The organism is Streptomyces sp. NPDC048001 (genome assembly GCF_043203115.1).
Taxonomy (GTDB): Bacteria; Actinomycetota; Actinomycetes; order Streptomycetales; family Streptomycetaceae; genus Streptomyces; species Streptomyces sanyensis.
In genome coordinates, this window is record NZ_JBIDBN010000004.1 from 332432 (window position 1) to 433120 (window position 100689).

The window sequence follows — 100689 nt, forward strand, 5'->3', positions numbered from 1 at the left end:
GTCAGCGCCCGGATCGACCTGTCGATGTTCGACGCGGACGACCCCCGCGACTGGCGCACCGCGCTGCACGACTGGGCGCTCTCCTACCGGGCCGCCCTGCGCGCCCACCCCAACGCCGTCCCGGTGCTCGCACGGGGCCCCGGACGGCGGCCCGCCGGCCTGCGGGTCGCCGACGCGGTCTTCGGCGCGATGGTCCGCGCCGGATGGCCGCCCGCCCAGGCGACCAGCATCGGCGCCCTGATGCGCTACTTCGTCACGGGCTCGGCCCTCGGCTCCTTCGCCCGGGGCTTCGTGGACGACGCGGCCGCCTACGACCCGGCGGACTACCCCCACCTCGGCCAGGCGCATCTGCTGGCGGAGCGCCAGGAGCAGGTGGACGAGGGCGCGTTCGCCACGGGCCTGACCGCCCTGCTCGACGGCCTGGCCCTCCAGTACGAGGCGGGTGTGCGCGGCGGCTGGAGCACGAGGGGCGCCTAGTACCGCATCGGGCACGGTTCGCCCCCGCGGTCGGGGCGGGCCCGGCGGGGGAAGAGCCGGCGGGGTGCCCGGCCGGCCCGAGTGCCGTCGATCAGCGTCTGACGATCCGGTCGAGGACTGTGGCGATGCCGGACTTGACCGCGTCGCGGTGGCGGAGGGGTTCCGCGGGCAGTTCGCTGGTGGGGCGCACGCCCCGGTCGGCGAGGATGTAGAGCAGGCGCAGGGTACGCAGGCAGTTGCTGATGTGAGCGGGCACCGGAGTGCTGATGCGGTCGGCCCCGAAGCGGTCGGCGATCGGACCCAGCCAGCCGACGGCATCGCGCTCACTCAGGTCGCTACGGGTGAGGACCCGGCCGATCGCCCGGGCGAGGCGGTCGTCCTCCATCTGGTCGTAGACGTGGTCGGTGGGCGCCGTCAGCCGCGCGGCGGCGAGGTTCAGCATCCGCGCCGGCGCCACCTCGGGGTGGCGGCCGAAGCTGCCAAGCAGGTCCGCGCCGTGCGCCACCGCGTGAAGCCAGCCGAGCTTCTCGTCGTGGCCACGCAGATCCTGCTCCGCCGGGTACCAGTGCTCGAACGCCTCCACCCAGCCGGCCCTGAAGTCCCCCGCGGCCACCAGCATGTCGAGCACGAGGGGCGCGAAGGTACGGGCCTCGACCCGCGGATCGGTGAACCGGGCCGCCATCTCGTCCCCCAGCTCCAGCCGCCGGGGCGTTCCGATCGCCCCGCGAGCGATCCAGGTCGCGAGGACGGTGTGGGGGGCGCCGTCCCGGACCAGTGGATCGGGATCTGCCAGGGCACGGGACAGCTCGCGGACGAGGTCTTCCAAGGGCCGGTCAGCGGGCACGGCACAGTCGGCGGCCTCGACGCTCTTCCAGTCGGTCATGGCGGGCAGAATAGGTCCACACCGTTGCCGTACGCCTGCGAATTACGTCCAGGGTTCTATCGGGTCAGCGGGCCCCGCGTCGCAGACCGCCGACGAACACCGCCCACGCCCCCGCGCCCACCACCACGACGGGCCCCTCGGGCCGCGTGGAGTCCCGCACCGGGACGGTGCCGGAGACCCCGTCGGCCACTTCAAGGCACTCTCCACCGTCACCGTTGCTGTGGCTGCTCTTGCGCCAGACGAGAACGCTCGTGTCAGGCAGGCTTCTTGCCATGGCGATGGTCCTCCGCCGCTGCATCGATCATGGACAGGGAGACCTCCGGAGACAGCGCGGCGGCCCTGAGCCGATCGTATGCCTTTCGGTACTGCCCCACGAGGGCCGGATCGTCGATCACCTGCCCGTGGTAGGCGCCTTCGGTGTACAGGAGGGGCGGTGCATCGGCGAACTGGAGGAACATCATGTCCATCTTCAGGAAGGGACGCGTGGGCCCGTCCCACGGCAGCACCTGCACGACGATGCGCCGCCGCGTCGCAAGCCCCGAGACCAGTTCCCACTGGTGTGCCATGTCCTCGTGCGGCAGCAGCGGTTCACGCAGCAGGGACTCGTGAAGCACCACCCAGTACTCAGGGGTCCTGGGCTGCTCCAGGAGACGCGCCCGACGCGCACGTGCGGCAATCCTGGTCTCCACCTCGTCCGGCTGGTCGAGGGGGTGGGTGGCGTGAACGACGGCGCGTGCGTAGGCCTCCGTCTGCAGGAGCCCGGGGATGAGCGTGGGACTCCACTTCTCGATCGTCCTGGCCTGTGACTCCAGTTCGGCGACGGGTGCGAAGTACTCCGCGTGCGCGCCCTTCCGCGCCCTGCGCACGTCCTCGCAGCGGCGCTCGAAGAAGCCGTCCGTCGCGAGCAGCCGGTCCACGTGCCGGGCCAGATCCGCGGGCATCCGCCGCGAGCCCCGCTCGATCTCGCTGAGCAGACTCGCGCCGTAGAAGCTGCCCTCCACCGTCCGCTGGAGCGTCAGCCCGGCGGCCTCCCTCCGGTGGCGGAGCTCCGCCCCGTAGAGGGCCGGGACACTCGTGGAGCCGTCGACGTCCTTGCGTGCGGCCATGGTTCACCGTTCCACGATCAGGGGCCTGGAGGACCCCGGCCGGGCCCCCGCCGCGACCGTACCGACCGCGGCCCTCGCCCGAGGCGCGAACACCGCGCACCTCACCCGCAGGAGCAGAGGCCGCCCGGCGGCACATACGATGGCCGGCCGCAACGGGAGGGACACCAGCACGATGAGCCAGTACTACGACCTCGGCGACGAGACCCTGTGGAACCCGTCCAACGGCGCCTCGCGACTGTTCCTGCGCCAGGTGAGGCTCTTCGAGGAGGAGCTGGAGCTGCCGTCGGGCCTGGGGCCGATGGAGATGGACGAGTGCGCGATCGACCCGGTGGTCTTCGCCGCCTTCGTCGAGGCCCTGCTCGACCGGCACCGCAGGACGGGCCACGCCGTCGTCCTCGCGCTGTCCGAGGGCTTCACCGCGACGGTCCTCGTCCTCGCCGAGCGCGCCGGGATCGAGCCGGACTGGGCGAGGCTCGGCCTCCCGCCCGGGGAACCGCTCACCGATGTGCAGGTCTCCCGGGACACGGGGGCGCACTTCCCGCCGGACGGCGCCCACTGGGCCGAGGGGCTGCGTGCCCGGGCCCGGGAGCTGGGGCGGCGGATGGCCCGCTGACACCCGCCCGCGCCTCGCGCGGGAGCGCCGCCCCGGCGCGTCAGAAGACGACCAGTGAACGCGCGCCCCGCCCCTGGCGCATCGCGTCGAAGGCGGCCGGGATGCCGTCCAGCGGGATGCGGTCCGTCACCAGTGCGGAGAGGTCGAGGCGGCCCTCGCGCACGTGCTCCGCGAGGACCGGGAGGTCGGCGGCGGGGTCGGAGTTGCCGTAGACGCAGCCCGAGAGGGTGCGGCCGAAGTGGAAGATCTCCAGGGCGTTGAAGGTCACCTGCTGGTCCTTGCCGCCGATGCCGACGACGGTGGTGCGCCCGCCGCGCCGGGTGGCGTCCCAGGCGGCGCGGATGGTGGCGGCGCGGCCGACGCACTCGACCGCCACGTCCGCGCCCCGGCCACCGGTGAGGCGGCGGACCTCCTTGGCCGTGGCCTCGGAGGCGAGCACGTAGTCGGTGGCGCCCGCTCGCCGTGCCAGCTCCTCCTTCTCCGGGGAGACGTCCACGGCGACGATCGTCCCGGCGCCCGCGATCCGGGCGGACTGGAGCGCGGCGAGGCCGACGCCCCCGACCCCGAGGACGGCCACGGACTCCCCCTCGCGCACCCGGGAGGCGTGGTGGACGGCGCCGTAGCCGGTGAGCACGGCGCAGCCGAGCAGGGCCGCGTCGGTGAGGTCGACACCCTCGGGGGCGGGCAGTACACAGCCGGCGGGGACGACGGTCTCCTCGGCGAAGGCGGCCACGTTCAGGCCCGGGTGGAGCGCCGTGCCGTCGGCCGTGGTGGCGTGCACACGGCCCACCCCGGCCAGCGCCTCGGTGCAGAGCCACACCTCGCCCAGGGAGCAGTGGTGGCAGGTTCCGCAGGAGGGCGCCCAGTTGAGGACGACGGCGTCGCCGGCGGCGACGTGTTCGACGCCCTCCCCGACGGCGAGCACGGTCCCGGCGCCCTCGTGGCCGAGGACGGCCGGGACGGGCACCCGCATGGTGCCGTCGGAGAGCGACAGGTCGGAGTGGCAGACCCCCGCGGCGGCCAGCCGGACCCGGACCTGGCCGGGTCCGGGATCGGGCAGGGAGATCCCGGTGATCTCCAGGGGGGCGCCGACGGAGGGCAGGACGGCTGCACGGACCACGATGCGTTGCTCCCGGATCAGAACTGGAGGGACTTGGTCTGAAGGTACTCGGCGAGGCCGTGCGGCCCGAGTTCCCGGCCGACGCCCGACTGCTTGTAGCCGCCGAAGGGGGCGCGGGGGTTGAAGCGGCCGCCGTTGATGTCGACCTGGCCGGTGTCCATGCGGCGGGCGAAGGCGACGGCCTCGGCGTCGTCGGCCGCCCACACCGCTCCGGCCAGGCCGTAGACGGTGCCGTTGGCGAGGGCGAGGGCGTCCTCCTCGTCCTCGTACCGCATCAGGCAGACGACCGGGCCGAAGATCTCCTCCTGGGCGATGGTCATGTCCGGGGTGACGTCGGCGAAGACGGTGGGGCTGACGTAGTAGCCGGTCGGCAGCGGCGGCCGGGTCCCGCCGGCGACGAGCCGGGCGCCCTCCGCCACGCCCCGGTCGATGTAGCCGCGCACGCGCTCGCGCTGCCGGGCGTTGACCAGCGGGCCGACCCGCTCGCCGGGGACGTGCTTGGCGGCGGCCGCGACCGCCAGCTCGACGGCCTCCTCGTAGCGGTCGGTGTGCACGAGGATCCTGGTCCAGGCGCTGCACGTCTGGCCGGAGTTGGCCATCACGTTGGCGATTCCGGCGTTGACGGCCGCGGCGAGGTCGGCGCTCGGCAGGACGACATTGGCGGACTTGCCTCCGAGTTCGAGGGCGACCCGCTTGATCGCGGCGCCCGCGGTGGCGGCGACCCGGCGGCCGACGGCGGTGGACCCCGTGAAGGAGACCAGGTCCACGCCCTCGTGCCGGGCCAGGGCCTCCCCGGCGACCGCCCCGACGCCCGTGACCAGGTTGAACACACCTGCCGGCACGCCCGCCGCGTCGACCGCCTCCGCGAAGAGCTGCGCGGTCAGCGGGGTGTCCTCGGCGGGCTTGAGCACCACGGTGCACCCGGCGGCCAGGGCGGGCGCGACCTTGGCGACGACCTGGTGGAGCGGGTAGTTCCAGGGCGTGATGGCGCCCACGACGCCGACCGGCTCCTTCAGGACGGTCGAGTTCCCGATCGTCTCCTCGAAGGCGTAGCCGGCTGCCAGCTCCGCGAAGGAACCGGCGACGACGACCGGGAGGGAGGCGTGGACGGCGAGGGCGAGCTTCGGCGGGGCGCCCAGCTCGGCGGTGACGGTCTCGGCGATCTCCTCCGTGCGGCGGCCCAGTTCCTCGTGGAGGGCGGACAGCACGGCGGCCCGCTCGGCGGGCGGGGTGGCCCGCCAGGCGGGGAACGCGGCCCGGGCGGCGCGCACGGCGGCGTCCACGTCGGCCTCCCCACCGGCCGGTACATGGGCGATGACCGTCTCGTCGGCCGGGTTCACCACGGCGATGGCGCCGGTCGCGAGGGCGGGCCGCCAGGCGCCGTCGATGTACAGGCCGTCGTGAGCCTTCATGGCACTCCTCCGCACGGGTAGCTCCGGCCCACCAAACTAGCGATGTTAGTTTTCGAGCGCCAGGGCCCCCTCCCCACCCGGGGGCGTTCCGGCCACCGGCGGGTGCGCACCACCCCGGCCGCGGCCGGGTGCGCCGGGCCTCGGGGCGCGGCCCCGGGGGACCGGGGCGTCAGACGTCGAAGCCGGGGAGCTCGGCGGGTGCCGGGCAGACGCGGCGGCCGTGGTGGTCGAAGACGTACAGGTGGGCCACGTCCACCAGCAGCGGCACCTGCGCGCCCCGCCGCAGGCGGACGTCGGGGCCGGTGCGGACCACCAGGTCGCCCGGGGCCGTGGCGGGGCGCTCGTCGGCGCCCGGCGCCTCGGGGGCGTCCAGGACGGCGAGCGGGCCGACGAGCCGGCCGGCGGCCCGGCTCCTCAACCGGGCGAGCGTGCCGGGTCCGGCGGCGCGGCGGCGGACGGGCGACGCGGGCCGGGCGGCCTCCAGCTCGCCCACGGGTGCGGGGCGCGAGCCGGTGGCGAAGTGCACCAGCGCCTCGTGGCCCTGGTACTCCATGTGCTCCACCGTGCCGGTGAGCGGGGCCTCGCCGGGCCGGGCCTGACTCGGCGGGGCGATGCGCACCGCCTCGGACCGCAGCCCGAGGACGAGCCGCCGCCCCTGCTGGATGCGGAGCAACTGGTGGTCGGGGCTGAGGGGTTCGGGCAGCCGGATGCGCTGGCGTCCGAGGTCGAGGGTCATCGGCCCGTCGAGCGGGGCGTGCACGACGGCCTGCAGCAGGTTGATGCGGGGCGTGCCGATGAACGCGGCGACGAAGACGTTGGCGGGCAGGGCGTAGGTGTCCCGGGGGGCGCCGACCTGCTGGAGGACGCCCCCGCGCATCACGGCCACCCGGTCGCCGAGGGACATCGCCTCGGCCTGGTCGTGGGTGACGTACACGGTGGTGACGCCCAGCTCGGCGGTGAGGCGGGCGATCTCGGCACGCAGGTGGCCGCGGAGCTTGGCGTCGAGGTTGGAGAGCGGCTCGTCCATGAGGAAGGCGGAGGGGCGGCGGGAGATCGCCCGCCCCATGGCCACCCGCTGGCGCTCCCCGCCGGAGAGCTGGCCGGGGAAGCGGTCGAGGAGGTCCTCGATCCCGAGCATCCGGGCGGTGGCCTCGACGCGGGGGTTCCGGTCGGCCCGCGGGTCCTCCAGCCGGAGCGGGAAGCCGATGTTCTCGCGGCTGGTCATGCTCGGGTAGAGCGCGAAGTTCTGGAAGACCATGGCCATGTCCCGCTCGCGGGGCGGGATGTGGTTGGCGGGCTCGCCGTCGAGCAGCAGTTCGCCCTCGGTGATGTCCTCCAGCCCGGCGATCATGCGCAGCACCGTGGACTTGCCGCAGCCGGACGGCCCGAGGAGCACCAGGAACTCGCCGGGTTCGACGGAGAGCGTGAAACGGTCGACGGCACGCGGGCCGCGCCCGTATCTCTTGCCGATGTCGTGCAGAGCGATGGCGCGCGTCATGAGGTCCCGCCCGGAGGTGAGGAAGGCAGCCGAGTGGCTGAAGGTAGCCCACCGCACGCGCCGGGGGAATGCCTTGTGCACGAGCCCGACCGGCCGGGATTCCCGCGGCCGCCCGGGACCGTGCGGGGGCGGGCCCCTGGCGGGAACACGCCCCCGTGGGGCGGCGGACGGGCGGGGCGCAGGTCCGGGCGGCGGACGGGCGGGCCCGTGCCGGGCGCGGGATCAGGGCGCGGGGGGCCCGGGCGGGAGGGCGGCCACCGTGACGGGGAAGCCGTTGAGCACCGCGGTGCCGGACAGCGGGTCGAGCCGGGAGCCGTCGAGCAGCTGGTTGACGTTGGCCCCGGGGACGGCGGACGCGACCGACAGCCGGGTCCCGGCCCGGTCGTGCCCCCAGCCGTGCGGCAGGCTGACGACGCCCGGGCGGACCTCTTCGGTGACCTCCACCGGGGCCTCGATGCGGCCGCCGTCGGAGGAGACCGCGGCCCGGCCCCCGTGGCGCAGTCCCAGCCGGGCCGCGTCCTCGGGGTGGACGTGCAGGGTGCAGCGGTTGGAACCGCCGTTCAGCGCGGGCAGGTTGTGCATCCAGCTGTTGTTGGAGCGCAGATGGCGGCGGCCGACCAGCACCAGCGCGTGCTCCGCCCGGCCGGTGAGCGCCGCGCGCAGCCGGGGCAGGTCGCCGGCGACCGGGTCCGGCAGCAGCTCCACCCGCCCGCTGCGGGTGCGCAGGATCCCCGGGATGCGGGGGGCGAGGGGGCCGAGGTCGATGCCGTGGGGGTGCTCGCGCAGCTCGTCGAGGGTGAGGCCGTAGGGGCCGAGGCGCAGCATCAGGTCGAGGCGGCGTTCGGCGCCCGTGGCGCCGGTGAGGCGTGCGGCGAGGGCGTCGGCGTCCTGCCCGTGGACGGGCGAGTGGGGGTCCTGGACCGCCGCGGCCAGGGTCCGCCCGATGGCCAGGTCGTCGACGGCGGCGGGCTCGGCGCCGTGCATCCCGGAGACGGCCAGCACCAGGCGCGCATGGATCTCGCACTCGTCCATCAGGCCGGGTGCCAGGGGTACGGCGGGCGGGGTGTAGCGGACCTGGTTGCGCACCGCGAGGGCGTTGAAGGCGAAGTCGTAGTGGGCGCTCTGGGAGGGCGGGGGCGGCGGGAGGACCACGTCCGCGTGGCGGGAGGTCTCGTTGAGGTAGGGGTCGACGCTGACCATGAAGTCCAGGTCCTCCAGGGCCCGGTCGAGGCGGTCGCCGTCGGGGGCGGAGAGGACGGGGTTGGCGGCGATGGCGACCAGGGCGCGGATGCGGCCCTCGCCGGGTGTCTCGATCTCCTCCGCGAGGGCGGCCATGGGCAGTTCGCCCTTGGCCTCGGGACGGCCGGAGACGCGGCTGCTCCAGCGGCCGAGGGAGAAGCCCCTGCCCGGGGCCGCGGGGCGGGGCGCGCGCTCGGTCGCGGAGAGGGGGAAGAGGGCGCCGCCGGGGCGGTCGAGGTTGCCGGTGAGGATGTTGAGGACGTCGACGAGCCAGCTGGCGAGGGTCCCGTGGTCGACGGTGCAGCTGCCGATGCGCCCGTACACGGCGGCCGACTCCGCACCCGCCAGCTCGCGGGCGACCTCCCGCACGGTCCCGGGATCCGTGTCGCAGGCGGCGGCCACGGCCTCGGGGGTGAAGTCCGCGACGGCCTCGCGCACCGCGTCGACGCCTTCCACGTGGTCGGCGAGGTCCCCGAGGTCGGTGAGCTTCTCCTCGAACAGGACGTGGACCAGGCCCGCGAGCAGCAGCGCGTCCGTGCCGGGCCGGAGGGCGAGGTGGCGGTCGGCGAGGCGCGCGGTGCGGGTGCGGCGCGGGTCGACCACGGTGAGGGTGCCGCCGCGGCGGCGGAGCGCCTTGAGGCGGCCGGGGAAGTCGGGCGCGGTGCAGAGGCTGCCGTTGGACTCCAGGGGGTTGGCGCCGAGCAGCAGCAGATGCCGGGTCCGGTCGAGGTCGGGCACGGGGATGGCGGCGGCGCTGCCGAACAGGAGCCCGCCGGAGACGTGCTTGGGCATCTGGTCGAGGGTGGAGGCGGTGAAGAGGCTGCGGGTGCGCAGTGCGGCGAGCAGCAGGGGCGGGTAGAGGCCGCCGGCCATGGTGTGGACGTTGGGGTTGCCGAGGACCACGCCCACGGCGTCCGGGCCGTCCGCGGCGGTGATCGCGGGGATGCGTTGGGCGATCCGGTCGAAGGCCTCCTCCCAGGTGGCGGGGCGCAGGGTGCCCGCGGTCCGGACCAGGGGGGTGCGCAGGCGGTCGGGGTCGGAGTCGAGTTCCGCGAAGGCGGCGCCCTTGGGGCAGACGAAGCCGGAGCTGAAGACGTCGTCGCGGTCGCCGCGCGCGCGGGTGACGCGGTCGCCTTCCACGGTGAGGACCAGCCCGCAGGTCGCCTCGCAGAGCGGGCAGATGCGCAGGGCGGTACGGGTGGTGGGTGACGTGCGGGACACGGGGCCTCCCGGGAGCGGGGCGGGGGTGCGGCGGCACGGGACCCCGGCAGCATACCGACCGGTACGGATGCGGGGCAGCCCCCGGAACCGCGGGCACGGCCCGGCGGGCGCACCGCCGTTCAGCCGCGCTCCGCCCCGTCCGGCAGCACCTGGTCCAGGTAGGCGCACACCAGACGCCTCGCCTCGGCCACGATCGCCCCGTCACCGGACTCGTCCACCCGGAAGGCGAGCTGGAGCACGGCGTCGGCCGCCTCCACCGCGACGAGCACGGCCCGCCGCAGCTCCCCGTCCGCCGCCTCGCGACCCAGGTGCGCCGCGAGCAGGTCGGCGAGCCGGTCGGCCACCTCGCTGCCCACCTGGGTGACCCGCGCGCCGAGCGGCACCTGCACCCCGAAGTCGATCAGCCCGAAGCCCGGCACCGTGCGCTTCATGGCGAGGTACTCGTCGAGGACCACGTCCACCGCCCCGCGCCAGCACCCCGCGGGCACCCGGGCCAGACCCTCCTCGACGCGGGCGGCGTAGCGGTCGAGGTTGCGCCGCCCGAGGGCCTCGACCAGGGCGCGCTTGTTGCCGAAGAAGCGGTAGACGGAGCCGATCGGGACGCCCGCGCGGGCGGCCACGTCGCGCGTGGACAGCTCCTCGTAGCCGCAGGCGTCGAGGAGTTCGGCGCAGGCGTCCAGGATCCGGGCGAGCCGGTCGGCGCTGCGCCGCTGCACGGGGACGCGTCGCAGCGGGGACGGGGACACGCGCCCATCATGCCCGGCCGTAGCCGTTGACGGACCCGACCTGGAATCCTACGGTTGTCCATAGGAATCGGAAACGCGGGCGTCGGCGGCAGGCCGACAGGCACAGGAGCGGCGATGAGCGGCAGTGAGCAGGCGCGGAAGACCGCGGAAGGTCTGACGGAGCGGTCCTTCTCCCCGGGCTTCGGGAACGAGCACAGCTCGGAGGCGGTGCCCGGCGCCCTTCCGCACGGGCGCAACTCCCCCCAGCGGGCGCCCCTGGGCCTGTACGCGGAGCAGCTCAGCGGCAGTGCCTTCACCGAGCCGCGGGCCGACAACCGCCGCTCCTGGCTGTACCGGATCCGCCCCTCGGCCGCACACCCGGCCTTCGTGCGCACCGGCAACGGAGCGCTGCGGAGCGCCCCCTTCACCGAGGCCGTCCCCGACCCCAACCGGCTGCGCTGGAACCCGCTGCCGGAACCGGAGCCGGGCACCGACTGGCTCGCCGGACTGTGGACGCTCGGCGGCAACGGCGACGTCACCCAGCGCTCGGGCATGGCCGTGCACCTCTACCACGCCGACACGTCGATGCGGCGGGTCTTCGGGAACTCCGACGGCGAGCTGCTGATCGTCCCCGAGCGCGGCGGCCTGCTGCTCGTCACCGAGCTGGGCCTGCTGCCGGTCCGCCCCGGGGAGGTGGCGCTCGTCCCGCGCGGGGTGCGCTTCCGCGTCGAGCTGCTGGACGCGACCGCCCGCGGCTACGTCTGCGAGAACTACGGGCGGCCCTTCCAGCTGCCCGACCTCGGCCCGATCGGCGCCAACGGCCTGGCCAACGCACGGGACTTCCTCGCGCCGGTCGCCGCCTTCGAGGACGTCGAGGGCCCGGTGGAGGTGGTCAACAAGTACTGCGGCAACCTGTGGACCGCAACCTACGGCCACTCCCCCCTCGACGTGGTCGCCTGGCACGGCAACCACACCCCCTACGTCTACGACCTGCGCCGCTTCAACGTCATCGGCAGCATCTCCTACGACCACCCGGACCCGTCGATCTTCACCGTGCTGACCTCCCCGTCCGACACCCCGGGGCTCGCGGGCGTCGACTTCGTGGTCTTCGCGCCGCGCTGGCTGGTCGGCGAGGACACCTTCCGCCCGCCGTACTTCCACCGCAACGTGATGAGCGAGTACATGGGCCTGATCGAGGGCGCCTACGACGCCAAGGCGGAGGGCTTCGTCCCGGGCGGCGGCTCGCTGCACACCATGATGTCCGCGCACGGCCCGGACCGGGAGACCTTCGACAGGGCCAGCGCGGCGGAGCTGAAGCCCCAGAAGATCGACGACGGCCTGGCCTTCATGTTCGAGACCCGCTGGCCGGTGACCACCACCGCCCAGGCGGCCTCCGCGGGACACCTTCAGACCGGGTACGACTCCGTGTGGGAGGGTCTTGAGCGCCACTTCCGGCCGTAGTCAGCAGATGCCGTGTACGGAGACACCGTGACCTCCTCCTTCGCCCCGGACTCCCTGGTCCTCAACCGCAAGCTCCCGCTGTGGTACCAGGTGTCGCAGTCGCTGCGCGCCTCGATACTGGGGCGCTCGCCCGAGGCCTCGCTGCGGCTGCCCACCGAGGAGCAGCTGGCCCGCCACTACGGGGTCAGCGTGCTGACCATGCGGCAGGCGCTGAAGGAGCTGGAGGAGGAGGGGCTGATCAGCCGGCACCGCCGGCGCGGCACCTTCATCGAGCCGGGCGCGCGCCGGGGCGCGCCCCGGCGGCTGCTGGGCTCGATCGACGCGGTGGTGGCCCAGCAGTCGGGCGAGCGGACGACCGTCCTCGGCCACGGGCCGCGTCCCGTCCCCGCCGACCTGGCGGAGTACTTCCCCGGCGCGGAGGAGATCGTCCTGTTCCGGCGGCTGCGCCGGGACGGGGACAGCGAGGAGCCCACCAACTGGGCCGAGAACGCGCTCCGGCCCGAGCTGGCGGACCGGGTCGACATCGCGGACCTGGAGCGCTGGCCGATGACCAAGGTCCTGCGGGACGTCCTCGGCGTGCGGATCAGCAGGATCACCGACACCGTGGAGGCGCGGCTCGCCGACCCCGAGACCGCGGAGCTGCTGGACGTCCCGCTGCTCAGCCCGATCCTGCACTACACCGGCGTCACCTACGACGAGGACGGCCGCGTCGTGGACGTCGCCCGCATCCGCTACCGCGGGGACCGCTTCTCCTTCTCGGTGACCCTCGACGCGGCGGACTGAGCCGCCGGGGCACCGGGGCGGCGGCCACCGGACGGGGGCGGGGAGGAGCACTACCATGCGCACGGTGAGCGAAGCACCCGAGTCCGCCCCCGAGGACGTGCCGCTGCTCGACGACCTCATGCCCTGGTCGGTCCCCCCGCTGCGGCCGGGCCGGAGCTGGGTCATGGCCCCGGACGCGGCCTCGCTGCGCCGCCGCTGGGAGGCCCTGACGGGGGCGGAGGACGCCGCCCGGCGCGAGGAGCTGTTCCGGCCCACCCGCTCCCGGACGCCGCACAGCACCGTCGCCCAGCTCCCCGGGCAGCCCGCCGGCACCGGGCGGATCGCCCGCGAGACGGGGCCCTGCCCGGAGCCCGTCCGCGTCCTGCACGGGGCCTACGACCAGCAGTGGCTGATACCCGACCAGCGCCTGCTCGACGTCGCCCGCCCCGAGCTGTGGCGGGTGCGCGACGCCCGGCAGGTCTTCGTCGTCGAGCAGGGGCGCGCCCCCGGGGCGGACGGGCCGGCCCTGGTGGCCACCGCCCACCTCCCGGACGGGCGCTCCCCCGCGGGGCGACCGGGCCGCATCCGGCCCCTGTACCGCAGGCCCGGCGGACGGGAGGCGAACATCGCCCCGGGGCTGGCGGACCTGCTCGCCGACCGCTACGGCCACCCGGTGACGGCCGAGGAGCTGCTGTGCTGGACGATGGCCGCCGCCCGCCCCGGGCAGCGGGGTGCCGCGGTCCCGCTGACGGCCGACGCCGGGCGGTGGGCCCGGGGCGTGGCGCTGGGCCGCCGGATGCTGGACGTCCAGCTGCGCGGCGCGCACGGCGGCGAACGGCCCCGGCTGCCGGGCGGACGACGCCCCTACGTCCGAGCGGCGCTGCCGCGGCGGCCCGGCTCCCTCGCCTACGAGGAGGACGGCGAGGCGCTGCTGGTCGGCGGCACCGGTCGCATCGCACCGGTCCCGCGCGGGGCCTGGACGTACGCGGTCGCGGGCGAACGGGTGCTGGAGCAGTGGTTCCGCCGACGCACCGAGCCCGGGGAGGCGGGCACGCTGGAGGCGCTGCGCCCGGCGGCGTGGCCGCAGGAGTGGACCTCCGAGCTGCTGGAGCTGGTCACGGTGCTGGCCCTGCTGGCGGAACTCCGCCCGCAGGGCGCCGCGCTGGGCAGCGGCCCGCTCGTGCCCGCGTCCGCCCTCCGCGCCGCGGGCGTCCTGCCGCCCCCACCCGCCTCCCGGCGCCCGGCCTCGGTCCTGGAAGCCCGCGAGGAGGGGCCGGAGGGGCAGTTGGCGCTGCTGTGAGGGAGCACCGGGCGGGCGCGGTCCGGCGGATCCTGAGCCCACCGGGGACGGACGACGGCGGAGCCGGCGGGGAGTTCCCGGCCCCGGCATGACGGGCGACCACCGGGTCCGAGGAGAATGCCACCGTCCTCAGGCCCGGATGCTGCTCGCGTTCCGGGTCTTCCACAGGCCGGAGCGGAGCGGCATCCATGGCATGGGTCGCAGGAACGGGCGCCTTCCTGGGGCTGCTCCTGGTCGTCGTGGGAATCGTCACGCCAGGGAAGAGGGCGGCGGGGCAAGCACTGCGCGAAGGCGCGTGAGTGTGGCTCGCCACTGCTTCGAGTCCTCCGGGTCGACCCAGTGCGAGGCCGGCCCGTCCTCGTCCCTGACGATGCGGGCGAGGGCTTCGTCGGCGAGTGCCCGAAGGTCGGAAGGGAACACGGGCATGGGTGTTTCCGGACCGTAGGTCATGTCGACGGGTTCGCCTCCCGGACATTGCGCCGCGATCAGGGCGGCGGCGGCCACCGCCTCTCCTGCTTCCGTGACATGACCGGTGGCGTCGATCGTCCGGATGAGGACGCCTCGGATCAGGTCTTCGCGCGCTTCGGGCTCGGCATCGTCGAGGGCGTTGGCGAAGTCCGCCGCTGTGTCGTTGTCGAAGGGACCGGTATCCCAGGTGCCCATGCTGATCTCCTTGCGTATGGTCGCCCGGATCCTCGCATCAGGGACTGACAACACGACTACGGGGCGAGCAGGACCCGTTTGCGCAGGAGGGTGCACACGGCCTCGCTGCGACGTCCGATCGCTGTTCTCCCGGTGGAGCGCAACGACAGACTGTGACGGTGGACTCTGACCTTTACCCTGATCTGGCTGCTGCGGGCAGCCTGGCCGCAGCGCTGGGACAGCTGGCGGCCGAACTCGGTACCGACCTCACAGTGGTACCCGGCGACTGGGGCCCACTCGTCTCGGCGGGCATCGCCTCGTCGGTCCCCGAGCGCAAGCCGCTATCCGTTCACATCGGGGCGGAGAGCCGTTGGTTCCGCGTCTCCGGCTGGAGTCGCGGAGTCGAACTCATCACCGGAGCCACGCCCGACCTGGCGGATGTCGTCAGGGCCGGAGCGGCGTGGGGGCAGGGCAGGAGCCTGAGGGAACTGCGGGCTGAGCTGTCGTTCCTGCGCTCCAGCAGGCGCGCCGAAGCTGACGAACGGGGGCCGGCCGCGGTGGTGGAGCTGCAGTGGCGCACCATGCGGGAGCAGGCAGCCGAGGAACCGGGTTTCACAGGGTTCGGCGAACTCGTGGAAGCAGCTCACGCAGAACCACGGCTGCGGCAGCTCCACGTCTTCTCCAGCCACTGGACGCTCGGCTTCAGCTCCTGCACTGGATACCCGTTCCGCAACGAGGTGGCCATCGTCCCGTCATACGGTGGCAGCCGGTTCCGCGTGAAGAGGCATCCGCTCTCCGACGACGTTCTCGAAGAGGCCGCCACAGCCGAGGAAGCCGTCGCCCTGGCAGTGCGCCGCCTCCCCACCGACCTCGGTCCGGCCGTCGCGGGAACCGCCGAGCAGGATGGATGACACGCGCGAACCAGATCACTGACCGTCACCGGCCCCGTGGCCGGATGGGCGCCGCGCAGCCGCGGTGCCCCTACCGGGAAGGGTGCAGGTCCGCTTGCCCTGGCGGGGGACCACGGCCCGGAAGTTCCCGAGGCGGCTGGTCGTGCAATCGGCCCATGTGCGCCGCTGCGGGTCGTGGCCGGGTGCAGTCCGCGTCCACGGCCCGTCGGGGCCGGTGGACGGCGACGAGCCGCACGCGCAACGGGCGGATCGAGCGGCCGAAGGGCCCCGGGTCCCGGCATCCTCTGCCGGGTGGGGCCGGCACGAGCCCGGCCTCGGGACCCCGGGGTGACAGATCCGCCGGTCGCCGAGTAGACACGCCCCATGAGCCTTCAGCCACTCCCCCTCGACGGGATCACCGTCGTCGCCGTCGAGCAGGCCGTCTCGGCGCCGTTCGCCACGCGGCAGCTCGCCGACCTCGGGGCCCGGGTGATCAAGGTGGAGCGTCCGGACGGCGGGGACTTCGCCCGCGGGTACGACACCGCGGCGAAGGGGCTCGCCTCGCACTTCGTGTGGTGCAACCGCGGCAAGGAGTCCCTCGCCGTGGACCTGAAGGACCCGCGCGGCCGGGAGCTGGTCGGGCGCCTGGTGGCGGACGCCGACGTGTTCGTGCAGAACCTCGCCCAGGGCGCCGCGGCCCGGCTGGGGCTGGACGCGGCCACGCTGTGCGCGGCGCACCCGCGGCTGGTCGGCGTGGACATCTCCGGCTACGGCTCCGGGGGGCCGTACGCGCACAAGGCCGCCTACGACATGCTCGTCCAGTGCGAGGCCGGACTGGTGTCGGTCACGGGCACCTCGGAGCAGCCGGTGAAGGCCGGGATCCCGGCCGCCGACGTGGCGGCCGCCATGTACGCGTTCTCGGGGGTGCTGGCCGCCCTGGTGCGGCGGGGCACCACGGGGCTCGGCGGGCCGGTGGAGATCTCGATGCTGGAGTCCCTGGCGGAGTGGATGGGGCATCCGCTGCACCACGGGATGCACGGCTCGCCCGCGCCGGTGCGCACCGGGCTCGCGCACGCCGTCATCGCCCCGTACGACGCGTACCGGACCGCGGACGGGGGCCGGGTGCTGCTGTCGGTGCAGAACGATCGCGAGTGGCGGCGGCTCGCCGAGCAGGTGGCCGGGCGCCCCGAGCTGGCGGACGACCCGGACTTCGCGACCAACACGGCCCGCACCGCCAACCGGGAGCGGACGGACGAGGTGGTCGGCGCGGCACTCGCGGAGCTGAGCACGGCGGAGGCCGTCGCGCGGCTGGAGGCGGCCCGGATCGCCTGCGCGCGGCTGAACTCGGTGGGCGACCTGGCGGGCCACCCGCAGCTCGCGGCACGCGACCGGTGGCGCGAGATCGGGTCCCCGGCCGGTCCGCTGCGGGCCTTGCTGCCCCCTATCACGCTGCCGGGAGGGGCCCCGGCGCGGATGGGCGCGGTCCCGGCGCTGGGCGAGCACACGGACGCGCTGCTGAAGGGCCTGGGGCTGTCGGAGGCGGAGGTGGCCGCGCTGCGCGGCAGGGGCGTGGTGGCCTGAGGGCCGTCCGCGGCGTCCCGGTGGACCGGTGCGCGGTGCCGGAGGCGGAGGCGGTGCGCCGCACGGCGGAGGGCGGCCCTCGGACCGGGACCGTTGCGGGCGCCGCGGCAGCGCGGCGGGGTGCCGCGGCCGTCGGGGGGTGTGCGTGGCAGCGGCGGGCCGTGCCGTTCGGCTCGCCGGGGAGGTGGTGGAGCCGGCCGGGCGCGGCACCGGTCCCGACCGCGCCGGGTCCGCCGCCGTCGCCGACGGAGCGACCGCCGGGATTCACGTCGTGGCCGCGCCGCCCGCCGCGCGGCGGCACCTTGTCGCGAGGCGGTCGAACGCCACCGCGAGCTCGTCTCCGTCGATCACCTCGATGTCGACGTCGAGCTGCGTCATCCACAGCGCGAGCCCGTCCGGGTCGTCGGAACCCAGCTCCACACGGCAGGTGGACCCGTCGACCGCCTCGATGTCGACCGGGATGGGGATCTTCGCGGCGACCGCGGCGGCGGGAGCATGCACGAGCACCCGGGCGCGGTACTTCCAGGCCCCCTTGCTGACGCGCCCGACGACGTACGCGACGGCGTCGCCCCCCGGGACCGCGCGCGGCCGGAACCGCGCACCCGTCGGTGGGCGGGGAGCCATGCGGTCGACGCGGAAGACCCGCCAGTCGTCACGGTCGAGATCCCACGCGAGCAGGTACCAGAGCGGCCCCCAGCTCACCAGCCGTTGCGGCTCGGTGTGGCGGGCCTCCTCGCTGCCCCCGGGTTTCGTGTAGCCGAACCGGAGCCGTTCGCGGCCGCGGATCGCGGCGGCGACCGTGCCGAGCACCGAGAGGTCGAGCGGCGGTTCGGCCCCGGGGACGACGCTCGTCGTCTCGCGTACCGCCTCGACGCGCCGGCGCAGGCGCGAGGGCAGCACCTGCTCCAGCTTGGCGAGCGCGGTGAGGGACGTCTCCTCGACGCCGAGCCCTCGGGTGGCGACCGCACCCAGTCCGACCGCGACGGCGACGGCCTCGTCGTCGTCGAGCAGCAGCGGGGGCATCGCCGTCCCGGCGGCCAGCCGGTACCCGCCCGCGACGCCCGGGCGCGCGTCCACGGGGTAGCCGAGCGACCGGAGCCTGCCGATGTCGGCGCGCACGGTCCTCGTGCTCACCCCGAGCCGGCCGGCGAGCTCGGAGCCCGTCCAGTCGCGCCGGAGCTGGAGCAGTGACAGCAGTTCGAGCAGGCGGGCCGAGGTCTCCAGCATGTTCTCCATCATCCCCTCGATCGCGGAAGCGATCCTGCCGCGATTGCTGGGAGCGTCGGTGTCATGAACGAGGACAACGCACTCACACCGTTCCGGATCGACATCCCGCAGGCCGATGTGGACGACCTGCGCAACCGGCTGGCACACACGCGCTGGCCGGCCCCGGTGCCGGGCCGCGACGACCGCACCGACTTCAGCCGCGGCATTCCGCCGGCGTATCTGAAGGAGCTCGCCGCGTACTGGCGCGACGGGTTCGACTGGCGTGCGCAGGAGGAGAAGCTCAACCAGTACGAACAGCTCACCACGGTCGTCGACGGCCAGACCTTCCACGTCGTCCATGTGCGGTCGACGAACCCGGCGGCCGTCCCGCTGGTCCTGAACCACGGCTGGCCGGGATCGTTCGTCGAGTACCAGCGGCTCATCCCGCTGCTGACCGACGAGTTCCACGTGGTCGTCCCGTCGCTGCCCGGCTTCGGGTTCTCCACCCCGCTCTCGGGGACCGGCTGGGAGCTGGCGCGGACGACGGAGGCCTACGCCGAGATCCTGACGCGTCTGGGCTACGAGAGGTTCGCGGCCCACGGCACCGACATCGGCGCGGGCACCGTCGGCCGCCTCGCGGCGCTGTGCCCGGAGCGCGTCATCGGCACGCACTTCGGCAGCGACCCCCGGTGGCTCGGGCTGATCGGCGAGAAGTTCCCCTACCCCGAGGGTCTCTCCGACGAGGAGACCGCCCAGCTCGAGGCCGTGCGCACCGAGGACGCCACCGACCGCGGGTACCTCCTGATGCAGAACCACCGCCCCGACACGATCGGCGCGGCGCTCACCGACTCGCCGGTCGGTCAGCTCGCGTGGATCGCCGAGAAGTTCAGGCCCAGGTCCGGCGGCGCCCACCGGACGCCGGACGAGTCGGTCGACCGCGACCAGCTCCTCACGAACATCAGCCTGTACTGGTTCACCCGCAGCGGCGCCACCAGCGCGCAGTTCTACTACGAGAACGAGCACTCCGGGCTCGACGTGGTCATGGGTTCGGGCGTGCCGTCCGGATGGGCCGTGTTCGACACCCACCCGCTCATGCGGCGTGCGATCGACCCGGGGAAGGTGATCGGCCACTGGAGCGAGTTCACCGAGGGCGGTCACTTCCCGGCGATGGAGGAGGCGGAGCTGCTCGCGGACGACATCCGGGCCTTCTTCCGCGGCCTGTCCTGACGGAGCGCCAGGGCCGGCGGGGGGGCCGGAGAGAGCTGGTCAGGACCCCGCCGGTCCGGCACGCACGGGGACCCCGCCGGGCTCGAACCCGGCGGGGTCCGGCGACGCTGCGGCCTGGTCCCGCCCGGGGACGGCGGGGGCGGGGCCGGGGCGCCCGACCGTGGTCGCCTCGCCGAGGACGGCACGGGAACCGCCGGGCAGGCACTCGTGCGGAACCAGTCCGGCCAGCGGGTGCCGGGCCCGCAACCCCGGAGCCGACTGAAACGGTTGTGCGAGTGTCGGTCACTCGTGATAGGCACTACCACCACCAGGGGGTGATCATCAGCCCCCGTCTGTGCAGGCACACAAGGGGTGGGGACATGGCGTTGCTCCGGGATCGGGGGCTCACGCTGGGGAGATGGGCGGTGCGGCCCGTCGCGCGGCTGCAGAAGGACTCCGGGGACCCGGCCGTGCCCCGCGTGCGGAAGGCGGCCGCCGCGGCGGACTGGAGCACCGTGCGGGAGGTCCTGGAGGCGTGTCCCGAGAGCGGGAACCGGGTCGAGCTGCTGTGGGCGGTCGCCGACACCCCCGGCGTCGAGCGGTGGATCGCCCCGGTGCTCGAAGCGGATCCCGACGCGCCGCTGCCGCGCCTGGTGGCGGCCATCCGGCACATCTCGTGGGGCTGGGAGGCCCGGACGACCGCCCTGGCCCGGCACGTCTCACGGGAGCAGTTCGAGACCTTCCACGCGCGGCTGCGCACGGCCGAGACCTGGCTGTACGAGGTGGCCGAGCGCGAGCCCGGGTGGACCTCGCCCTGGTACGGCCTCCAGGTGACCGGCCGCGGTCTCCAGGTCGGCCAGGCGGTCGCACGGCGCCGGTTCGAGGCGACGGTCCGGCGCGACCCCCACCATCCGGGCGCGCACCACCAGCGCTTGCAGCAGGTCTGCGACAAGTGGGGCGGTTCGCACGAGGAGATGCACGCCTTCGCGCGGCAGGCCGCGCTGGAGGCTCCCCCCGGAACCCTGCTGGGCGGCCTGGTCGCGACCGCCCACATCGAGCACTGGCTCGCCCTCGGCGACGGCGAGGACGCCGCCTACATGCGCCTGCCCCGGGTGACGGAGTCCCTGCGGGAGGCCGCCGACCACTCCGTCCTGCACCCGGACTTCGTGCGCAAGGGCTCCTGGGTCACCGCCCTCAACGCCTTCGCCATGGCCTTCTCGCTGGCCGGCGACCGGGACTACGCACGGGAGTGCTTCCGCGCCACGGAAGGCCGGGTGAGCGAGTCCCCGTGGAACTACCTCGGCGGCCACCCGGTGGCGGCCTACCGGAAGCACCGGTTCTCGGCCGGGCGCTGAGCCCGGCACCGCCGCCTCCGCGGTCCGGCCCGCCGCACCGGCAACGCCCGTGTCCCGGCCCGCCTCCGCGGTCCGGCACGGCCCGCCGCCCACCCGCGATCGCGGCGCCCGGTGGGGCGCCGCCCCCCGCGCGTCCAGAGCACATCCGTCCGCCACCCCGCCCGCGCCGCCACGGTGCGGGCGCCCACCGAAGGCTTCGCCCGTGCACCATTCCGAGACGTCCCACACCTTCCAGGTCGACCTGCGCGGTCTGGTCGACCTGCTCTCCCACCACCTGTACTCCAGCCCCCGCGTCTACCTGCGCGAGCTGCTCCAGAACGCCGTGGACGCCATCACCGCGCGGCAGGCCGCGGACCCCGGCGCACCCGGCCGCATCACCGTGCGCACGGGCGGGACGCTCACCGTCACGGACACGGGTGTCGGCCTGACGGAGGCCGACGTCCACCGGTTCCTGGCCACCATCGGCCGGAGCTCGAAGCGGACGGCCGGCGGCGGGCTGGACGGCGCCGGGCTCGACGAGGCCCGCGGCGAGTTCATCGGCCAGTTCGGCATCGGGCTGCTCGCCTGCTTCGTGGTGGCGGACGAGATCACGGTCCTCAGCAGGTCGGCGGCGGACCCGGCCGCGCCCGCCGTGGAGTGGCGGGGCCGCTCGGACGGCGCGTACACGATCCGGACCCTGCCCGCCTCGGCCGTACCCGAACCGGGTACCACGGTGCGGCTCACACCGCGCGCCGACAACGCGGACTGGACGAGCCCGGAGCAGGTCCTCGCCCTGGCCCGGCACTACGGCGGGCTGCTGCGGCACGAGGTCACCGTCGTCGGGCCGGACGGCGGGACCCACCGCGTCAACGAGACGCCCCCGTGGGAGCGCGCCCACCGCTCGCCGCTCGCCCGCCGCGAGGCGCTCACCGCCCACTGCCGGGAGCTGTTCGACTTCACCCCGCTGGACACCATCGAGCTCGACCTGCCGGCCGCCGGACTGCGCGGCGTCGCCTATGTGCTGCCCACGGCCGTCAGCCCCGCCCAGCGCGCGGGCCACCGGGTGCACCTCAAGGGCATGCTGCTGACCGACCGGGCGCCGGAACTGCTGCCGGAGTGGGCGTTCTTCGTGCGCTGCGTGGTCGACACCACCAGTCTGCGCCCGACCGCCTCCCGCGAGGCGCTGTACGAGGACGGGACGCTGTCGGCGGTGCGGGACGCGCTGGGCGAGCGGATCCGCGACTGGCTCACCGGGCTCGCCGCCAGCGACCCGTCCCTGCTGCACCGCTTCATCGACACCCACCACCTCGCGGTGAAGGCCCTCGCCCGCTACGACGACGAGCTGCTGCGGATCGTGCTGCCCTGGCTGCCGTTCGAGACCAGCGACGGCAACGTCACCCTGGAGGAGTTCGCGCGGACGCACCCGACGCTGCTGGTCACCCGGAGCGTCGAGGAGTTCCGCCAGGTGGCGCCCATCGCCGCGGCGGCCGGGCTGGGGGTCGTCAACGGCGGCTACACCTACGACCGCGACCTGGTGCACCGGCTGCCCGAGCTGCGTCCCGGCACGGCCGTCGCCGACCTCGACCCGGCCACGGTCACGGCCCACCTCGACGCCGTGGACCCGGCGGCGGAGCTGCGGGCGGCCGCCTTCCTCGCCGTCGCGCGCGAGACGATCGGGGTCCACGACTGCGATGTCGTCCTGCGCGACTTCCAGCCGGTCACCGCCCCCGCGCTGCTCCTGGACAACCGGGAGGCACGGCACGAGCGCACCCGGTCCGGCCTGGCCGCGGAGAGCGACGGCCTGTGGGCCGACATCCTCGGCTCGCTGCGCCACGACACCCCCCGCGCGCAGCTCGTCCTGAACCACCTCAACCCGCTGGTCCGCCAGGCGCTCACGGTCGCCGAGCGCGGGCTGGCCGTCACCACCGCCGAGGCCCTGTACGGCCAGGCCCTGCTGCTCAGCCGACGCCCGCTGCGGGCGGGCGAGAGCGCCCTGCTCAACCGGGCCTTCATCGGCCTGCTCACCCACGCCATGCACCACACCGGCACGGCGGCACCCGGCTCAGAGCCCCGGAAGGAACTGTAGATGCTGGACACACCCGAGGCCGTGGTCGAGGCGCTGCGCGAGAACAACGAGCGCCCCCACGGGCTCCAGCGGACCGTCACCGCCGAGGAGCTGGCCGAGGCCGCCGAGCCCTTCGAGGAGCCGGACGTCCTCGTCACCGCCCTGCTGGAGCTGATGGCGGCGTACGAGTTCACCGGCGAGCACCGCAAGTCGCCGGTGGTCTTCGCCCGCTTGCTGAAGCTGTGGGAGGACTCGCCCGAGGCGTTCAGCCAGTGGGAGGCCCACCAGGTCTTCTGGCGCTTCAAGTGGGTGACCACCTCGCTGCTCCAGGTGCCCGACGTGCCGCTGGCCACCGTCCAGGGCTGGATCGGGCGGATGAGCGGCTTCTACGAGGCCGCCGGGCACGAGGTGCAGCCGGTGGCCGCGATGCGCTACCACCTCGCGGCCCACACGGGCACCGGGGCCGACGACGCCTTCGACCTCTGGGCCACCCGCCCCCGCAGCGAGCTGAGCGACTGCGAGGCGTGCGAGACCCGGTACCTGGCGTGGCACCGGGTGTCGGCAGGTGACGACGCCGGGGCGCTCGACTCCTGGCGGCCGGTCCTGGAGGGTGCGCAGGCGTGCACCGAGGAGCCGCAGATGAGCCAGGCGCGGGCGCTGCTCCCGCTGCTGCGGACGGGGCGCGCGGACGAGGCCCGCTCCCACCATCTGACCGGCTACCGCCGGGTCCGCGGCAACACGGGCATGCTGGACGAGGTCGGCCTGCATCTGGAGTTCTGCGCGCTGTCGCGCAACGAGGGCCGGGGGCTGGAGATCCTCGCGGAGAACCGCCCGCTGTTCGGGACGACGGGCGCCCCGCTGGCGCTGCTGGGCTTCCTCACCGGCGTGGAGGTGCTGCTGGCCCGCATCGTCGGGGACGGCCACGGCGCGGCGGCGGTCGCGGGTCCGCCCGGACGGAACTGGACGGCCGGCGAGCTCCTCGCCCATGTCCGGGGCGAGGCGGAGCGCCTGGCCGCCGCGTTCGACGGGCGCAACGGGACCACGGCCGTCGGCGACCGGCGGCGCGCCCGGCTGGCGCAGCTCCCGCTGTGCGAGGAGCCCCTTCCGCTCGGGCTGCGGAGCCCGGTGGTCCGGTCCGAGGCGCCGGAGCCCTCCCCGGCGGCGGGCGCGGGCGCCGCGGTGCCGGAGGTCCCCGAGGACTTCGCCGGGCTGGTGCGCGAGGCCCGGCGCCTGGGGGCGACGGGGCATCCGGGCGCGGCGCGGCTGTGGACCCGGGTGGAGGACCGGCTGGCGGCCGGGGAGGCCCCGGGCGACGGCCTCGGTCCCGGGGAGCTGCTGTCGGCGGAACTCGCCGAGCACCGGGCGCTGGTGCTGTCGCGGGAGGACCGCGGGGGGCGTTCCGTCTCCGAACTGAGGCAGGCCGCCGAGTTGTTCGGCCGGGCGGGGGCGCCCTGGCGCATGCTCTCCGCCCGTGCCCGGGCCCTCGCCTGGGAGTCCGTTCCGGACGAGGACGAGGAGGGGGCCGGGTCCGCCGAAGGCGCCGGGCCGGACGGCCCCGGCGCCTTCCGCGCGGCGCTGGACGAGGTGCTGCACGAGGCCGAGCGACTGAAGGAGCGGGAACCGCTCACCGGGGGCCCGGCGGCGGGCGCGGACGGCACCGCGGGCGGACCGGGGCAGGAGCGCGTCCTGGAGTACCTCACGGTGCTCTTCTCCCGGGCCTTCGCCGCCTACCAGGAGGTGACGGCGGCCCCGGAGGGTGCGCAGGACGCCGCCATGGAGCGGTTCGAGGAGTGCGTGGGCGCCCTCCGCTCCGAGGCCGAGGGCCTGGGGGTCCCGCACCAGGTGGCCAACGCACGCCAGTTCGCGGCCGACCTGGCCTTCCGGCGGGGTGACGCGGCGGAGGCGGAGGCGGAACTGCGGGCGGCGCTGGTGGACGTGGAGTCCTCCGGGCGGCCCTGGCGCGGTTCGCGTCCGCGGGTGCTGCTCGCCCAGGCGCTGCTGGCCCGGAGCGAACCGGGCGAGGCGTCCGAGCTGCTGCACCGGGCGATCGGCGAGGCGGTCCGGTACGACGACACGGAGTTCCCGCTCGCACCGGCGTACGCGCTGCTGGGCCATGCGGCCACGCACCTCGGCGACGCCGCCGGCGCCGTGCGCCACCTCTCGGAGGCGGCGGCGCGGTTCGACCGGGACGGGGCACTCGCCGAGGCCGCCGACATCCGCCTGCAGCTCGCCGACGTCCTGGCGCGGGACGGGCAGCAGGCCGACGCCGTCGCCGTCCTGGAGTCCGTGCTCGCGGGCGGGGCGGACGGCGTCCTCGACGAGCGGATGCTCGCCCAGGCCCGGCTGACGCTGGCGCGCGGGCTGCGGGAGCTGGGCGAGCACCTGGCCGCCGCGGAGGAGTTCCTGCTGCTGGCCGACGCCGTCGCCGGCTGGGAGGAGGACGGGCCGATCCTCACCATGGTGGCGGCGGACGCGGCCACCGCGCTGGCCGAGGCCGAGCGGTGGGAGGCGGCCGAGGCGGCGTACGAGCGCGCCGTGGAGGCGCATGCGCAGGCCCCGAACCCGGCGGCCGTCACCGCCATGATGGGGGAGTTCGCCCGGCTCGTCATGGCGGGGCGCGGGCCCGGGGGGCTGGACGCGGCACTGGGGCACCTGGCACGGGCGGACGAGGTCCGCACGGCGGTGCCGGAGGACGCGGAGGACTTCGCGCACTGGTACGTCGCGGGGATGATCCACTACCGCAGGGCCCGGGTCCTCGCCGAGTGCGAGCGCTTCGCGGAGGCCCTGGCCGAGGCCGAGGCGTCCGTCGCCGCCCACGAAGAGGGCGGGGAGAACGGCGAGGAGCCGCGCGCGGAGGCGGTCCGGATCGCGGCCCTGATCGAGGGGAACGGCCTGGGCAGGTACGCACAGGCCGTCACGCGGCTGACGGAGGCGGCGCGCCGCTGCCGCCACGCCGGGCTGGAGGAGGCGGCCCGGATCCTCGGGGCGCTCCGCCAGGACTTCCTGAACCGGGACGGCTCCTGACGGCCCGCCGGGGTCCGGCCCGTGCCGGGCCCCGGCTCCCGGGTGCTCCGGGTCCCGGCGCTGCGGGTCCTCCGGGACGGGGGACGCGGGGAGCCCGCTCCCGGGAGGACCCGGGGCGGGCGCGGGGCTGCGGAGGGCGCGGAGGCCCGTACGGGGGCAGCGTCCTCCCGGGTCGTCCCCAAGGTGCCGGGGGCCGTCCCGGGGGCGGTGCCGGTGGCTCGCGGTGGATGCCCGCGGCCGCGCGGGCATGCCCTCCCGCGGGGACGCCGACGGGCCGAGCGGCTGCCGCGGGGAACGGAGTGCGGGTGGCGGTGGGCCGCCAGGATCCCGGGGAGAGGACCCTGGCGCGGTGCCGGTCTTCCGTGCGTGTTCCGGTGCCGGGGAGGAGCGCCGGCGGGTCGGTCAGCCGCGGCTGCCGAAGAGCGAGCGGCGCAGACGTCGCAGCGGCGCGAAGAGCGAGACGCGGGCGGTGCCGTTCGGGCGCGCGTGGGACGCGTCGCGCGAGGTCAGCTCCCGCATCAGCAGGGTCGCCTCGGCGGCCTCCCGCTGCGGCACGGCGGGACCGCCGAGGACCGCGAGATGGCGGTCGAGGCGCGTACTGGCGGCGCCGCTCCCGCAGGTGATGGCAGGCACGCGCGGCCTGCTGCGAACTGTTATCTGATCCATGTCTCTCCCCACCCGTACGATGCACCCGGCCCGGGCAGATTAACCCTATCGCTCCCGGGGGGCACCCGTGTATCCCGCCTCCCCGCTCCGCCCCGCCCACGCACCCCCGCTTCGTCACTCTCCGAATACGACTGGACTCAGGGCGAGTTGGCCGAGGAAACGGTCCGCCCGCCCCCGGGGCATCATTTGACGCACTGTCATCATCACCTCTCACCGGGTGAGTTGATCGCCCCCGAAGGGGTATGCACCACATTTCGAGGTGAGTTGCGGTCAGGGGGACGGCATGGACGAGACGCCCGTCACAGGGCGCGTGATTGCGGAGCGCTACCGCCTGATCGGGCTTCTCGGCGAGGGCGGGACGGGCGTGGCGTGGCTGGCCCACGACGAGCTGCTCCGGCGCGAGGTGGCGGTCAAGGAGTTCCGGGTACCGCCGGGCCTGGACCCGACGGCCGCCCGGCTGCTCTTCAGGCGTCTGGAGGACGGGGCGCGGTCCGCGGGGCGGATCTCCCACCGCAACGTGGTCGCGGTGCACGAGGTCGCCGGCCACGGCGGGCGGCCGTGGATCGTGATGGAGCCCGTCCGCGGGCTGGCGCTGTCGGAGCTGCTGGAGGCCGACGGCCCGCTGCCGCCGCGTCAGGTGGCGCGCATCGGGTCGGAGGCGCTGGCCGGACTGCGGGCGGCCCATGCGGCAGGGGTCGTCCACGGGAACGTGACGCCGTCGAAGGTGCTGGTGGCGAACGACGGGCGGGTGCTGGTGACGGGCTTCGGCACGGGCTCCGGCGCCGTGGGCGTGCCGCCGGTGGCGCAGGGGGCGGCGGCCGACCTGCGGGCGCTGGGGGCGGTGCTGTTCACCGCGGTGGAGGGCCGGAGTCCGCGCGGGGACGCGCCCCGCGCCGAACGGGCGGACGGCGCCCTGGCCGAGGTGGTCGAGGGGCTGCTGCGGCGGGACGCCGCGGGGGCGATGCCGGCCGCGGAGGCCGAGCACCGGCTGCGCCTCGCCGGTGCGGGTGGTGCGGTGCCGCCCGCATCGGCCGCGGGGGCGCACGGTCCGGCCCCGGCGGGGTCCGCGGGTGCCCGGGGCGAGGACGGGGCGGCCGCGGGCCGGGGCGGCGGGCCGGCGGCCGCCGCGGGCGCCCCGGCGGCGGCACCCGCCGGGGGGCGGGCAGGCTCCGGCCGGGGCGGGGCGCACGGCCGGGGCGCGGCGCTGGCGGCCGGGGCGGTGGTGCTGCTCGTCCTGGCCGTGCTGGTGTGGGCGGCGGTGCTGCCCCGCTGACCGGGTCCGGGACCGGACCCGGCCGCCGTGGCGGCGGACGGGTGCGCGACCGGTTCCGGGACCGGAGGAGGAGACGCCGGGAGCGGTCGCGCGGGCCCGGGGACCGTCAGTCGTTGGCGTTGAACGCCGGCAGGTAGCCCCCGGACTGCCCGGCGGCCGTCGGGTGGTAGGACTCGCCGATGTTGAACCAGTTGAGGCTGTGCAGCCAGGAGCTGCCGGAGCAGATCTCGTGGCCGGTGAAGGTGCCCACCACGTCGGCGAAGGTGAAGCCGTGGTCGGCGGCGCGCTTGGCGATCGCCGCGTTGAGATGGTCGGCCGCGCCGTTGATGGCGGATCTCTCGGTCTCGCTGAGCCCGGCGATGCAACTGCCGTTCAGCTTGTAGAAGCGGGGGTATCCCAGGACGACCACGCGGGCGGCGGGGGCCTTGGCGCGGATGGCGTCGTACACGGAGTCCAGGCGTCCGGGCAGGGTGGTGTCGACATAGGACTTCGCCTGGGCGATCCGGCTGAGGCAGCTGGACTCCGACTGCAGGACGCAGGTGGTCATGACGTCCGCGAAGCCCGCGTCGTTGCCGCCGATGGTGAGGGAGACCAGGTCGGTGCCCGAGGTGAGCGGCCCGAGCTGACCGGCGGTCACATCGTTGGTCCGCGCCCCGGAACAGGCGGTGAACGCGAAGGAGGAGGGCGCGTTGGCGTTGGCCCACAGCCGGGGGTAGGCGCGGGTGCTGCGCTTGCAGCTGCCGCTGGAGCTCTCGTAGCTTCCGGCTCCCAGCCCGGAGGAGTAGGAGTCGCCCAGGGCGACGTAGTCGACGGCCTGGGCGGACGAGTCGGCCTGCGCGGTACCGGCTCCGGTGAGAGCGAGGACGGCGCCGAGCACGAGCGAGGACGAGAATGCGGCCATACGGGACAGCTTCATGAAACCTCCCAGTCACAGCAGGATCTCTGCTGCAACTGTCGTAGCAGCGGGCTTGGTTGACTGGAAGTGTCCATGCCAAATGTGTTACTGACGGGTTTCCGCCATGTCACTTCCTGTCCGGGGGTGCGCCCGTCGGGACGCGCCCCTCCCCCCTGCGCGGCTCTCAGCCGGCCGCGCCGCCCCCCTCGTAGACCGTGCGCAGCGCCTCGGCGGCGGCCGCTCCGGCCTGCTCGCGCGTGAGCCCCAGCCGGTGCGCCCGGGTGGCGAACTCCGCGGCGGCGGACGCCGCCTGACGTGCCGCCGCATCACCGGCGGCCGCCACGACCGTGCCGTGGCGGCCCCGGGTCTCCACCACTCCGTCACCCTCCAGCGCGCGGTAGGCCTTGGCGACCGTGTTGGCCGCGAGGCCCAGTTCCCCGGCGAGGGCCCGGACCGTCGGGAGGCGGTAGCCCACGGGCAGCTCCCCGGAGCGCGCCTGCTCGGAGATCTGCGCGCGGACCTGTTCGTAGGGTGCGTCGGCGCTGTGCGGGTCGATGGCGATGGTGAAGGTCACGGGGCGGATTCTTCCCCACCGCCCGGCATATCGGGAGGCGCGGCCCGCAGGTTCGCCCCTATGGTCGTCGCGCGGGCCGCGGCGGTTGACGCCCGCACGCTCCCGGGTCCGGGCCGCGCCGCCGGCCCGCCCGGACCCCGCCACCACCCGGGAGAGGTACCCCGTGTCCGACGGCTCCACCGAACTGCACGTCCGTCTCCTCAAGAGGGGCGGGACCAAGATCCGCTACCCGGCCGCCGAGCTGTTCGACGACGGTACGCACCTGGCGGTGCGCGCCGCCTGGGCGGCTCCGGGCGTACGGGACTTCGGCTTCGTGCGCTTCGAGCCGGGCGACGTGTTCACCGAGCACTACCGGCGCGACCGCTGGTACGCCGTGAAGGAGGTGCGCGCGGGCACGGGAGAACTCAAGGGCTGGTACTGCGACATCGCGCGGCCCGCGGTGCGGGAGGGCGCCGAGGTGGTCGTGGAGGACCTGGACCTCGATCTGTGGGTGTCGGCGGACGGGCGGACGGTGCTCCGCCTCGACGAGGACGAGTTCGCCGCGAGCGGGCTGCGCGAGCGGGACCCCGAGGCCGCGCGGGAGGCGGAGCGGGCGCTGGACACGCTCGAGCACCTCGTGCGCGAAGGCGGGCCTGCCGCCCTCGCGCACATGCTGCGGGGGCCGGCCTGACGCGGTGTCCGGGCCGGGGCGGAGGAGTGCGGCGCCCTCCCCCGCACGTCGGCCGCGACCGTCCGCGGAGCCCTCAGGCCGCGGGTGGGGCCTCGCCTGCCCGCGGCGGCTCGTGGAGGCCGAAGGGGGAGCCCTGGTCGTCCTCGCAGATCCGGAAGCGCCCGAACCGGGCCACCGACGCCTCGTCACCGCCGAGCTCGGTCTCGTCCACCCGGCCGCCGAGCTCCCGGACCCGGTCGAGGGCGGCGTCCATGGCGTCCACCCGGAAGAAGACGTACGGGCGGGCGCCGGGGTCGCCTCCGTGCACTCCGCCGGGAGCTGCGTCGGTGCGGATCGCGTAGCCGCTGCCCGGGTCCGCGTCCCCCTTGCGCGCGCCGCCCTCGAAGACCCACCCGAACAGGCCCCCGTAGAAGGCGCGGGCCCGGTCGGGGTCGCCCACCCCGAGCTCGAAGAAGGTGATCTCGCCGGCCATGCTCGCTCCTGGCGTCGGGGGCGGAAGGTGGTCCCACCGTAGGACGGGCGCCCCGGACGCGCACGCGACCCGCGGCCGGGCGGGTCGGGGTGGGACTCGGTGGACCGCGCAGGTCCCGGAGCCACGCGACCCCCGGCCGGGCGGGCCGGGGCCCGGCCGCCCGCGGCCGTCAGCGCCTGCCGGGCGGAGGGAGCATGCCGCGCACCCAGCCGGGGTCGGGGTTGACGTACGAGCGCTCGGCGAGGACGACGGTGGGCACGGTCTCGTTGCCGTCGGCGGCGGCCCTCACCGCCGCGGCTCCCGCCGGATCCCTGCGGATGTCGACCCAGTGCGCCGCGCGGGCCCGGCGGCCCAGCCGGACGCGGAGCCGCAGGCAGTGGACGCAGCCCGGCCGCCAGTAGACGATCGGACGGCCGTCGGCCGCGCTGCGGCGCCGCGCCTCCAGTGCTCCGATCGACCGCGGGAAGGGCAGGGGCGAGTTCAGGACCGCGAGCGCCGGGAAGACGAGCAGGGGCGCCACGGCCGCACCCGGGTCCCCCCGGGAGAACAGCACCGCGGCCAGGACGGCACCGCAGACCGCATAGAGGGCCGGCCGGATCCAGACGCGTGGCATGACGGCCAGGGTAGGCGGTTCCCCGCGAGGTGCGCCCCGCCGGGGGCGGTCGCGGAATGGGGCGGTCGCGGAAGGCGCCGTCGCGGAAGGGGCCGTCGCGTTGGGGGCGGCGCCCCCGCCGGACCGGCCTCCGCCGGAGCCCGCCCGGGCGGTCCGGCGGCGAGCCGCGCGGGCCGCGGCGAGGTGCCGTACCGGGCGCGGGCGGACGGCTCCGGGGCGATCCTCAGCCCGCGCTTAGACGCGGCTTAAGCCGACCATAAGGATCGCCGTTCTCCGTTCCGCGCAAGGGATTCGGGCGCCGCGGCGGGCTAGCTTGCAGAGCGTCCCGCACGGTTCGCGAGCCGTCGGCCGCCGCTCCCCGGAGCGCGCCGTGCCCGCCCGCACCGTCCGGGCGCCCTGCACCCGTTCGAAGGAGAACCCCCCTCATGACCGCTCGCCGCACGGCCGCTGTCGCCGCCCTCGGCCTCGCGCCCCTGGCGCTGCTCTCCCTGGGCACGGCGCCGGCGTCCGCCCACGGCTCGATGACGGACCCGGTCAGCCGCGTGTCCGCCTGCTTCGCCGAGGGCCCGGAGAACCCGCGGTCGGCCGCGTGCAAGGCGATGGTGGCGGCCGGGGGCACCCAGCCGCTCTACGACTGGAACGAGGTCAACATCGCCAACGCCGCGGGCAACCACCGGCAGCTGATCCCGGACGGGAAGCTCTGCAGCGCCGGCCGCGACAAGTACAAGGGGCTGGACCTGCCGCGCGCCGACTGGCCCTCCTCCCCGCTCGCCCCGGGCAGCCACACCTTCCGGTACAAGGCGACCGCCCCGCACAAGGGCAGCTTCGCGCTGTACATCACCAAGGACGGCTACGACCCGTCGAAGCCGCTGAGCTGGGCGGACCTGGAGGCCGAGCCGTTCGCCACGGCGACCGACCCGAAGCTGGCGAACGGTGCGTACACCTTCACCGGCGACGTCCCCGCCAGGTCCGGCCGCCACCTGGTCTACTCGATCTGGCAGCGCTCCGACTCCCCCGAGGCCTTCTACACCTGCTCCGACGTGGTGTTCGGCAAGGACGACGGCGGCAGCCCGGCGGCGCCCACCGCCTCGGCCCCCTCCGAGCAGGACATCGAGGAGGGTGCGGAGCAGTCGACGGTGGACCACGGCGGCCACGGCGGGGACGGGCACAGCCCGGAGCCGGGCCCGACGGCCGCGGAGGCGGAGACCAAGGCGGACGGGCCCGGGTCCGGGCACGGCGAAGGCGGCCACGGGCAGTCCGGGGGCGGTGACGGCGGCAGCGCCCCCGAGGTCCTGGGCGAGGGCGGGCCGACCCCGGTGGCGCAGGCGGGCGGCGAGGAGCACCTCGCGGAGACGGGCGGCGGGACCGGGACCGCGTATCTGGCGGGCGGCGGCGCGGCGGTGCTCGCCGCGGGCGCCGGGACCCTCTTCCTCCTGGGCCGCCGCCGGTCCTCCCGCGCGGGTGCGCGGCACGGCGGCTGACCTGCGGCACGGGCGGGAGGCCGCCGTGCGCCCCGGTGGCGCGCGGCGGCCCGCTGCTGCGCCGCTCCGGTCCGCCCCCGTGGCCGGGAGGGACCGGAGCGGACCGGAAGCGGCCCCGTGCGAGGCCCTCCGCTCAGCCGAAGACCGAGGCGCAGGTGGTCCGCCGGGCGTTCGCCGGGTCGAGGGCGTTGGCGACCTCGTGGGCCGCGACGAGGTCGAGGACGCCGATCGCGACGTGCTCGGAGAAGTCGAGCGGGCACAGGTCCTGGAGCAGGACGTTGCGGACGTTCGGGCCGCTCAGGAACTGGGTCCGGTAGGGGGTGACGACCTGGTCGTAGCGTGTGGCGATGACGGTGTAGCGCACGCCCGGCACGGTGTCCCCGCCCTCGTTGAGCCGGGTGAGGAAGTCCGACCCGGCGACCTGGGCGGTGAGGGCGGGCGCGTGCCTGTCGAGCAGGTCGGAGGCGCCGGGGAAGTAGGGCAGGAGCCTGGTGAGCCCGAGCAGGGTGGTGCCGTGGTTGTTGGGCGCGAGTCCGACCAGGGCGTTCACCTCGGACGCTCCGCCGAGGTACTTGAGGTAGTAGCGGGGCATCATGCCGCCCTGGGAGTGCCCGACGATGTCGACCTTGGCGGCTCCGGTGGAGGTGCGCACCCGCTCGACGAAGGCGTCCAGCTGTGCGGCCGACTCCTCGATGGGGCCGAGCCCGTGGAAGAAGGGGACGCCGGGCAGCTGGCCGTAGTCGAGGGAGAAGACGCAGTAGCCGCGCTTGACCAGGTAGGGGGCGAGGACGAGCCAGTTGTCGATCTTGTTCCCGAGGGTTCCGTGGACGAGGACGACGGGGCGGGGGTGGGCGCTGGAGGGCTGGCAGGAGAAGTCGTTCCAGCCCCTGCTCGGGGCGGAGGCCGTCTGCGCCGTGGCGGTGGCGGCGGAGGTGAGGGCCAGCACGAGGGCGAGGACGAGGGCCGACAGCGGTCTGAGCACACGGTTCCAGGGCAGCATCGGTCAGTCTCCTTGCGGCTCAAGGGGAGTGGGGGATGACGGAACGCAGGGTGGGCTATGTCGCGCTCACGACAAATTTACGAACCGGTAACCAGCGGTGGGAAGTTACGCGTCGGTAAAACTTGACGATTCTTTGGGACTTACGCTACGGAGTGGAGCGTTCGGCGGGCCGCCACACCCCTGACCGCCCCACCGCCCCGCCGCCCTGCCGGTCCGTCAGGCGGCCGTCGCGCCCCGGACCACCGCCCCCGGACCGAACCGCGCCCGGACCCGGTCGGCCGCCGCCTCCAGGAGGCGCGCCCGCTCGTCGGCCGGGTCGAAGGTCAGCTGGCGCGAGGCCCGTTCCGCGGCCATCAGGCCCTCGGCCCGCAGCGCCAGCCCGCGCACCCTCGCCCGCTGCAGCCCGAGCGCCCCGTGCAGCGCGTACGCGGTGGCGGTGAGCGTCCCGGAGTACGCGCTCGGCTCCCGCAGCGTGCGGCTGCGGGTGGTCACCGACCGGTCGGCACAGCGCACGGAGAGGGTCAGCGAGCGGCACACCTGCCGCTCGCCCCGCATCCGGGCCCCCAGCTCCTCCGCCAGGGAGAGCAGCGCCCGGCGCTGCTCCGCCCGGTCCAGTTCGTCGCGGGGGAAGTGCCGCTCGCCGGCCATCGACCGGGCGAGGGCACCGGGGACGACCCTGCTCCGGTCGATCCCGCGCGCCCGCTCCCACACCTCGCGGCCCGCCCGGCCGCCCAGCAGGCGCTGGACCACTCCGAGCGGCGCGGCGGCGACCCCGCCCACGGTGTCCAGGCCGTAGCCGCACAGGGTGCGGGCGGTCGCCGCCCCCACCCCGGGGAGGGCCGCGACCGGCTTGTCCGCCAGGAAGGCGGCCGCCTCCTCCTCGGCGACCACCCGCACCGCGCCGGGAGCCGCCTCCCGGGCGGCCATCCTGGCGAGCACCGGGCCGGGGCCGGCCCCGACCACGCAGTCGACGCCGCAGTGGGCGAGCAGACGGACCCGCAGCAGGGCGGCCAGACCGGCGGGACCGCGGCCGAAGTACCGCTCCGCGCCCGCGGCGTCGACCAGGACCGCGTCGGGCGGAAGCGCCTGGACGACGGGGCTGATGTCCTCGGCGACGGCGAGCAGCGCGGGCAGCGCCGCCTCGTGCATCGGCGTCAGGAAGCGCGCGTACAGGATCATCCGGCGCTCCCGGGGCTCTGGTGCCACAGCTTCCGGCCGGTGGCGGCGGGCGACCCGGCCGGGCGGAGGTCCGCCCAGGGGTTCATCCGGTAGCCGGTCGGCAGCTCGATCCGCCGCCCGGCGTCGGCCTCCCCCGCCCCGTCGGTCCCGGCGGCCCCGTCGGTCCCGGCAGCCCCGTCCGGCCCCGGGGCGGCGAGGCGTGCCGCGACCGCGTCGAGCCCGCCGGTGCGGCGCAGCTCCACCAGTTCGGCCAGGTTCCAGGCGGCGGCCCCGACCACGCTGAGGCTGCGCGGACCGCGGCGCTGCACCACCCCGCGCACCAGCAGCAGCCAGGAGTGGAAGACGGTGTGGGCGCAGGCCGCGTGGCTGTCGTCGAAGAAAGCCAGGTCGACCAGGCCGGTGCCGTCGTCGAGGGTGGTGAACACCACCCTCCTGCCGGACCGGATCGGCGGTGTCTGGGTGGCCGCCTTGGCACCGGCGACCAGCACGCTCTGCCCGTGCCGGGCGCCGCGCAGCCGCCGTGCCGAGAGGACTCCCAGCTCGGCGAGGAAGTCCTGGTGGTCAGTCATCAGATGGCGGGAGGCGTCCATGCCGAGCACGCCGAGTTCGGCGCTGAGGCGTTCGGCGTCCCCCAGGTCCGGCAGGCCCACGGGCGCGGTGGCGCGCCCCTGGGCGAGGGGGAGCTGCCCGTCGTGGGCGGCGGGGCCGCGGCGGCCGCGGTGGAGTTCGGCGAGGTGGAGCAGCAGGTCCCGGCGGTTGGCGCCGAAGGCGTCGAGCGCGCCGACCTGGGCGAGCCGTTCGGCGACCGGACGGGCGGGGCGGGCCCGCTGCCAGAAGTCGAGCAGCGAGGCGTACGGGCGGCCCGCCTCGATGCGCGCCGCCTCGGCCTCCGTGATGCCGTGGACGTCCGCCAGGGCCAGCCGCAGCCCCCAGCGGCCCGATCCTGCCTCCCCTCCCCCCTCATCATCAGACACCAGTTCGATTCGATGGGCGACCGCCGACCGGTTGACGTCCAGCGGAAGCACCGGCACCCCCCGCCGCCGCGCGTCGGCGAGCAGCAGCCGCTTGGGGTACATGCCCGGGTCGTGGGTGAGCAGCCCCGCGTAGAAGGCGGCCGGGTGGTGGGCCTTGAGCCAGGCGGACTGGTAGGTGGGAACGGCGAAGGCGACCGCATGGGCCTTGCAGAAGCCGTAGGAGCCGAAGGCCGCGACGATCTCCCAGGTACGGGCGACCGTCTCCGGGCCGTAGCCGCGCGCCGCGGCCCGCTCGGCGAACCAGACCCGGATCCGGCCCTGCGAGCCGGGGTCGGACAGCCCCCGCCGCACCCGGTCGGCCTCGTCCCGACCGCAGCCGGTCATGATGTGCACGATCTCGATGACCTGCTCGTGGAAGACGACCACGCCATGGGTCTCCCGCAGCGCGTCCTCCAGGTCGGGATGGGGGTAGCGGGCGGGTGCCCGGCCGTGCCGGGCCTCGATGAACGGGCGCACCATGTCGGCGGCGACCGGACCGGGCCGGAACAGCGAGATGTCCACGACCAGGTCGTGGAAGTCCTCCGGCTGGAGCCGCCCCACCAGGTCACGCTGGCCCGGCGACTCGATCTGGAAGCAGCCCAGCGTCTCGGCGGACCGGATGAGGCGGTAGGTCTCCGGGTCGCCGGGCGGCACGGCGTCCAGGTCCACCTCCTCCCCCGTCGCCCTGCGCACCTCGGCGACCGCGTGCGCCATCGCCGACTGCATCCGCACACCGAGCACGTCCAGCTTGAGCAGGCCGAGCTTCTCCACGTCGTCCTTGTCGAACTGGGCCATCGGAAAGCCCTCGCCGCTGGTGGGCACCAGCGGCGTGCGGGTGGGCAGGGAGGCGTCCGAGAGCAGCACGCCGCAGGGGTGCATGGCGGTCCCCCGGGGCAGCGCGTCCAGGGCCTCGACCAGGTCCCACAGCCGCTCGTGCCTCTTCAGCCCGTCGGCCACGGAGCGCAGTTCGGGCAGTTCCCCGAGGGCCGCGCGGGCGTCGCGGGCCCGGATGTGCGGGAAGGACTTGGCGATCCGGTCGATCTCCGCGGGGTCCATGGACAGGGCGGCCCCCACGTCGCGCACCGCGTGGCGCACCCGGTAGGTCTCCGGCATGGCGACGGTGGCGACCCGCCGGGGGCCGAAGCGGTCGAGGATCGCGCGGTAGACGTCGAGGCGGCGGGCGGACTCGACGTCGATGTCGATGTCCGGGAGCACCCGGCGGCGCTTGGACAGGAAGCGCTCCATCAGCAGCCCGTGCTCGACCGGGTCGGCGTGCGCGATGCCGAGGAGGTGGTTGACGAGGGAGCCCGCGCCGGAGCCGCGGGCGGCGACCCGCACCCCCATCGCCTTCACGTCCCGCACCACCTGGGCGACCGTCAGGAAGTAGGAGGCGTAGCCGTGGTGGGCGATGATGTCCAGCTCGCGGTGCATCCGCTCCCAGTAGGCGCGGCGGCCCTCGTAGCCCAGCAGCACCATGCCCGCGGCGGCGCGGGAGGCGAGCACCCGCTGCGCGGTGCGGTGCTCCGCTCCGACGAGGGCGGGCTCCGGGAAGTGGACGGAGCCGATGCCCAGGTCCGCCTCGGGGTCGACGAGGCACTCGGCGGCCGTCTCCCCGGTCATGGCGAGCAGCCGGGCGGCGGTGTCCCAGCGGAAGCCCGCCGCCTCCGCGACCCGCTCGGCGAGGCGGGCCATGGTCTGCGGGTCCTTCAGCCAGCGCTCCCCGCCGTCGAGGCCCCTGCGGGGGTCGACGGGCACCAGTCGGCGGGCGGCGTCGAGGACGTCGGCGACCGGTCCCAGCCCGGGATCGGCGTAGCGGACGGCGTTGCCGAGGACGGCCCGCACCCCCTGCTCCGCGGCGAGGCCGAGGGTGCGGGCGGCATGGCGCAGCGATCCCGGGCCGGTGCCGGTGCGGCCGTGGTGGACGACCTCCAGGCGCAGCCGGTCCCCGTACCGCTCGCGCCAGGGGGCCAGCAGCCTCGCGGCCCGGTCGGGCCGGCCCTGGGCCAGTGCGGTGCCCACCTCGGAGGCCGGGCCGAGCAGGACGGTGAGGCCGTCGCCGTGGTTGGCGGACCAGGGCAGCAGCGGGGGGCCGCCGCCCGCGGCATGGGCGGCGGTGACCATGCGGCACAGGTCGGCCCAGCCGCCGCGGTCGCGGGCGAGGAAGACGGCGCGGGGCGCGGACTCGTCGAGGAAGGCGCCCCCGCGCACCGGGGTGCGCGGGCGGGCGGCCGGACCGGGGGGAGGAGGCTCGCGCTCCGCCAGGGCGAGGTCCGCCCCGAACAGCGGCCGCACGCCGTGCCCGGCGCACGCCTCGGCGAAGCGCACCGCGCCCGCGAGGGTGTCGCGGTCGGTGAGGGCGAGGGCCTCCATGCCCCGCTCGGCGGCGCGCTCGGCGAGCCGCTCCGGGTGCGAGGCGCCGTAGCGCACGGAGAACCCGGAAACGGTGTGCAGATGCGTGAACCCTGGCACCCGCGCCTCCTGGATCAGTCCCGTCTCACCTCCCCCGCCTTCCACCATAGACCAAAGTTCGAACACCCGTACGATACATCTCGGCGGGGTGCCGCCACCCGGCCGCTCAGCCATTCGGACCCGTCCCACCTGCACGGACACCGGTCCGCACCGAGCGTTGGGCCATGCCTCAGACATACGACGGCCCCCCGGGCGGGGGCCCCCGCGCCGCCGCGGGCGCCGATGGCGGCGGGCCGGGCCCGGAGCGGCCCACCGGCTTCCTCGGGGAGGTCAGGAGCGCCGTGAGCCTGCGGGCCGCGCTGCTCGTGATCGGCGTGCTGGCACTCCAGGTGGCCTTCATCACCTCCTACATCGGGGCGTTCCACCAGCCGACCCCCCACCGGATCCCGCTCGCGGTCGCCTCACCCTCCCCGCAGGCGGTCGACCAGGCCCTGTACCGGCTGGAGCGCCTGCCGGACGAGCCCCTGGCCCCGCGGGGGGCCGCCGACGAGGAGGCCGCCCGGCGCCAGATCGAGGACCGGGAGGTGGACGGCGCCCTGATCGTCGACCCCCGGGGCACCACCGACCGGCTGCTGGTCGCGGCCGGAGCCGGCTCCTCCCTGGCGCAGGCCCTCGCGGAGGTCGTCACCCGCGCCGAGGCGGCGCAGGGGCGCACGGTGCGGGTGGTCGACGTCGTGCCCGAGGCCCCGGGCGACGCCCGCGGGCTCTCCTCGTTCTACCTGGTCGTCGGCTGGTGCGTGGGCGGCTACCTGTGCGCGGCGGCCCTGGCCGTCAGCGCGGGCGCCCGGCCCGCGAACACCTCCCGGGCCCTGGTCAGACTCGGGGTGCTCCTGCTGTACGCGGTCGCCGCGGGCCTGCTCGGGACGGTGGTCGCGGGCCCGGTGCTCGACGCGCTGCCGGGCGGCGTCTGGGCCCTGTGGGGCCTCGGCACGCTGCTGGTCTTCGCGGTCGGCGCGCTCACCCTCGCCTTCCAGGGGCTGGCGGGGATCGTCGGCATCGGGCTGGCCATCCTGGTGGTCGTCATCGCCGGCAACCCGAGCGCGGGCGGGGCCTATCCGTACCCCCTGCTCCCCCCGTTCTGGCGGGCGATCGGGCCGGCGCTGCCCCCGGGAGCCGGGACCTACGCGGCGCGGTCGATCGCCTACTTCCAGGGCAACGGGGCGGCCGGGCCCCTGTGGGTGCTGTCCGCCTGGGCGGTGGGCGGGGCCGCCGTCACCGTGGGCCTCGCCTCGCTGCGCCGGGGCCGGCGCGGCCCCGGGCCGCAGGGGGCGTGAGGAGGAGGCCCGAGAAGTGCGGCCCCGGCCCCGCCCCTCCCGGACGGGGAGGGCGCGCGGGGCACGGGTGCGGGGCCCTGCCTGCGGCGGGGCGGTTCATTGACATCCTCTCCGCCCTAAAGGACGGAGATTCCCGCCTGGCTGCCGGATGCCCGGCTCGTCTTCGGGTGGGTTCCTGTTTCTTCGCGCTGTGCCGGGACGAGTCCCGGTCTTACCCGCGCTCCGCAGGCTGACACGGCCAGTCCGGCCGCCTTCGCGACGTTGACCGCCGCGTTGATGTCCCGGTCAAGGTGTGTCCCGCAGGCCCCGCATGTCCACGTTCGGATGTGCAGGGGCTTGGGGCCGTCCTTGACGCCGCACTGCGAGCACACCTGAGACGTGGGCTCGAAGCGGCCGATGCGTTGGAAGGTGCGCCCATACAGGGCGGCCTTGTACTCCAGCATCGTGGTGAACGCCGACCATCCGGCGTCATGTACGGACTTGGCCATGCGGGTGCGGGCGAGGCCCTTGACCGCCAGGTCTTCCACTGCAACCGCTTGGTTCTCGCGGATGATCTTCGTGGAGAGCTGGTGGTGGAACTCGCGCCGCGCATCGGCGGTCCGTGCGTGGGCACGTGCAGCCTTGATCCGGGCCTTCGCCCGGTTCTTCGACCCCTTCGTCTTGCGGCTGAGATCCTGCTGCGCCTTCTTGAGCTTCTTCTCGGCCCGGCGCAGGAAGCGGGGACTGTCGATCTTCGTGCCGTCCGACAGAATCGCGAAGTGGGTCAGCCCCAGGTCGATGCCGGCCACGCTATCCGTGGCGAGCAGCGTCTCGGTCTCGGTCCCGACCACGAACGAGGCGAAGTACCGGCCGGCACTGTCCTTGACCACGGTCACCGTGGACGGCACGGACGGCACGGAGCGTGACCACCTGACCGGCACGTCGCCGACCTTGGGGAGCCGGAGCTTCCCGCCGGTCGTGATCTTCCACCCGGCGTTCGCGGTGAACCGGACCGACTGTCGGGTGTCCTTGCGGGACTTGAACCGGGGCGGCCCCATCTTCGGCCGCTTGCCCTTGAGGCCGTCGAAGAAGTTCTTGTAGGCGGTGTCCAGGTCCCGCAGGGACTGCTGTAACACGACCGACGACACCTCGGCGAGCCAGGCCCGCTCGGGAGTCTTCTTCGAGGCGGTGAGCTGCTTGGACAACTCACCGGACGGGATGAACGGCAACCCGGCGGCGCGGGCGGTCTCACGAGCCCGAAGAGCGTCGTTGAAGACCACCCGAGCACACCCGAACGCCCTCGCCAACGCCGTACGCTGACCGGCGCTCGGGTACACGCGGAAGCTGTACCGAAGCTGCACGCCGATCACTATACCCTTTGGTTTATGTCACCCCGATGGAACCCCGATCCCGATGTACGCACGGGCCGTCACGTCGTCCACAACCTTCACGTTCATTTGGTTTTTGTCACGAAGTACCGGCGCAAGGCCATGACTGACGCCATGCTGACGCGGTGCGAGGAGATCATGCGCGAGGTGTGCGCGGACTTCGAGGCCGAGCTGAAGCAGTTCAACGGCGAGGACGACCACGTGCACCTCCTGGTGCACTACCCGCCCAAGGTCCAGCTCTCCAAGCTGGTCAACTCCCTCAAGGGGGTGTCCGCCCGGATGCTGCGCAAGGAGTACGACAGCCACGTCCGGCGGCACCTGTGGGGCGGACACTTCTGGTCCGGCTCCTACTTCGCCGGAAGCTGCGGCGGCGCACCGCCGACCGCGGTCAAGCAGTACATCGAGAACCAGAAGCGGCCTGTCTGACCGTCATGGCGGAGGCGCAGCGAACTCCGGCGCTTCGCGCCTGCGCGTCAAGGATGACCTTCACCCCCGCCCTGAAGGGCGGAGCACTGGCCAAGATCAGAGGTAGACGGCGTCCCCGCCGGAGATGAGCGTGGACAGGGTGCCGGGTGTGCGCTCGACGCGCAGGGCGCCGGCGTTCCTCCCGGCCCGGCGCTCGATACGGGCGAGCTCCGCCGTGGTGACGGTGCTGTCCGCGACGACGACCAGGGTTCCGGTGGCCTCGTCGACGTGCCAGGCGGTGCCCGCCACATCGGCACCGAGCACGGCCTCCCCGGCGGCCGCGAGCCGGTCGGCGCTGTAGGTGCGGGCCTCCTCGGCGCCGGCAGCGGCGGTGGGGAGGAGCAGCGCGGCGGCTGCGGCCAGGCCGGTGGACAGGGCCACGAGGCGGCGGTGTCTGGAGGCGGTGCGGGGGGTGGTGCGCGTGATCCTCACGGTCGTTCCTCCCGAGGGGAAAGGGGGCCCCTTCGTGGGGCCGGGCCCGGTGAGGCGCAGTCAGGAGGCGCTCAGGGCGTCCGTGTTCCGGCCGGGCCGTGCTCCCGACAGGCGCTGGTCGGGAGTATTCGCGCCGTCAACCCGCGCTACAAGGGCGCCTTTCGGCCGCCGCGCGCACCCATCCGGTACCGGGCCGAGGGACCGCCCCACCGCCGGGAGGGACCGGGGCCGGGGACCGGTCGGGGTGGCCGCACCGGCCCCTGAGCTCCCGTCAGGACCGTCCTCCGCAGGGCCCGCGGGCACTCACCGGGGCCGCGGGGCGGCACGGTCCGGCCCTTCCGGACAAGACGGTCCTCCCGGAGTCGGGCGGCGTATCGGGGGCATCGTAGCGACAGGGGCGTTCACCCGTACGCCCTGGCCGTCACCCGTCTGGTCCGACTTTTATATTTTGATCCCCTCATGCCCCCTGCACAGGAAGAACCTTGACGAATCGCCACATCCTCTGCACCAGTACCGTCACGAATCCCCTGCGCGGCGGCTATCCACTTGGCGCGCGATCCGCATGATGGACGACCATAGGGGTGCGGATACGACAGAGACCGCAGTGGGACCACTGCATCAGCGGAAGGAGGCGTCCATGGGTTCGGTACGCAAGGCGAGCGCCTGGCTGGGACTCGTCGAGGACAACGACGGGCGTTACTACGACGACGAGTACGCCGAGGGTGCGGAGACCGGTGACGCCTGGGTCACCGACCCCCGTGTGCGTGTGGCCTCCGAATCCGCCCAGGAGGAGGGCCGCCGGATCGCGACGGTCTCCCCTGACGGCTTCCGCGACGCCCGGGGCATCGGCGAGCTGTTCCGCGACGGCGTGCCCGTGATCGTGAACCTGACGGCGATGGAGCCGGGCGACGCCAAGCGCGTGGTGGACTTCGCCGCCGGGCTCGCCTTCGGGCTGCGCGGCTCGATCGAGCGCGTGGCGCAGCGGGTGTTCCTGCTGACCCCCGCCGACACCCGGATCGTCACCGGGGACCCCGCCGGCCGCTCGCAGGACGGCTTCTTCAACCAGAGCTGAGCGGTCCCCCCGCGCCCGGCCCCGCCGGCCGGCCCGCCGAGGCGGCCCGGCGAGGCGGGGTCCCCCCGGCCCGGGGCCGGCGGGCGCACCACGCCCCCGCGGCGACGGTGCCCGCGCTGCCGCACCGCCCGGGCACCCCCGGCACGAGAACGGCCCTCCGCCCGTCGACGCCCCGGGGCCGGCGGCGCGCCGATCCGCCGGGGACCGCGGGACGGCGCTCAGCGGAAGGCGTCGAGGCCGGTCAGCGCCTTGCCCAGCACCAGTTGGTGCATCTCGACCGTGCCCTCGTAGGTGAGCACCGACTCCAGGTTCGTGGCGTGGCGCATCACGGGGTACTCCAGCGAGATCCCGTTGGCCCCGAGGACGGTGCGCGCCGTGCGGCAGATCTCGATGGCCTCGCGCACGTTGTTGAGCTTGCCGAAGCTGACCTGCTCCGGGCGGAGCGTACCGGCGTCCATCCGCCGGCCCAGGTGGTGCGCGAGCAGGATGCCCTTGTGGAGTTCGAGGGCCATGTCGGCGAGCTTCGCCTGGGTGAGCTGGAAGCCGCCGATGGGGCGCCCGAACTGCTCGCGGCTGCGGGCGTACTCCCGCGCCGCCTCGAAACTGGCGCGGGCGGCGCCCATCGCGCCCCAGACGATGCCGTAGCGCGCGTGGTTGAGGCAGCTGAGCGGGCCGCGCAGCCCGCTGACCCCGGGGAGCACGGCGTCGGCGGGCAGGCGCACGTCGTCCATGACCAGTTCGCTGGTGACCGAGGCCCGCAGCGACCACTTGTGCCGGATCTCGGGGGCGGAGAACCCGGGCGTGTCCGTGGGGACGGCGAAGCCGCGGATGCCGTCGTCCGTCTGCGCCCAGACGACCGCCACCCCGGCGGCCGATCCGTTGGTGATCCACATCTTGCGCCCGGTGAGCACCCAGTCCCCGCCGTCGCGCTTGGCGTAGGTCCGCATTCCGGCGGGGTCGGAGCCGTGGTCGGGTTCGGTGAGGCCGAAGCAGCCGATGGTCTCGCCCGCGGCCATCCCCGGCAGCCAGCGCTGCTTCTGCTCCTCGGAGCCGTAGCGGTGGATCGCGTACATGGCGAGCGAGCCCTGTACGGAGACGAGGGAGCGGATGCCCGAGTCGGCGGCCTCCAGCTCCAGGCAGGCGAGGCCGTACTGGACCGCGGTGGCACCGGCGCACCCGTAGCCGTCGAGGGACATCCCGAGGGCACCGAGGGAGCCGAGTTCCCGGGCGAGGTCGCGCAGGGGGAGTTCGCCGCGCTCGTACCAGTCGGCGATCTCCGGCAGGACGCGGTCGGCGGCCCAGGAGCGGACGGTGTCGCGGACCGCCAGGTCCTCGGGCCCGAGCAGGTCGTCGATGCCGAGCGGGTCGACCGGGTCGAAGGAGGGGCGCTTCGCGGGTGCGGACAAGGGATGCCTCCGGCGGCTCTCGCACGGTGCCCGCCGCGCAGCGGCCGGGCGGTGGTGACGGTGTCGTCGACAGCAGGAAAACCTGCAGTGCTCATGACCGCGTTCGACGGTACGGCTCAGTGCGCCGCCCGTCCAGACCCGGCTGCTTCGGCGCGCTCGTGGCCGCGGTTCCTGCCGGGATCGGCGGGTCGGGGCACGGTGGGCGCGGCGTCGACCGGCGGCGCGGTCGCGGTGCCCGCCGTGTGGGCGGGGCCTGCCGGGGGCTCTCCGGAGCCGGGGCGGCGCGTCGCCGGGAGCACGGGTTCGGCCCGGTGCGGGGCGTCCGGGCCCTGCGGGCCGGGCCCGTGGTGGGCGCCGTGCGCCGCGAGCGCCTCCATCCGCCGGGGCAGGCGCAGCGCGGCGGCGGCGCCGAGCAGCAGCAGGCCCGCGCTCACCACCAGGGCGAGGTGCAGCCCGCCGACGAAGGAGGTGCGGGCGGTGGTGCGTAGCAGTTCGCCGGCCTCCCCGCCGAGCCGGTCGGCCACCTGGTACGCCTCGCCCAGGGAGTGCGAGGCGGCGGAGCCCGCCGCGGCGGGCACGCCTTCCAGCGCGGCCACCCGGGGCCCGTAGGCCGCGTTCATCACGCTGCCGAGCAGGGCGATGCCCATCCCCGCGCCGAGTTGGTAGGAGGTCTCGCCGATGGCGGCCGCCCCGCCGGCCTGCTCGGGCGGGGCCTCGCTCAGCATCGACTCGTAGGCGCCGAAGAGGGTGGTCTGCAGCCCGAAGCCGAGCAGCACGAAGCCGGCGGTGAGCAGCAGGGGGCGGTCGTGCTGGCCCATCAGCAGGAGCAGCAGCACCGCGGCGGCGGTGAGGACGAAGCCCCAGCCGACCATGCGGCGCGGGCCGAGCCGGCGCAGCGTGAAGGAGCCGGTGGCGCCGGCGGCCATGGCGGCGAAGGTGAGGGGCAGCAGGCGCAGCCCCGTCTCCAGCGGGGTGAGGCCGAGGACGAGCTGGAGGTACTGGACGGCGATCAGCTCAAGGCCGACCAGGGCCAGCATGGCCAGGACGATGCAGCCCACCGAGGTGGAGAACGCGGCCCGCGCGAACATGCGCATGTCGATCAGAGGGTGCGGCCGCCGCTTCTGGCGCCGCACGAAGAGCGCGAGCAGGACGCATCCGGCGCCCACGCTGAGCGCGGCGGCGGGGTCCAGGAGGGCCGCGCCGGCGCCGAGCCGCTTCACCCCGAGGACCACGCCGAGCACACCCCCGGCCGCGGCCAGTGCGCCGACCACGTCCCAGGGCCCGTCGGATCCGCCGCGCGACTCGGGCAGCAGCCACCGGCCGACGGGCAGCACGAGGGCCATCAGCGGGATGTTGATCAGGAAGACCGAGCCCCAGTGGAAGTTCTCGACCAGGAAGCCTCCGAGCACGGGCCCGGTGGCGGCGCCCACGGCGGCCACGGCGGTCCAGATGCCGATGGCGGTGGCCCGTTCGGCCCGGTCGGGGAAGACCGCCCGCAGGATCGACAGGGTGGCGGGCATGATCATGGCGCCGCCCACGCCGAGCAGGACACGCGCGGCGATCAGCACCTCGGGAGTGGGGGCGAAGGCGGCGACGGCGGAGGCGAGCCCGAACACCGCATAGCCGATCAGCAGCAGTCTGCGGCGCCCGACGCGGTCGCCGAGCGTGCCGAACATGATCAGCAGGGAGGCGCAGACCAGCGGGTAGGCGTCGACGATCCACAGCAGTTCGACGCCGCTGGGGCGGAGGTCCTCGGTGACGGCGGGGACCGCGACATGGAGCACCGTCGCGTCGAGGGCGACCAGGAGGAGGCTGACGCACAGGACGACGAGGACGACCCAGCGGTTGGCACCGCCGCCGACGGCGCGCAGGCGTGCCCCGGCCGTGGTCGTCACGGTCATGTACGAACCTCCCGTAGATTCCTCGCGCTCGGCGGACCGGCCGGGGACGGTGCCGTCGGGTCCCGCGGGCGGCCCGGCATCGACGGGCGAGTGAGCGCCAGCGTACGCGAGTTCCCGCGCAGTGCGCGTGGTCGATCTCTCACCGCCGCGCCGCCCCCGTGTGGCGTACGCCACTCGCCTGCCCCGGGTGCGGCGGATCATGGGCGGCCGTGAACGCGGCGCGAACGGCGTCCGTAATGACGGTGAACCCCCGCCCGGGCGCCCCGGAAAGAGCCCTCCGGAAAACCCGGACGAATTTCCCCGGCAGCGCTTCGGCCTATTTTCGGAACGGCTCGAATTCGAGTGGATCAGAGACGAACTCCACATCACGTAGGCATCACGAATGGGGTGGATCGACCGGACCACCCGCTCACTCGCTGTAACGTCGATTGGGTGCGTACCGACATCTTTGCCCGGCTGGACCGGGAGCCGGAACCGCCGAAGATAGAGATCCCGCGGATGAGCCGCACGCGTCTCGCCCTCTTCGGCGGGACCTCGGCGTTCTACGCGGCCATCGTCGTCGCCGTGCTGGCGTCGACGTGGCTCGTGGCCCTCGACTGGAAGGTCATGCTCTTCCGGCCGTTCGAGCAGTGGCCGCAGCCGCATGCGTTCCTCGACTACTTCGTGGTCCTCGGTCAGCGCGGCCCCACGGCCGTGATGGTCGCGGCGTGGCTGGGCTGGCGCTCCTGGCGGCAGCACACGCTCCGGCCGCTGCTGGCCCTCGGCGCGGCACTGCTGCTACTCAACGTCACCGTGGGCGCGGTCAAGATCGGACTGGGCCGGCTGGGCCCCCACTACGCGACGGAGATCGGCTCGGCCGAGCTCTTCGCCGGCGGCGATATATTTCCCTCCGGCCACACCGCCAACGCGGTCGTGACCTGGGGAATCCTCGCCTACCTGGCGACCACCCCGCGGGCCCGGAGATATCTCTCGGCGCTGTCGGCGGTGGTCTCCCTGGGCGTGGGCCTGACGACCGTCTACATCGGCACCCACTGGCTGAGCGACGTGCTGCTGGGCTGGGCGGCGGGGCTGCTGATCCTTCTGGGGCTGCCCTGGTGCGAGCCGGTCATCGCCCGCGCCGAGGTCTGGCTGCTCGGGCTCCGGGACCGCTGGCGCGCCCGCCGGGCGCCGGAGCCGCCCCTGCCGGTCGCGGCGGGCGCTCCGCGGCCGGACCCGGTCCCGCAGCGCGAGCTGGTGTCGCAGGTGGAGAGCGGTGCGGCGGCGCAGGAGCACGCGCCCCGGCACGCCGGTGCCCGGTCGGGCGGCGCCTCCCGCACGGCGACCCACACCCCCGTGGCGGCCCCCGTGCGCCCGCACCCGGGGCGCTCGGAGCGCTCCCCGGTCTCGCCCACCGGCAGCAGGCGCCCGCCGCACTCGCGGCCGCTGCCGGGCGCCTGAGCGCCCGGCACGGCGGGCGAGGAGCGCGCCGAGGGCCCCGGAGCGGCTGCTCCGGGGCCCTCGGCGCGCCCGCCCCGTTCCACGGCCGCCCGCCGGGCTCAGCCCTTCCAGCAGCGGATCACGGTGCCGTCGCGCACCTCGAAGTTGAGACGGCCCTCCAGGTACTCCATGGTGATGATCGCGCCGGGAGGCAGTGCACGGACCGTCGTCCAGCCGCGCCGGCGCGCGAGCCGCTCGGCCTCCTCGGCGCCGAGGCCGACGTAGGAGTCGGGGGCGTCGTCGGGCTGTTCCCGGTGGGTCGGTATCGGTGCCATGGCTTCCACGGTAGGGGCCGACGGGCGGTCGCGGAAGCTCGGAATGTGATCTTCCGCATCGCGCCCGGATACCTTCGCGGTCACGCTTCTGTCACAGGATCCCGACAGCGGCCGAGACCTGCGTCACTCGAACTGCTTCACCCGAACGGGCAATACCGGGCGGCTCCGCGGATAGCGGTCCGGTAATTCACGGGACCCGGAAAACGCAATGCGCACAGGCGGCGGGAAACGTCACTCGACGACACCCGTCACCCCGGCGGGGAGAATGGGCGGCACCACTGCCGCTTTCACCGTTCCCCCACAACTCCGCCATCGGTTCCGTCCACTCGCCCCGCCTCCGCGCGCCCTCCCGTGCGCCCGCCGCCCCCCTGGCCCGCGGCGAGCGCCCGGGAGAGCCGGTCCCGCAGGGAGCGCAGATACCCCGTCAGCTCGGCCGGCTCCACCACCTCGAAGTCGACGCCCAGCAGCAGCACGTGGACCACCAGCGCGTCCAGGCCGTCCGCACCGGTCCGCAGCAGGCAGGTGCGGTCGTCGACCGCCTCCAGCACACCGTCGGACGGCCCGGCGAAGCCCGCCGCCTCCTCCGCCGAGCAGTGCAGCCGGACCACCGCGCGCGCCGGGTAGGCCCGGACGGCGACCCCCTGGGAGACATAGGCGGCGAGATCCCCGGAGGGCGGGGTGCGCGGGGCGAAGCGGGGCCCGTGCGGCGGCCTGGGGGTGAGCCGGTCCACGCGCAGGGTGCGCCAGTCCCGGCGGTCGGTGTCCCAGGCCACCAGGTACCAGCGCCGCTCCGTGCACACCAGGCGGTGGGGCTCCAGGGTGCGCCGGGTCGGCACTCCGCGGTGGTCCCGGTACTCGCAGCGCAGCACCTCCGCGTCGCGGCAGGCATGGGCGAGCTCCGTCAGCACCGCCGGGTCCACGGACGGCCCCCGGTGGGCGCGGAGCATGGGCACGGTGACGTCGTTGAGCGCGCCCACGCGCCGGCGGAGCCTGCCGGGCAGCACCTGCTCCAGCTTCGCCAGGGCCCGCACCGAGGCCTCCCCGATGCCCTCGACGCCCTGGCCGGCCGCCGTGCGCAGCCCGACGGCCACGGCGACGGCCTCCTCGTCGTCGAGCAGGAGCGGGGGCAGCTCCGCACCGGCGCCGAGCCGGTATCCGCCACCGGTGCCGGGGCTCGCCTCGACGGGGTAGCCCAGTTCGCGCAGGCGGTCGACATCGCGGCGGACGGTGCGGGAGGTCACCCCGAGCCGGGCGGCGAGGTCGGCACCGGACCACTCGCGGTGGGCCTGCAGAAGGGACAGCAGGCGCAGCAGTCGTGCCGAGGTCTCCAGCATGGGCCCGAGTCTCGCACTCCGTGCGGACGGCGCCGGCCCGCACGGCCCGTCCGGCGCCCGGACCCCCGGCGGGCTCCGCACGGCGGCCCCGGCGCGGGGTCCCCGGCGTGCACCGGGCGGACGCCGGGCCCCCGGCGCCGGGGCGCTCAGCGCCGGGCGCCCCGCAGGCGGTCCGCCACCGCGTACCGCAGGGCGTACCCGGCGTCGTAGAGCGCGCTGCGCCCCCGGTGGACGGCCTCGCGCACGGCGCCGCCGGAACGCCCGTGCGCCCCGGCGGCGACGAGTTCGGCGCACAGCGCCTCGTGGGTCCGGGCGATGCTCGCCGGATCGAAGCGGGCCGAGGCCGCGCGGGCCGCCCGCCCCGCCCGGCTCCGCAGCCCCTCGTCCTCGATCAGCTCCAGCAGGGCCCCCGCGAAGGCGTCGCTGTCCCCGACGGGCACCAGCCGCCCGTCCACACCGTCCTCGATGATCTCGCGGGGGCCGAGCGGGCAGTCGGTGGCGACCACCGGCAGGCCGCAGCGCATCGCCTCGACGATGCTCATCCCGAAGGACTCGCGCTCCGAGGTGACGGCGGCGAGCGAGCCCTTGGCCCACTCCCGGTCCATCGGCTGCGCGGTGCCCATGAGGAACACGTGCTCCGCGAGCCCGCGGCGGTCGATCAGCTCGCGCAGGGCGTCCTTCTCGTTCCCGGTGGCGTCCCCGCTGCCGTAGATGCGCAGCCGCCAGTCGGGGCGGACCGCGACCACCTTGGCGAAGGCCTCGACCAGCACGTCGTAGCGCTTGACCCGGGTCAGCCGCCCGGCGGCGACCACACAGCGGGCCGCGGGGTCGGCCGGTCCCGCGGCGGGCTCGGGAACGCTGTTCGGCAGCGCCTCGATCCGGACGCCGGGCAGCCGCAGACGCTCCCGGTAGTCCCGGGCGTCGGCCTCGGTGACGGTGGTGACGGCGTCGAGCATGGTGTAGCGGTGCCCGATCTCGCGCCGGAGGCGGTAGCCGTGGCTGTCGAGCGTCAGGTGCTCCTGGCCGATGCGGACGACGCCCCGGGGAGCCTGCCGGGCGATGTGGACGTTGAGCCCGGGCCGGGTGCCGATCACCACGTCGGCCCGCAGCGCCGCCAGGTGCGCGGCGATCCGCGCGTCGGTCAGCCTGCTGTACTGCCGGTGGCGCCCGTCGCCGCGCGGGAAGACCCGGGCGGGCCTGCGGGCCAGCGGGTCGTCGCCGTCGTAGCCGGGGCTCTTCTTCCGCAGGTCGACCAGGTGCCGCAGCGCGACCCCGGACGGCGCGCCCATCGTCGGCTCGTCGCGGTGGCGGAAGACCGAGACGATCTCGACCTCGTGGCGCTCGGCGAGGGCCTGGGCGAGGTTGAAGGTCGTGCGGATCGTCCCGCCGATGCCGTACGCGTTGTGCAGCAGAAACGACATGCGCATACGGCGCCGCTGCCTCCCGTTCCCTTTACCCGTGGCCGCTCCCCCGGCGGGGAGCCCGTCCGTGAGGAGCGTACTCGCCGGTCAGGGCCGGTACGGAAGCTGGGGCACGGTGAAGCAGTCGCGGGTCATGTCCCGCCCCTGGTCCACCCAGCCGCGTCCGTCCTGCCAGCGGGCCACGGACAGGCAGGTGCGCCGCGTCGCCGGCGGTTCGGCGAGTCGCTCGAAAGAGACCGGGAGCAGCAGCCCCCCGGCGGTGTAGGGGGCGGACTCCCGCACGGCGCGGTCCACGCAGGCCCGCGTCGGGTCGCGGTCGCAGGAGGCGGCCGCGTCGGCGAACCACCGGGCGGCGGCCCAGCCCTCCAGCTGCCACTGGGACAGCGGACCGGCCGAGGCGCCGTGGCGGCGCATCCCCTCGCGGAACTCCGCCACGGCCGGGTGCGCGGACTCGTCGTGGTTGCGGCTGGACCCGGTGGCCCACAGCGCGTTGCGGCAGCGGGGCGCGTCCGCGTAGTCGTCGGCCACCGCGTCGTTCCAGTTCTGCACGTTGGTGACCTTGGCGGTGAACTCCGCCCCCGCGGCGTCCAGCGCCCGGCACAGGCGGACGTTGCCGTGCGTGTCCAGGGCGTCGAAGACGAGGTCGGCGCCGCTGCGGGCGATGTCGGCGGCGGCCGCGCGGAAGTTGGGCAGGGCGAAGTCCACCTGCTCGCGGACGACGGTGTAGCCCTCCTCCTCCAGCCCCCGCGCCATCAGCCGGGCGTACGCGGCGGAGGCGGCCTGGTTGTAGGACACCACGGCCGCGGTACGGGCGCCCTGCTCCTCGCGGAACCACCGGTAGACCTCCGTGCCGCCGTAGAGCGTGCCGTCCCAGCCCGGGGACCGGCCGGTGCGGGGGGCCGCGCTGCCGTAGATGCCGTAGAGGTGCGGATAGGTGTCGTACGCGGGCCCGAGGGGCTGCCCTCCGATGTCCGGCACCCCCGCCCGGGCCACCCGGGCGGCCCCCGCGTAGTCGAACGCGGTGGTGGCGACGAGGGCGACCACCTCGTCCTCGTCCACGAGCCGCTGCACGCACGCGGTGTTGCCGGGGCCGCTGCCCCCGTCGTCGCAGCCGACCACCTCCACGGGGCGGCCGTGGATGCCGCCCCGGGCGTTCAGGGCCGCGAAGTAGGCCCGGGCGCCCTCCCCGGGCGCGTCGAAGGCGCCGCCCCCGACCGGGCTGGTGGAGCTGGCGATGACGCCGACGCGGATCGGTTCCCCCTCCGCCGGGGCGCCGGACGCGGTGGGGCGGGGGAAGTCGGCCTCGGGCAGCCGGCTGCCGCACGCGGCGACCGCCGCGAGGAGACCCGCGGCGAGCAGCGCGCCCGCGGTGCGCGCCCGACGGCGCCGAACCGCGCGGCGGGCGGGCGTGCGCCCCGGCGGCGGGCCCGTGCCGCCCCCGCTCGCCGCGCGGGCGCCGCACGCGCGGGCACGCCGTGCACCGCGGGCCATGACCCGGTCCTCCGGCGGTCACCCGGCCGGCTCAGCAGCCCGGCACGGACGGGGCGTCGTTGCTCAGGGAGACCAGCCCGCACAGGGCCTTCTGGGAGACCTTCCAGACGCCGTCCTCCTCGACCGCGGTGCCCAGGGTGTCGGGCAGCACCACGACGCCGTCCACCAGGAGGTCGTAGGTGACCTCGGCCTCGGTCGGCGAGGTGAACTCCACCCCGGTGACCTCCGCTCCGACGGCCGCCGCGTTCTGGTCGCCGGAGAACGCGGCCAGCGCGGGCCTCAGTTCCTCGCCGTTCTCCAGGACGGCGACCTTCTGCTCGGTCGTCGTGGAGGGGTCGAAGAACACGTCCCAGCTCTCCTCGATCTGGTCCTCGGCCGCCGCCGGGTCCGCCGGTCCCGCGCCCTCGGTGGGCGAGGCCGGGGAGGTGGCGGCCGGCGTCGGCGAGGTGGCGGAGCCGGAGTCGGAGTCGTCGGAGCACCCGACGGCCAGCGGCCCGAGGACGAGGACCGCCGCAGCCGCCCAGACCGCCCCGCGGGAGTGCCTTGTGTGAGCCATCGCGATCACCACCGGTTCTCGGCTTCCAGCGTCCGCCGCTTCGGGGCATAGTGCAAGAAAGGAGGCATCGCGATGCCGACGTCCCGACTGCTGTGGTGGGGTGCCCTCGCAGCCCTGGCCTGCGGCATCCTGCTGTGCGTACTCGGCTGGTACGGGGTCTCGGGCGAGCGTGCCGCCGAGCGGCAGCTCCCGTACCTCGCCTCCTCCACGGTGCCGGGGGCCGCGCTGCTCGTGGTGGGCGCCGTCCTGGCCGTGGGGTCGGTGCGCGAGGCCCGTGAGGAGGCGGCCGGGCAGGATGCCGAGGGGCCGCGGGACCGGGCGGGGCCGCCCGTTCCGGCGGCGCCGTGGGAGGCGGGGGCGCACGACCCGGCGGCCGCCGTCTCCGAGGAGCCGCCGGTCCGGGTCCCGGGTGGCCGGCTCGCCCACCGGCCGGACTGCCCGCTGGTCGCGGGCAGGCCCGTCGAGCCGGCAGAACCCGCCGCGGGGCCCGCGGGGGCTGCGGAGGACGGCGGGGGGAGCGGGGAGCCCCCGCAGGCGGGCGGCGACGGCGCACCGGTCCCCTGCCCGGTCTGCGAACCGTGGACGCGGCCGTGGCCTCGCTGACCTACGACCTGACCCTCGCCGGACTCGCCGTCGGCAGCGCCGCCGCGCTCACCGGCATCGGACTGGTCGTCACCTACCGGACCACCGGGGTGCTCAACCTCGCCCACGGCGCCGTGGCGATGGTGTGCGCCTTCGTGCTGCGCCAGTTCACCGTCGGCTGGGGCTGGCCGCTCGCCGCGGGGGCGGCCGTCACCCTGCTGGTGGTGGCGCCGGGCATCGGCCTCCTCCTCGACCGGGCCGTCTTCCGCCCGCTGTCCGCGCCCTCCCCCGACCCCGCGCGGACCCTTGTCGCCTCGATCGGCGTGTTCGTCCTGCTGGTGGGCGCCGCGGCCGTGCTGTGGGGCACCGGTGCGCGGACCGACGCCCCCGTGCTCGTGTCGGACGAGCCCTGGGCCCAGGTGGCGGCCGCCGTGCTGCTGGCCGCGGCGGTCGCGACCGCCGTCCGCCGGACCGGGTTCGGACGGCAGGTGCGCGCGGTCGTGGACGACCGGGAGCTGGCCGGGCTGGGGGGTGTGGACGCGGACCGGGTCGCGGCCGCGGGCTGGGCCTTCGGCTCGTTCACGGCCGGGCTCACCGGTGTCCTGCTCGCCCCCTACCTGCGGCTCGACCCCTTCGGACTGCCCCTGCTGGTGGTCGAGGTGCTCGCGGTCGCCGTCATCGCGCGGATGCGCAGCCTCGCGGTCGCCGTGGCCGCGGCCCTGGCCATCGGTGTGGCGCAGGCGCAGCTGACCCGCCTGCACCCCGGGGGCGAGGCCGGGACCCTGGTGCAGGCGCTGGGGGCGAATCTGTTCGTGGTGGCCCTGCTGGTCGCCGCGCTGGTGCTGCCGGGACCCGGCGGGGCGGGCGGCTGGGTCGGCCGGGCGGCCGCCCCGCCGGTGCGGATCCCCCGGGGGGTCGTCCTCGCGGCGGCCGTGCTGCTCCTGCTGCCGCTGGGCCTGGCGGGAGACGACCTGAGCACCGCCGTCCAGGTCCCGGCCCTCGCCGTCGCCCTGCTGTCCCTGGTGGTCGTGACCGGGCGGGGCGGTCAGATCTCCCTGTGCCAGGCGGCGTTCGCGGGGCTCGGCGCCCTGGGCACCGCCGTGCTGGCCGCGGGCCGCTTCCCCGGGCTGCCCGCCCTGCCCGGGCTCCTCGCGCCGGCGGCGGCGGTGCTGCTGGTCGTGCCCCTCGGTCTGCTCACCGGGTGGCCCGCGATCCGCCGCCACGGCCTGGCGGTGGCACTGGCGACCCTCGCCGTGGGCGTGGCGGTCAGCCGGTTCGTGCTCGACCAGCCCTATGCGACGGCGGGACTGACGGTGTCCCGGCCGGCCGGCCTGGCGGCCGACCGCGCGTACTACGCGGTCGAACTCGCCGTGCTGGCCTGTGCCCTGGCGGCCGTCGCCGCGCTGCGCCGGGGCCGGGCGGGGCGCACCCTGGCCGCCCTGCGCGACCACGAGGCGGGGGCGGAGGCGGCGGGGGTCGCCGTCCGCCCCCTGAAACTCCTGGTGTTCACGGCGGGGGCGGCACTGGCCGCCCTCGGGGGCGGGCTCCTCGTCCTGGGGACGGGGGCCTTCGACCCGGCGGCCTTCGACCCGGTCCGCAGCCTGCTGTGGTTCGCGGCCGTGTTCGTGCTCGGCGCCGACAACCCGCTGTCGCCGCTGATCGCGGCGGTGCTCCTGGTCGGCCTGGACGCGGGGACGCAGGCGGGGGTGGCGGCCGTGGTGGTGGGCCTGCTGGCCGCCTTCTCCGGCGTGCTGCCCCCGTGGTCGGCCGTGCGGAAGCGGCTCGTGGCGGGCCCGGGCCGCGCCCCGCGCCACGCGCCGGCGCACCGGGAGTCGGGAGCGGCGGTCGGCGGTACGGACGGACGCGCCCCCGCGCGCTCCGGGACGGCCCCGCGTTCCGGGGCACCCGCCCGGGCCGTGCCGCCCGCGGCCGGTCCGCTCCCCGCCACGGGCGGTCTGGCCGCCCACGGGGTGCGGATGTCCTACGACGGCCTCCCGGTGCTGCTCGGGGTGGACCTGCGGGTGCCCCCCGCCCGTGTCACCGCCCTCGTCGGGGCGAACGGCGCCGGGAAGAGCACGCTGTTCGACTGCCTGTGCGGAACGCTGCGGCCCGACGCGGGCCGCGTCGAACTCGACGGGGCGGACCTCACGCGCAGCCCCGCGCACACCCGCTCCCGGCTCGGCGTCGCGCGCACCTTCCAGCAGCCCGCCGTGTTCGGCTCGCTGACGGTCGAGGAGAACGTCCGGGTCGGTGCCGAGCACGGCCCGGGCGGCGGCCCCGGTACCGAGGCCGCCCTGCGGCTGCTCGGACTCGCCGGCCCCGTGCGCGCGCTTCCCGCGGCGGGGCTGCCGACGGGCGTGCTGCGCCGGGTCGAGCTGGCCCGCGCCCTCGCCTCCGGCCCGCACACGCTGCTGCTGGACGAGCCTGCCGCGGGCCTGGACCCCGTGGAGGCCGGGGCCCTGGCCGGGCTGCTCGCGGCCCTCGCCGCCGACGGCACCGCGGTGCTGGTGGTCGAGCACGACCTCGATCTGGTGGAGCGGATCGCCGACGCGGTGGCCGTGCTGGAGGGCGGGAGGATCCTGCGGTGACGGCGGCCATGCAGGCGCTCGACGTACGGGTCCGCTACGGGCCCCTGGAGGCGCTGCACGGCGTCGGCCTGACGGTCCCCTCCGGTGCCGTCACGGTGCTCCTCGGGCGCAACGGCTCGGGGCGCACCACGCTGCTGCGGGTGCTGGCGGGGACCGTGCGCCCGACCGAGGGGACGGTGCTGCTCCGGGGCCGCGACGTGACCGCGCTGGCCGCCCACCGCCGGGCGCGTGCCGGGGTGCTGCTGGTGCCGGAGGCGCCCGCGGTGCACGCCGGTCTGACGGTGCGCGACAACCTGGAGCTCGTGCGCCCCGGCGCCGACCAGGGCCCGGCCCTGCGGGCCTACCCCGCCCTGGAGCGGCTGCTCGACCGCCGCGCGGCCACCTTGTCGGGGGGTGAGCGGCGGATGCTCGCGGTGGGCCGGGCCCTGCTCTCGCCTGCCGGGGTCCTGCTCCTCGACGAACCGGTCGTCGGCATGGCGCCCGGGGCGGCGGCCTCGACGTACCGGCTGCTGAGCGAGCGGGCGGCCGCGGGGGCGGCCGTGGTCCTCGCCGAGCAGCGGCTGCCCGGCGCACTGGCCCGGGACACGGGACCCGCGGTCGTGGTGGCGGTGCTGCGCCGGGGGGCGGTGGTGTTCCGCGGGGAGGCGGCGGAGGTCGGCTGAGGGGCGCACCCGGGTCGGGGGCGGCACGGCGGCGGCGCGGCCCGGGCCGTACGGCCGCCGTGCCCGGATTTCGTTCCCCCCGGGCGCGTGACCCCCGCCGTGCGTCGCCCGTTGACCCTTTACGAGCCGGGACCCGCCCGGCGCACCCGATCAAGTCCGAGGAGCCCCCCGTGCCGCGCATGCTCGACGTCAGCGAGGACGTACGTGCCGAGATCGGCGACGAAGAGGCCGAGCGGCTGCTCGCCGGCCACAACGCACCCGGCAGCTACGACTGCACCTCCTGCCGCACCCCGGGCGACTCCGAGCAGGAGCGCACCAGCACGGTGCTGTTCGTCGGCGAGGAGACCGCCGTCCTGGCGTTCGCCCACGCCACCTGCATCCCCTCCCAGGTCGTCCACGTGGCGGAGGACCAGTTGCAGGGGGCCGTCCGTTCCATCACCGGCGAGGAGCCGCAGATCCCGGGGGCCGCTCCGCAGCAGGCCGTGCTCGGCGTCACCAGCGGCCTCGTCCTGATCGGCGGGGAGCTGCACCCGGCGCTCGTCGTCGAGCCCACGGCGCCCATCGCCCGCCCGGGCACCGCGGGCAACGGCGGGGACGACTTCCTGCCGCTGCTCATCGAGCACGGCTTCCAGCCCGTCATCGACGTCAACCAGGTCCCGGCCCAGCTTCCGGGCTGGTCCGTGCTGGTGGCCATGGGCCAGCTGCACGCCGTGCTCCAGCCCGCCGCGGGCGGTGGCAGCCCGGTCGCCTGGTGGCAGGCGCACCAGCCGCTCCAGGTCACCGACGGCTGGCGCACGGCGGCCAACAAGACGCAGAACGTGCTGGTCTTCGCGGCCCCGGTGGGCTCGATCGGCCAGCAGCCGCGCGAGGACCTGCTCCGCGATGCCCTGGAGAAGGCGGCCGCGAACGGGCGCCTGGTGGCGGCGACCATGCCGCTGGCCGGTACCTGAGGCCCCCGGACCGGCGGGAGCCGGTCCGCTCCGCGCCGGGCGCCCCGCCGGGGCGGCCGCCGCTCGCGCCGGTGCGGGCGCGGGCCCCGGTCCGGGCGGTGCCGGGAGCCCCCTCCCTCCCGGTGCCGCCCGCCGGCGTGCGCCCGGGCACCGCCCCCGACGGTCCTGCGAGGCGGTGGCCTGGGGCTTCGCCATGCCGCGGAACAGGGCGGGGCGCCGACCGCATCCGCGGGGCCGTCCCGTCGTTGCACGTACGTGCACACATACGACCCAGCCCGCCAGCCGTACCAGAGCCAGATCCCCTCGATGCGCCCCGTCCGTGACGGTTCGTCCGGTATGTCGCCGACGCCGATCTACGACGCGCTCTACTCGGAGTACCTGAGAGCCTTCAGGACGCTCCCGGGCGACCGCAGCGGCGAGGAGCACATCGGGTTCCGGGCGTTCGGAACCACCGGACTGCACAGCACCCGGTCCGGGCCGACCGGCCCGGGCCACCAGCAGGGCCACTGGCAGCCGTACCACCAGGTGGTACGGCCCCCGGGCGGCTACCAGCCCGCCGCGCTGCCCCCCGCCCCCCGCCGGGGGGTGTGAGCGGGCAGCGCTCCGACCACCCGGGCGCGGGACGGCCACCGCCCGGGTGCCCGGGACCGCCGCGGCGGTCCCGGGCACCCGGGCGGCGACCTGTCAGCGCGTCACTTCTTGCGGCCGCGCTTCTCGCGCACCCGGACGGAGATGTGCAGGGGCGTGCCCTCGAAGCCGAACTCCTCGCGCAGCCTGCGCTCCACGAAGCGGCGGTAGCCGTGCTCCAGGAAACCCGAGGCGAAGAGCACGAAGCGGGGCGGCTTGGTGCCCGCCTGCGTACCGAAGAGGATGCGGGGCTGCTTGCCGCCCCGGATCGGGTGCGGGTGGGCGGCGACCAGCTCGCCCAGGAAGGAGTTCAGCCGACCGGTGGGGACGCGGGTCTCCCAGCCGGCGAGGGCCGTCTCGATGGCCGGGACGAGCTTCTCCATGTGGCGGCCGGTACGCGCCGAGACGTTGACCCGGGGGGCCCAGGCGACCTGGCCCAGCTCGGTCTCGATCTCGCGCTCCAGGTAGTAGCGCCGCTCCTCGTCGAGGGTGTCCCACTTGTTGTAGGCGATGACCATGGCACGGCCCGCCTCCACGGCCATGGTGATGATGCGCTGGTCCTGCACGCTGATGCTCTCGCCCGCGTCGATCAGGACGACGGCGACCTCGGCCTTCTCGACGGCGGCCGCGGTGCGCAGCGAGGCGTAGTAGTCGGCGCCCTCCTGGAGGTGGACCCGGCGGCGGATGCCCGCGGTGTCGACGAACTTCCAGGTGGTCCCGCCGAGTTCGATGAGCTCGTCCACCGGGTCGCGGGTGGTGCCGGCGAGTTCGTTGACCACCACGCGCTCCTCGCGGGCGACCTTGTTGAGCAGCGAGGACTTGCCGACGTTCGGGCGGCCGATCAGGGCGATGCGGCGCGGACCGCCGACGGGGGTGCCGAAGGTCTGCGCCGGGGCGTCGGGCAGGGCCTCCAGCACCGCGTCGAGCATGTCGCCGGTGCCGCGGCCGTGGAGCGCGGAGACCGGGTGCGGCTCACCGAGGCCGAGGGACCACAGGGCGGTGGCGTCGGCCTCGCCGCTGGGCCCGTCGACCTTGTTGGCGCAGAGCACCACAGGCTTGCCGGCCCGGCGCAGCAGCTTCACGACGGCCTCGTCGGTGTCGGTGGCCCCCACGGTGGCGTCGACGACGAAGACGACCGCGTCGGCGGCCTCGATGGCGTACTCGGCCTGCGCGGCGACGGAGGCGTCGATGCCGAGGACGTCCTGCTCCCAGCCGCCGGTGTCGACGACCTTGAAGCGGCGGCCCGCCCACTCGGCCTCGTAGGTGACGCGGTCGCGGGTGACGCCCGGCCGGTCCTCCACGACCGCTTCACGGCGGCCGATCACACGGTTCACCAGGGTCGACTTGCCGACGTTGGGGCGGCCGACGATGGCGAGGACGGGGAGCGGGCCGTGGCCGGCCTCCTCGATCGCGCCCTCGACGTCCTCGACGTCGAAGCCCTCTTCCGCGGCGAGCTCCATGAACTCCGCGTACTCGGCGTCGCCGAGTGCTCCGTGGTCGTGCTGGTCGTTCATGAAGTCCGTTCCTCGTTCGTCACCAGGCCGCGTCGGGCGGCCCGTCACTCGGGTCAAGTCTCGCTCAGCGCCCGGTCAGGCGCCTGGCGTTTTCCAGGTGGGAGGTGAGCCGCTCCTGGATGAGCGCGGTCGCCTCGTCGAGCGCCCTGCGCGTGCGGCGGCCGCTGCCGTCGCCCGCGGCGAAGGGGTCGCCGAAGACGAGGTCGACGCGGCTGCGCAGCGGCGGGAGCTGCGGCACCAGACGGCCCCGGCGGTCCGTGCTGCCCAGCACCGCGACGGGCACGATCGGGGCACCGCTGCGGACGGCGAAGTACGCCAGCCCGGCCCGGAGCGAGGCGAAGTCGCCCTCGCCCCGGGTGCCCTCGGGGAAGATCCCGAGGACCCCGCCGCGCTCCAGGATGCCGAGGGCGCTGCCTATCGCCGTGCGGTCGGCCGCCGTCCGGTCCACGGGCACCTGGCCGATACCGGACAGGAAGGACCCCAGGGGCCCGACGAAGGCCTCCTTCTTGATCAGGAAGTGCACGGGGCGCGGCGCGGTGCCCATGAGCATCGGGCCGTCGATGTTGTGCGCGTGGTTGACGGCGAGGATCACGGGCCCCTCGGCCGGTACGCGCCAGGCGCCCAGCACGCGGGGGCGCCACAGGCCCCGCATGAGGCCTATGCCGATCCGTCTGCCGGCGGCCGCGCCCTTCAGGGAGGGAGCGGTCACCGGGCGGCCGTCCGCTCCCCGGCCCCCGGCAGCGCGTCGCGGCGCTCCTCGACCAGGGCCACCACGCGCTCCACCACCTGCTGGAGGGTGAGCTCGGTCGTGTCGACCTCCACCGCGTCGTCGGCCTTGGCCAGCGGGGAGGTCTTGCGGCCGGAGTCGGCCGCGTCCCGGGCGACCAGCGCGGCGCGCGTGGCGGCCACGTCCGAGCCCTTGATCTCGCCGCTGCGCCGGGCCGCGCGGGCCTCCGGCGAGGCGGTGAGGAAGATCTTCAGGTCGGCGTCGGGCAGCACGGTGGTGCCGATGTCCCGCCCCTCCACGACGATGCCCCGCGCGGCCGCCGCGGCGATGGAGCGCTGCAGCCCGGTGATCACCTCCCGCACCTCGGGCACCGCGCTGACGGCGCTGACCTTGGAGGTGACCTCCTGGGTGCGGATGGGCCCGGAGGCGTCGACGCCGTCGACGGTGATGGCGGGGGCGGCCGGGTCGGTGCCGGACTCGATCACGGGCTTGCCCGCGGCGCTCGCGATCGCGAGCGGGTCGGCGGTGTCGATCCCGTTGGACAGCATCCACCAGGTGATGGCGCGGTACTGGGCGCCGGTGTCCAGGTAGCTGAGCCCGAGGGCCGAGGCGACGGCCTTCGAGGTGCTCGACTTGCCCGTGCCGGAGGGGCCGTCGATGGCGACGATCACGGATTCCACGGTGTCGGACACCTTTCAGGTCTGCGGGAGGGCCGGCGGCGGGGCCGCCGGGGGCACAGCACAAGGTTACCGAGTGCCGGAGGTCCCTCCTGCACGCGGAGTGGGCCCCCGGAGCCCGGGGCTCCGGGGGCGGCGGCGCGGGGCGCCGCGCGCTACGGGCGCAGCGCCCAGCCGCGCTCCCGCAGGGCGGCTCCGAGGACCTGGGCCGCGGCGGGTTCCACCATCAGCTGCACCACGCCCGCCTGCTGCCCGGTGGCGTGCTCGATGCGGACGTCCTCGATGTTCACGCCGATCCGGCCGGCATCGGCGAAGATCCGCGCCAGCTCGCCGGGCTGGTCGCTGATCAGCACCGCGACGGTCTCGTACGCCGCCGGGGCGGCGCCGTGCTTGCCGGGGACCCGGGCGCGGCCGGCGTTGCCGCGGCGCAGCACGCCCTCCACGCCCCGGGCCGCGCCGCGGCGCTCGGTGGCGTCCCCGGTGTGCAGGGCGCGCAGCGCCCGCACGGTCTCGTCCAGGTCGGCGGCGACCTCGGCGAGCACGTCGGCGACCGGGCCGGGGTTGGCGGCGAGGATGTCGACCCACATCCGCGGGTCGGAGGCCGCGATCCGGGTGACGTCCCGGATGCCCTGGCCGCAGAGCCGGACGGCGGTGTCGTCCGCCGCCTCCAGGCGCGCGGCCACCAGCGAGGACACCAGCTGAGGGGTGTGCGAGACGAGGGCGACGGCCCGGTCGTGGGCGTCGGCGTCCATGACGACCGGCACGGCCCGGCACAGGGCCACCAGTTCCAGGGCGAGGTTGAGCACCTCGGTGTCCGTGCCGGGGGTCGGGGTGAGCACCCAGGGCCGTCCCTCGAAGAGGTCCGCGGTGGCGGCGAGGGGGCCCGAGGTCTCCTTGCCGGACATCGGGTGCGTGCCGATGTAGGCGGACAGGTCGACGCCGAGCCGCTCCAGCTCGCGGCGCGGACCGCCCTTGACGCTGGCGACGTCGAGGTAGCCCCGGGCCCGTCCGGCCTTCATCGCCTCGGCGAGGGCGGCGGCGGTGTGGGCGGGCGGGACGGCCACCACGGCCAGGTCCACGGGGCCCTCCGGCGCCTCGTCGGTGCCGGCGCCGAGCGCGGCGGCGGTGCGGGCCTGTGCCGCGTCGTGGTCGACGAGGTGGACCCGGACGCCCCGGCCCGCGAGGGCGAGCGCGGCCGAGGTGCCGATCAGTCCGGTTCCGATGACGAGCGCGGTTCTCACGGGTGGGCGTCCTAGGGATGCGGGCGGGTGCGGGCGGGTGGCGCCGTCGGTGGGGCGGCGGGCCCGCGCTCAGCGTACGGGCTGCCCCGCGCGCCCGCCGGTCCCGCCCGGGCCCGTCCCGCGGTCCGCCGGGCGGTGGGCCGCCGCTGGCGCGCCTGCGCCGGGGGCGGCCGGCGGCGGGGGATGCTCGGAGCCGGTGCAGGCGGACACGAGGGAGTCACGGCATGGGCGCGCAGCGCAGAGCGGTCCTGGCGGCGGGCGCGGCGGCCGCCGTCTCGCTGGCGGCGGGCTGCGGGGACGGAGACGGCGGGACCCCGGAGCCCACCGGGTCCCCCGCCGGGACGCCCACCTCCCCCACGCCCTCCGACGGCGCCTCGGGCTCCGCCACGGCGCCCCCGGCCGGCGAGGAGCTCACCGCCGCCTCCGAGGTCCCGGTCGGCGGCGGAGTCGTCCTGGCGGACCAGGAGGTGGTGGTCACCCAGCCGCAGGAGGGGGAGTTCCGCGCCTTCTCGGCGATCTGCACGCACCAGGGCTGCACGGTGGCATCGGTCGGCGACGGGCTGATCGCCTGCCCCTGCCACGGCAGCAGGTTCCGTGTCGCGGACGGCTCCGTGGCGGTGGGTCCGGCGACCCGGCCGCTGCCGCCGAAGCAGATCACGGTCTCCGGGGACTCCGTCCGCCTGGTCTGAGCGGCCCACCCGGGGCGGCTTCGCACGGCGCCGGGGGGTCCGTACAGCTCCCGCCCGGGGCGGTGGAGGCCCGCCCGGTGATGCGCTCCCCGATGAGCCGGTGGGTCGCGTCCTTCTCGCCTTCCGGCAGTCCGTGGAAGCGCAGGGTGCCGGGCTCGCCGGGGCGGTGCCCGGCTGCCCCGGTGGCGAGGTCGACGGTGAGGGTGCCGCCGCCCGGGGAGGGCGGCCCGGCCCGCGGGGCGGCCGTCGACGAGCTTGGAGGCCGCCCGGACGGGGCGGGGTGCCGGGGTGGACCCGCTTGACGGGCAGCGTGTCCGGTTCGACGGCACGGGCGCGGCTGCGGAAGGCTGGCCCGGAGGGACTTCGGGCAGGTCACGGGCCGGCTCCCGGCCGCGCGGCGGGGCGGCGTAGCCTCGGGCCGTGAACACCGCGTCCCCTCCCGGCCCGCAGGACCCCGCAGCCCTCGTGCTCGACCACACCGTGTACGCCTGTGTGACGGGATCGCGGGCCTTCGGGCTGGCCACCGAGGACAGTGACACGGACCGCCGCGGCGTGTTCCTCGCTCCGGCACCGCTGTACTGGGCCTTCGACAAACCGCCCACCCATGTCGAGGGCCCTGCCGAGGAGCAGTTCTCCTGGGAGCTGGAGCGCTTCCTGGCACTGGCTCTGCGCGCCAACCCGAACGTGCTGGAGTGCCTCCACTCCCCCCTCGTCGAGCACGTCGACGACATCGGGCGCGAACTGCTCTTCCTGCGCGGGGCCTTCCTCTCCCGGCAGGCGCACGCCACCTTCGTCCGCTACGCGCACGGGCAGCGCCGGAAGCTGGAGGCGGATCTGCGCACCCGCGGGGCGCCCCGCTGGAAGCACGCCATGCACCTGGTGCGGCTCCTGGCCTCCTGCCGGGACCTGCTGCGCACGGGCAGGCTGGTGGTCGAGGTGGGCGAGGAGCGGGAGGCGCTGCTCGCGGTCAAGCGGGGCGAGGTCCCCTGGGAGCGGGTGGCCGCCTGGATGGCCCGGCTGGCCGACGAGGCGGACGCGGCCCTGTCCGGCACCCCGCTGCCCGCGGAGCCCGATCTGGCCCGGGTCGAGGACTTCCTCTTCCGGGCCCGGCGCGCCTCAGCCGAGTCGTACGCGGACCAGCAGGTCGTGCAGCGCCGCTCCGGCTGAGGGCTGCCCGGGGAGGCGGGTCGCGGCCTGCGCCGCGTCGAGCACGGTGTGCAGGTGCTCGACCTCGGACCGGACCGCCTCGGTGTCCAGGCCCGCCTCCGCCACGCCGTGCTCGGCCGCCTCCTTGGCGGCGATCAGCTCGGGCAGGCGCCCGGGCGCCTCGGCGACCTCGCCGTGGAGGGTGGGCAGATGGGCCTCCACCCGGCCGCTGCGCAGGAGGTGGATGCCGGTGAGCAGGGCGCGGTAGGTGTAGAGCAGCGGCTTGAGCTCCCCCGTCCTGCCGAACAGGCGCCACTGGGTGGTGGCGAACCCCCGGTAGTGGTGGGCGTGGTGGGAGGTCAGCACGCCGGGGGCGTGGGAGGCGAGTTCCCGGTGCGTCTCGCCGGTGCGGACGACGAGCGGGGAGAGCAGCTGCTCCAGCACATAGCCGTTCCGCCGCAGCAGCAGCCGGACGAACTTGCGCAGGTCGTGGGTGACCAGGTCGAGTTCGGTGCCGTCGGCGTCCCGCATGGCGGTGCGGGTCTCCTCCGGCTCGCGCAGGCCGACGAGGTCGGCGGCGGGCAGGAGGTGTGCGCCGCGCAGGTCCACGTCGGAGTCCCGGGAGGGGAAGCCGTACAGGTGGGCCCCCGAGACGGTCGCGAAGACCAGCGGATGGGGCTCTTCGGCGGTGACGGCGGAGAGGTCGGCGTGGACTCCGGCGCGGCGCAATGCGGTCATCGCTCAAGCGTCCCAGAGCGCTCCGAGTTCCAGGAGTTCGGGGCGGTACTCGATCCGCGCGGTCCAGTCGGCGGGCCAGGCGCCGGCGCCCAGGTGGGCGCCCGCGAAGGCGCCCGCGAGGGCGGCGATCGAGTCGGAGTCGCCGCGTGTGCAGGCCGCGCGACGCAGGACGGTGAGCGGCTCCCCGGGGAACATCAGGAAGCACAGCAGCGCCGTCGCCAGCGCCTCCTCGGCGATCCAGCCGTCGCCGGTGGCCAGGCAGGGGTCCGCTTCCGGCTCCGGTGCGCGCAGTGCGGCGTCGAGGCGGTCCAGGACGGCCAGGCACTCGTCCCAGCCGCGGGCGATGAAGGCCCCCGGGGAGGGGTCGGCGGTGGCGTGCCGCCACAGGTCGCCGAGCCAGCGCTCGTGGTAGCGGGTGCGCGCCTCCAGGGCGTAGGACCGGAGCAGGCCGACCAGGTCGGAGGGGTCCTCGCCCCGGGCGAGGAGGTGGACGGCCCGCGCGGTGAGGTCGCTGGCCGCCAGGGCGGTGGGGTGGCCGTGGGTGAGGGCGGACTGGAGCTGGGCGGCGCCCGCGCGCTGCCCGTCGTCGAGGCCGGGGGCCAGGCCGACGGGGGCCACGCGCATGTTGGCGCCGCACCCCTTGGACCCGGTCTGGCTCGCCTGCTGCCAGGGCGCGTCCCCGTCGAGCAGGCGGCAGGCGACCAGGCAGGTCCGCCCGGGGGCGCGGTTGTTGTCCGGGGAGTGGTACCAGTCGACGAACTCCTCGCGCACCGGGCGGACCAGCCGCGAGCCGACGAGCAGGCCCCGGGACATGGCCGTGCGCAGCCCGCGGCCGAGGGCCAGCGTCATCTGGGTGTCGTCGGTGACGCGGGCGGGTGCGGGGAGGGGCATCTCGCGCCAGGGTCCCCAGGTCGCGAGGATGCGGGGGACGTCGCTGAACTCGGTGGGGAAGCCGAGGGCGTCCCCGAGCGCCAGCCCGAGCAGCGCGCCGGTGGCGGCCCGCTTCCCGGGTGGGGTGGAGGCCTCGCGGGCGGGTGCGGTGAGGGTCATCGGGGCCGTCCTTCCGGGCGCAGCAGCGGAGGGTGGAGGGAGCGGGCGGGGCCCGCGGTGTACAGGGCCGCGGGCTTGCCCCGGGCGCCGGTGCGCCGGGGGCCGCCGGCCACCGGTTCGACGAAGCCGGGCGTCGCGAGCACCTTGCGGCGGAAGTTGGGCCGGTCCAGGGCGACGCCCCAGACGGTCTCGTAGACCTGCCGGAGTTCGCCGAGGGTGAAGGCGGCCGGGCAGAAGGCGGTCGCCAGGCAGGTGTACTCCAGTTTGGCGCCGATGCGTTCGTGGGCGTCCGCGAGGATGCGGTCGTGGTCGAAGGCGAGGGGCGACGCCTCGTCGCGCGGGGTCCAGCGGGCCCGGGCCGCGTCGCCGCCGCCCCGGGGTTCGGGGAGGTCGGGCACCAGGGCGGTGAAGGCGACGGAGACGACGCGCATCCGCGGGTCGCGGTCGGGGTCGCTGTAGGTGCGCAGCTGCTCCAGGTGGAGCCCCTCGGTGGTGTCGCAGGACAGCCCGGTCTCCTCCGCGAGCTCCCGGCGGGCGGCCTGCTCGGCGGCCTCGTGCGGGAGCAGGAAGCCGCCGGGCAGGGCCCAGCGGCCCTGGTGGGGGTCCTGGCCCCGCTCGACGAGGAGTACGTGCAGCCGCATGGCGCGGACGGTGAAGACGGCGAGGTCCACGGTCACGGCGAACGGCGGGAAGGCGGAGGGGTCGTAGCCCTGCATCAGCGGCCTCCCGGGGCGGGCGGGGCCTGGGCGGGCAGCGGGTCGGCGAAGGTCAGCCCCTCGTCCAGGCAGGCGTCGACCGCCTCGACGGCCGCGGCCAGCCGCTGCTCGTGCGGGCCGGTGACCTCCAGGAAGGGGCGGCCGGTGCGCCGGAGTCCGTCACGGAAGCGCTCGGTCATCCAGGGGCGCAGGTGCTCTCCGTCGCGCAGGCCGTCGTCCTCGAAGGGCACCCCGGTGTGGTCGGTGAGGATCCACAGGTGCTGGGTGCGCGGTTCGGGTGCGCCCGGGTAGGGGGTCGCGAGGTAGCGCTCGTGCCAGACGGTGGTCGCGAACGCGTCGGTGTCGCAGACGAGGAGGGGCGAGCCGTCCCGGGCCGCGGCCTCCTCCCGGGCCGCCTGCTCCCGGGCGATCAGGGGGAACTCCCCGGAGGCGAAGGCGACCTCGGAGAAGTCGGCCTCCGGTCTGCGGGCCCGGAGTTCGGCGAGCCGCCGCTCGCTGTGGGCGCGGCCGTACTCGGCGACCCACCGGGTGCGGCCCCAGACGCCGCCGCGGGCGCGGTAGTGCTCGGCGAGGGCCCTGGAGAGCGTGGTGGTGCCGGTGGACTCCGCGCCGAGGACGACGACGCGGCGGGTCAGCGCGGCGCGCACGGGCGCGGCGAGGAAGTCCCAGCAGCCGGCCGCGTCGCGGCGCACGGCGGTGCCGGAGACCGGGAAGGCCGCGCGGTCCGGGTCGACGCACACATGGACCGCGCCGAGGCGCCGGGCGAGCTCGTCCCCGTACTCCTCGGAGGTGTAGACCGCGTCGACGGGTTCGGGGACGGCCGTGGTGAAGACCGACATGTGCGCGTCCCACACGGCCTCGTCGTACAGGTCGACGGGGTGGTCGTCGACGGCTCCGACCACCCGCACCCCGGGGTGGACCTCGCGCATCCAGGCGACCCGGTCGGCGAGCGGGACGCTCTCCACGGAGGCGGCGCAGACCAGCACGGTGAGCCGCTCGCAGCGGGCCGCGGCGGTGCGGACGAGGTGGTGGTGGCCCGCGTGCGGCGGATAGAACTTGCCGAGCACCAGTCCGTGTCCGTGGCGGCTCATGCGGCGGCCTCCAGGGCCGGGCGGGCGTCGCCCGCGGCGAGGTCGCGCCGCCAGTTCCGCAGCCCGGCCAGGCACAGGGTCAGGAAGCCCGCGTACAGCAGCGAGGTCAGGTAGAGCTCCTTGTGGGCGTAGAGCGGGATGTAGACCACGTCGGCCGCGATCCACAGCCACCAGGACTCCACCAGCTTCCGGCACTGCCCGTACGTCGCGGCCAGGGACAGCACGGTGGTCAGGGCGTCCCAGAAGGGCACGGTGGAGTCCGTGGCCCGGGCCAGCAGCAGGGTGAGCGCCGCGGTCCCCACCGCCCCCGCCGCGAGCAGCGCGAGCCACTCGGTGCGCGTGGTGCGCCGCACCGGCAGCCGGTCGGAGCCCGGTCCACCCCCGTGGGTCCAGGTCCACCAGCCGAAGGCGGCGAGGGCGATGAAGACGATCTGGAGGCCGGCGTCGGCGTAGAGCCCGGCCTGGGTGAAGAGCAGGAGGAACAGGAGGTTGTTGGCGATGCCGACGGGCCAGTTGGCGAGGTGCTGGCGGGCCACCAGCCAGACGCACAGCGCACCGCTGCCGAAGCCGAGGACCTCGGCCCAGGCGACGGGCGTGCCGAGCAGCGTGAAGAGCGGCTGCTGGAGAAGGCGGAGCAGGTCCGCGGGATTCATCCCGACCCCCTTAAAAGTCAAGGTGACTATAAAAGCTCCCGCCGCTCCGCGCAAGGAGGTTCGGGCAGCGGCCCCGGGCCGGGGCGCGACGCGAGGAGCCCGCGACCCCGAGGGGTCGCGGGCTCCTGGGCACGCGGGCGGGAAGGCCTCCCGCAAGGGCCTAGAGGCCGACCTCCTTCATCAGCATCCCGACCTCGGTGTTGGTCAGGCGGCGCAGCCAGCCGGACTTCTGGTCGCCGAGCGAGATCGGCCCGAAGGCCGTGCGCACCAGGCGTTCCACCGGGAAGCCCGCCTCGGCGAGCATCCGGCGCACGATGTGCTTGCGGCCCTCGTGGAGGACCACCTCGACCAGGTAGTTCTTCCCGGTCTGCTCGACCACGCGGAAGTGGTCGGCGCGGGCGTAGCCGTCCTCCAATTGGATGCCGTCCTTCAGGCGCCGGCCCACCTCGCGCGGCAGGGGGCCCTGGACCGCGGCGAGGTAGGTCTTCTTCACGCCGTACCGGGGGTGCGTGAGGCGGTGGGCGAGCTCTCCGTGGTTGGTGAGCAGGATGATGCCCTCGGTCTCCGTGTCGAGCCGGCCCACGTGGAACAGGCGGGTCTCGCGGTTGGTGACGTAGTCGCCCAGGCACTGCCGGCCGTCCGGGTCCTCCATGGTGGAGACCACCCCGGCGGGCTTGTTCAGCGCGAAGAAGAGGTAGGACTGCGTGGCCACGGTGAGGCCGTCGACCTTGATCTCGTCCTTCTCCGGGTCGACGCGCACGCCCTGCTCCACGACGATCCGGCCGTTGACCTCCACGCGGCCCGCGTCGATGAGCTCCTCGCAGGCGCGGCGGGAGCCCATGCCCGCCCGGGCGAGCACCTTCTGCAGGCGCTCGCCCTCCTGGTCGCCGAAGGTCTTCGGCGTCTTGACCACGGGCTTGTCGGCGTAGCGCTCCCGGTTGCGCTCCTCGGTGCGGGCGTCGTACTCGCGGGAGCGGGCCGGGGCGGTACGGCCGCCGCCGCGCTGGGGCGACTGCCGCGGGCCGCCCTTGGCACCGCCGCGCGCCGCGCCGCCGCGGCCCTTGCGGGCCTCGGGGGTGTCCCCCACGTCGTAGCGGCGCTCCTCGGGACGGGGCCTGCGCGGCCTGCTCCCGCCCTGCCGCTCGTCGCGGCCGTTGCCGGCGCCGCGGTAGTTGCCGCGCCCGCCGCCGCTGCTGCCGCGGCCGCCGCTGTTGCCACCACGGCTCCCGCCGTTGTTTCCGCTGCTGTTCCTGCCGCTGCTTCGCATCACAGTTCCGTCTTTGTGTCGTCTGCGTCCATGCGATCCGGTTCGTCCGGATCGAACGACGGGACCGCCTCCCGGGACTCCGCCTCGACCGCGTCCGCCTCGGGGAGGAAGGGCGCGAGTTCCGGCAGCTCGTCCAGGCCGCGCAGGCCCAGCCGCTCCAGGAAGTAGTTCGTCGTCCTGTACAGGATCGCACCTGTCTCGGGTTCCGTGCCCGCCTCCTCCACCAGGCCCCGCTGGAGGAGGGTGCGCATCACGCCGTCGCAGTTCACGCCGCGGACCGCGGAGACCCGCGAGCGGCTGACCGGCTGCCGGTAGGCGACGACCGCCAGGGTCTCCAGGGCGGCCTGGGTCAGCCGGGCCTGCCGGCCGTCGAGGACGAAGCGCTCGACCGCGTCCGCGTGCTCGGGCCGGCTGTAGAAGCGCCACCCACCGGCGACCAGTCGCAGCTCGAAGCCGCGGCCCTGCACGGTGTACTCGTCGGCCAGCTCGCGCAGCGCGTCCGCGACGGCCCGGCGGGGCTGCTCCAGGACCTGGGCGAGGTGCTCCTCGGTCGCGGGTTCGTCCACGACCATCAGCACGGCCTCCAGCGCGGGCTTGAGCTCGCTCACGGCTTCTCCTCCACGGCTCGGTCGAACTCGTCGGTGACCGCGACCCCCTCGCCCGCCTCGGGCGACCAGGTCACGGTCAGCTCCCCCAGCGCCTCGGGCTGATCCAGGGTGAGCGCCTTCTCCCGGTAGAGCTCCAGCAGGGCGAGGAACCGCGCGACCACGGTCAGGGTGTCCCCGGCGCCCTCGGTCAGCTCCCGGAAGGTGGCGGTGCCGCGCTCGCGGAGCAGGGCGACGAGGACCGCGGCCTGCTCGCGGACGCTGACCAGCGGCGCGTGGATGTGGTCCACGTACACCTGCGGCGCGGGCCGGGGCAGCATGGCCTTGACCGCCAGCCGGGCGAAGCCCTCGGCTCCGATGCCGATGACCACCTCGGGGAGCAGTGCGGCGTGGTGGGGCTCCAGCCCGACGGTGCGGGGGAAGCGCCGCGCCTCGCCCTCCAGCCGCTCCTCCAGGATGCGGGCGATCTCCTTGTAGGCGCGGTACTGCAGCAGCCGGGCGAAGAGCAGGTCGCGGGCCTCCAGGAGCGCGAGGTCCGCCTCGTCCTCCACCTCGGCGGCGGGCAGCAGCCGGGCGGCCTTCAGGTCGAGGAGGGTGGCGGCGACGACCAGGAACTCGGTGGTCTGGTCGAGGTCCCAGTCGGGCCCCATGGCCCGGATATGGGCCATGAACTCGTCGGTGACCTGCGAGAGGGCGACCTCGGTGACGTCCAGCCGGTGCTTGGCGATCAGCTGGAGCAGCAGGTCGAAGGGGCCCTCGAAGTTCGCCAGCCGGACGGTGAACCGGCCCTCGGCGCCCGTGCCGCCGTCCTTCTCGTGCGCCGCGGCGCACGCGCCGGCCTGCGCGGGGGCGCCGGGGAGGTGCGGCGGGGCCGCGGAGGCGGGCGCGGGCGCCTCCGGCTCGGTTGGGACCTCCGGCGCGGGGGGCGCCTCGGGCTCGGGGGCGGGCTCGGGCTCGGGGGCAGGCTCGGGCTCGGGGGCGGGCTCGGGCTCGGGGGCGGGCTCGGGCTCGGGGGCGGGCTCGATGGGCGCCTCCGGCTCGGACGCGGACGCGGGTTCGGCGGACGCGGGTTCGGCGGACGCGGGCCCGGCGGACGCGGGCCCGGCGGACGCGGGCCCGGCGGACGCGGGCCCGGCGGACGCGGGCCCGGCGGACGCGGGTTCGGCGGGGACCTCCGGCGCGGGGGGCGCCTCGGGCCCGGCGGGCGGCGGGACGGCGGTACCGCCCGGCTCCACGTCCCGCACGGCGGCCTCGCCGACCGGGGGCGCCCCGGGCGCCTCGGGCGCGTCCTGGACGTCGGCGGGCCCGCTGCCGGCCGGAGGTGCGGGCGCGGGCGCCTCTGCCCCGGCGCCGGTCGCTCCCGGTCCCCGCCCGAGCGCACGGCGGTGGCGCGGAGCACGGAGGGAGTCGTCGGTCGGAGGCATGGCGGTCCAGGGGAGCGGCGCAGGCGGGGCAGCCGCAGGCTACCGCGCGCACCGGCTCACCGGCCGCGCAGGCGCCCCACCAGGATGCTCGCGTCGCAGGGCCTCACCGGCCGCGCAGGCGCCTCACCAGGATGCTCGCGTCGCCGCGCTGCTCCAGGTCCGCCAGCACCACGGCCACCGCCTCGCGGACGATGCGGCCGCGGTCGACGGCGAGCCCGTGCTCGCCGCGCAGGACCAGCCGCGCGTGCTCCAGGTCCATCAGCTCCTCGGCGGAGACGTAGACGGTGATCTTCTCGTCGTGGCGCTCGCGCCCGCTGGGGCGGCGGTTGACCCCGCGGCCGCGCCGCCGGGGGGACGCGGCGGCGTCCGCGGCGGCGGGCGCCCGGCGGGTCCGGGGCGCTCCGGCGGCGGGAGCCGCCGGGGTGCCCGCCTGGTCGGCGGCCTCACCCCGGCTGCGCTGCTCCCCGACCGTCTCGGTGTCGGCGGCGGTGTGCTCGCGGGCACCCTCGGGGGCCTGGCCCTGGGCCGGGTCGCCCTCCCCGGCCGGGGCGGGCACCCGGGGCTCACCGGCGGCCTGCTTGCGCGGGCCGGACGCCTGGAGCGGCATGCCACCGGTCGTACGGAACAGCTCGTCGGCTCCGGGCAGACTCACTCGGCGTGACACCGGGCGAGCACCTCCCTGGCGAGCTGGCGGTAGGCGGCGGCGCCGACGGAGTTGGAGGCGTAGGTGGTGATCGGCTCCCCGGCGACCGTGGTCTCCGGGAAGCGCACGGTCCGGCCGATGACCGTGTGGTAGACGTGCTCGTCGAAGGCCTCCACCACCCGCGCCAGCACCTCGCGGCTGTGCACGGTGCGCGAGTCGTACATGGTGGCGAGGATCCCGTCGAGTTCCAGCTCGGGGTTGAGCCGCTCCTGGACCTTCTCGATGGTCTCGGTGAGCAGGGCGACGCCGCGCAGGGCGAAGAACTCGCACTCCAGCGGGACGATCACCTTGTGGGCCGCCGTCAGGGCGTTCACCGTCAGCAGGCCGAGCGAGGGCTGACAGTCGATCACGATGTAGTCGTAGTCGGCCAGCAGGGGCTTGAGGGCGCGCTGGAGGGTGGACTCGCGGGCGACCTCGCTCACCAGCTGCACCTCGGCGGCGGAGAGGTCGATGTTGCTCGGCAGCAGGTCCATGTTGGGCACGGCGGTCTTCAGCAGGACCTCGTCCGCCGACATCCCCCGCTCCATCAGGAGGTTGTAGACGGTGAGGTCGAGCTCCATCGGGTTCACCCCGAGGCCCACGGACAGGGCGCCCTGCGGGTCGAAGTCGACGAGCAGCACCCGGCGGCCGTACTCGGCGAGCGCGGCCCCCAGGTTGATGGTCGACGTGGTCTTGCCGACGCCGCCCTTCTGGTTGCACATCGCGATGATCTTCGCGGGGCCGTGGTCGGTCAGCGGGCCCGGGATCGGGAAGTACGGCAGGGGCCGTCCGGTGGGGCCGATGCGCTCGCGGCGCTGGCGCGCGGCGTCGGGCGCCAGGGTGGCCGCGTACTCGGGATCGGGCTCGTACTCGGCGTCGGGGTCGTAGAAGTGCCCTTCGGGGACTTCCTCGTAGGCGGCGAAGTGGGTGGACTCTCGGCCACTCTCGTTGCCGGCCATGGCGTTCACGTGTGGGCCGTCCATCGTCTGCATCGTGTGGGGTGTCGTCATGTGCGTCGTGTGCCGGTGGGGCGCGGAGGGGCGGACGGCGACGGAGCCGACGGCGCCGAGGGCGGTCTGCGGGTCCTGTCCCGCACCCGTTCCCGGGTGACCGCCCTCCGGAGTAATTGTCGACTCATTCACAAGTCGTCTTACCTCCTTGGACGTGACCAGGAAACTTATCGATAGGTCAGTGTGGCACCATGCCGACGGTTTGCGACTCTATGGCGTGTCACCGGTCCGCAGCAACACAATCCGCCGGACCCGGCCCGATGTGTCGGCAACTCCACCCCGCCCTGTCAAGGGCGCGCGCCCCTCCGCACGCGCCCCGATGCGCCCGTTTCAGGGGGGAGCGAAACGGTTAAAGGGTTACGTTCGGCGCGAGTTGAGCCCGCCGGACGGGGCGGGGCGGAACGCGTCCGGCCGGACCCTGGCGAGCAAGGTCCGGCCGGACACGTGATGTTGACGACGTCGGTTGACCGTCAGCCGAGGAGCGAGGCGAGTTCGACGCCCTCCAGGCCGTGGGCCTCCGCGACCTCCTGGTAAACGACCTTGCCGTCATGGGTGTTGAGGCCCCTGGCCAGCGCGGCGTCCCGGCGCAGCGCCTCGGCCCAGCCGTTGTTCGCCAGCGACACGATGTACGGCAGCGTGGCGTTGGTGAGGGCGTAGGTGGAGGTGTTGGGGACCGCGCCGGGCATGTTGGCCACGCAGTAGAAGACGGAGCCGTGGACCGGGAAGGTCGGCTCGGCGTGGGTGGTCGGGCGGGAGTCCTCGAAGCAGCCGCCCTGGTCGATCGCGATGTCGACAAGGACACTTCCGGGCTTCATCCTGGCGACCAGCTCGTTGGTGACCAGCTTCGGGGCCTTGGCGCCCGGGATGAGCACGGCGCCGATGACGAGGTCGGCCTCGACGACGGCCTTCTCCAGCTCGAAGGCGTTGGAGACCACGGTCTGCACCTTGGTGCCGAAGACCTTGTCGGCCTCGCGCAGCTTGTTGACGTCCTTGTCGAGCAGGGTCACGTGGAAGCCCATGCCGACCGCGATCTGGGTGGCGCTCCAGCCGGAGACACCGCCGCCGATGACCACGGCGCGACCGGCGTGGGTGCCGGGGACGCCGCCGGGCAGCACGCCGCGGCCGCCCGCGGAGCGCATCAGGTGGTAGGCGCCGACCTGCGGTGCCAGGCGGCCCGCCACCTCGGACATCGGGGCGAGCAGCGGCAGGGCGCGGTTCGCGGTCTCGACCGTCTCGTAGGCGATCGCGGTGGTGCCGGAGGCCAGCAGGGCGTCCGTGCACTCGCGGGAGGCGGCGAGGTGAAGGTAGGTGAAGAGCGTCTGGTCCTTGCGGAGGCGGTGGTACTCCTCCGCGATGGGCTCCTTGACCTTCAGCAGCAGGTCCGCGGCGGCCCAGACCTCGTCGGCGGTCGGCAGGATCTGCGCACCGGCGGCGACGAACTCCGCGTCCGTGATCGAGGAGCCCTCACCGGCTCCCTGCTCGATGACGACCTGGTGGCCGTGGCGCACGAGCTCGTGCACACCGGCGGGGGTGATGGCCACCCGGAACTCGTTGTTCTTGACCTCGCGGGGGATGCCGACCTTCACGTCGATCACGGTCCTTGACTCAGAGGGAAAAGTACGGTCAATGCCATGGATACCCAGACGCACCTGGGCGCACCGGGACACACCACGCGAACACGCGGCATCGACCAGTCTAATGAAGGACTTCCCGCTGTCTAGCCTTGCAAAGCATCAATCTTCTTCGGAACCACCACGGATTTCGTAGGCGGAACTGGCCTCTCCGAGGAGTCTTTCCGCAGCGTGACGGTGCAGTTGCGCAGCCGAGGGGTCCCCGAGGCGGTCCAGGGTGTCCGCCAGCCGCAGCTGGAGAGCGGCCTGCAGGCGGCCGTCACCCGCCTGCCGCGCCCACTCGACGGCCTCCCGGCAGGTCCGCAGCGACTCCTCGGGGCGGCCCGCGTACTCCTGCACCCGGGCCAGCTCGCTCAGCGCCCGCGCCCGGCCCGGCACGTCGCCGAGCCTGCGGTACCCCGCGACGGCCGCCCGCCAGCTGCGCAGCGCCTCGCCGTAGCGGCCCGCGTACGTCTGCACACCGCCGAGCCTGCCGTACAGCCGGGCCTCGTCCTCCCGCTCCCCGCGGGCCTGCCGCTGGGCCAGGGCCCTGCCGTACCAGTCGGCGGCCCGCTGCCAGTCCTCCCGCTCCTGGTGGGCCCCGCCCACCGACTCCATGGCGCGACCGGTGGCATAGGCGTCCCCGGCGAGCCGCCCGGCGTCCAGCGCGGCCCGGTAGCGGGCCAGCGCCTGCCCGGTGCGGCCGGTCCGGGCGTCCAGGTCGCCGAGGTTGAGCAGGGCGGCGGCGCGCTCGCGGTGGAGTCCGCGACGCTCGGCGACGTCCAGGACGAGGTGGTGCAGCCCGTACAGGTCGGGGGCCGCCGCCTCGGTGCCCCGGTGCGCCGCCAGGGCCCTGACCAGCGCGGACACCAGGCGTCGGGCGAGGGTGTCCAGTCCGCCGTCGTCGACGGCCAGCCGGGCGGAGGCCAGCAGGGCGGGGCGTGCCGCGGAGAGCCAGGCGGCCGCCTCGGGCACGGAGGAGAAACGCAGCGCGCGCGGCAGGGCGGCGAGCTTGCGGCGGGCGGGGCTGCCCTCGGGTTCGGTGACCGCACGGCAGGCCTGGAGCCTGCGGACGGTGCGCTCCAGCATCCGCGCCCGGGCCAGCTGCACCTCGGCGGGTCGGTCGACCGCCTCCGACTCGGCCCGCAGCAGGCCGGCCAGGCAGCCCGGCACCTCGTGGCCCCCCTCGGCCACGTGGAGCAGGCCGAGGCGGACGAAGTCGTCGAGGGTGGTGCGGGCGGCGGAGACGGTGCAGCCGGCCAGCGCGGAGGCGGTGTGGGCGTCGACGCGTCCGGCGGGGGCGAGGGCCAGCAGCCGCAGTATCCGCGCGGCGGGGGCCGGGAGCGAGGTGTAGGCGAGGCGGAAGGCGCGGGCCAGCGGCCGGGTGGTCGGCGGCTGCGCGCCGTCCTCGGGCACCGCGCGCAGGTGGCGGACGGCGTCGGCCACCGAGGCCGCGGGGCGGGCCGCGAGCCAGCCGCCGACCAGCGCCAGCGCGGCCGGCTGGCCGCCGCACTCCTCGGCCACCGCCTCGGCGGCCTGCGGATCGACCGTGACGCGCACCTCGCCGGTGTGGAGGGTGAGCAGTTCGATGGCGGACTTGGCGTCCATGCCCCCGAGGGTGCAGGGCCGTACGCCGCTGACACCGGTCAGCGGCCCCTGCGCGACGGCGAGGACGAGGACGCCGGGAGCGTCGGGGATCAGCAGGTCCACGTCCTCGGCGCGGAGGGCGTCGTCGACCAGGAGCAGCGCCCGCCGGTCGGCCAGGGCCTCGCGGACGGCCTCGGTGAGTTCGTCGTCGCCGGCTCCGGGGGACGGCGCGGTCCCCAGCTCCTCCAGCAGGCCGCGGGCGGCCTCCTCCAGGGGGACCGGGCGGCCGCCGGGCTCGGTCAGCCGGACGCGGAACACCCCGTCCGGGTAGCGGTCGGCGATGCCCCGGGCGAGTTCCTCCGCGAGTGACGTGCGCCCCGAGCCCGGGCGTCCGGCGATCAGCAGCACCCGGGCGCGGCCCGCCGCGCGGCCGGCGAGGGTGTCGAGGCCGGCCCGCTCGATGTCCGCGTGCAGCGACTTCAGCTCGCGCTGCCTGCCGAGAAAGGCGCCCGGCCGCCGGGGCGGGGGCGCCGGGTCCCCGGCCTCGCGCGTACCGCCGGTGCGGGCCCGGTCGGGATCCCTACCGCCGGTGCCGGCCCGGTCGGGATCCGTACCGCCGGTACCGGTCCGAACGGGATCCCTACCGCCGGTGCCGGCCCGGACGGGGTCCTCCGTCCGGTCGGGGCCGATCGAGTCCAGCGCCTGATCCGCCACGGGCCACGCTCCAGTCCGTCCGCGCACGAGCCGAGCCCGCCGGGGCTCCGTACGGGCGATGGAGGCGAGCCTAGTTGACCGGCGGGGGCCTTCCCGGTGGCGCGGGCGGGACGGACCGCCGCTACGCCCGATCGGATCAACCGATGGTCACATCAGTCGGCTTGCACGGCCGCCGCAATGGTGCCGGGCGGCGGCCCCGAGGGCCCGGGGCGCCGCCCCTCACGCCTCGAAGGGCCTCGCCGGCCAGGGGGCGTCCGCGGGGCGCAGCGCCTGCAGGCCCTCCCCGGCCAGGGCGGCGGTCAGCGAGAGCACACCGACCACGAGGCAGGTGTTGTGCAGGTCCCCCGCGAGCGCCCCGCGCACCAGCTCCGTGAGCGGCACCCGCGCCAGCTCCATGTCGGCCTCCTCCTCGGAGACCTCGAAGCGCTCGCCCTCGGCCTCCGAGAGGCCCCGGGCCAGGAAGATGCGCACCGCCTCGTCGCACCCGCCGGGGGTGGTGTAGACGTCGGTCAGCACCCGCCAGTCCTCGGCCTTGACGTGGGCCTCCTCGTACAGCTCCCGCTGTGCGGCGTGCAGCGGGTTCTCGCCGGGGACGTCCAGCAGGCCCGCGGGGATCTCCCACAGCCGGTGCCGTACCGGGTGCCGGTACTGGCGCAGCACCAGGACCCGGTCCTGCGCGTCCAGGGCGACCACGGCGACCGACCCGGGGTGGACCTGGTAGTCGCGGGTGGCGACCGTGCCGTCGGGCATGACGACGCGGTCCGTGCGGACGCTCGTCTTGGCACCGCGGAACGGCGTACCGGTCTCGTTGACCGGCCACTCCTCGGGGGTGTCCTTCAGGGGCATCGGTGCGTCCTTCCACCAGCGCGCGGAAAACGGGAAGACCGGGGTGCGCGCACTGGGCGCACACCCCGGCCAACGGTATCCCGGGAAGATCAGCTCCCGGCCCGGCGGCGTTCCACCGCGGCCTTCACCAGCCCGGCGAAGAGCGGGTGGGGGCGGGTCGGACGGGACCGCAGCTCCGGGTGCGCCTGGGTGGCCACCAGGTAGGGGTGCACGTCGCGCGGGTACTCGACGTACTCGACCAGCTTGTTGTCCGGGGAGGTGCCGGAGAAGCGGAGACCCGCCTTCTTCTCCAGCTCCGCACGGTAGGCGTTGTTCACCTCGTAGCGGTGGCGGTGGCGCTCCTCCACATAGGGCTGGTCGTCGTAGACCTCGCGGACGATCGAGCCCTCGGCCAGCTTGGCGGGGTAGAGGCCGAGCCGCATGGTGCCGCCCAGGTCCCCCGCGCCCTCCACATAGGCCAGCTGCTCCTCCATGGTGGAGATCACCGGGTGGGCGGTGGCCGCGTCGAACTCGGTGGAGTTGGCGTCCGGGATCTCGGCCAGGTTGCGGGCGGCCTCGATGACGATGCACTGCAGTCCGAGGCAGAGGCCCAGCAGGGGCACCCCGTGCTCGCGGGCCCAGCGGATCGCCCCGACCTTGCCGTCCACCCCGCGCTCGCCGAAGCCGCCCGGGATGACGATCGCGTCGACGTCGGCGAGCTGCTTCTCCGCTCCCGCCTGCGTCTTGCAGTCGTCCGAGGTGACCCACTTGACCTTGACCCGGGCCCGGTTGGCGAAGCCGCCGGCCCGCATCGCCTCGGTGACCGAGAGATAGGCGTCCGGGAGGTCGATGTACTTCCCGACGAGGGCGACCGTGACCTCGTGCTCCGGCTGGTGCACCCGCTCCAGCAGGTCGTCCCAGACCGTCCAGTCGACGTCCCGGAAGGGCAGGTCCAGCTTGCGCACCACATAGGCGTCGAGGCCCTCGGTGTGCAGGACCTTGGGGATGTCGTAGATCGACTTGGCGTCGATGGCGGCGACCACGGCGGCCTCGTCCACGTCGCACATCAGCGAGATCTTGCGCTTGATCGCGGTGGGCACGTCGCGGTCGGCGCGCAGCACGATGGCGTCCGGCTGGATGCCGATGTTCCGCAGCGCCGCGACCGAGTGCTGGGTCGGCTTGGTCTTCAGCTCGCCCGAGGGCCCGATGTAGGGGAGCAGGGAGATGTGCACCACGAAGACGTTGTCCCGGCCCACCTCGTGGCGGACCTGGCGGACGGTCTCCAGGAACGGGAGCGACTCGATGTCGCCGACCGTGCCGCCGACCTCCGTGATGACGACGTCCACGTCGTCGGTGGCCATCCGGCGGATGCGGGACTTGATCTCGTTGGTGATGTGCGGGATGACCTGCACCGTGTCGCCCAGGTACTCGCCGCGGCGCTCCTTGGCGATCACCTGCGAGTACACCTGGCCGGTGGTGACGTTCGCCGAGCCGTCCAGGTCCACGTCGAGGAAGCGCTCGTAGTGGCCGATGTCCAGGTCGGTCTCGGCTCCGTCGTTGGTGACGAACACCTCGCCGTGCTGGAACGGGTTCATGGTGCCCGGGTCCACGTTGAGGTACGGGTCGAGCTTCTGCATCGTGACCCGCAGGCCCCGGGCCTTGAGCAGCGCGCCGAGGCTGGAGGCCGTCAGGCCCTTGCCGAGGGAGGAGGCGACACCCCCGGTGACGAAGATGTGCTTGGTCGTCATGGATTTGGGCGGCATCGCCAAGAGGGGGCTCCCGTGGTCGCGTGGTGGTGTGCGTACCGGCGTCCGACCCGGTGCGGGGGGTGCCGTCGCTGCGGTGTCGGCGGCTTCCGAAGCTGGAGTCGGCCACCGGTCCACGGGGTACCAGGGTATCAGCGGTACGGGACGGCTGCTTCCGGCCGCTTCCCTGTCCGGAAGCAGCCGTCCCGTAGCCGGGTGCGGGCGGCGGTCCGCCCTTCGCCCCCGCGGCCCCGGCCCGGAACCGGCGGGCGAAGGGTACGCGGACCGTTCACCGCGCCGCGGCGCCCGCTCGACCGTTCGGCGCAATCCCGTTGCCGGGACACCTGCGCGGAGGCCGCCCGCGCGTCGTATCCTGCTCGGACACTCGCTGCCGAGCAGGGCGGGCGACGGCGTACCCAGCCCGCCGCCCGGGTGCCGGCGTCCCCCACATCAGTCGAGTGGCAACGCCGCCACGAGGGTGTTGGGGTCGCCGCTGCTCGTCAACGACCCTTGACCCGAAGTAAGCGCCCCGCGGGGCGGACGTGGCCGTTCGACTGGAGATGCACGTGGCCGGGCGCATCGAGGATTACGCACTCATCGGAGACATGCAGACCGCAGCCCTGGTCTGCCGGGACGGGACGGTCGACTGGCTGTGCCTGCCCCGCTTCGACTCGCATGCCGTCTTCGCCGGCCTCCTGGGCACCGAGGAACACGGGTTCTGGCGGCTGGGCCCGGCGCACGGCGCCGGCACCGCCCCGCCCGCCGCGGACCGCCGCCGCTACCGCGGGGACTCGCTGATCCTGGAGTCGGAGTACGACACCTCCCGCGGCACGGTCCGGGTGACCGACTTCATGCCGCCCCGCGACGGCGCACCCCAGCTGATCCGCATCGTGGAGGGCGTCAGCGGCCGGGTGCCGATGCGCTCGGAGCTGCGGATGCGGTTCAGCTACGGGCGGGTGGTGCCCTGGGTGCACAAGGTGGACGGGCGCACGGTCGCCGTCGCCGGCCCCGACTCCGTCTGGCTCGACACCGAGGCCGCGACCTACGGGCGGAACCTGACCACCTACGCCGACTTCACCGTCTCCCCGGGCGAGCGGATCGCGTTCACCATCAGCTGGCAGCCCTCGCACCGGGAGCCCCCGGCGCTGCCGGAGCCGGAGTCCGCGCTGGAGGCCACGGCCGAGTTCTGGCGCGAGTGGGTGGACCACTGCACCTACCACGGGCCCTACCGCGAGGCGGTGGTGCGCTCGCTGATCACGCTGAAGGCGCTCACCTACGCCCCGACCGGCGGGATCGTGGCCGCCCCGACCACCTCCCTGCCGGAGGAGATCGGCGGCGTGCGGAACTGGGACTACCGCTACACCTGGCTGCGGGACGCCGCGATCACCCTTTCCTCGCTGCTGCGCACCGGCTACCGGGAGGAGGCCCGCGCCTGGCGGGAGTGGCTGCTGCGCGCGGTGGCCGGCGACCCGGAGAACCTGCAGATCATGTACGGCATCGCAGGCGAGCGGGAGCTGGGCGAGGCGGAGCTGGACTGGCTGCCGGGCTACGAGGGCTCCCACCCGGTCCGGGTCGGCAACGGAGCCGCCCACCAGCTCCAGCTGGACGTCTACGGCGAGGTCACCGAGGCCCTGCACCTGGCGCACATGACCGGTCTGAACCGCAACGACTACGCCTCGCTCCTGCAGCTGAAGCTGATCCAGTACCTGGAGAAGCACTGGGACCAGCCCGACGAGGGCATCTGGGAGGTCCGCGGGCCGCGCCGGCACTTCGTGCACTCCAAGGTCATGGCGTGGGTCGCGGTCGACCGGACGATCAAGCTCATCGAGTCCGGCGACGCGGACGGCCCGCTGGAGCGCTGGCGGGAGCTGCGGGACGACATCCACCGGGACGTCTGCGAGAAGGGCTACGACCGCGAGCGCAACACCTTCACCCAGTCCTACGGCTCCCGGGAGCTGGACGCCTCCCTGCTGCTCATCCCGCAGATGGGCTTCCTGCCCCCGGACGACAAGCGCGTCATCGGGACGATCGAGGCGATCCAGCGGGAGCTGTCCACGGAGGACGGCTTCATCCTGCGCTACCCCACCGAGGGCTCCGAGGAGGGCGTCGACGGCCTTCCCGGCGACGAGGGCGCCTTCCTGGCCTGCTCGTTCTGGATGGCCGACGACCTGGCGATGATCGGGCGGGTGGACGAGGCGCGCAAGCTGTTCGAGCGGCTGCTCGCCCTGCGCAACGACCTGGGGCTGCTGGCCGAGGAGTGGGACCCGCGCCTGCAGCGGCAGGTGGGGAACTTCCCGCAGGCCTTCAGCCACGTGCCGCTGATCGACACCGCCCTGCGGCTGACCGCGTCGGGCGCCTACGGGGGCTGACCGCCCCGGCCGCCGGTGCCCCCCAGGGCACCGGTGGCGCGCCCCGAGGGGCGGCCGGTAGCGTCCGGCACCATGGACAACCAGGGCGGGATCACCGTGCAGCGGGCCCTCGAACTGCCGGGCCTGCGCAGCGGCCTCCCCGAGGTCGTCGCGGGTGCCGACCGCCTCCAGCGGACGGTGCGCTGGGTGCACGCGGGCGAGGTCCCCAACATCGCCTCGCTCCTGAAGGGCGGCGAGCTGCTGCTGACGACCGGGCTGGGGCTCGGCACCCGGCCCGCCGAGCAGCGGGCCTTCGTCCGGCAGCTCGCCGAACGCGGGATCGCCGCCCTGGTGGTCGAGCTCGGTCCCCGGTTCGCGCGGCTGCCCGCCGCCATCGTGGAGGCGGCCCGCTCGGCCGGGCTCCCGCTCGTCCAGCTCCACCGCGAGGTCCCGTTCGTGACGGTGACCGAGGAGATCCACACCGAGATCGTCAACCACCACTACGCGCTGCTGCGCCGGGCCGAGGAGGTGCACCGGCAGTGCACCCGGGCCCTCCTCGGGGGCGGCGGGGTGCCCCAGGTGCTGCACATCCTGTCCGGCTTCACGGGCAACCCGGTCTTCCTGGAGGCCCCCGAGGGGCGGCTGCTGTACGCCGCGGAGTCGGGCGAGGCCGGGGCCTCCCCCGCGGACCCGCTCCAGGTCTGGGAGGGGCTGCGCGGCCAGCGCGACGCACGGGAGAGCGGGCCCCCGGCCGGCGCCGTGCTGGTGGACGTCCCCGGCGGGGGGCCCGACGGCGCCTCGGTCCGCGCCCGGCTGGTGCTGCTGGCGGTGTCGGGTCCGCTGTCGCCGGTGCACCGGATGGCCGCGGAGCGGGCGGCCGCGATCCTGGCGGTGGTGCTGATGCAGGCGCGCCAGGAGGAGGAGCTGGCCGCACACGGCAGGGGCGACTTCCTGACCGACCTGGCGGAGGGCCGTATCGGCCCGGAGGACGCCCCGGGCCAGGCCCGGGTGCTGGGCTTCAAGCCGGGCGACGGCCCGATCCTGCCCGTGGTGATGCGGCTGGCCCCCGCGCACGCCCCGTCGGGCGGCTGGGCGCTGCTGGCGCGTGCCGTGGCCGAGGAGCTGTCGTCGGTGGGTGCGCCGGTCCTGGTGGGCGTGCGCCCGGTCGAGGGCCGGGTCCCGCTGCTGGTGGCGCTGCGCTCGGAGGCGGAGCGGGCGGCGGTGGCGGACCGGGTGGCGGCGGCGCTGCGGGCGGGTGCGGAGCGGGCGGGGCTCGCGGGTCCGGCGGCCGAGGGGGCGTGGGGGCGCGGGGGCGCCCATCCGCCGGTGGTGGTGGTCGGGGTGGCGGGCGGCTGGGCGGCCGCCTCCGCGGGGCTGCGGCACGCCGCGGAGACGGCCACGGCTGCGGGGGGTCTGGCGGACCGGCCCTGGTACGACGCCCGGCGCCTCGACATCGACCTGCTGCTGTGGCGGCTGCGCGACCACCCGGACCTGGCGGCCTTCGTGGAGCGCGCGATCGGCCCGCTGCGCGCCCACGACGCCGTCTCGCGCCCGGCGCTCCTGCCGACGCTGGAGTGCTATCTCGCTCATGCGGGGCGCAAGGCGGAGACGGCGCGCGAGCTGCACCTGAACCGCCAGACCCTGTACAACCGCCTCGCCCGGATCGGCGAGTTGCTGGGGACGGACCTGGACGACCCGGAGGCGGTGCTGTCGCTGTCGCTGGCCCTGCGGGCGCGCCGCCACACGCCGGGGGCCTCGGCCGGGTAGCGAGACCGCCGGGGGCGCCCCGCCTGTTCGGCGGGGGGCGCCGGTTCAGCGGGCCGCCGGTTCAGCGGGGGCGCCGGTTGTGCCGGGGACGTCCGGTGCCGCGCGGTCGGCGATGCGCAGGGCCTCGACCAGCTCGCGGTAGAGGCCGTCACGCTCCAGCAGCTCCTCGTGGGTGCCGCGGGCGCGGACGCGGCCCGCCTCCATGACCACGATGGTGTCCGCGTCCAGCACGGTGGACAGCCGGTGGGCGATGGTGACCACCGCGCCCCGCTCGGCGCGGGCCCGCACACAGGACTGGACGGCGGCCTCGGTCAGGCCGTCGAGCTGGGCGGTCGCCTCGTCGAGGAGCAGCACCTCGGGTGTGCGCAGCAGGGCCCGGGCCAGGGCGATGCGCTGGCGTTCGCCGCCGGAGACGGCCGTGGCGGACAGCGGGGTGTCGAGGCCCTCCGCCAGTGCGTCGACCTTCTCGTCCAGCCGGACCTCGCGCAGGACCCGGCGCAGTTCCTCCTCCGTGGCGTCCGGGCGCGAGAGCAGCAGGTTGTCGCGGACGGTCCCGGGCACGAGGGGGGCGTCCTGCTCCACGTAGGCGAGTCGCTCGCGGACCTCGCCGGGGCTGTGGTCGCGGTACGGGCGGCCGTCCAGCAGCAGTCGGCCGCCGGTCGGCTCCAGGAAGCGCAGGACGAGGGAGAACAGCGTGGTCTTGCCGGCGCCCGACGGGCCGACGATCGCGGTGTGGCCGCGCCGGGGGACGGCCAGGGTGACCCCGCGCACCGCCGGTGCGGCGTCCGGGCCGTAGGCGGCCGTGACCTCCCTCAGCTCCAGGACGGGGTGCGCGCCGTCGGGCCCGGTGCGGCGCGGCGCGGCAGGCCGCTCCGCGGCCTCCGCCGGTGCGGCGCCCGTCCCCGTGGCTGCCGCCTCCGGCTCCGTCTGCATGTCGTCCGTCTCGCGGATCCGCTCGGCCGCGGCCAGCCCGGCCTGGAGCGCGGTGACGTTCTGGCTGAGCTCGCCGATCGGCTGCATCAGGCCGAAGGCGTACAACAGGAAGGCGATCAGAGCGGACACGGCCAGTTCGCCCTCGGCGACCCGCCAGGCGCCCAGGCCCAGGATCGCGATGATGGCGAGCTGGATGCCGGAGCCCGCGACGGTCCAGGCCAGCGCCTCGCGCCGGACCGCGCGCACCCCGTGCTCGGCCGACGCCCGCGCCTCGGCCAGGATCCGCTCGGCGGTGCGCTCCTCGGCGCGGCTGACCTTCACCGTCCGGACGGCGCGCAGCGCGCCCTCCAGCACACCGCCGAGGCGGCCGATGTGCTCCTGGGCGCGCTGCTGCGCCGCGGCTATGCCCGGCATCAGGACGGCGAAGATCACGCCGATCGCCACCACCGCCGCCACCGTGGTGCCGAGCAGCACCAGGTCGAGCACGGCCATCAGGGCCAGGGTGCCCACCAGCATCACGGCGCCGTTGATCAGCCCGACGAGGGCGCCGGTGGCCGCCTCGCGCAGCAGCACGGTGTCGGAGGTGACGCGGGTGACGAGTTCGCCGGCCGGGCGGCGGGTGACGGCGGGCACCGTGGAGGAGAGGAAGCGCCGCACCATGGAGGACCGGGCGTCCAGCACCACGCGCTCGCCCAGTGCGCCGAGCAGCGTCCACTGCCGGAACCAGACGGCGCTGCCGATCACGAGCAGGACCAGCAGCCCCGCGACGGGGCGGCCCAGCGGCTGCGATCCGCCCAGGGCGTCGAGCACCCACTTGGTGACCATCGGTGTGGCGAGTCCCACCGCCGATCCCACCAGCGCCAGGAGCAGCCCCAGGACGAGGGTGCGGGTGTGCGGGCGGGCGAAGGACCAGAGGACCGCGAGTCGTGGGGCGCGGCGCGTGGCCTTCGGGGAAGCGTGCGCGGTGCCCGGGCCGGCCGGTGGAGTGTCCGGGGGCCGCTCGGCTGGGGCGACCCGGGAGGGATGGGGAGCATTCACGTACCTGAGTGGAACATGGATGTTCCACTCGGGGCAAACGAATTCCCTTTCAGATGACGCGGTACCGTGGAGGCATGGTTGAGCAGCAACGGGCCGCGGTGGCCGACAGCGGTACGCGCACCCGCACCCGGCGTGCCATCGTCGACGCGGCCGTCACGCTGCTCGCCAAGGACTCGGGCGCTTCGCTGGCCGATGTGGCGGCGGCGGCCGGGGTCGGGCGGACCACGGTGCACCGGTACTTCCCCGAACGCTCCGACCTGCTGGCCGCGATCGGCGCGGACGTGCTGGAGAAGGTCCAGGCGGCGGCCGAGGCGGCCCGGCTCGACGAGGGCCCGGCGCCCGAGGCGCTGGGGCGGCTCTGCCAGGAGTACTTCGAGCTCGGCGCGGGGCTGACCCTGATGTTCGACTCGCCCCAGCTCATGACCTGGTCGGGCTGGGAGGAGGAGACCTCGGCGGACCGTGCGCTGTGCCGGCTGGTCGAACGCGGCCGCGCCGAGGGCACCCTGGACGCGGAGCTGACACCGGAGTGGGCGCAGAACGTGCTGTGGTCCCTGCTCTACTCGGCCTGGGAGCTCTCCCGCAGGCGTGAGGCGTCCAAGCACACGGCCCTCTCCCTGTGTCTGCGCACCCTGCGCAAGGCCCTCGCCCCCTGAAGGCCCCCGTCCGCCGGTCGGCCGCGTCCTGCCGGAGGGCGGCCGCGCGACGCCCGGGGCCCCGCCGGTCCCGGAGGCCGGCCGCCCGTCAGCGGCCCGTCAGCTCGTCGTAGACGCTGAGCACATGGGCGACCGTGGCGTCCTCGGACGGCCAGGTGGCCGCCTGGACACGGCCCGCCGCGGCAAGGGAGGAGCGGCGGTCGGGATCCGCGAGGAGTCCCTCGACGGCGCGGGCGAGGGCCCGGGCGTCCCCGTAGGGCACCAGCTCCGCCGCGTCGCCCACGAGTTCGGGGACGCCGCCGACGGCGGTGGCCACCAGGGGCACGCCCAGCCGGAGCGCCTCCTGCGCCAGTACGGCGCGCGCCTCCCAGCGGGAGGGCAGCACCGCGACGTCGGCGGCGGCGATCAGCTCGGCGAGGTCGCCGCGGTGGCCGACCAGGCGCACCGGGAGGTCCTCCTGCGTGATGCGCCTGCGCAGCACGGGCCGCGCCGGGCCCTCCCCCGCGATCACCAGCAGCGGGGCCGGGTCGAGCTCCCGCCACCGGCCCGCGGCGTCGAGCAGGGTGCGGTAGCCGCGGCCGGCGGACAGCGAACCCGCCGCGATCAGCAGGGGGCGCTCCACCGCGCCCAGTTCGGCCCGGGCCTTGCCGTCCTGGAGGCACAGTGGGGTGCGGGGGACGGGGACGGACACCGGCGCGAGCCGGGCGTCGCGGGCGCCGCGGGCACGCGCCAGGTCGACCAGCTCGGAGCAGGTGCCGAGGACGACGGTCGCGGCACGCACCGTGCGGCGCTCCAGCAGCCGTGCCAGCCCCGCCCGGGGGCCCTCGGCGGGGCGGCGGGTGTGCCACGTCATCACGAACGGGGTGTACGGGGAGCCGGCCAGCGCCAGGGCGGCGCGCACCCCGGCGGTCAGCCCGTGGGCGTGGACCAGGTCGGCTCCGATGCACGCGTGGCGCAGCGCGGCCACGCCCGCGGGGTCGGACGGTGGCGGGAGGGGCACCAGACGGGCTCCGGCGCCGGTGAAGTCGTACTCGTGGTCGAGCGCGGCGGGGGCGCAGACCGTCACGCGCACTCCCCGGGCCGCCAGCCCGGAGGCGAGCGATCTGACGTGTGCGCTGCTTCCCGCGCTGCCCCCGCCCAGTACCTGGACCGTACGCAGCTGTGTCACCCGCCCAAGGATGCCAGTCCGCACGCGCGTTCCGGCACCGCCGGGGCGTGCGCCGCCTGCCGCGCGCCCCCGCGCCTCCCCGCGCATCACCCGCACGGGTGACGTGGTGTCCGGGGGCGCGGGGAGCGCCCCTCGGCGGGGCGGCCCGTCCACGGGGAGCCGGGAGGTCCGGCGGGGACGGCCCTCGGCCCCCGGGGCACCGGCCGCGGGGGCCGAGGGCCTCAGGCGTCGGCGCGCGCCGCGGCCAGCAGTTCCTCCGCGTGGGCCCTGGCCGTCTCGGAGTCCTCCTGCCCGGCGAGCATGCGGGAGAGCTCGCGCACCCGGTCCTCGCCCTCCAGGACCGTGACGCCCGAGCGGGTGACCGACCCGTCATGGGTCTTCTCCACCAGCAGCTGCCGGTCGGCGAAGGCCGCCACCTGCGGCAGGTGGGTGACCACCACGACCTGCGCCGTGCGCGCCAGCTTCGCCAGCCGCCGCCCGATCTCGACCGCCGCCCTGCCGCCGACACCGGCGTCGACCTCGTCGAAGAGATAGGTCGGCACCGGATCCGTCCCGGCGAAGACCACCTCCACCGCGAGCATCACCCGCGACAGCTCGCCGCCCGAGGCGCCCTTGGCGATGGGGCGTGCGGGAGCGCCGGGGTGCGGGGCGAGCAGCAGCTCGACCTCGTCCGCGCCGTGGGGCCCGTAGGCCACGGTGCGGCCGCCGACCTCGATGCCGTCCGGGTCGGGGCTCTGGCGGATCGCGAAGGACACCCGGGCGTGCGGCATGGCCAGCGAGGTCAGTTCCCCGGTGACCGCCGCGGCGAACCGGTCGGCCGCCTCGCTGCGGATGTCCGTCAGTGCCCGGGCGAGCGCGGACAGCTCGGTGCGCAGCGCCTCGCGCTCCTCGGCCAGGCGCCCGATGCGCTCGTCGTCGCCGTCCAGTTCGCCCAGGCGGGCGGCGCTCTCCTCGGCCCAGGCCAGCACGGCCGCGACGTCCTCGCCGTACTTCCGGGTGAGGCCGGTGAGGGCGGCGCGGCGCTCCTCCACGGCGGCCAGCCGCAGCGGGTCGGCGTCCAGGTCGTCGGCGTACCCGGCGAGTTCCCCGGCGACGTCCCCGAGCAGGATGGAGATCTCGCCCATCCGGTCGGCGAGGGCGGCGAGCGCCGGGTCGTGGGAGCGGACCGCCTCCAGCGCGCGGTTCGCACCCGCGACCAGCATCGTGGCGTCGACGGCCTCCGGGTCCTCGGGGTTGCCCGCGAGGGCCGCGTGGGCGAGGGCCGCGGCGGAGGCGAGCGCCTCGGCGTGGCCCAGCCGCCCGGCCTCCGCGGCGAGTTCGGCGTCCTCCCCGGCGCGCGGTTCCACCGCCGCGATCTCGTCCAGCCCGAAGCGCAGCAGGTCGGCCTCCTGGGCGCGTTCGCGGGCCCGCTCGGTCAGCTCCTCCAGCTCCGCCGAGACGGCCCGCAGCCGCCGGTAGGCGTCCCCGTAGGCGGCGAGCGGGGCGGCGAGCGCTCCCCCGGCGTACCGGTCCAGGGCCGCGCGCTGGCGGGCGGGGCGCAGCAGCCCCTGCTGGTCGGTCTGGCCGTGGACGGCGACGAGTTCGTCGGACAGCTCCGCGAGCAGGCCGACCGGCACGGAACGGCCGCCGAGGTGGGCACGGGAGCGCCCCTCGGCCGAAACGGTGCGGCTGATCAGCAGCGCCCCCTCGTCGAGTTCGGCGCCCGCCTCCTCGGCCCGCCGTGCGGCCGGGGCGCCCGCGGCCACCCGCACCCGCCCCTCGACGACGGCCGACTTCGCACCGATCCGCACCAGCGCGGGGTCCGCCCGTCCGCCGAGCAGCAGTCCGAGACTGGTGACGACCATCGTCTTGCCCGCGCCCGTCTCGCCGGTCACCGCGGTGAAACCGGGCGACAGCTCGACCACCGCGTCGTCGATGACCCCGAGCGACCGTATCCGCATCTCCTCCAACACGGACACGACCATACGAGGTCCGGGGGCCGCGGCGCGACGGACCCCGGTCCCGGGTTCACTCTCCCGAGGACCCGGGCACCCTCGCACACCCGTGCGACACCCGCCGCGGCACGCCGCGCCGCGGCCCGGAGCGGGGACGGAGCGGGGACGGAGCGGGGACGGACCGGGGACGGACCGGGGACGGAGCGGCGGGCCGGCCGGCGGGCGGCTCAGTGCGGGGCGCCCCGCCAACCCGACACCGGCAGCGCGAACTTGGCCACCAGACGGTCCGTGAAGGAGGCGTGGTGCAACCGGGCGAGCCGCACCGGCACGGCCCCGCGGCGCACCTCGACCCGGGCCCCCGACGGCAGCTCCACCGTGCGCCGCCCGTCGCACCACAGGACGCCGTGCGGGGTGTGCTGCTGCACCTCGACCGCCAGCGTCGAGGTCGGCGAGGTCACCAGCGGCTTGGCGAAGAGCGCGTGGGCGCTGATCGGCACCATCAGCAGCGCCTCCACCTCGGGCCACACCACCGGCCCGCCGGCCGAGAAGGCGTACGCCGTCGAACCGGTCGGTGTGGCGCAGACGATGCCGTCGCAGCCGAAGCCGGTCACCGGGCGGCCGTCGACCTCCAGCACGACCTCCAGTATCCGCTCCGGGGACACCTTCTGGACGGCCGCCTCGTTCAGCGCCCAGTCGCGGTGCACGATGTCGCCGTTGCTGTGCACGACCACGTCCAGGGTCATGCGCTCCTCGACCTCGTAGGCGCGGGTCACGACCCGGTCGACCACCTTGTCGAGGTCGTCCCGCTCGGCCTCGGCGAGGAAGCCGACGCGCCCCAGGTTGACGCCGAGCATCGGGACGCCGGAGGCGCGCGCGAACTCCGCGCCCCGCAGCAGGGTCCCGTCGCCGCCGAGCACGATCAGCAGCTCGCAGCCGTCGAGGACCTCCGGTGTCGCGTCCGGCACCGTCTCGACGGACCCGGGCAGCGGCAGGTCCGCCGCCTCCGCCTCCAGCACCCGTACTCCCAGCCCGCTGCGGAGCAGGCCCTGCACCACCAGTTCGGCGCTGCGGATCGCGGCCCTGCGGCCGGTGTGCGCGAGGAGGAAGACGGTACGGCTCTCCGTCGCTCCCGTGGTCCTCGCGGTCGCTTCTGTCGTGGTCAACGCGGTCCCTCCGCCACTGCCCTGTCGACGTCGGCCGGATCGAGTGCGGGCGCACCGGCCCGGAGCCACAGAAAGTACTCGACGTTCCCGGACGGCCCCGGCAGCGGGCTGGCGGTCACCCCGCGCACCCCGAGCCCCAGCTCCGCCGCGCGCGCGGCGACCTCCGTGACCGCCTCGGCGCGCAGCTGCGCACTGCGCACCACGCCCCCGCTGCCCAGCCGCTCCCTGCCGACCTCGAACTGCGGCTTCACCATCAGCACCAGGTCCGCCCCGGGCGCGGTGCACGCGACCAGGGCCGGGAGCACGAGACCCAGCGGAATGAAGGAGAGGTCCCCCACCACCAGGTCCACCGGCACTCCGTCGATCGTCTCCAACGTCATCTCTCGCACGTTGGTACGGTCCTTGACGGTGACCCGTTCATCGCTCTGCAGCGACCAGGCGAGCTGCCCGTAGCCGACGTCCACCGCGACCACATGGGAGACCCCCGCGCGCAGCAGCACGTCGGTGAAGCCCCCGGTGGAGGCTCCGGCGTCGAGCGCCCGGCGCCCCTCGACGGCCAGCCCGAGCGGCACGAAGGCGGCCAGCGCGCCCGCCAGCTTGTGGCCGCCGCGGGAGACGTAGTCCGGGTCGTCGTCGTCCGCGCCGACCACGATGGCGGCGCTCGTCTCCACCTGGGTGGCGGACTTGGCCGCGGTGTTGCCTCCGACGGTGACGCGGCCCGCCGCGATCAGCTGGGCGGCGTGCTCGCGCGAGCGGGCCAGTTTGCGGCGCACCAGCTCGGCGTCGAGACGGCGTCGGGCGACTCCTGCCACGGTCGGTTCAGCTCCTGTGGTCGTGCGGTCGGGCGGGGTGGCCCTGGGACCCCGTCTCGGGGGGCCGCGGGCCGGGCGGGGAGTCGAGCGCCGTCAGCGCGTCGCGCAGCCCCCGGTGCACATCCTCGTACACCTCGGTGTGGCCGTCGGCGGCGAGGTGGTCGAGGTCGGCGAGCCGTGCGACCAGCGTGTCGACGGCGGTGTTCCCGGTCGGCGTCCGCGCCACGCCCAGCGGGGCGGGAGCGGCCGGACCGGTCTGCTCCCCGGGGGCCGCCGGGGCGCCCGGCGCCCCCGCCCCGCGGACCGCGGACGGCAGCGCGCCGGCGGGCGGACCGCCGTCCGGGTCGCCCGGCGCCCCGGACCCGCCCGGAGGCGGGGCGGGGACGCCGCGGGTGCCGGGCGGCGGTACCGGGAGGGGGCCGGAGGTGGAGTCGGTCATGCCCAGACGCTACCGCGAGGGCCTGCGGTACGGTCGATCACGATGGCCACGACGCAGGAGTGCCGCGGCGCGCTCGACAGACTCTCGGACAACCTGGCGAAGACCGACGGGGGCGTCCCCGCCGCCACCCGCCTGGACAGGTCCCTCAGCTGCCATGTGACGGACCTGGACACCACGTTCACCGGGCGCCTGTCCGGCGGGCGGATCGCGGTGGACGGCACCCACGGGGGGCCGCCCCGCGGGAAGGCGCAGATCCGGCTGGCGATGTCGGGGGACGACCTGGTGGCGCTCGTCGACGGCCGGCTGGAGTTCGCCAGGGCCTGGGCCTCGGGACGCGTCCGTCTGGAGGCCGGCTTCCGCGACCTGCTGCGGCTGCGCTCCCTGCTCTGACCCGCTGCGCGCCCCTCCCGGAGGCGGGACGGGCGCGGCGGGCCCCTCCCGGAGACGGGACGGGCGCGGCGGGCCCGCCGTCAGGCGACCTTCGCTCCCCGGGCCCGGGCCACCGGCACCACCAGCGGGGTGCCCGACTCGGGATCCTCGATGATCTGGCTCCTCACCCGGAAGACGTGCTCCACCAGCTCGGCCGTCACCACGTCCCGGGGCGGCCCCTCCGCCACGACCCGGCCGTCGCGCAGTGCGATCAGATGGGTGGCGTAGCGCGCCGCCTGGTTGAGGTCGTGCAGGACCGCGACCAGCGTCCGGCCCTGCGACTCGTGCAGATCGGCGCAGAGGTCCAGCACCTCCAGCTGGTGCTGGATGTCCAGGAAGGTGGTCGGCTCGTCGAGGAGGAGCAGCGGCGTCTGCTGTGCCAGGGCCATGGCGATCCACACCCGCTGGCGCTGGCCGCCCGACAGCTCGTCCACATAGCGCTCGCCGAGCTCCCGTACGCCCGTCGCCGCCATCGACTCCTGCACGATCCGCTCGTCCTCGGCGGACCACTGGCGCAGCAGCCCCTGGTGCGGATAGCGGCCGCGGGCGACCAGGTCGGCCACCGTGATGCCGTCCGGCGCGACGGAGGACTGGGGCAGCAGCCCGAGGGTGCGGGCCACCTTCCGGGCGGGCAGCGTGTGGATCGCCTGCCCGTCGAGCAGCACCCGCCCCCGCGTCGGCCGGAGCATCCGGGACAGGGCCCGCAGCAGGGTCGACTTGCCGCAGGCGTTGGGGCCGACGATCACCGTGAAGGAGTTGTCGGGTATCTCCACCGAGAGGTTCTCGGCGATGACCCGCTGGTCGTAGGCGAGGGTGACCTGTTCCGCGGTGAGGCGCTGCATGCCGGTCGTACTCCTGGGGTGCCGGGTGGGGTTCTGCGGGGGCGTGGGGCCGGTCATCGCCGCCCCACGGGGGTGTCGTCGTCGTCCCGTGGCAGCCGGCCGACGGCTCGTGGGCGCCTCACAGGCGTCCGGCCCTGCGTTCGGTGACGAGCAGCCAGAGCAGGTAGCAGCCGCCGAGGACACCGGTGACCACGCCCACGGGCAGCTGCCGCCCGGGGAAGGCCGCGGTGGCGATCCAGTCGGCGGCGAGGAGCAGCGCGGCGCCCATGACGGCGGCGGCTGCCAGGTTGGGTCCGGGCGCCCGGGTGAGGCGCCGGGCGAGCTGCGGGGCGCTGAGGGCCACGAAGGCGATGGGGCCGGCCGCGCCGGTGGCCACCGCGATGAACAGCACGCCGCAGCCGATCAGCACGATCCGGGTGCGCTCCAGCGGGACACCGAGGGCGTACGCGGCGTCGTCCCCCATCTCCAGCATCCGCAGCGGTCTGCCGTGGACCAGGGTCACGGGCACGAGCACGGCCAGCACGAGGGCCAGCGGACCGACCTGGGTCCAGTCCCGGCCGTCGAGGGAACCGGTCATCCACAGCGTGGCGCGGGTCGCGTCGACCAGGTTGGCCTTGGTGACCAGGAAGTGGATCACCGCGCCGAGCATGGCGGCGACGCCGATGCCGACGAGGACCAGCCGCAGCCCGTGCACCCCCCGCCTCCAGGCGAGGGTGTAGACCAGGGCGCCGGTGACCAGGCCCCCGGCGACGGCCCCGACCGAGACGGTGAGGGCGCTGCCGCCGAAGAGGACGATCACGCACAGCGCGCCGACGCTCGCCCCGTGGCTGAAGCCGATGACGTCCGGGCTGCCGAGGGGGTTGCGGGACAGCGACTGGAAGATCGCGCCGCTCAGTGCGAGCGAGGCACCGACGAGCACGGCGACCAGCGCCCGGGGCAGCCTCAGGTCCCGGACGATGAACTCCTGGGCCGCGGTGCCGTTGCCGAGCAGGGTGTCCACGACCTCGCCGAAGGACATGGGGTAGTCGCCGCTGCCGATGAGCACCACGCCGACAGCGACGGCCGCGGCGCCGACGAGCACGGTGACGAGCGCGGCCCGCGGGTCGACCCGGACGGAGAGGCCGCCGGGCGTGCGCAGCGCCCGCACCGAGCGGGTAGAGGTGTCCACGGAGGTGGTGGTGGGGGCCGTCACAGCTGGGCCATCCTCTTGCGGCGGACGAGCTGGATGAACACCGGGCCGCCGATCAGCGCGGTGACGATGCCGACCTGGAGCTCGGCGGGGCGGGTCACGACGCGGCCCAGCACGTCCGCCCCGAGCAGCAGCACGGGGGCGAGGACCGCGCAGTAGGGCAGCACCCACCGCATGTCGGGGCCGGTGACGGCGCGGACGACATGGGGGACCATCAGCCCGACGAAGACGATCGGGCCGCAGGCGGCCGTGGCGGCACCGCACAGCAGGGTCACACAGAGCATGGCCAGCACCCGGGTGCGGGTGAGGTGGGCGCCCAGCGCCCGTGCGGTGTCGTCGCCCATCTCCATGGCGTTGAGCGGCCTGGCCAGCAGCAGCGCGAGCAGTGCACCCGCGGCGACGAAGGGCAGGATGGTCAGGATGGTCCGCAGGTCGGCGGTCGACAGGGAGCCGACGGTCCAGAAGCGCAGCCGCTCCAGCGCCGCCGCGTCCAGCAGCTGGACGGCGTTGATGTAGCCGTAGAGCGCGGCGGTCGCGGCGGTCCCCGCGAGGGCGAGCCGTACGGGGGTGGCGCCTCGGCTGCCGCCGAGCACGTAGACGGCGGCGGAGACCACGGCCGCCCCCGCGAAGGCGAACCACACGTAGCCGCCGAGCGAGGTGACGCCGAGGAAGGTGATCGCGGACACCACGGCCGCGGAGGCGCCCGCGTTGATGCCCAGCAGGCCCGGGTCGGCGAGCGGGTTGCGGGTCAGTGCCTGCATCACCGCCCCGGCGAGCCCGAGCCCGGCACCGGCGACCAGCCCGAGGAGCGTCCGCGGCACGCGCACGTCGCGGACGATGACGTCGTTGGCGGTGCCGGAGTAGTGGAACAGCCCGTGCCACACCTCGGACACCGGGACCGACTTGGCCCCGACCGCGATGCTGGCGACGCATATCAGCAGCAGGACGGCGACGGCGACCGCAAGCCCCGCGGGGCGCAGGGCTCGGCGCCCGGAAACGGCCGGGGCCGCCGCGGGCTCCGCGCTCTCTCGGGGAGGACTCTCGACCAACACCCGGTTAGGTTAGCCTACCCTCGCGATCCGGCCCGCTGGCGCGTCACCGGCGGGTACCCGCCGCACCGGGGCCGGGGCGGCGGGGTCCCCGGACGCGGAGCGCGCCCGACCGGACCGCCCGGCGCGGAGTCACCAGCCCAGCAGCGCCAGCGCCTTGCCCGCGTCGAGACCGCACCGGCCGTCGCCCGCATGGCTCCAGGCCGCCCCGCACAGGGCCCGCAGGCCGTCCAGCGGATCCCCCTCCCCCTCCAGCAGCAGCCTCCCGCCACGGGCGGCGGCCCTCCAGCCGCCGCAGCGGAACCCGCCGTCGGCGGGGACCACCTCGGGCTGCGCGAGGAGCAGGCCGCGCAGGTCGGCGTCCACATAGGTGGGCCGGTGCCGCGGCTCCGCCGCGAGGAGCAGGGCCGCGTCCGTGACCCCGGTCAGCACCAGCAGCGAGTCCACTCCCCCGTTGAACGCGCCCTCGATGTCGGTGTCCAGGCGGTCGCCGACGACGAGCGGGCGGCGCGCCCCGGTCCGCAGGACCGTCTCGCGGTGCATCGGGGGAAGCGGCTTCCCGGCCACCTGCGGCTCGGCGCCGGTGGCGATGCGCACCACCTCGACCGCGGCCCCGTTGCCCGGCCCGATGCCGCGGGCTCCCGGGATGGTCAGATCGGTGTTGGAGGCGAACCAGGGCACCCCGCGCGCCACCGCGTAGGACGCCTCCGCGAAGCGGCTCCAGGCCAGCTCCGGACCTCCGTAGCCCTGCACCACGGCCGCGGGGTCGTCGTCGGCGGACTCCACCGGCACCAGTCCGCGCTCCCGCAGGGCGGTCCGCAGCCCCTCTCCCCCGACGACCAGCACCCGCGCCCCCGCGGGGACCTGCTCGGCGATGAGCCGGGCCACGGCCTGCGCCGAGGTGACGACGTCCTCCCCTTCCGAGGGGATACCGAGTTCGGTCAGGTGCGCGGCGACGGCGTCCGGGGTCCGCAGGGCGTTGTTGGTGACGTAGGCGAGGCGCATGCCGCGGCCTCGGGCGGCCGCGAGGGAGTCCACGGCATGGGCGATCGCCGCGCCGCCCGCGTACACGACCCCGTCCAGGTCGAGCAGGGCCGTGTCGTACGCCTCGGCCGGCGCGACCCCGCTCGCTCCCGGCCGTCCGATGCCCTGCCCGCTCATGCCTGTCCCGTCCTCGTGCCGCTCCCGGGCCGTTCCCGGTCGCTCCCCCGATCATCCCTCATGGCGCGGGCCGCATACGATGCCCTGATGAACACCGACGGTCCTGCGGCCGATGGCGGCCTGCACCTGATCCCGTTCCGCGGACTGCGCTACGTCCCCGACCGGGTGGGCAGCCTCGCCGCCGTGACCTCGCCGCCCTACGACGTCGTGGTCCGGCCCGACGGCCTGCACCACCTGGAGTCGGCGGATCCGCACAACATCGTCCGCCTGATCCTTCCCCAGGCCGACTCCGCGGAGGCACGCCACCGGCAGGCGGCCGAGACGCTGTCGCGGTGGCTGTCCGAGGGGGTCCTGGCCGCGGATCCGGAGCCCGCGCTCTACGTGTACGAGCAGCGGCGGGGAGAGCTCCTCCAGCGCGGGGTGATCGGCGCACTCGCGCTCTCCGCGCCTTCGGAGGGAGTCGTCCTCCCCCACGAGGACGTGATGCCGGACATCGTCGCCGACCGCGCCGCCCTGATGCGCAGCACGGCCGCCAACCTGGAACCCCTGCTGCTCACCTACCGCGGTGAGCCCGGGCCGGTCGAGGCGGAGACGGTCGTCGAGCGCGCCGCGCAGACGCCCCCGCTCATCCGGACCACCACGGAGGACGGGTTCGCGCACCGGCTCTGGGCGGTCACCGACCCCGGCGAGATCGCACGGGTGCAACAGGAGCTGACACAGCGCCAGGCGCTGATCGCCGACGGCCACCACCGGTGGGCCACCTACCTCCGGCTGCACCAGGACCGCCCCGCGGCCGCAGGCGCCGACGACCCGTGGGCCTACGGCCTGGTCCTGCTGATCGACACGGCCCGCTACCCCCTCCAGGTCCGCGCCATCCACCGGGTGCTGCAGGGCCTGCCGACCGCCGAGGCGCTGGCCGCCCTCGGGGACTCCTTCCGTGTGCGCAGGCTCGACGTTCCGCTGGCCGCGGCGCTCGACGGGCTCGCGGAGGCGGCGGACGAGGGCAACGCCTTCCTCCTCGCGGGCGACGGCGGCTTCCACCTCGTCGACCGTCCGGACACGGAACTGCTCGACCGCACGGTGCCGCAGGGCCCGCCGGAGGCATGGCGGTCGCTGGACGCGACGGTGCTGCACTCGACGCTGCTGGAGCACCTGTGGCGGGTACCGGACGACCCCGGGCACATCGCGTACATCCACGACACCGCGGCCGCGGTGGAGCAGGCCGAGCGCCGGGGCGGCACGGCGGTGCTGATACACCCCGTGCGCGAGGAGGTCGTCCGCGACCTGGCACGGGCCGGGGTGACGATGCCCCGCAAGTCGACCTCGTTCGGCCCGAAGCCGGCGACCGGGCTGGTCCTGCGGAGCCTGCTGCTGAACTGACGCCCGTCCTGCCCCGCGCGTCGTCACGGGGCCGGGCCGGTGCGGAACGCGCGGAGGGCGGCACCCCGTTCGGGGTGCCGCCCTTGGCGCGCCGGGGCCGGGGCGCCTACTCCGCTGAGCGCTCCGACGGGCCGGTCTCGGTGTCGGTGCCGTCCGTGTCGACGCCGTCCGCGTCGGCGGGCCGGGGCTCCTCGCGGTCGCCTGCGGCGGCCGCCGTGCCGTTCTCCGTGCCGGTCGCGGTCCCGTCCCGGGTCTCGGTCTCGGACTCGGTCTGCGGACGGGCTTCCGGCTCGTGGTGCGGGGCGTCGCCGTCGAGGGCGTCCATCACGTCCACGAACTCCACCCCGTCCAGCTCGGCGAGGCGGTCCGAGGCGTCGGTGGTGCCGTCCTTGTCCGCTTCGAGGGCCTTGGCGAACCACTCGCGCGCCTCGTCCTCCCGCCCGGCCGCCAGCAGGGCGTCGGCGTAGGCGTACCGCAGGCGGGCCGTCCACGGCTGGACCGACTGGGAGGCCAGCTCGGGGCTCTGCAGCGTCACGATCGCCGCGTCGAGCTGCTCCATGTCCCGGCGGGCACCGGCCGCGACGAGGCGCATCTCGACCTGGCCCGCCTTGTCCAGCTTCTGCACCTCCGGCTCACCCGCCATGGCAAGAGCGCGCTCCGGCCGGCCCAGGCCGCGTTCGCAGTCGGCCATGACGGGCCACAGCTCCACGGTCCCGGTCATCCGGCGGGCGGCACGGAACTCGGCGAGTGCCTCGGAGTACTTCTGCGTGGCGTACGCGGCGAAGCCCGCGGCCTCGCGCACGGCGGCCACCCTGGAGGCGAGCCGCAGTGCCACCCGGGAGTACTCGTACGCCTTCTCCGGCTCCTCGTCGATCAGGTTGGCGACCATGACGAGGTTGCGCGCAACGTCCTCGGCGAGCCCCTTCGGCAGGCTCTGGAGTTCCTGCCGGACGTCCTTGTCGATCTCGTCGCCGGTGACGTCGTCCGGGATGGGGAGCCGCTTGACGGGCTCGCGGTCGTCACGGCGGAAGCCGCCGCCCTGGCGGTCGTCCCGGCGGTCGTCCCGACGCCCGTAGCCACCGGACCGCTCGTCACGGCCACGGCGGGGGCCGCGGTCCCGGTCGTCGCGGCGCGGACCACCACGGAAGCCGCCTCGGTCGTTGTCGCGGCGGTCGTCACGCGGGCCGCGGAAGCCGCCACCCGGACGCCCACCACGGTCGTCCTCACGCCGGAACCCACCACGGTCGTCACGGCGGTCATCACGGCGGTCGTCGCGGCGGAAGCCGCGGTCACCGTCACGGCGGTCGTCGCGCGGGCCACGGTAGCCACCGCGGTCGTTGTCGCGGCGGTCGTCACGGCGGTCGTCACGGCGGAAACCACCACGGTCATCACCGCGGTCGTCGCGGCGGAAGCCGCCGCCCGGACGGTCGTCGGAACGGCCGTAGCCGCCGGACCGCTCCTCACGCGGGCCCCGGTATCCACCGCGGTCGTCACGGCGATCGTCACGCGAACCACGGAAACCACCGCGATCGTTGTCACGGCGGAAGCCACCGCGATCGTCACGGCGGTCGTCCCGGCGGTCGTCACGCGGGCCGCGGAAGCCGCCACCCGGACGCCCACCACGGTCGTCCTCACGCCGGAACCCACCACGGTCATCACGGCGGTCGTCGCGGCGGAAGCCACCGCGATCGTCACGGCGGTCGTCGCGCGGGCCACGGTAGCCACCGCGGTCGTTGTCGCGGCGGTCGTCACGGCGGTCGTCACGGCGGAAACCACCACGGTCGTCGCGGCGGTCGTCACGGCGGAAGCCGCCGCCCGGACGGTCGTCGGAACGGCCGAAGCCGCCGGACCGCTCCTCACGCGGGCCACGGTATCCACCGCGGTCGTCACGGCGATCGTCACGCGAACCACGGAAACCACCGCGATCGTTGTCACGGCGGAAGCCACCGCGATCGTCGCGGCGGTCGTCGCGGCGGTCGTCACGCGGGCCGCGGAAGCCGCCACCCGGACGCCCACCACGGTCGTCCTCACGCCGGAACCCACCACGGTCATCACGGCGCCCCTCGCCGGCGCCGAAGCGTCCGCCGCGGTCGTCACGTCGGTCGTCACGTCGATCGTCGCGCGGGCCACGGTAGCCACCGCGATCGTTGTCACGACGGGGGCCGCGGTCCCGGTCGTCCCGTCCCCCGCGGAAGCCGCCCCTGTCACCACCGTCCCTGCGACGCGGCTCGCGATCCGGACGGTCGTCGGGAGAGTTGGCGGTCATCGGGTGACTCCTGTCTTCGGGTACCACAGGTCATTCTCGCGCAGCCGGGGTTCGGTCGCGCTTCGGCATGGGAAAAACAAAAAGGACCCGTGGTCCAGCGTGAACGCTGGACCACGGGTCCTTTGAAAGATTGTTCGGCGGCGTCCTACTCTCCCACAGGGTCCCCCCTGCAGTACCATCGGCGCTGAAAGGCTTAGCTTCCGGGTTCGAAATGTAACCGGGCGTTTCCCTAACGCTATGACCACCGAAACTCTATCGGGCCGCCTCGCGGAGCGAGGCATCGGCACTTAGCGAACAAGCACACTTTTCAATTCATGAAGTGAAACTGGTTCAACCGGTGCGACTGTTCGCAACCCGGGAACCACACAGTGGACGCGAGCAACTGAGGACAAGCCCTCGGCCTATTAGTACCGGTCAACTCCACCAGTTACCTGGCTTCCATATCCGGCCTATCAACC

The 100689-nt window shown here is 75.3% G+C and carries 87 protein-coding genes and 1 rRNA gene (1 of these 88 running past the window's edge); 30 read left to right on the plus strand and 58 right to left on the minus strand.

Annotation, left to right across the window (positions count from 1 at the left end):
• On the plus strand, positions 1 to 477 hold the 3' portion of the coding sequence (locus ACGF15_RS10125; protein WP_392797612.1) for a TetR/AcrR family transcriptional regulator. Its footprint begins 189 nt before the window's first position; the window shows 477 of its 666 coding nt (coding positions 190-666); the start codon falls outside the window, past its left edge; its stop codon occupies positions 475 to 477.
• A gap of 91 nt (positions 478 to 568) precedes the next feature.
• On the opposite strand, the gene ACGF15_RS10130 is transcribed toward ACGF15_RS10125, so the two are convergent.
• The 3 genes from ACGF15_RS10130 to ACGF15_RS10140 form a co-directional block, all read right to left on the minus strand.
• Positions 569 to 1360: a DUF2785 domain-containing protein gene (locus tag ACGF15_RS10130; protein ID WP_362607802.1), complete on the minus strand. Its 792-nt coding sequence runs from the start codon at positions 1358 to 1360 to the stop codon at positions 569 to 571.
• 64 nt (positions 1361 to 1424) lie between these two features.
• On the minus strand, positions 1425 to 1634 hold the full coding sequence (locus tag ACGF15_RS10135; protein WP_345615467.1) for a DUF397 domain-containing protein: 210 nt from the start codon (positions 1632 to 1634) through the stop codon (positions 1425 to 1427).
• Entirely contained in the window at positions 1615 to 2466 is an 852-nt protein-coding gene (locus tag ACGF15_RS10140) for a helix-turn-helix domain-containing protein (RefSeq protein ID WP_392797615.1), read from the minus strand. The genes ACGF15_RS10135 and ACGF15_RS10140 overlap by 20 nt, the downstream gene beginning before the upstream one ends.
• A gap of 172 nt (positions 2467 to 2638) precedes the next feature.
• Between ACGF15_RS10140 and ACGF15_RS10145 the strand changes: the two genes are divergently transcribed.
• On the plus strand, positions 2639 to 3079 hold the full coding sequence (locus tag ACGF15_RS10145; protein ID WP_392797617.1) for a DUF6086 family protein: 441 nt from the start codon (positions 2639 to 2641) through the stop codon (positions 3077 to 3079).
• Positions 3080 to 3119: 40 nt separating this feature from the next.
• Here ACGF15_RS10145 and ACGF15_RS10150 read toward each other — a convergent pair whose 3' ends face one another.
• From ACGF15_RS10150 to ACGF15_RS10170, 5 genes are all read right to left on the minus strand, one after another.
• Entirely contained in the window at positions 3120 to 4199 is a 1080-nt protein-coding gene (locus ACGF15_RS10150) for a zinc-binding dehydrogenase (protein ID WP_392797618.1), read from the minus strand.
• Positions 4200 to 4216: 17 nt separating this feature from the next.
• The gene (locus tag ACGF15_RS10155) at positions 4217 to 5611 is read right to left on the minus strand and encodes an aldehyde dehydrogenase family protein (protein ID WP_392797620.1); all 1395 of its coding nucleotides are present in this window, start codon (positions 5609 to 5611) and stop codon (positions 4217 to 4219) included.
• Positions 5612 to 5780: 169 nt separating this feature from the next.
• Positions 5781 to 7109, minus strand: a complete 1329-nt coding sequence (locus tag ACGF15_RS10160) for an ABC transporter ATP-binding protein (RefSeq protein ID WP_392797621.1) — start codon at positions 7107 to 7109, stop codon at positions 5781 to 5783.
• A 222-nt stretch (positions 7110 to 7331) separates the two neighbouring features.
• The gene (locus tag ACGF15_RS10165) at positions 7332 to 9569 is read right to left on the minus strand and encodes a molybdopterin-dependent oxidoreductase (RefSeq protein WP_392797623.1); all 2238 of its coding nucleotides are present in this window, start codon (positions 9567 to 9569) and stop codon (positions 7332 to 7334) included.
• A gap of 119 nt (positions 9570 to 9688) precedes the next feature.
• Positions 9689 to 10315 (minus strand): TetR/AcrR family transcriptional regulator, encoded by a 627-nt coding sequence (locus ACGF15_RS10170; protein WP_345615461.1) that lies wholly within the window; start codon positions 10313 to 10315, stop codon positions 9689 to 9691.
• Between the two features lie 114 nt (positions 10316 to 10429).
• Here ACGF15_RS10170 and hmgA point away from each other — a divergent pair, with 114 nt between their 5' ends.
• From hmgA to ACGF15_RS10185, 3 genes are read left to right on the plus strand one after another with little or no spacing between them, the layout of a single operon-like run.
• Positions 10430 to 11755, plus strand: coding sequence for a homogentisate 1,2-dioxygenase (gene hmgA, locus ACGF15_RS10175; RefSeq protein ID WP_345615460.1), 1326 nt, complete (start codon positions 10430 to 10432; stop codon positions 11753 to 11755).
• Between the two features lie 27 nt (positions 11756 to 11782).
• Positions 11783 to 12538, plus strand: coding sequence for a GntR family transcriptional regulator (locus ACGF15_RS10180; protein ID WP_345615459.1), 756 nt, complete (start codon positions 11783 to 11785; stop codon positions 12536 to 12538).
• Between the two features lie 55 nt (positions 12539 to 12593).
• Entirely contained in the window at positions 12594 to 13817 is a 1224-nt protein-coding gene (locus ACGF15_RS10185) for a type ISP restriction/modification enzyme (protein ID WP_345615458.1), read from the plus strand.
• A gap of 249 nt (positions 13818 to 14066) precedes the next feature.
• Here the strand turns inward: ACGF15_RS10185 and ACGF15_RS10190 are convergent, their stop codons facing one another.
• Positions 14067 to 14480, minus strand: coding sequence for a DUF4259 domain-containing protein (locus ACGF15_RS10190; RefSeq protein ID WP_392797627.1), 414 nt, complete (start codon positions 14478 to 14480; stop codon positions 14067 to 14069).
• Positions 14481 to 14638: 158 nt separating this feature from the next.
• Between ACGF15_RS10190 and ACGF15_RS10195 the strand changes: the two genes are divergently transcribed.
• Together ACGF15_RS10195 and ACGF15_RS10200 are read left to right on the plus strand one after the other, a co-directional pair.
• Entirely contained in the window at positions 14639 to 15370 is a 732-nt protein-coding gene (locus ACGF15_RS10195; RefSeq protein ID WP_362607787.1) for a DUF6193 family natural product biosynthesis protein, read from the plus strand.
• A gap of 363 nt (positions 15371 to 15733) precedes the next feature.
• Positions 15734 to 16930, plus strand: a complete 1197-nt coding sequence (locus ACGF15_RS10200) for a CaiB/BaiF CoA-transferase family protein (protein ID WP_345615454.1) — start codon at positions 15734 to 15736, stop codon at positions 16928 to 16930.
• A gap of 264 nt (positions 16931 to 17194) precedes the next feature.
• On the opposite strand, the gene ACGF15_RS10205 is transcribed toward ACGF15_RS10200, so the two are convergent.
• Positions 17195 to 18157: a helix-turn-helix transcriptional regulator gene (locus ACGF15_RS10205; RefSeq protein ID WP_392797629.1), complete on the minus strand. Its 963-nt coding sequence runs from the start codon at positions 18155 to 18157 to the stop codon at positions 17195 to 17197.
• A gap of 63 nt (positions 18158 to 18220) precedes the next feature.
• On the opposite strand from ACGF15_RS10205, the gene ACGF15_RS10210 reads away from it, so the two are divergent.
• The 4 genes from ACGF15_RS10210 to ACGF15_RS10225 all read left to right on the plus strand — a co-directional run bounded on the left by ACGF15_RS10210 (position 18221) and on the right by ACGF15_RS10225 (position 25765).
• Positions 18221 to 19363: an epoxide hydrolase family protein gene (locus ACGF15_RS10210; protein WP_392797631.1), complete on the plus strand. Its 1143-nt coding sequence runs from the start codon at positions 18221 to 18223 to the stop codon at positions 19361 to 19363.
• 359 nt (positions 19364 to 19722) lie between these two features.
• Positions 19723 to 20697 (plus strand): hypothetical protein, encoded by a 975-nt coding sequence (locus tag ACGF15_RS10215; protein ID WP_392797633.1) that lies wholly within the window; start codon positions 19723 to 19725, stop codon positions 20695 to 20697.
• A 202-nt stretch (positions 20698 to 20899) separates the two neighbouring features.
• Positions 20900 to 22762, plus strand: coding sequence for an HSP90 family protein (locus tag ACGF15_RS10220; protein WP_392797635.1), 1863 nt, complete (start codon positions 20900 to 20902; stop codon positions 22760 to 22762).
• Entirely contained in the window at positions 22763 to 25765 is a 3003-nt protein-coding gene (locus ACGF15_RS10225) for a hypothetical protein (RefSeq protein WP_392797637.1), read from the plus strand.
• A 402-nt stretch (positions 25766 to 26167) separates the two neighbouring features.
• Here the strand turns inward: ACGF15_RS10225 and ACGF15_RS10230 are convergent, their stop codons facing one another.
• Positions 26168 to 26431: a hypothetical protein gene (locus tag ACGF15_RS10230; RefSeq protein ID WP_256524360.1), complete on the minus strand. Its 264-nt coding sequence runs from the start codon at positions 26429 to 26431 to the stop codon at positions 26168 to 26170.
• A 283-nt stretch (positions 26432 to 26714) separates the two neighbouring features.
• Here ACGF15_RS10230 and ACGF15_RS10235 point away from each other — a divergent pair, with 283 nt between their 5' ends.
• Positions 26715 to 27704: a serine/threonine-protein kinase gene (locus tag ACGF15_RS10235; RefSeq protein WP_392797639.1), complete on the plus strand. Its 990-nt coding sequence runs from the start codon at positions 26715 to 26717 to the stop codon at positions 27702 to 27704.
• 106 nt (positions 27705 to 27810) lie between these two features.
• Here ACGF15_RS10235 and ACGF15_RS10240 read toward each other — a convergent pair whose 3' ends face one another.
• Positions 27811 to 28620: an SGNH/GDSL hydrolase family protein gene (locus ACGF15_RS10240; protein WP_392797641.1), complete on the minus strand. Its 810-nt coding sequence runs from the start codon at positions 28618 to 28620 to the stop codon at positions 27811 to 27813.
• A gap of 163 nt (positions 28621 to 28783) precedes the next feature.
• Complete coding sequence (locus tag ACGF15_RS10245) at positions 28784 to 29173, minus strand: GntR family transcriptional regulator (RefSeq protein WP_345616145.1); 390 nt, start codon at positions 29171 to 29173, stop codon at positions 28784 to 28786.
• A 163-nt stretch (positions 29174 to 29336) separates the two neighbouring features.
• Between ACGF15_RS10245 and ACGF15_RS10250 the strand changes: the two genes are divergently transcribed.
• Complete coding sequence (locus ACGF15_RS10250; RefSeq protein WP_392797644.1) at positions 29337 to 29843, plus strand: DUF402 domain-containing protein; 507 nt, start codon at positions 29337 to 29339, stop codon at positions 29841 to 29843.
• Positions 29844 to 29916: 73 nt separating this feature from the next.
• Here ACGF15_RS10250 and ACGF15_RS10255 read toward each other — a convergent pair whose 3' ends face one another.
• Complete coding sequence (locus ACGF15_RS10255; protein ID WP_392797647.1) at positions 29917 to 30315, minus strand: VOC family protein; 399 nt, start codon at positions 30313 to 30315, stop codon at positions 29917 to 29919.
• A gap of 169 nt (positions 30316 to 30484) precedes the next feature.
• On the minus strand, positions 30485 to 30928 hold the full coding sequence (locus tag ACGF15_RS10260; protein ID WP_392797650.1) for a glutaredoxin domain-containing protein: 444 nt from the start codon (positions 30926 to 30928) through the stop codon (positions 30485 to 30487).
• A 425-nt stretch (positions 30929 to 31353) separates the two neighbouring features.
• Between ACGF15_RS10260 and ACGF15_RS10265 the strand changes: the two genes are divergently transcribed.
• Positions 31354 to 32409 carry a lytic polysaccharide monooxygenase gene (locus ACGF15_RS10265; protein ID WP_392797653.1) on the plus strand — a complete coding sequence of 352 codons (1056 nt, stop codon included), beginning with the start codon at positions 31354 to 31356 and terminating at the stop codon, positions 32407 to 32409.
• 133 nt (positions 32410 to 32542) lie between these two features.
• Here ACGF15_RS10265 and ACGF15_RS10270 read toward each other — a convergent pair whose 3' ends face one another.
• The 3 genes from ACGF15_RS10270 to ACGF15_RS10280 form a co-directional block, all read right to left on the minus strand.
• On the minus strand, positions 32543 to 33409 hold the full coding sequence (locus tag ACGF15_RS10270) for an esterase/lipase family protein (RefSeq protein WP_392797656.1): 867 nt from the start codon (positions 33407 to 33409) through the stop codon (positions 32543 to 32545).
• Between the two features lie 216 nt (positions 33410 to 33625).
• On the minus strand, positions 33626 to 34588 hold the full coding sequence (locus ACGF15_RS10275) for a hypothetical protein (protein WP_392797659.1): 963 nt from the start codon (positions 34586 to 34588) through the stop codon (positions 33626 to 33628).
• Positions 34585 to 38070 (minus strand): DNA polymerase III subunit alpha, encoded by a 3486-nt coding sequence (locus ACGF15_RS10280; RefSeq protein ID WP_392797662.1) that lies wholly within the window; start codon positions 38068 to 38070, stop codon positions 34585 to 34587. Before ACGF15_RS10280 ends, ACGF15_RS10275 begins: the two co-directional genes overlap by 4 nt.
• Positions 38071 to 38234: 164 nt before the next feature.
• Here ACGF15_RS10280 and ACGF15_RS10285 point away from each other — a divergent pair, with 164 nt between their 5' ends.
• Positions 38235 to 39344 (plus strand): DUF3533 domain-containing protein, encoded by a 1110-nt coding sequence (locus tag ACGF15_RS10285; RefSeq protein WP_392797665.1) that lies wholly within the window; start codon positions 38235 to 38237, stop codon positions 39342 to 39344.
• Positions 39345 to 39460: 116 nt separating this feature from the next.
• Here the strand turns inward: ACGF15_RS10285 and ACGF15_RS10290 are convergent, their stop codons facing one another.
• On the minus strand, positions 39461 to 40684 hold the full coding sequence (locus ACGF15_RS10290) for an RNA-guided endonuclease InsQ/TnpB family protein (RefSeq protein ID WP_392797668.1): 1224 nt from the start codon (positions 40682 to 40684) through the stop codon (positions 39461 to 39463).
• 24 nt (positions 40685 to 40708) lie between these two features.
• Here ACGF15_RS10290 and tnpA point away from each other — a divergent pair, with 24 nt between their 5' ends.
• Entirely contained in the window at positions 40709 to 41137 is a 429-nt protein-coding gene (gene tnpA, locus ACGF15_RS10295) for an IS200/IS605 family transposase (RefSeq protein ID WP_362607755.1), read from the plus strand.
• A gap of 96 nt (positions 41138 to 41233) precedes the next feature.
• Here tnpA and ACGF15_RS10300 read toward each other — a convergent pair whose 3' ends face one another.
• Positions 41234 to 41608: an alpha-lytic protease prodomain-containing protein gene (locus ACGF15_RS10300; protein WP_392797671.1), complete on the minus strand. Its 375-nt coding sequence runs from the start codon at positions 41606 to 41608 to the stop codon at positions 41234 to 41236.
• Positions 41609 to 42245: 637 nt separating this feature from the next.
• Between ACGF15_RS10300 and ACGF15_RS10305 the strand changes: the two genes are divergently transcribed.
• Positions 42246 to 42680, plus strand: coding sequence for a cell division protein SepF (locus ACGF15_RS10305; protein WP_256524347.1), 435 nt, complete (start codon positions 42246 to 42248; stop codon positions 42678 to 42680).
• A gap of 218 nt (positions 42681 to 42898) precedes the next feature.
• Here the strand turns inward: ACGF15_RS10305 and ACGF15_RS10310 are convergent, their stop codons facing one another.
• Both ACGF15_RS10310 and ACGF15_RS10315 read right to left on the minus strand, forming a co-directional pair.
• Positions 42899 to 44086: an acyl-CoA dehydrogenase family protein gene (locus tag ACGF15_RS10310; RefSeq protein ID WP_362607750.1), complete on the minus strand. Its 1188-nt coding sequence runs from the start codon at positions 44084 to 44086 to the stop codon at positions 42899 to 42901.
• Between the two features lie 116 nt (positions 44087 to 44202).
• Positions 44203 to 45987, minus strand: coding sequence for an MFS transporter (locus ACGF15_RS10315; protein ID WP_345616131.1), 1785 nt, complete (start codon positions 45985 to 45987; stop codon positions 44203 to 44205).
• Between the two features lie 432 nt (positions 45988 to 46419).
• Here ACGF15_RS10315 and ACGF15_RS10320 point away from each other — a divergent pair, with 432 nt between their 5' ends.
• A complete protein-coding gene (locus ACGF15_RS10320) occupies positions 46420 to 47424 on the plus strand; it encodes a phosphatase PAP2 family protein (RefSeq protein WP_345616130.1) in 1005 nt (334 codons plus the stop codon).
• A 98-nt stretch (positions 47425 to 47522) separates the two neighbouring features.
• Here the strand turns inward: ACGF15_RS10320 and ACGF15_RS10325 are convergent, their stop codons facing one another.
• The 5 genes from ACGF15_RS10325 to ACGF15_RS10345 all read right to left on the minus strand — a co-directional run bounded on the left by ACGF15_RS10325 (position 47523) and on the right by ACGF15_RS10345 (position 52540).
• Positions 47523 to 47738 carry an I78 family peptidase inhibitor gene (locus tag ACGF15_RS10325; protein WP_345616129.1) on the minus strand — a complete coding sequence of 72 codons (216 nt, stop codon included), beginning with the start codon at positions 47736 to 47738 and terminating at the stop codon, positions 47523 to 47525.
• Between the two features lie 287 nt (positions 47739 to 48025).
• Positions 48026 to 49072 carry a helix-turn-helix transcriptional regulator gene (locus ACGF15_RS10330; protein ID WP_392797677.1) on the minus strand — a complete coding sequence of 349 codons (1047 nt, stop codon included), beginning with the start codon at positions 49070 to 49072 and terminating at the stop codon, positions 48026 to 48028.
• Positions 49073 to 49218: 146 nt separating this feature from the next.
• Positions 49219 to 50499, minus strand: a complete 1281-nt coding sequence (locus tag ACGF15_RS10335; protein ID WP_392797680.1) for a glycosyltransferase — start codon at positions 50497 to 50499, stop codon at positions 49219 to 49221.
• Positions 50500 to 50580: 81 nt separating this feature from the next.
• A complete protein-coding gene (locus ACGF15_RS10340) occupies positions 50581 to 51984 on the minus strand; it encodes an ABC transporter substrate-binding protein (protein WP_392797683.1) in 1404 nt (467 codons plus the stop codon).
• A gap of 31 nt (positions 51985 to 52015) precedes the next feature.
• Complete coding sequence (locus ACGF15_RS10345) at positions 52016 to 52540, minus strand: hypothetical protein (protein ID WP_345616126.1); 525 nt, start codon at positions 52538 to 52540, stop codon at positions 52016 to 52018.
• A 72-nt stretch (positions 52541 to 52612) separates the two neighbouring features.
• On the opposite strand from ACGF15_RS10345, the gene ACGF15_RS10350 reads away from it, so the two are divergent.
• The 5 genes from ACGF15_RS10350 (at position 52613) to ACGF15_RS10370 (ending at position 57913) form a co-directional block, all read left to right on the plus strand.
• On the plus strand, positions 52613 to 53143 hold the full coding sequence (locus ACGF15_RS10350; RefSeq protein ID WP_345616125.1) for a hypothetical protein: 531 nt from the start codon (positions 52613 to 52615) through the stop codon (positions 53141 to 53143).
• Entirely contained in the window at positions 53131 to 55710 is a 2580-nt protein-coding gene (locus tag ACGF15_RS10355; protein WP_392797687.1) for an ATP-binding cassette domain-containing protein, read from the plus strand. The genes ACGF15_RS10350 and ACGF15_RS10355 overlap by 13 nt, the downstream gene beginning before the upstream one ends.
• A gap of 8 nt (positions 55711 to 55718) precedes the next feature.
• A complete protein-coding gene (locus tag ACGF15_RS10360; RefSeq protein WP_392797745.1) occupies positions 55719 to 56372 on the plus strand; it encodes an ATP-binding cassette domain-containing protein in 654 nt (217 codons plus the stop codon).
• Between the two features lie 170 nt (positions 56373 to 56542).
• Complete coding sequence (locus tag ACGF15_RS10365; protein WP_345616123.1) at positions 56543 to 57322, plus strand: hypothetical protein; 780 nt, start codon at positions 56543 to 56545, stop codon at positions 57320 to 57322.
• 336 nt (positions 57323 to 57658) lie between these two features.
• A complete protein-coding gene (locus ACGF15_RS10370) occupies positions 57659 to 57913 on the plus strand; it encodes a hypothetical protein (RefSeq protein WP_376429114.1) in 255 nt (84 codons plus the stop codon).
• A 101-nt stretch (positions 57914 to 58014) separates the two neighbouring features.
• On the opposite strand, the gene der is transcribed toward ACGF15_RS10370, so the two are convergent.
• The 4 genes from der to ACGF15_RS10390 all read right to left on the minus strand — a co-directional run bounded on the left by der (position 58015) and on the right by ACGF15_RS10390 (position 62108).
• Positions 58015 to 59463: a ribosome biogenesis GTPase Der gene (gene der / locus ACGF15_RS10375; protein WP_345616121.1), complete on the minus strand. Its 1449-nt coding sequence runs from the start codon at positions 59461 to 59463 to the stop codon at positions 58015 to 58017.
• Positions 59464 to 59527: 64 nt separating this feature from the next.
• On the minus strand, positions 59528 to 60115 hold the full coding sequence (locus ACGF15_RS10380) for a lysophospholipid acyltransferase family protein (RefSeq protein ID WP_345616150.1): 588 nt from the start codon (positions 60113 to 60115) through the stop codon (positions 59528 to 59530).
• A 53-nt stretch (positions 60116 to 60168) separates the two neighbouring features.
• Positions 60169 to 60882 (minus strand): (d)CMP kinase, encoded by a 714-nt coding sequence (gene cmk / locus ACGF15_RS10385; protein WP_345616120.1) that lies wholly within the window; start codon positions 60880 to 60882, stop codon positions 60169 to 60171.
• A gap of 140 nt (positions 60883 to 61022) precedes the next feature.
• On the minus strand, positions 61023 to 62108 hold the full coding sequence (locus ACGF15_RS10390; protein WP_345616119.1) for a prephenate dehydrogenase: 1086 nt from the start codon (positions 62106 to 62108) through the stop codon (positions 61023 to 61025).
• A gap of 224 nt (positions 62109 to 62332) precedes the next feature.
• On the opposite strand from ACGF15_RS10390, the gene ACGF15_RS10395 reads away from it, so the two are divergent.
• The gene (locus ACGF15_RS10395; RefSeq protein ID WP_392797692.1) at positions 62333 to 62797 is read left to right on the plus strand and encodes a Rieske (2Fe-2S) protein; all 465 of its coding nucleotides are present in this window, start codon (positions 62333 to 62335) and stop codon (positions 62795 to 62797) included.
• A gap of 420 nt (positions 62798 to 63217) precedes the next feature.
• The gene (locus ACGF15_RS10400) at positions 63218 to 63964 is read left to right on the plus strand and encodes a DNA polymerase beta superfamily protein (RefSeq protein WP_345616117.1); all 747 of its coding nucleotides are present in this window, start codon (positions 63218 to 63220) and stop codon (positions 63962 to 63964) included.
• Here the strand turns inward: ACGF15_RS10400 and ACGF15_RS10405 are convergent.
• The 14 genes from ACGF15_RS10405 to ACGF15_RS10470 form a co-directional block, all read right to left on the minus strand.
• Entirely contained in the window at positions 63914 to 64681 is a 768-nt protein-coding gene (locus tag ACGF15_RS10405) for a DNA polymerase beta superfamily protein (protein WP_362613309.1), read from the minus strand. The two genes, ACGF15_RS10400 and ACGF15_RS10405, sit on opposite strands and share 51 nt — an antisense overlap.
• A gap of 3 nt (positions 64682 to 64684) precedes the next feature.
• Positions 64685 to 65731, minus strand: coding sequence for an ADP-ribosylglycohydrolase family protein (locus ACGF15_RS10410; RefSeq protein WP_362613312.1), 1047 nt, complete (start codon positions 65729 to 65731; stop codon positions 64685 to 64687).
• The gene (locus ACGF15_RS10415; RefSeq protein WP_345616114.1) at positions 65728 to 66447 is read right to left on the minus strand and encodes an NUDIX domain-containing protein; all 720 of its coding nucleotides are present in this window, start codon (positions 66445 to 66447) and stop codon (positions 65728 to 65730) included. The genes ACGF15_RS10410 and ACGF15_RS10415 overlap by 4 nt, the downstream gene beginning before the upstream one ends.
• Positions 66447 to 67538 (minus strand): AAA family ATPase, encoded by a 1092-nt coding sequence (locus ACGF15_RS10420; protein ID WP_392797697.1) that lies wholly within the window; start codon positions 67536 to 67538, stop codon positions 66447 to 66449. Before ACGF15_RS10420 ends, ACGF15_RS10415 begins: the two co-directional genes overlap by 1 nt.
• Entirely contained in the window at positions 67535 to 68191 is a 657-nt protein-coding gene (pnuC, locus tag ACGF15_RS10425) for a nicotinamide riboside transporter PnuC (RefSeq protein WP_392797700.1), read from the minus strand. The genes ACGF15_RS10420 and pnuC overlap by 4 nt, the downstream gene beginning before the upstream one ends.
• A gap of 160 nt (positions 68192 to 68351) precedes the next feature.
• Positions 68352 to 69458: a pseudouridine synthase gene (locus ACGF15_RS10430; protein ID WP_392797703.1), complete on the minus strand. Its 1107-nt coding sequence runs from the start codon at positions 69456 to 69458 to the stop codon at positions 68352 to 68354.
• Positions 69458 to 70066, minus strand: a complete 609-nt coding sequence (gene scpB / locus ACGF15_RS10435; protein ID WP_345616110.1) for an SMC-Scp complex subunit ScpB — start codon at positions 70064 to 70066, stop codon at positions 69458 to 69460. The genes ACGF15_RS10430 and scpB overlap by 1 nt, the downstream gene beginning before the upstream one ends.
• Positions 70063 to 71307: a segregation and condensation protein A gene (locus ACGF15_RS10440; RefSeq protein WP_392797748.1), complete on the minus strand. Its 1245-nt coding sequence runs from the start codon at positions 71305 to 71307 to the stop codon at positions 70063 to 70065. The genes scpB and ACGF15_RS10440 overlap by 4 nt, the downstream gene beginning before the upstream one ends.
• Positions 71308 to 71590: 283 nt before the next feature.
• A complete protein-coding gene (locus ACGF15_RS10445) occupies positions 71591 to 72151 on the minus strand; it encodes a hypothetical protein (RefSeq protein WP_345616108.1) in 561 nt (186 codons plus the stop codon).
• Entirely contained in the window at positions 72136 to 73179 is a 1044-nt protein-coding gene (locus ACGF15_RS10450) for a ParA family protein (RefSeq protein WP_345616107.1), read from the minus strand. Before ACGF15_RS10450 ends, ACGF15_RS10445 begins: the two co-directional genes overlap by 16 nt.
• Before the next feature lie 470 nt (positions 73180 to 73649).
• Positions 73650 to 74774: an alanine dehydrogenase gene (gene ald / locus ACGF15_RS10455; RefSeq protein ID WP_345616106.1), complete on the minus strand. Its 1125-nt coding sequence runs from the start codon at positions 74772 to 74774 to the stop codon at positions 73650 to 73652.
• A 138-nt stretch (positions 74775 to 74912) separates the two neighbouring features.
• Positions 74913 to 77090 (minus strand): tetratricopeptide repeat protein, encoded by a 2178-nt coding sequence (locus tag ACGF15_RS10460; protein WP_392797708.1) that lies wholly within the window; start codon positions 77088 to 77090, stop codon positions 74913 to 74915.
• Between the two features lie 219 nt (positions 77091 to 77309).
• Positions 77310 to 77936, minus strand: coding sequence for an NUDIX hydrolase (locus ACGF15_RS10465; protein ID WP_345616105.1), 627 nt, complete (start codon positions 77934 to 77936; stop codon positions 77310 to 77312).
• An 89-nt stretch (positions 77937 to 78025) separates the two neighbouring features.
• A complete protein-coding gene (locus ACGF15_RS10470; protein WP_374211991.1) occupies positions 78026 to 79678 on the minus strand; it encodes a CTP synthase in 1653 nt (550 codons plus the stop codon).
• A gap of 548 nt (positions 79679 to 80226) precedes the next feature.
• On the opposite strand from ACGF15_RS10470, the gene ACGF15_RS10475 reads away from it, so the two are divergent.
• Both ACGF15_RS10475 and ACGF15_RS10480 read left to right on the plus strand, forming a co-directional pair.
• Positions 80227 to 82029, plus strand: coding sequence for a glycoside hydrolase family 15 protein (locus ACGF15_RS10475; protein ID WP_345616148.1), 1803 nt, complete (start codon positions 80227 to 80229; stop codon positions 82027 to 82029).
• Positions 82030 to 82101: 72 nt separating this feature from the next.
• Complete coding sequence (locus tag ACGF15_RS10480) at positions 82102 to 83775, plus strand: PucR family transcriptional regulator (protein WP_345616104.1); 1674 nt, start codon at positions 82102 to 82104, stop codon at positions 83773 to 83775.
• Positions 83776 to 83820: 45 nt separating this feature from the next.
• Here ACGF15_RS10480 and ACGF15_RS10485 read toward each other — a convergent pair whose 3' ends face one another.
• Entirely contained in the window at positions 83821 to 85746 is a 1926-nt protein-coding gene (locus ACGF15_RS10485) for an ABC transporter ATP-binding protein (RefSeq protein WP_392797713.1), read from the minus strand.
• Between the two features lie 74 nt (positions 85747 to 85820).
• Here ACGF15_RS10485 and ACGF15_RS10490 point away from each other — a divergent pair, with 74 nt between their 5' ends.
• Complete coding sequence (locus ACGF15_RS10490) at positions 85821 to 86399, plus strand: TetR family transcriptional regulator (protein WP_345616102.1); 579 nt, start codon at positions 85821 to 85823, stop codon at positions 86397 to 86399.
• 88 nt (positions 86400 to 86487) lie between these two features.
• Here the strand turns inward: ACGF15_RS10490 and ACGF15_RS10495 are convergent, their stop codons facing one another.
• The 5 genes from ACGF15_RS10495 to ACGF15_RS10515 all read right to left on the minus strand — a co-directional run bounded on the left by ACGF15_RS10495 (position 86488) and on the right by ACGF15_RS10515 (position 91915).
• Complete coding sequence (locus tag ACGF15_RS10495) at positions 86488 to 87567, minus strand: glycosyltransferase family 4 protein (RefSeq protein WP_345616101.1); 1080 nt, start codon at positions 87565 to 87567, stop codon at positions 86488 to 86490.
• Positions 87568 to 87788: 221 nt separating this feature from the next.
• Positions 87789 to 89531, minus strand: a complete 1743-nt coding sequence (gene recN / locus ACGF15_RS10500; protein ID WP_362610053.1) for a DNA repair protein RecN — start codon at positions 89529 to 89531, stop codon at positions 87789 to 87791.
• Positions 89532 to 89728: 197 nt separating this feature from the next.
• A complete protein-coding gene (locus tag ACGF15_RS10505) occupies positions 89729 to 90664 on the minus strand; it encodes an NAD kinase (RefSeq protein WP_362610056.1) in 936 nt (311 codons plus the stop codon).
• Positions 90661 to 91476, minus strand: coding sequence for a TlyA family RNA methyltransferase (locus ACGF15_RS10510; RefSeq protein WP_392797718.1), 816 nt, complete (start codon positions 91474 to 91476; stop codon positions 90661 to 90663). The genes ACGF15_RS10505 and ACGF15_RS10510 overlap by 4 nt, the downstream gene beginning before the upstream one ends.
• 7 nt (positions 91477 to 91483) lie before the next feature.
• Positions 91484 to 91915 (minus strand): hypothetical protein, encoded by a 432-nt coding sequence (locus ACGF15_RS10515; protein ID WP_376427050.1) that lies wholly within the window; start codon positions 91913 to 91915, stop codon positions 91484 to 91486.
• Positions 91916 to 91957: 42 nt separating this feature from the next.
• Between ACGF15_RS10515 and ACGF15_RS10520 the strand changes: the two genes are divergently transcribed.
• Entirely contained in the window at positions 91958 to 92305 is a 348-nt protein-coding gene (locus ACGF15_RS10520) for an SCP2 sterol-binding domain-containing protein (protein WP_392797722.1), read from the plus strand.
• Positions 92306 to 92385: 80 nt separating this feature from the next.
• Here the strand turns inward: ACGF15_RS10520 and ACGF15_RS10525 are convergent, their stop codons facing one another.
• The 4 genes from ACGF15_RS10525 to ACGF15_RS10540 all read right to left on the minus strand — a co-directional run bounded on the left by ACGF15_RS10525 (position 92386) and on the right by ACGF15_RS10540 (position 96585).
• On the minus strand, positions 92386 to 93243 hold the full coding sequence (locus ACGF15_RS10525) for an ABC transporter ATP-binding protein (RefSeq protein ID WP_392797725.1): 858 nt from the start codon (positions 93241 to 93243) through the stop codon (positions 92386 to 92388).
• 61 nt (positions 93244 to 93304) lie between these two features.
• Positions 93305 to 94378, minus strand: coding sequence for an iron chelate uptake ABC transporter family permease subunit (locus ACGF15_RS10530; protein WP_345616094.1), 1074 nt, complete (start codon positions 94376 to 94378; stop codon positions 93305 to 93307).
• Positions 94375 to 95427 (minus strand): iron chelate uptake ABC transporter family permease subunit, encoded by a 1053-nt coding sequence (locus ACGF15_RS10535; RefSeq protein ID WP_345616093.1) that lies wholly within the window; start codon positions 95425 to 95427, stop codon positions 94375 to 94377. Before ACGF15_RS10535 ends, ACGF15_RS10530 begins: the two co-directional genes overlap by 4 nt.
• Positions 95428 to 95556: 129 nt before the next feature.
• Positions 95557 to 96585 carry an HAD-IIA family hydrolase gene (locus ACGF15_RS10540; RefSeq protein WP_345616092.1) on the minus strand — a complete coding sequence of 343 codons (1029 nt, stop codon included), beginning with the start codon at positions 96583 to 96585 and terminating at the stop codon, positions 95557 to 95559.
• Positions 96586 to 96672: 87 nt separating this feature from the next.
• Between ACGF15_RS10540 and ACGF15_RS10545 the strand changes: the two genes are divergently transcribed.
• The gene (locus tag ACGF15_RS10545; RefSeq protein WP_345616091.1) at positions 96673 to 97965 is read left to right on the plus strand and encodes a DUF1015 domain-containing protein; all 1293 of its coding nucleotides are present in this window, start codon (positions 96673 to 96675) and stop codon (positions 97963 to 97965) included.
• A 106-nt stretch (positions 97966 to 98071) separates the two neighbouring features.
• Here the strand turns inward: ACGF15_RS10545 and ACGF15_RS10550 are convergent, their stop codons facing one another.
• The 3 genes from ACGF15_RS10550 to rrf form a co-directional block, all read right to left on the minus strand.
• On the minus strand, positions 98072 to 98929 hold the full coding sequence (locus ACGF15_RS10550; protein ID WP_392797751.1) for a hypothetical protein: 858 nt from the start codon (positions 98927 to 98929) through the stop codon (positions 98072 to 98074).
• Positions 98839 to 100119 (minus strand): hypothetical protein, encoded by a 1281-nt coding sequence (locus tag ACGF15_RS10555; protein WP_392797754.1) that lies wholly within the window; start codon positions 100117 to 100119, stop codon positions 98839 to 98841. The genes ACGF15_RS10550 and ACGF15_RS10555 overlap by 91 nt, the downstream gene beginning before the upstream one ends.
• A gap of 244 nt (positions 100120 to 100363) precedes the next feature.
• Positions 100364 to 100480, minus strand: a 5S ribosomal RNA gene (rrf, locus tag ACGF15_RS10560).
• Positions 100481 to 100689 lie beyond the last annotated feature (209 nt).

What these genes read in the sequence shown, in the direction of transcription:
- ACGF15_RS10135 (WP_345615467.1), bottom strand. Translation starts at nt 1,634, where the DNA reads ATGGCAAGAAGCCTGCCTGACACGAGCGTTCTCGTCTGGCGCAAGAGC.
- der (WP_345616121.1), bottom strand. Translation starts at nt 59,463, where the DNA reads ATGAACGACCAGCACGACCACGGAGCACTCGGCGACGCCGAGTACGCG.
- ACGF15_RS10260 (WP_392797650.1), bottom strand. Translation starts at nt 30,928, where the DNA reads ATGCCACGCGTCTGGATCCGGCCGGCCCTCTATGCGGTCTGCGGTGCC.
- ACGF15_RS10520 (WP_392797722.1), top strand. Translation starts at nt 91,958, where the DNA reads ATGGCCACGACGCAGGAGTGCCGCGGCGCGCTCGACAGACTCTCGGAC.
- ACGF15_RS10350 (WP_345616125.1), top strand. Translation starts at nt 52,613, where the DNA reads ATGCCGACGTCCCGACTGCTGTGGTGGGGTGCCCTCGCAGCCCTGGCC.
- hmgA (WP_345615460.1), top strand. Translation starts at nt 10,430, where the DNA reads ATGAGCGGCAGTGAGCAGGCGCGGAAGACCGCGGAAGGTCTGACGGAG.
- ACGF15_RS10200 (WP_345615454.1), top strand. Translation starts at nt 15,734, where the DNA reads ATGAGCCTTCAGCCACTCCCCCTCGACGGGATCACCGTCGTCGCCGTC.
- ACGF15_RS10160 (WP_392797621.1), bottom strand. Translation starts at nt 7,109, where the DNA reads ATGACGCGCGCCATCGCTCTGCACGACATCGGCAAGAGATACGGGCGC.
- ACGF15_RS10540 (WP_345616092.1), bottom strand. Translation starts at nt 96,585, where the DNA reads ATGAGCGGGCAGGGCATCGGACGGCCGGGAGCGAGCGGGGTCGCGCCG.
- tnpA (WP_362607755.1), top strand. Translation starts at nt 40,709, where the DNA reads ATGTCACCCCGATGGAACCCCGATCCCGATGTACGCACGGGCCGTCAC.
- ACGF15_RS10380 (WP_345616150.1), bottom strand. Translation starts at nt 60,115, where the DNA reads ATGCGGGGCCTGTGGCGCCCCCGCGTGCTGGGCGCCTGGCGCGTACCG.
- ACGF15_RS10265 (WP_392797653.1), top strand. Translation starts at nt 31,354, where the DNA reads ATGACCGCTCGCCGCACGGCCGCTGTCGCCGCCCTCGGCCTCGCGCCC.
- ACGF15_RS10370 (WP_376429114.1), top strand. Translation starts at nt 57,659, where the DNA reads ATGTCGCCGACGCCGATCTACGACGCGCTCTACTCGGAGTACCTGAGA.
- ACGF15_RS10315 (WP_345616131.1), bottom strand. Translation starts at nt 45,987, where the DNA reads ATGACCGTGACGACCACGGCCGGGGCACGCCTGCGCGCCGTCGGCGGC.
- ACGF15_RS10210 (WP_392797631.1), top strand. Translation starts at nt 18,221, where the DNA reads ATGAACGAGGACAACGCACTCACACCGTTCCGGATCGACATCCCGCAG.
- ACGF15_RS10305 (WP_256524347.1), top strand. Translation starts at nt 42,246, where the DNA reads ATGGGTTCGGTACGCAAGGCGAGCGCCTGGCTGGGACTCGTCGAGGAC.
- ACGF15_RS10470 (WP_374211991.1), bottom strand. Translation starts at nt 79,678, where the DNA reads ATGCCGCCCAAATCCATGACGACCAAGCACATCTTCGTCACCGGGGGT.
- ACGF15_RS10480 (WP_345616104.1), top strand. Translation starts at nt 82,102, where the DNA reads ATGGACAACCAGGGCGGGATCACCGTGCAGCGGGCCCTCGAACTGCCG.
- ACGF15_RS10525 (WP_392797725.1), bottom strand. Translation starts at nt 93,243, where the DNA reads ATGACCGGCCCCACGCCCCCGCAGAACCCCACCCGGCACCCCAGGAGT.
- ACGF15_RS10275 (WP_392797659.1), bottom strand. Translation starts at nt 34,588, where the DNA reads ATGATCCTGTACGCGCGCTTCCTGACGCCGATGCACGAGGCGGCGCTG.
- pnuC (WP_392797700.1), bottom strand. Translation starts at nt 68,191, where the DNA reads ATGAATCCCGCGGACCTGCTCCGCCTTCTCCAGCAGCCGCTCTTCACG.
- ACGF15_RS10145 (WP_392797617.1), top strand. Translation starts at nt 2,639, where the DNA reads ATGAGCCAGTACTACGACCTCGGCGACGAGACCCTGTGGAACCCGTCC.
- ACGF15_RS10410 (WP_362613312.1), bottom strand. Translation starts at nt 65,731, where the DNA reads ATGACCCTCACCGCACCCGCCCGCGAGGCCTCCACCCCACCCGGGAAG.
- ACGF15_RS10240 (WP_392797641.1), bottom strand. Translation starts at nt 28,620, where the DNA reads ATGAAGCTGTCCCGTATGGCCGCATTCTCGTCCTCGCTCGTGCTCGGC.
- ACGF15_RS10155 (WP_392797620.1), bottom strand. Translation starts at nt 5,611, where the DNA reads ATGAAGGCTCACGACGGCCTGTACATCGACGGCGCCTGGCGGCCCGCC.
- ACGF15_RS10335 (WP_392797680.1), bottom strand. Translation starts at nt 50,499, where the DNA reads ATGCGCATGTCGTTTCTGCTGCACAACGCGTACGGCATCGGCGGGACG.
- ACGF15_RS10230 (WP_256524360.1), bottom strand. Translation starts at nt 26,431, where the DNA reads ATGGATCAGATAACAGTTCGCAGCAGGCCGCGCGTGCCTGCCATCACC.
- ACGF15_RS10515 (WP_376427050.1), bottom strand. Translation starts at nt 91,915, where the DNA reads ATGACCGACTCCACCTCCGGCCCCCTCCCGGTACCGCCGCCCGGCACC.
- ACGF15_RS10405 (WP_362613309.1), bottom strand. Translation starts at nt 64,681, where the DNA reads ATGACCGCATTGCGCCGCGCCGGAGTCCACGCCGACCTCTCCGCCGTC.
- ACGF15_RS10395 (WP_392797692.1), top strand. Translation starts at nt 62,333, where the DNA reads ATGGGCGCGCAGCGCAGAGCGGTCCTGGCGGCGGGCGCGGCGGCCGCC.
- ACGF15_RS10185 (WP_345615458.1), top strand. Translation starts at nt 12,594, where the DNA reads ATGCGCACGGTGAGCGAAGCACCCGAGTCCGCCCCCGAGGACGTGCCG.
- ACGF15_RS10130 (WP_362607802.1), bottom strand. Translation starts at nt 1,360, where the DNA reads ATGACCGACTGGAAGAGCGTCGAGGCCGCCGACTGTGCCGTGCCCGCT.
- ACGF15_RS10330 (WP_392797677.1), bottom strand. Translation starts at nt 49,072, where the DNA reads ATGCTGGAGACCTCGGCACGACTGCTGCGCCTGCTGTCCCTTCTGCAG.
- ACGF15_RS10465 (WP_345616105.1), bottom strand. Translation starts at nt 77,936, where the DNA reads ATGCCCCTGAAGGACACCCCCGAGGAGTGGCCGGTCAACGAGACCGGT.
- ACGF15_RS10255 (WP_392797647.1), bottom strand. Translation starts at nt 30,315, where the DNA reads ATGGCCGGCGAGATCACCTTCTTCGAGCTCGGGGTGGGCGACCCCGAC.
- recN (WP_362610053.1), bottom strand. Translation starts at nt 89,531, where the DNA reads ATGGTCGTGTCCGTGTTGGAGGAGATGCGGATACGGTCGCTCGGGGTC.
- ACGF15_RS10545 (WP_345616091.1), top strand. Translation starts at nt 96,673, where the DNA reads ATGAACACCGACGGTCCTGCGGCCGATGGCGGCCTGCACCTGATCCCG.
- ACGF15_RS10235 (WP_392797639.1), top strand. Translation starts at nt 26,715, where the DNA reads ATGGACGAGACGCCCGTCACAGGGCGCGTGATTGCGGAGCGCTACCGC.
- ACGF15_RS10285 (WP_392797665.1), top strand. Translation starts at nt 38,235, where the DNA reads ATGCCTCAGACATACGACGGCCCCCCGGGCGGGGGCCCCCGCGCCGCC.
- ACGF15_RS10490 (WP_345616102.1), top strand. Translation starts at nt 85,821, where the DNA reads ATGGTTGAGCAGCAACGGGCCGCGGTGGCCGACAGCGGTACGCGCACC.
- ACGF15_RS10140 (WP_392797615.1), bottom strand. Translation starts at nt 2,466, where the DNA reads ATGGCCGCACGCAAGGACGTCGACGGCTCCACGAGTGTCCCGGCCCTC.
- ACGF15_RS10420 (WP_392797697.1), bottom strand. Translation starts at nt 67,538, where the DNA reads ATGAGCCGCCACGGACACGGACTGGTGCTCGGCAAGTTCTATCCGCCG.
- ACGF15_RS10270 (WP_392797656.1), bottom strand. Translation starts at nt 33,409, where the DNA reads ATGCTGCCCTGGAACCGTGTGCTCAGACCGCTGTCGGCCCTCGTCCTC.
- ACGF15_RS10360 (WP_392797745.1), top strand. Translation starts at nt 55,719, where the DNA reads ATGCAGGCGCTCGACGTACGGGTCCGCTACGGGCCCCTGGAGGCGCTG.
- ACGF15_RS10215 (WP_392797633.1), top strand. Translation starts at nt 19,723, where the DNA reads ATGGCGTTGCTCCGGGATCGGGGGCTCACGCTGGGGAGATGGGCGGTG.
- ACGF15_RS10430 (WP_392797703.1), bottom strand. Translation starts at nt 69,458, where the DNA reads ATGCGAAGCAGCGGCAGGAACAGCAGCGGAAACAACGGCGGGAGCCGT.
- ACGF15_RS10345 (WP_345616126.1), bottom strand. Translation starts at nt 52,540, where the DNA reads ATGGCTCACACAAGGCACTCCCGCGGGGCGGTCTGGGCGGCTGCGGCG.
- ACGF15_RS10450 (WP_345616107.1), bottom strand. Translation starts at nt 73,179, where the DNA reads ATGACGACACCCCACACGATGCAGACGATGGACGGCCCACACGTGAAC.
- ACGF15_RS10205 (WP_392797629.1), bottom strand. Translation starts at nt 18,157, where the DNA reads ATGCTGGAGACCTCGGCCCGCCTGCTCGAACTGCTGTCACTGCTCCAG.
- ACGF15_RS10340 (WP_392797683.1), bottom strand. Translation starts at nt 51,984, where the DNA reads ATGGCCCGCGGTGCACGGCGTGCCCGCGCGTGCGGCGCCCGCGCGGCG.
- ACGF15_RS10225 (WP_392797637.1), top strand. Translation starts at nt 22,763, where the DNA reads ATGCTGGACACACCCGAGGCCGTGGTCGAGGCGCTGCGCGAGAACAAC.
- ACGF15_RS10325 (WP_345616129.1), bottom strand. Translation starts at nt 47,738, where the DNA reads ATGGCACCGATACCGACCCACCGGGAACAGCCCGACGACGCCCCCGAC.
- ACGF15_RS10415 (WP_345616114.1), bottom strand. Translation starts at nt 66,447, where the DNA reads ATGCAGGGCTACGACCCCTCCGCCTTCCCGCCGTTCGCCGTGACCGTG.
- ACGF15_RS10190 (WP_392797627.1), bottom strand. Translation starts at nt 14,480, where the DNA reads ATGGGCACCTGGGATACCGGTCCCTTCGACAACGACACAGCGGCGGAC.